A 115,343-nucleotide genomic window follows, 5' to 3' on the forward strand; every position below is an offset into this window, starting at 1 on the left:
GGCTCAGGAGTTTTTCCACCAGCGGGAAGGCATCGCCGGGCGCGAGAATTTCGTCTTCGTGCTCGATCTGATATTGCCGATAGGCTTCGACGCCGCTCGACAGGTAGACCTTGTGGCTCTCGCTCAGGTCGAACAAGGCGCGCGACGAAATCGCCAGCACCAGTTTGTCATCGATGTTCTTGGCCATGCTTTCCCCCAGAGCGACCGACTCAAACGTTGCGTCGGTCGATAAAACACAAATTGCGGTACAACGCTTCAATACGCGGCAGCTCACAGCCCGCCGCTTTCGCCGCCGCCAGTGGCCGGGCGTAAATCGCCTCCAGCTCAAGCGGTCGTTTATGCAACAAATCGTGGTACATGCTCGGCCAGTAGTCGGGCATTTTTTCAGTCATCGTGAACAGAAATTCGGCATAGCCGGGCGGCACCTCCAGACCACAGGCCTTGGCGCCCTGCACCACCTCGGCCATCAATGCCTGGATCGATGCGCGGCTGTCGGCATCGGCCATCAACGGTGTGGTGCTGGCACCGAGCAACACCGATAGACCGTTGTAGGGAATATTCCAGACCAGTTTTTGCCAGCGTGCCTGATGCAGATCGGGCATTGCCTGGGAGTCGAGACCGGCACTGCGGAACAGCGCGGAACCTTGCTCGACAATCGCCATGCGCGCGGCGTCATCGGCGGCCGGGCCGCTGTGATAACCGACATTGACTGCGCCGAGCGCCTGATGGGTGATCAGGCCCGGGCCATCGCGATGCACGCAGATCAGGCACAGCCCGCCGAGCAAATGCAGGGAATCGGGCAACAGCGCGCGCAGACTGTCTTCGACATCCAGACCGTTCTGCAGTAACAGCACTTTCGCATCCGGCTTGGCTGCTTGAATGATTGCCGGCGCCAGATCAGCGTTGCTGGTGGTTTTTGCGCCGACCAGCAGCCAGTCACACTTGGGCATGTCCTCGGCTGCCGAATAGGCTTGCGCCGGATTCAGCGTCAGTTGGCCATGCACCGCGCTGTTGACCTGCAAACCGCGCTCGGCGACTGCCGAGAACTCGCTGCGCAACAGAAAGTGCACATCGAAGCCGGCACGCGCCAGCATCACCCCGTAAAACCCGCCAATTGCCCCGGTACCAATAATCCCCACCACCGGTTTATGCACTGCCCCCATCATGGCAACTCCTCTGCAATTCGACCCAGTGCCTGCGCCAGCGCCGCGTTCAGCGCATCGGCCGTCAGGCGTGTGTGCAATGCCCCAAAGAACTCGCCGTCGCGCACCACAAACAGCGCCGGCAAATGAAAGACCTGATAACGCTCGACCAGCCCGCCGTTGTCGCCGGCATCGATCCAGCACAGGCGATCGATGGCCAGTTCAAGCCCCGGCAACACCTCGCGGGCATAACGACAACTGGCGCAGCCGACGCTGGTGAAAATCACCAGGGAAACGCCGCTCATCGCCAACAGCCGTTGGTCGGCGTCGAAATCGGTCAGTGCGGATTCGACCACTATACTGGGGGAAACAATGTCAAATGGCCGACACAGGGAGTCTGTGCTCATGGGACGTTTCATTCCTCATCCGGACGAGGTGCCGGTTGAATTAACCTTGCTCAAGCCTGAGTGTATTTCCAGGCAACAGCTGCACACTATCAGCCTCGGCGGCATCGCTTGCAATTACCACCGTGCCTGGCGTCATGGCACGGCGCTGCAAGTGCGCATGCCGACGCTGAATGCCGACATCTGTTATCCGGGCTACGTGGCGTGGTGTCTGCGGCGTAAAAAAGGTTATCTGGTGGGCATCGCCTTCACCGATGAGCAGACGCTGTTCAGCGCGCGAATGGGTGAGCAGGTGTGTCAGATCGAGCGCTTCTGCCGCATGAATGACGCCCACGATGACCTGCACGATATTCAGGCGCTGGCCCTGCAATGGGTCGAGCAACACGCCGACGAGTTCTCCCATGACAGCGTGCGCAAGGCTTTCGCCCAGCCGGTGCTGGACTGACGCTGTTCTTTAAACAATTACATGCCCATTGTCGAGCAGGCGCCTAACGCGCTAAGGTTCCGCTCCCCGACGCGCTTAAATCTGCTGTGCTCCGCCGCGCGGGGATCGCTGGCGGCCGGCACCCGTGACCTGACGAGTAAACGATGGCTGATTTACCGATCAACGACCTAAACGTCGCCTCTAACGAGACCCTGATCACTCCTGATCAGCTCAAGCGTGATATCCCTCTGAGCGACGCCGCCCTGCGCACCGTCACCAAGGGCCGCGAAGTCATTCGCAACATTCTTGATGGCACCGACCACCGTCTGTTCGTAGTGATCGGCCCGTGCTCGATCCACGACATCAAGGCTGCCCACGAATACGCCGATCGCCTGAAGGTGCTGGCGGAGGAAGTCTCCGACACCCTGTATCTGGTCATGCGCGTGTATTTCGAGAAGCCGCGCACCACCGTCGGCTGGAAAGGCCTGATCAACGATCCGTATCTGGACGACTCGTTCAAGATCCAGGACGGCCTGCACATCGGTCGCCAGTTGCTGCTGGATCTGGCCGAAAAAGGCCTGCCGACCGCCACCGAAGCCCTCGATCCGATCTCCCCGCAGTATCTGCAGGACCTGATCAGCTGGTCGGCGATCGGCGCGCGTACCACTGAATCGCAGACGCACCGTGAAATGGCTTCCGGCCTGTCCTCGGCTGTCGGCTTCAAGAACGGCACCGATGGCGGCCTGACCGTGGCGATCAACGCTCTGCAGTCGGTGTCCAGTCCGCACCGTTTCCTCGGTATCAACCAGGAAGGTGGCGTGTCGATCGTCACCACCAAAGGCAACGCCTACGGTCACGTGGTGCTGCGTGGCGGTAACGGCAAGCCGAACTACGATTCGGTCAGCGTTGCCCTGTGCGAGCAGGCGCTGAACAAGGCCAAGATCAAGCCGAACGTGATGGTCGATTGCAGCCACGCCAACTCCAACAAGGATCCGGCCCTGCAACCGCTGGTGATGGAAAACGTCGCCAACCAGATCCTCGAAGGCAATCAGTCGATCATCGGCCTGATGGTCGAGAGCCACTTGAACTGGGGCTGCCAGGCGATTCCAAAAGACCTCGCCGACCTGCAATACGGCGTGTCGATCACCGATGCCTGCATCGACTGGTCTGCTACCGAGACGACGCTGCGCAGCATGCACGCCAAGCTCAAGGATGTGCTGCCGAAACGTCAGCGCAGTTGATCGACGTTTCGCAGGCATAAAAAAACGCCGGGCATTGCCCGGCGTTTTTGTGTGCGCGATTCAGATCTTCGCGGCGCGGCGCTGATGGCGCTCCATGTAGCGCTCGACGTAGGAGCACGACGGGATCACCGTGTAGCCCATTTCTTCGGCGTATTGCAGCGCGCTTTCGGTCAGCGCGGCGGCAATGCCACGGCCACGCAGGGCGTTGGGCACAAACGTACGATAGATATCCAGGGTCTGTTTCCCCAGATCCATATAGGTCAGGTAGGCACGATGACCGTCCACATTGGTCTCGAACTGATGACCAGCCTGGTCATGGTGGATGGACAACGCCTCGCTCATCACTACTCCTCGCGGGTCTTGGATTCTGACCCCTACCTTACCGATGTTTTTCCGGCGAAGGAACATCTACGCCACCCCGTGCCTGTTGGACACCGAGAAGAGCCACACCGATCTCGCGCAACCGAGCACCTGATAAATAGTAGGCACCATTGGCGAAAATGCTCAAGGTGCGCTCGTCATCAAGCGAGTTGACGGGGGGTTGCTCCGATGGACGCAGGGGTGGCGTGGGAGAAGATCTTCCCGGGCCGCTCACCTGAACATTGCCGGATGTTGAGACTTAAGACGTGCGACCTTTTTTAAAGTCACCTCAACATGGACAAAGATAAGCGAAGCAGCGCGCAAAATCGGAACAAAAGTATGGACGAATTCATTTAGACAGACTTTAGCCAAGACGGCAAAAACAGCACGCCACAACGGGAACTTTTTCTCATTAACTCGCTCTGCGCGGGCCTTGCAGCTGGGTATTTTTTAAACAACCCAGTTAAAAGTTGCTCGAAAAAGAATCAGCAACTACAATTTTTTTTGCTTCTTGCGCTACGTCAGTTTACTTACTACAAGTAATGGGTAGTATGTACGCCGGCTATTTCCTCAATCGGAGGAGACAGCCACTTAATTGAAAGTCCTTGAAGGGGAACACGATGAACAACGTTCTGAAATTCTCTGCTCTGGCTCTGGCCGCAGTTCTGGCTACCGGTTGCAGCAGCGCATCGAAAGAAACCGAAGCACGTCTGACCGCTACTGAAGACGCAGCTGCTCGCTCCCAGGCTCGTGCAGACGAAGCTTACCGTAAAGCTGATGAAGCTCTGGCTGCTGCTCAAAAAGCACAACAGACTGCTGACGAAGCTAACGAGCGTGCACTGCGCATGCTGGACAAAGCTAGCCGCAAGTAATAATCCCTCGGGATTGTTATCAAGCCGACCCGATTTTCGGGTCGGCTTTTTTATTGCCCGCAGCTTTTGTTCAGGCAATAAAAAACCCGCCGATGCCTGACGCATCGACGGGTTCTGTACCGCGACTTACTGCTGCAAGTCGACCGGCGTATTCGAAACCATCGGTGCCGAAGTATTCGGCGTGCCGATTTCAGTTGGCAGGCCATCTTCGGCCGCGACCACATCACGCACCACATCCCAGTTCACGCGCAGGTTGCTAGTGACGTCTTCACGCTTGAGCATCGCATTGATCACCGCAGTGTGCTTGTCGACCACCGACGGGTTGCCCTTGTCGTCGATCGGCGTGTGCGCTTCCAGATAGACCTTGCCACCACTGCTGCCGAACTTGTACGCATCGTTGAGGATGCGCACCGAAGTCCCGACCGGAACCATGCTGGCCATTTCCAGCACGTTGTTGTTGAACATGCGGAAGCAACCGTGGCTGGTGCGCATGCCGATACCGAACTTCTTGTTCGAACCGTGGATCAGGTAGCCCGGCGTGCCAAGGGTGAACTTGAACGGCCCCAGCGGGTTGTCAGGGCCGGCCGGCACCACGTTTGGCAACGGATCACCGTCAGCGGCGTGCTCAGCCTTGATCGACGCAGGAGGCGTCCAGGTCGGGTTTGGCGTTTTGGCGGTGATCGAGGTGTGCGCGATTGGCGAACCCCAACCCTCACGGCCGATACCCAGCGGGAAGGTGTACACCACGTTCCGGCCTTTCGGGTAGTAATAGAGGCGGTATTCGGCAAGGTTGATAACGATGCCTTCACGCGGACCCGGCGGCAGAATGAAGCGGGTCGGCAGGACGATTTCGGTACCGGCGCCCGGCAACCAGGCATCGACGCCCGGGTTGGCCGCGACCATTTCCGAATAGCCCAGATCGTAGGTCGTGCCGAGGTCGGCGAACGTGTCCTCGTACTTGGCCTTGATCACCTGCACCTGGCCGATGATGTCCTCACCGGGCGGTGGCAGGGGAAACTCCAATGCAGCAACGGGACCGGCCACACACAGGGCGGCAAGTGACAGGCAGCGGGTGACGGCAGGAAAGCGCGGCAACATCCGGAAAATCCTTCGCATGATCAACAAGGGTATAAGAGCGCGATTGTACACCGCACTTTGAATATTCGGGGAGCCACGCCGATGGACCGCGTCAGGCCTTGAAAAGATCGCAGCCTGCGGCAGCTCCTACAGGTGTACCCCCTTGTAGGAGCTGCCGAAGGCTCGGGCCGCGATCGGACGATCTTTTGACCTTAAAGCTCGAAACGCAGCTCCGGCCAGATCGGCGACGTGCCACGCTTCTGCGACTCCAGAATCGCCCGGCACAGCGAACACAGGCGCTGATCCTGGAACACCCGCCGATCCACACTCGACCAGCGTGGCTGCGCCGGCAGCAGGCTGCCGCACAGGGTGCGATCCGCCGAACCACCGAGTTCCAGCTGACGCGTCACCAGATGCACCCGCACTTCCTGGCAGGCGAACAGATCCAGCTGCTCGTCAGGCTCGATCAGTTGGTAGGCAAACAGGGACCAGGCAGAACGCGACATCTGGGGCTCCAAATAAGGGGGCGCCACATTAGCCGAAAGCCTGCCCTTAGAAAAGCCTCATAACAGCGGTTTTAGCGTCGGCCAGACATTTTCCAGCAACTTGCCCTGAGCCCCGGCTGCCGGGTGCAGACCATCGGCCTGCATCAAGTCCGGATGCCCGCCCACGCCGTCGAGGAAAAACGGTACCAGCGGGATCTTTTTAGCGTCGGCCAGTTTGCCGTAGACCTCGGCGAAAGCGTCGGTGTAACGCTTGCCGTAATTAGGTGGTAACTGCATGCCGAGCAACAACACCTTGGCGCCACTCTGGCGCGAACTGTCGATCATCGAGGCAAGATTTTGTTGCAATTGAATTGGCGGCATTCCGCGCAGGCCATCGTTACCCCCAAGCTCGAGGATCACCAGCTCAGGCTTATGCTCTGCAAGCAGCGCCGGCAGGCGCGCCTGGCCTCCGGCACTGGTGTCGCCGCTGATCGAGGCATTGACCACTTTATCGTCGAAACCCTCCTGTTTGAGCCGTTGCTCAAGCAACGACACCCACCCCAAGCGGGTATCCAGTCCGAAACCGGCGCTGATACTATCGCCAACGATCAGGACAGTACCCGCCGCTGCGTTCTGGGCCATGCACATCAAGGCCAGGCCAGCACTCAAAAACCACACACGCATCGGATTCTCCATGGGCGCAAGCATTCTCACCGCGAAGAACCTCAGCAAAGTGGTTCCCAGCGCGGAAGGTGAACTGACTATCCTGCACGAACTCAGCCTGGAACTGAACAAGGGCGACAGCCTGGCCATCGTCGGCGCGTCCGGTTCCGGCAAATCCACCCTCCTCGGCCTGCTCGCCGGTCTCGACTTGCCGAGCAACGGCGAAGTCATCCTCGCCGGCCAAAGCCTGAGCAATCTCGATGAAGACCAGCGCGCGCGCATCCGTGCCGAGCACGTCGGTTTCGTCTTTCAGTCCTTCCAGTTGCTCGACAGCCTCAATGCGCTGGAAAACGTCATGCTGCCGCTGGAACTCGATGGCCGCAAAGACGCCCGCGAGCGCGCCACCGAATTGTTACAGCGTGTTGGCCTCGGCCAGCGCCTGACCCACTCGCCGCGCCAGCTCTCCGGTGGCGAGCAGCAACGTGTGGCGATAGCCCGCGCGTTTGCCGCCGAACCTGACGTGCTGTTCGCCGACGAGCCGACCGGCAACCTCGACAGCCACACCGGCGAGCGCATCAGTGATTTGCTCTTCGAATTGAACAAGGAACGCGGCACCACCCTGGTGCTGGTGACCCACGACGAACGCCTGGCCCATCGCTGCCGGCGCCTGATCCGTCTTGAAGCCGGGCTGTTGGTCGCCCCTCTGGAGCCTTGATGGCACGTTTGCCGCTGTTGCGTCTGTTCAGTCTCGCCATCCGCCAGCTCATGCGCGATGCCCGCGCCGGAGAATTGCGCGTGTTGTTCTTCGCGCTGGTGGTCGCCGTGGCGGCGAGCACTGCCATCGGTTATTTCGGTGCTCGCCTCAACGGCGCCATGACCCTGCGCGCCACCGAGTTTCTTGGCGCCGACCTGGTGCTTGAAGGCAGCTCGCCGGCCCGCGAAGAACAGATCAAGAGCGGCACCGAGCTGCGTCTGGCTCACGCACAAGTGGTCGAGTTCTCCAGCGTGATTGCCACCGACAACGGCATTCAGCTGTCGAGCATCAAAGCCGTCGACCGCGCGTATCCATTGCGCGGCGAACTGAAAAGCGCGCCCGCACCTTTTGCCGCTGAAGACATAGGCGGCGAGCCGCAACCCGGTGAAGCCTGGGTCGAGGCACGCCTGCTGACGGCGCTGGATCTGAAGATCGGCGACAGCATCGACGTCGGCATGAAGACGGTGAAGCTGACCCGGATTCTGACCTACGAGCCGGATCGCGCCGGCAACTTCTACAGCCTGACGCCACGAGTCATGATCAACCTCGACGACCTCGCCGCGACCGGCGTGGTGCAACCGGGCAGCCGGGTGAGTTACCGGGAACTCTGGCGCGGCGAACCGCAGGCGCTGGAAACCTATCGACAACTGATCAAACCGGGGCTGGCGGCAAATCAACGGATTCAGGATGCCCGCGATGGCAACCGGCAGATAGGCGGTGCGCTGGGCAAGGCCGAGCGTTACCTGAACATGGCCAGTCTGGTCGCCGTATTGTTGGCCGGTGTGGCCGTGGCATTGTCAGCGAATCGTTTTGCCAGTCGGCGCTTCGACGCCAGTGCCTTGTTGCGCTGCCTCGGCTTGTCGCGTCGGGAAACCATGCTGCTGTTCAGCATCCAGCTGACCGTACTCGGGCTGTTCGCCGCGCTCAGCGGTGCGTTGCTCGGCTGGTTGGCGCAGCTGGGTTTGTTCGCGCTGCTGCATGATCTGCTGCCAAGCGATGTGCCTCCGGGCGGTCTGTTTCCGGCCATCGCCGGCATCGGCACCGGGCTGGTGGCATTGGCCGGATTTGCCTTGCCACCCCTCGCTGCGCTCGGTCGCGTACCACCGCTGCGTGTGCTGCGCCGCGACATGCTGCCAATTCCATCGAGTACCTGGATGGTTTACGGCGCGGCACTCGGCGCGCTCGGCCTGATCATGTGGCGCCTGAGCCTGGATCTGCTGCTGACGTTTGCCCTGCTCGGCGGTGGCGTGGTCGCTGCGTTGCTACTGGGTGGCTTGCTGTTGTTGTTGCTGCAAAGTCTGCGGCGGATGCTCGCCAAGGCATCGTTGCCGTGGCGCCTGGGTCTTGGGCAGTTGTTGCGTCATCCACTGGCGGCGGCCGGACAGTCGCTGGCATTCGGCCTGATTCTGTTGTCGATGGCATTGATCGCCCTGCTGCGCGGTGAATTGCTCGACACCTGGCAAAACCAGTTGCCGAAAAACGCGCCCAACTATTTCGCCCTGAATATTCTGCCGGCCGACAAACAGGCCTTCAGCGATCACTTGATCAACGTGTCAGCACAAGCCGCGCCGCTCTACCCGGTTGTGCCGGGACGACTGATCAGTATCAACGGCGATCCAGTGCAGCAAATCGTCAGCAAGGATTCAGCCGGAGATCGAGCGATTCAACGGGATCTGAGCCTGACCTGGGCGGCGGATTTACCGGCGGGCAACAAGCTCACCGCAGGTGAGTGGTGGAAGGATCAGCCAAGCGACGCTGTACCCGGTGTCTCGGTGGAAGGCAAAGTCGCCGAAAGCCTCAAGCTCAAACTCGGCGATCACCTGGTGTTCAGTGTCGGCGGGGTCAACCGCGAGGCGAAGGTCACCAGCCTGCGCGAGATCAACTGGGACAACTTCCAGCCGAACTTCTTCATGATCTTCCAGCCTGGCACCCTCAAGGATCTGCCGGCGACCTACCTGACCAGCTTCTATCTGGCGCCCGGTCATGACCAGCAGATCGTTGAACTGTCGCGAGCCTTTCCGGCCGTGACCATCCTGCAGGTCGAAGCCTTGCTCGAACAGCTGCGCAGCATCCTCGCCCAGGTCACCCTGGCCGTCGAATATGTGTTGTTGTTTGTCCTCGCGGCGGGGATGGCGGTGTTGTTCTCAGGCTTGCAGGCGACGCTGGATGAGCGCATTCGCCAAGGTGCGCTGTTGCGTGCCTTGGGGGCCGAACGCAAGTTGCTGGTCAAGGCACGACGCATCGAGTTCGGCTTGCTGGGTGCGGTCAGCGGTCTGCTCGCGGCCATCGGTTCGGAAGTGGTGAGTCTGGTGTTGTATCGCTACGCCTTCGATCTGCCATGGCATCCGCACCCGTGGTTGCTGGTGCTGCCATTGATTGGCGCGGTGCTGATTGGCGGTGCCGGCGTGTTCGGCACACGGCGGGCACTGAATGCCAGCCCACTGACAGTGTTGCGCGAGGGTTGATAGACTCAGGCGCTCTTAACCACAAGAAGTTGCCATGAGCCGTTATCGCCCTCCTCGCACCGCTGGCACCGCGCTGATCACCCCTGAAGGTGAAGCGCGGATGCGCGCCGAATTCCATGAGCTGTGGCACGTGCGTCGCCCGCAGGTGACGCAATCGGTCAGCGAGGCGGCGGCTCAGGGCGATCGCTCGGAAAACGCCGAGTACACCTACGGTAAAAAGATGCTGCGCGAGATCGACAGTCGCGTACGCTTCCTCACCAAACGCCTGGAAGCACTCAAGGTGGTCAGCGAAAAGCCCAGCGATCCGAACAAGGTCTACTTCGGCGCTTGGGTGACCATCGAAGACGAAGACGGCAAGCAATCGCGCTACCGCATCGTCGGCCCGGATGAACTGGATCTGAAACTGGGCCTGATCAGCATCGACTCGCCTCTGGCCCGCGCCCTGATCGGTAAGGCGCTGGACGCCGAAGTGCGGGTGCAGACGCCGACCGGTGAGCAACTCGTCTACATCGTGGCGATCGATTACCCGTAAAGCCTGTCAGCGGCGGGTGATCAACCCCTGCCGCGCGACGCGGACCAGTTGCTTGATCATTTCCGGGGCGTCTTCAGTGTTGGGTGCCTGAATCACCGCCAGATCGAAACTGTCACTGGCAAAACGCGCCAGCGATTCACCGTGTTCAACGAACTGGATCAGGAAGGCCGCAGGGCCGCCGCTGCGACGTGGCCAGCCATCCAGATAACGCAACAGCGTCGGCTGGTGTTTGCCGCCAAGCAGGATTTTCGGGTTGCGCTGGGTGATATGTGCCGTGATCGGCGCGGGACGTGCTGGAGGGCGTAGTGCATTCATCGTGTCGTGTCTCTGCCTCAAAAGTCTGCATGGCAGGTGAGAGGCAACACCGAACCAGCGCTTTAGCGGTATTTCGAAGCCCTGTTCCGGCTTCTGACGGCAACTGTTCTAGTCACCTGGCGCCCCGCAAGTAGCTGTTTAAATCGGCGCATGAGCAACATCCTAGAGAACGTGACCGATCAGTGTCAAGAATCAGCCGCAACAAAAAAGGCCCGCACAATGCGGGCCTTTTGCTTGAGCCAGAGCGCTTAACCGGCGATGGCGCGATCCACCGAAAGCTTGCCGGCACCTTCGATCAGCACCGCGAGGCTGCCACCGAGCAGGGCCAGAGCGAACTCGTAACCGTTGTTGGCCATGAACAGACCGTTGCCGATGTGCACGGTGAAGATTGCCACCAGCGACAGGAAGGTCAGGCCCAACGCCGCCGGGCGTACCAGCAGACCGATGATCAAGGCCAGACCGGCGAAGAACTCGGTACCGCCGGCCAAAGTGGCCATGACATAACCCGGGTGCAGACCGATGCTGTCCATGTATTGCGCGGTGCCCGCCAGACCGTACCCACCAAACAGACCGAAGAGTTTCTGCGAACCGTGAGCGGCGAAGATCACGCCGACGGCGATGCGCAGAATGGTCAGACCGTAACCGGCGCGGGTGAACAGTACCTTGTTGATCAGAGAGCTCATGGTGCATTCCTTGTTTTGCGAGAAGTTATGTGTGTTGGTTGGCCGCTATATTAATCAGTAAACCAAATGTTAAAAGCGCAATTATTTCGCCATAACAATCAGTTTAGTTGATCATTTGCGCGAGACCACTTTCTGGCCTCCGGGCTCCAACGACTCCCGCTCCCGGTCGAACGCCAGGAAATACTTGTTCACGCTATTAACATAGCTGACGGGCCCCATTCCCACCTGCTCCATGGCAATACGCTCAACCTGGAAGAACCACTGGTTCGGATTCAGCCCACGCCGCCGGGCTTCAGCGCGCATGCCCTGGACGCGTTCCGGGCCGATGTTGTAGGCGGCCAGCGTGAAGGCCATGCGCTCGCGCTCGTTGAGTTTGGGGCTGTTGAAAAACTTGCGGCGGATCATCGCCAGATACTTGGCCCCGGCCTGCACGTTCGCATCGAGATTCTGGATGTTATTGACGCCGACACGCTGCGCGGCGGACGGTGTGATTTGCATCAGCCCGGTCGGGCCGCTGCCGCTGCGGGTACTGGGTTGCAGCGCGGATTCCTTGAACGCCAGCGCCGCCAGGTTCAGCCAATCCATGTTCTGCGCAGCGGCATGTTTCTGCAGGGTCGGACGCAGTTTTTCCAGGCGCTGGCGGTCGGCCTTGGCCAATGGATAGTGGACTTGATAGAGACGGCGGTAGATGCGCAGAAACGCTACATCCTCGTTCGAGGGCTTCTTGTAACCGCTGAGAAAGCGATCAATGCTCGCTCGCAGCATCGACGCATCACGACGCACGAACCAGTATTCCTCGCCCGGCTCGCTGATTATCAACTGCCGGTCGAAACGCAACTTCGGCAGGATCTTGCCCCATCGTTCGGCGATCGGTTGCTCGACAATCGTCAGATGAAAAATCCCGCCCTGGACCATCTCCAGCACGTCTTCGACGGCCAGTGTCGGATCGACCCATTCGATTTTGATCGGCGCCAGTTTGTGCAACGCCAGTTTCTGGTTGAGCTGACTGACCGCCTCCCCCGCCGCACTGCCGGTCGGCAACGCGAGGGTTTTACCGGAGAGTTGTTCGACCTTGGTGTAGCGTCGCTCGCCCTTGATGCCGACCAGCACCAGCGGCACGTTGCTGGCAATCGGTTCGCTGCTGGCGACCGCATGGCCCGCCTGCAGTTCGAGCAACTCGCCCGGCGCCACCAGATCACCCTCGCCGCGCTGCAAGGCGCCGAGCAATTGATCCTTGGCTTTGGGAATGATCTTGAGGGTGATTTCCTGGCCATCGCGGGCATGGCCATTGAGGTATTGCTCGAAGGCGCGCAGGCGATGGTATTCGACGCCGATGGCCTGGCCCTGGACTTCGCCGGAGCTGTTGCGGCTCTGATTGACCAGCACGCGCAGCACGCGGCTGCTGCGAATCTCCGAGAGGTCGCGCACCTTGGCGGCCGGCACCGCTTGCAGTGGCCCGGGCAGGCGCGCAACCGCCGTCATCGGCAGTAGCAACGAGGCACACAACAACAGCAAAATCGAGGGACGAATCATCCACTCTCCGGAAAGAATACGGGGCAATTTCACCGCTGAACGGTCGAAATCACCGACGAAAACAGAGCGCCTGGAGCGCTGGCAACGTGCGAGAGACTGGCACAGTGATGGCATCGTTGCCAGACCGGCTTGCCTCGCGGCATCAAGAGACAGCTATAACTCGTTGTAGTTCTTGGCTTTTCTTCTGAATCTACAGCTCTGGTATGCTTTCCGGCCTTCGGCCCGAGGTAGCAACCATGCAACTCATCGATATCGGCGTCAACCTGACCAACCCAAGTTTCGCCGACAAACACCAGGCCGTACTCGACCGCGCCTACGCCGCCGGGGTCTGCCAACTGGTGCTGACCGGCACCAGCGTCGAGGGTAGCGAGCAGGCCCTGGAGCTGTGCCAGCGACTCGATGAGAGCGGCCAGCGCCTGTTCGCCACCGCCGGTATTCACCCGCATTCGGCCAGTGACTGGAACGCCGACAGCGCCCGTCGCCTGCGCAGCCTGCTGAAGGAGTCCAGCGTCGTCGCCGTGGGTGAATGCGGGCTGGATTTCAATCGTGATTTCTCCCCGCGCCCGCAGCAGGAAAAAGTGCTCGAAGAGCATTTGGCGTTAGCCGTTGAACTGCAATTGCCGGTGTTTTTGCACGAGCGCGATGCCAGTCAGCGCCTGCTGGAAATCCTCAAGGACTACCGCGATCAACTGCCCGCTGCGGTGGTGCACTGCTTCACCGGCGAGCAAAAGGCCTTGTTCAGCTACCTCGATCTGGATCTGCACATCGGCATTACCGGCTGGATCTGTGACGAGCGTCGCGGCACGCATTTGCATCCGCTGGTCAAGGAGATCAAGCGTGGACGGCTGATGCTGGAAAGCGACGCGCCCTATCTGCTGCCGCGCACCTTGCGGCCGAAGCCGAAGAACGGGCGTAACGAGCCGGCGTATCTGACAGAAGTGCTGCGTGAGGTGGCGTTGCATCGTGGCGAAAGCGAAGACGATCTGGCAGCGCACACGACGGCTTGCGCTCGCGCATTCTTCAATCTGCCGACATTGGTGTAATTCGTAAAAGATCGCAGCCTTCGGCAGCTCCTACATTGGGATGGCGTACCCCTGTAGGAGCTGCCGCAGGCTGCGATCTTTTAATCTCTTGACCCACATCACCCCCCCCCTTCCTGCATAGCGGCACAATGCTGGCACCTTGCCGAAACTGTTTCCGCTATCAGAGAAGACCTCCATGGGTGCCTGGCTTAGCAATATCTCGCTGAAGTACAAATTCTGGGCGGTCAATGCCGTCGCCTTCGTCACTACCCTGCTGCTGGTGTTGTACGCCGTACAACTCGAGCAACAGGCACGCAGCCACGCCTCGCAGGCATCTGCGCAAGCGCAGGCGCAATTGCTCAAGGCCTGGCCAGGCAGTCAGGCCCTGCCCAAAACTGATCAGGTGTTGACCTTCAAACGCGGTGAAGCGCCGCGCCTCAACGATCAACCGCTGCTGGAGATCACCGACAGCAACGGCTGGATCGAGATCAATCACATGCCGCTGTTTGGCGATAACCCATTGATGGGCGCCGAAGTGTTCAGCCGCGCCGATGGCCAACAGGTCGCCGTGATTGCTCATGGCCCGAGCCTGAGCCAGGTGTTCAGCGAGCGTTTTGCCAACTACGCGGTCGCGGTGTTTATTCTGATGCTGGCGATGCTCGGTGCTTCGCAACTGCTGATCCGTTTTCTGCTCAGTCAGCTCAACACCTTGAAGGACGTGATGCTCCACGTCGAGAAAAGCGGCGATCTTTCGGCCCGCGTGCCGTTGGCCGGTAGAGACGAAGTCGGGCAGATGGCCAATGCGTTCAACGCGATGCAGGCTGGTTATCAGCGCGTGGTCAGCACCGTGGCCAACACCGCCCGGCAACTGGATATCGGCGCGGCGCGGCTGGCGTCGAGCATGAACGAGGTGCGCCACGGCATGCTCGGCCAGCAAAGCGAAACCGATCAGGCCGCCACCGCGATCAATGAAATGACCGCCACCGTCTACCACATCGCCCAACACGCCGGCGCCACCCGCGATCTGTCGCAGACTGCCGACGGCCTCGCCGGCAGCGGTCAGCAAGTGGTCGCCCGCGTGCAGCAGTCGATCGCCGGCCTGTCCAGCGGTGTGCAGCAGACAGCTGAGATGATTCAGCGTTTGGCCGAGGACAGCCAGAAGATCAACGGTGTGGTCAGCGTCATTCACAGCATTGCCGAGCAGACCAATCTGCTGGCCTTGAACGCTGCCATCGAAGCCGCTCGCGCCGGTGAGATGGGTCGGGGTTTTGCGGTGGTCGCCGATGAAGTGCGCAACCTCGCCAAACGAGTGCAGGCCTCGACCGACGAGATCACCACCATGGTTTCGGCGTTACAGGCCGGCACCCGCGACGCGGTGGATTTCATGCAGGAAAGTTCGTACAAGGCTGACGATTGCGTGCAGCAAGCGCAGGAGGCCGGCGCAGCGCTGGCGGAAATCACCGGGGCGGTGGCGCAGATGCGCGAGAGCAACACGCAGATTGCCGTGGCGGCAGAGCAGCAGAGTCAGGTTGCGGAAGAGATGAACCGGGCGGTGGTGAGCATTCGCGATGTGACAGAGAACACTGTGCAGCAGACGGTGGACTCGGCGACGACGAGTAATGAGCTGGCGACGTTGGCTGGAGAATTGAGCAAGGCGATTGGGCAGTTGAAGCTTTGAAGATCAAAAGATCGCAGCCTTCGGCAGCTCCTACAGGTGTACGCATTTCAATGTAGGAGCTGCCGAAGGCTGCGATCTTTTTTGCTCATCACACCTATCAGGCCAATAGCCAAGCTTGATTCGCCGCCCTCCGCGCCCCGGCCTATTCTTCAACCATGTGTTCAACATGGATCGAGGAGTAGTCATCATGGGCAAACGTCACCCCAACCTTCCCGCGTGGCAATGGCGCGCGTACCCGAACAACCATCAGCACCCGACCAATCTGGTATTGCACCTGCTTGCCGTGCCGCTGTTCATCGTGGCGTTTTTGCTGATCGTTTCCGGCGTGTTCAGCCTGAGCCTGGCCAGCGTCGCCATCGGTGTGATCGGCATCATCGCCGCGTTGGGTCTGCAGCGTCACGGTCACAGCCTGGAGGCGCAAGCCTCCGAGCCGTTCAGTGATCGCAAAGATGCCGTGTCACGTTTGCTGGTCGAGCAGTTCCTGACCTTTCCAAGGTTTTTTCTCAGTGGCGGCTGGTGGCGCGCCTGGCGTGAGCGCCACCGTCGGCATTGATTCAGGCAAAGATCGTGACAGTCTGACGGCTCATGGCGATCAGCTCACCTTCCGCGCTCCACAGCTTGGCGGCGGCATGCCCGTAGCCGTCGGCGGCGTATTCGGTTTCCACGCGATATTTGCACCAGTCCAGCGTACTCAATGGCCGCAACGGCTGAACGAATTCGATGGTCCAGGTCAGCGTGCTGCCCATGGCCGGTTTCTTCAGGTGCGGCAACAGCGACGGCGGCCAGGCGTCGACCAGCGCGAGAATATGCGCCTCGCTCACCGGTTCTTCCTTGACGTCGCCGCGCAGGCGCACCCAACCGCCCATCTCCCGCGAATCGTTGCCGCTGAATGGCAGGCCACCGATGCTCCAGCGCATCGCCAGATGACGCATGAACTCCGGCAGAACACCTTTGATAAACGGCAGTTCCTGACATTCGTCCCAGTGTTTCATCTGCGGGGCCGGCAGCGCTGCGACCGCCACCTCCGAGGCGCGCGAGGCACCGAAACTGCCTTGCACCAACGTCACGACCTGACCGTTCTGCACCGCCCGCCCCAGCACTTGGCTGACCGCTTTGCCTTCGCGCAGCACGTCGACTTCAAAGCGCACCGGCACGTCTGGCTCGACCGGGCCGACAAAGGTGATCGCCAGCGAACGCACGAGGCGATCGGCGGGCACCTTGGCGCGCATGGCTTCATATTGCAGCGCGGCGACCAGGCCACCGAAACTGGCGCGACCTTGAGCCCATTCGGCAGGAATGGTCAGTTCGGGATCGCGGCGGACGGCATCGAGCAGATCGCAAAAGCGCATGGCAACCTCAGAAAACGAAAAGTGGATGCAGGGATCTTAACCAGCTCAAGACGGGGCCGCAGCGTCTATTCCGGTCAAAGAGACTGACAGATCAGACACCACGTCCGTGTAGGAGCTGCGGCAGGCTGCGATCTTTTGATGTTGATCTGTTTAAAAACAGGATCAACAGATCGCAGCCTGCGGCAGTTCCTACAGGGGATGTGTGGTTTTCAGGATTTGAAGCAGGTTGAGCTGAGTTTTTCGAGTACGCGATCAGCCTTGATTTCGGCTTTGATCATGGTCGCCTGCCACGTCGCCACGCAGGGCTGCAGATCTGTTTCGAGCTCGGCTTTCGCCAGCCATTGCCAGCAATCATGCCAGTCGCCCAGCGCGCCTTGCGCAGACTTCAAACGCGCCAATGCCGCTTGCGGCAGGCGATCCAGTTCGGGATAGGCTTCGATGCCATAGCGCACCCGTTTGATCAGCAGACGCAGACGATGGCGGTCGTGCGCCGGATCACGCAGCGCTGCGCCGAGATTGTGCCATTGTTTGCCCAGGCGCTTTTCGATGCGCCGGTCCAGGCCCTTGAGCAGGCCTTGACGCTGAGAGGCACGCAGAAAGCGCGGGAAGGCGTCGAGAATCATCAGCAGCGAGGCCACTTCCGCACTCGCCGCCAGTGCCGGATAAGCTTCGGCCATCTGCGCCATGCGCCGTTGCGCAGCTTCCGGTTGCTGATGTTTCAGCAGATAGTCCGCAAGCACTTCGCAATCGCGCCACGGCGTAGTCAATTGGCCGACAGCGGACGCTGCGTCTTCGAGTTGCTCGACCCCCGGCAAACCGCGCAATGGCCGCAACAGGCTACGCAAGCGGCGTACCGTGGTGCGCAAATCGTGCAGCGCCTCGGGATCGGTGCGCGCGGTCAACCGCGCCTGACAGGCCAGCAAGCGCACCTCAAGGCTCAGGACATGAGCCACCAAGCGGTCAACTAACGCAGACATCTCTTGCTCCCGTATCAAATGGCCTGGGGGATGAGTCTGGCGCTTTGCCAAGCCTGCATCCTTGCTTCAGGTCAGCAGCTTAGCGCCCGGCGCGGGATTCGCGAATGTAGAAGCGCGCCTTCTCGGCTTTGCTGCTGCAGCCTTCGAACCCTTCAAATTGCTGTTGGGTTTTGGCTGCGGTCAACAGCGACAGCGCTTTGGAATAACTGACGGTGCCGGCAAAACCTTCGGCCTTGGCCAGATCCAGTTCATGCCAGGCGGCGTCGAGCTGGCTGCCACAACTGTCGCGGTAAGCGGTTTTACCGGCGCAACCGGCCAATGCCAGGGCAATCAACGGCACACAGATCCAGGCTTTCATCACTCACACCTCAAAGATTGGTCAACAGTCGTGCAGGTAAGACGGTCAGGCCGGGGAAAAGTGCCTTGCCGGCGGGTAAATCTGCGCTGGCGAAAAGGATAGCGCCGAAGGGTCACTGAGTATCGAAAAAACGACGTCAGCGGCGCACCCGACGACTTCGACGATTGAGCCGCCTGCCCGATGGGTGCATTGTGCAACCTTGTCGGGAGGAAGTTTGATGAAAAAGCGTGTCGCACTGGTGCTGGGCTCCGGTGGCGCCCGGGGCTACGCCCATATCGGGGTCATTGAAGAGATTGAACGACGCGGTTATGACATCGCCTGCATTGCCGGATGTTCGATGGGCGCGGTGGTCGGCGGGATCTATGCGGCTGGCAAGCTCGATGACTATCGCCGCTGGATCGAAAGCCTCGACTACCTCGATGTGTTGCGTCTGGTCGATGTCAGTTTTCGCCTCGGCGCGATTCGCGGCGAGAAGGTCTTCGGGCAGATTCGCAAGATCGTCGGCGAGATCAATATCGAAGACCTGCGCATCCCCTACACCGCCGTCGCTGCCGACCTCACCAATCAACAGGAAATCTGGTTCCAGGAAGGTTGCCTGCATCAGGCGATGCGCGCCTCGGCAGCGATTCCAAGCCTGTTCACACCGGTGATGCAAGGCAATCGCATGCTGGTCGATGGCGGCATTCTCAATCCGTTGCCGATCGTGCCGGTGGTCTCCAGTCACTGCGATCTGATCATTGCGGTCAATCTCAACTCGACCAACCAGCGCCATTACAAATTGCCGGTGATCGAACGTCCGCCGGCATTCCGTTCGCGCTTCGACAGCCTGATCAACTCGCTGGGTTCGAAGATGCCGTTCCGCCGCAAACAGGCCGAGCAGTTACTGAAACTGGAGCAGGAAGCCTTGCGTGCCGAGGCCGCTGAGATCAATCCGTGGCTCGAAGGTGCAGAGCCGGAGAACCAGCAACCGGCGGCAGCTCCGGAGCGTGAAGGCGCGCCGAAATCCGCGACCGGTTCGTTCATCATCGATAACGTCGGGCCGGCGTCGCTGCTGGACTTGATCAACCAGAGTTTCGAGGTGATGCAGACCTCGCTGGCGCAGTACAAGATTGCCGGTTATCCACCGGACATCCTGATCAACGTGCCGAAGCGGGTTTGCCGGTTTTTCGAGTTTTACAAGGCGCCGGAGTTGATCGCGCTGGGCCGCGAGATTGCGCGCGATACGCTGGATCGGTATGAGAGTGAGCAGCAGCAATAAGATCAAAAGATCGCAGCCTTCGGCAGCTCCTACATTGGAGAAGATTCCAACAACCGATAACCAACACCTGCCTCGGTCACGATAAACCGTGGCCGGGTCGGATCGTCCGCCAGTTTCTGGCGTAAATGCCCCACCACAATCCGCAGATAATGACTGTCCTCGGTGTGGGTCGGCCCCCAGATATCCTTGAGCAGTTGCTGCTGGGTGATCACTCGCCCCGGATGCCGCGCCAGTTGCGCCAGCACCGCATATTCCTTGCGGGTCAGCGCTACTTCGACGCCGTCGAGCAACACCCGCCGATACGCCAGATCAACCGTCAGCGGGCCGAAATTCAGTGCCGCTTGCTGCGCCTCTCCTGCTGGCGCCTGGCGCAACAATGCCCGCACCCGCGCCAGAAATTCCTGAATCCCGAACGGCTTGGTCACGTAGTCGTTGGCGCCGCCATCCAGTGCCTGGACTTTCTGCCCTTCGCTGGCACGCACCGACAGCACCAGCACTGGCGCCGTGGCCCATTCGCGAAACTCACGGAGCACTTGCTGGCCGTCCATGTCCGGCAGGCCGAGGTCGAGCACCAACAAGTCCGGTTTATTCAGCGCCGCTTGCGCGAGGCCTTCGGCACCGGTGCCGGCCTCAAGCACTTTGTAGCCTTGCGAAGCGAGGCTGATGCGCAGGAACTTGCGGATTTGCGGTTCGTCGTCGATGACCAAAATGGTCGCGGTCTGGCTCATGGATTCACATCAACAGAAAAGATTGGCAAGAGAGTAGCGCAGGCGAATTCAGGCTTCATCATCCATCCCCGGTTGCGCCTGCAAGGGCAAGTGCAAGGTGATGCAGGTGCCGCGCCCTTCGATGCCATCGGCAACGCTGATCCGCCCACCGTGCGCGCCGACCATACCCTGACAGATCGCCAACCCGAGACCGGTGCCCTGGCCGCCGCGATCACCGCGTGCAGCGGTGTAGAACATGTCGAAAATCTTCGCCCGCTCGTCTTCGGGAATCCCCGGCCCTTCGTCGCTGACCGAGAAGAAAATCTCTTGGTCATCGGCGCCAGCGCGCAATTCCAGACGACCGTGAGGCGGCGAGAACCGTGCGGCGTTTTCCATGACATTGACCAGCGCCTGTTCTATCAGCGCGGCATGCACGAACAGCAGCGGCAACTCGGCCGGCACCTCGGTACTGACCTGCAACGGCGCGAGCACCGCGCGCAGGCGATTGAGCGAACTGCCGACAATGTCGGCGGGTGATACCCAGTCCCGCGCCAGTTTCAGAGCACCGTGGCCGAGACGAGTCATGTCGAGCAGATTCTGAATGTAGCGATCAAGACGTTCGGCTTCATCGCGGGTGCCTTCGAGCAGCTCGCGGCGATCCTCCAGCGGAATGGCTTCGCCAAGTGCGAGCAAGCTGTCGATGCTGCCGCGCATGGCCGTCAGTGGCGTGCGCAAATCATGCGACACCGAGGCCAGCAAGGCGCTACGTAATTGTTCGGTTTCGCCATGCAGGCGTGCAGCCTCCAGATCATCCGCCAGTTGCGCACGGGCCAGCGCTTGCGCCAACGGTTGACTCAGCGCGGTGAGCAAACGCCGACGCTGACCGCTCAAGGTCTGGCCCTCTTTGGCGCAGACACCGAGCAATGCCAGCGGCCCGTCCTCAACCGACAATGGCCACCACCACCAACGCCCGAGCGGCAGCGTGCCGGTGCCCATGCCCGCCGGTTGATCGTGTTGCCAGGCCCAGTCGGCGGCGGCGCGTTCGGACTCGGTAAATTGCAGCGGGCCACCGGTCTCGACTTTCCAGCCGTTCTGGCCATCGCGATTGAGCAGGCACAGTTGCAGATCGCTCCAGCCATTGAGGTGTTGCGCGGCGGCGCTAACCACAGCCTGACGGTCGGTGGCGGCCGTCAATTTGCGCGACAGGTCGAGCAACTCGGTGGTCTCTTCCTGAGTGTCGCGCAACGCCTGCAATTGTCGTCGCTGACGCGCCGCGAGATTGCCGGTGAGCGCCGCCATCAGCAGGAAAAACAGCAAGGTCAGCACGTCTTCTTCGCGCTGGATGCTGAAGGAAAAATTCGGCGGAATGAACAGAAAATCGTAGGTCAGAAACGACAGCGCCGCACAGGCCAGCGCCGGGCCGAGGCTGCTGCGCACCGCGACCAGCAACACCGCCGCGAGGAACACCAGCGAGATGTTCGGCAACGGCAGCACACTCGACACGGCCCACGCCAAGGCACTGGCCAGCACCGTCGCGACCAGCGCCAGGGCATAGTCAAACCACACCAGTGTCAGCGGGCTTCGCGGACGCGATTGCGGGTGTTGATGATCGTTGTCGAGGACGTTGATTTCCAGGCCATGGGCCTGACGCAAAAGGCGCGCAGCCAAGCCACCGCCAAACAGGCGACGGCGCAGACTCGGGCGGGACTGGCCGACCAGCACCAGGCTCGCACGACGCTCGGCGGCATGCTGGATCAGGGTTTTCGCCACTTCACCGGCGCGCAGTAATACCACTTCACCGCCGAGGCGTTCGGCCAACTGTTGCGCATTTTGCAGGCGTAAACGCGATTGCTCGTCACGCACGCTGCCGTTGTCGACATGCACCAGACTCCACGGCAGATGCCGACGCTGCGCTACACGACTGGCATGCCGCACCAGACGTTCGGCCTGGGCATCGCCGTCGACGCCGACCAGCAGGCGCCCGCGCACTGCCGGCGCGGCCTGACCGAGCTGGCGATAACCTTGTGCAAGATCGTTATCGACCTGCGCAGCGGCGGTTTGCATCGCCAGTTCGCGCAATGCCGTGAGGTTGGTCTGGGTGAAAAACGCATCGATGGCCGCCCGCGCCTGCTCCGGCACATAGACCTTGCCCTCGCGCAGACGCTCGAGCAACTCGCGTGGCGGCAGGTCGATCAGCAACAGTTCATAGGCTTCTTGCAGGACCCAGTCCGGCAGGGTTTCGCGCACTTGTACGCCGGTAATGCCGCGCACCTGATCGTTGAGGCTTTCGAGGTGCTGGACGTTGACCGTGGTGAATACGTCGATGCCGGCGGCGAGCAATTCCTGAATATCTTGCCAGCGTTTCGTGTGACGACTGCCGGGGGCGTTGCTGTGCGCCAGTTCATCCACCAGCACCAGCTTCGGTCTGGCCGCGAGAATGCCGTCGAGGTCCATTTCTTCGAGCATCACCCCGCGGTATTCCGAACGCACCAGCGGTTGCTGCGGCAAGCCGCCAAGCAACGCTTCGGTTTCGGCGCGGCCATGGGTTTCAACCACGCCGGCGATGACTTTGACGCCCTGACGCAGTTGCGTGTGGGCGGCCTGGAGCATCGCGTAAGTCTTGCCGACACCGGGGGCGGCGCCGAGGAATACTTTGAGCCGGCCACGGCCGTCGCGGGGCAGGTCTGCTAACAGCGCGTCGGCGCGGCCGGAGTCGCTCATGCTTGATGCTCTCTCTTCCTGATGTTTATGCGGTGACTGTGATGGCCTCTTCGCGAGCAAGCCCGCTCCCACATTTGGAACGCGTACTCCTGTGGGAGCGGGCTTGCTCGCGAATGGCCGCGCCGCCGATTCAGAGTTTTTCCAGTGCCATGTTCAGCTCCAGCACATTGACCACCGGCGGCCCCACCAACGGCTGTTCGATGTGCGCATCGAGCAGTTGCTGCAAGGTCGCCACCGGCAGGTTTCGCGCCGTCGCGACTCGCGCCAGTTGATAGGCAATTGCCGCCGGTGGCAAGTGCGGATCGAGGCCGCTGCCGGAGGTGGTCAACAGTGCCAGTGGCACCGGGCCCTGGCCAGGCACCTGAAGCTTGTTGGCGTCATCGATCACTCGCGTGGCAAGGGCCGGATTACTCGGCGCCAGGTTACTTGCGCTACTGGAAACGGTGGCAAACGCACCGGCGGATGGACGCGGATGGAACCACGCATCGCCGACAAAATCCTGGGCGATCAGCGACGAGCCACGGACCTTGCCGTCGGCGTCATGGACCAGACTGCCATTGGCCTGTGCGGGAAACGCGACTTGCGCAACACCGGTCACCACCAGGGGGTAGGCAACGCCAGTGATCAAGGTCATCAGCACCAGCAGGCTCAGGGCCGGACGTATCATTGTGGACATTTCATAATCCTCGAATTCGTTGGGCAAACTTTTGTGGGGTGTCAGGGGGATCGTTTCCCCCTCACCCCAGCCCTCTCCCACAAGGGGGCGAGGGGAAAGGGAGCCGATCTTTGTGCTTTTGGAGACCTGAGTTCGACTCGATAGCTCAGGTCGACGTACCTCTGATAAACCACTCGGTCAGTCCCCTCTCCCTCCGGGAGAGGGCTAGGGTGAGGGGCTCTTAAAACTCAAACCAAATGCAAAGCCGTGAGCAACATGTCGATCGCCTTGATCCCCACGAACGGCACCAGAATCCCGCCCAGCCCATAGATCAGCAGATTGCGCCGCAGCAACGCCGCCGCACTCGCCGCCTGCACGCGCACACCGCGCAGCGCCAGCGGAATCAGCACGACGATGATCAAGGCGTTGAAGACGATCGCCGAGAGGATCGCGCTCTGCGGACTGCTCAGGTGCATGATGTTCAGCACGCCCAGTTGCGGATAGATCGAGGCGAACAGCGCCGGCAGGATCGCGAAGTATTTGGCGATGTCGTTGGCGATGGAAAACGTCGTCAGCGCGCCACGCGTCACCAGCAATTCCTTGCCGATCTGCACCACGTCCAGCAGCTTGGTCGGATCGCTGTCGAGGTCGACCATGTTCGCCGCTTCGCGTGCGGCCTGGGTGCCGTCGTTCATCGCCATACCGACGTCAGCCTGGGCCAGCGCCGGAGCATCGTTGGCGCCGTCGCCGCACATTGCAACCAGACGACCGTCGTTCTGCTCGTGGCGAATGCGTGCGAGTTTTTTCTCCGGCGTGGCTTCGGCGAGCACATCGTCAACCCCCGCTTCGGCAGCAATCGCCGCAGCGGTCAGCGGGTTGTCGCCGGTGACCATTACCGTGCGAATCCCCAGTTTGCGCAGCTCGGCAAAGCGCTCACGAATACCTGGCTTGACCACGTCCTTGAGGTGAATCGCGCCGAGCAATTTACCGTCCGCGCAAACCAGCAACGGGGTGCCGCCGCTCTGCGCGATCTTGTCGATTTCCCGCGCCAGCGCCGGGGCCAGATCAGCACGTTTCTGACCAAGGAAGGCCAGCAGCGAATCCACCGCACCTTTGCGATAAACCCGGCCCTGATAGTCGACGCCGGACAGGCGGGTTTCAGCGCTGAACGGCACGGCGGTGAGGGTTTCCAGCGCCGGTTCCGCTTGCGGATGCAGACCGCGCAGGTACTCGACGATGGACTTGCCTTCAGCGGTGTCGTCGGCCAGCGAAGCAAACAGTGCACCCTCGGCCAAATCGCGACCACTCACACCGGGCGCGGCATACACGGCGCTGCAACGACGGTTACCGAAGGTGATGGTGCCAGTCTTGTCGAGCAGCAGCACATGCACATCGCCCGCCGCTTCTACGGCGCGACCGGATTTGGCGATCACGTTGAGGCGTACCAGACGGTCCATGCCGGCAATGCCGATGGCCGACAGCAGACCGCCGATGGTGGTCGGAATCAGCGTGACCAGCAGCGCCACCAGAAACACCAGCGGCAGGCTGCCGTTGGCGAAATGGGCGAACGGTTGCAGGGTCACCACCACCAGCAAGAAGATCAACGTCAGGCCGATCAGCAGAATGTCCAGCGCGACTTCGTTCGGGGTCTTCTGGCGTTTCGCGCCTTCGACCAGCGCGATCATGCGGTCGAGAGTCGACTCACCGGGATTGACGGTGATTTTCACCAGCAACCAGTCGGACACCAGTCGCGTGTTGCCGGTGACCGCCGAACGGTCGCCGCCGGACTCGCGAATCACTGGCGCAGATTCACCGGTAATCGCCGCTTCGTTGACTGCGGCGATACCTTCGATGACTTCGCCGTCACCGGGGATCATCTCCCCCGCTTCGACACGCACCACATCACCTTTGCGCAGACTCGCGGCAGGCACCACTTGAAAGCTGCCATTGGCCAGTTTGCGCCGCGCACTGAGACCTTCGCTGCCCGCCTTGAGGCTGTCGGCGCGAGCCTTGCCGCGACCTTCAGCCAAGGCTTCGGCGAAGTTGGCGAACAGCACGGTGAACCACAGCCACAGCGCGATTTGTGCAGCAACAAAGGTCGGCACATCGGCGTCGGGAATGAAGCACAGCACGGTGGTGAAAATCGCCGTCAGTTCGACCACCAGCATCACCGGCGAACGCTTCAACTGCCGAGGGTCGAGCTTGACGAAAGCTTGCACCAGCGCCGGACGCCAGAGGGCCGAAATCGCGGTTTTCGCTTGTTCCGGCGCTTTGACGGCGGCCGGTTTGATTGCGGGCATATTCATCATCCAGCTCCTAAAATGAAAGGCTTAGAAGCCCATACTCAGATGTTCTGCGATTGGCCCCAATGCGAGGGTCGGCAGAAAGGTCAGGCCGCCGACCAGCAAAATGGTCACGGTCAACAGGGTCACGAACAGCGGGCCATGAGTCGGGAAGCTGTTTTGGCCGATCGGTGCGGTTTTTTTCATTGCCAAGCTGCCGGCCAGGGCCAGCACCGGCAGGATGTAGCCGAAGCGACCGATCAACATGCCCAGCCCGAGCATCAGGTTGTGGAACGGCGTATTCGCGCTCAGGCCACCGAACGCCGAACCGTTGTTGGCACTCGCCGAGGTATAGGCGTAAAGCAACTGGCTGAAACCGTGCGGGCCGGGGTTGCTGATAGTGGCTGCCGCACTGGGAACCGTGGCAGCAATTGCACCGAGCACCAGCACGCCGACCGGCATCACCAGCAAGGTCACCACCAACAATTGCACTTCGCGCGCCTGGAGTTTCTTGCCGAGGTATTCCGGGGTACGGCCGATCATCAAGCCGGCGAGGAACACCGCGATCAGCACGTTGAGCAACATGCCGTAGAGGCCGGCACCGACGCCGCCGAAGATCACTTCGCCGACCATCATGTTGACCAGCGCGACCATGCCACTGAGCGGGTTGAGGCTGTCATGCATGCCGTTGACCGAACCGTTCGATGCCGCCGTCGTCGTCACCGACCAGAGCACCGTGGCGGTGGTGCCGAAGCGTGCTTCTTTACCTTCCAGCGGCGCGGTCTGTTCGACGGCGGCGTTGTTCAGGGTCGGGTTCGGTTGGTACTCGGCCCACAGCGACGTCGCGCCACCGATCAGGAACAGCGCCAGCATGCAGGCGATGATCGCGCGGCTCTGACGCAGGTCTTTGACGTAATGGCCGAAGGTGAACACCAGCGCCACCGGGATCAGGATGATCGAAGCGACTTCGAACAGGTTGCTCCACGCGCTCGGGTTCTCGAACGGGTGCGCCGAGTTGACGCCGAAGAATCCGCCACCGTTGGTGCCCAGTTGCTTGATCGCAATCTGGCTGGCCGCAGGACCCAGCGGAATCACTTGATCAACACCTTGCATCGTCACTGCGTTGACATACTGCGCGAAGGTTTGCGGCACGCCCTGCCAGACCAGATACAGCGCCAGCAGCAGGCACAGCGGAAGCAAGCCGTAAAGGGTGGCGCGGGTCATGTCGACCCAGAAGTTGCCCAGCGTCTTGGTCGATTTGCGACCGATACCACGGCACAACGCAACCAGCACGGCGAGGCCGGTGGCGGCGCTGACGAAGTTCTGCACGGTGAGGCCGACCATCTGGCTCAGATAGCTGAGGGTCGCTTCGCCACTGTAGGACTGCCAGTTGGTATTGGTCATGAAACTGACCGCGGTATTGAACGCCTGGGTCCATTCCTGGCCCGGCAAGTTCTGCGGGTTCAGTGGCAAGTGATCCTGGAACAGCAGGATCGCGAACAGCAGCAGGAACCCGGCGAGATTGAACGCCAGCAGTGCCAGCGTGTATTTCTGCCAGCTCTGTTCAGCCTGCGGATCGACCCCGGCAACGCGGTAACAACCGCGCTCGACCGGGCCGAGAATCGGTGTCAGCCAGGTGCGCTGACCTTCCATCACTTTGTAGTAGAAGCGCCCGAGCAGCGGCGCCGGCAGCAGGACCAACGCGAAAAACGCGAGGATCAGCCAATAGTCATAACTGTGCATAGCCGCTCCTAGTTCCGATCCGCGCGCAACAGCGCAACCAACAGATAAATGAACAGCCCCACTGCCAGCAGCAGGGACACCCCGTCCAGAACGCTCATGGAAGATCTCCGTGTTACGGCGTATTGCCGCGTGTGGGGTGATTGTCGGAAAAGAGGCTGTAAAGGAGCGAGGCCGAGGGGGTTGGCTGGGCATAAAGAAAGCGTAAAGAGTGGGTTTATACGGGCGTTACAGGAGGTTTTGTGGCGTTTGGGCCGGCCTCTTCGCGAGCAGGCTCGCTCCCACATTTTCAAATGCATTCCCCTGTGGGAGCGAGCCTGCTCGCGAAGACGGCAGCACAGGCAACATCGCACCCAACTGGCGCACAAATGTGTGCCATCCATCTGCGAATATCCCCGATACGACACCTTTCAACTCATTACGACTTGTTTCACCGCAATGGCACGCCCACTGCACGCGCCCTCCCCCGAGCTTTCCAAACCGTTCAGGGAGCAACCGCATGAACACACAACTCAAACCCACGCTGGGCACTTTGCACCTGTGGGGTATTGCCGTGGGGCTGGTGATTTCCGGGGAGTATTTCGGCTGGAGTTACGGCTGGGGCGTTGCCGGGACGCTGGGCTTTCTGGTGACTTCGTTCATGGTCGCGACCATGTACACCTGCTTCATCTTCAGCTTCACCGAACTGACCACCGCGATCCCACACGCGGGCGGGCCGTTTGCCTACAGCCGTCGTGCGTTCGGTGAAAAAGGAGGATTGATCGCCGGGCTGGCGACGCTGATCGAATTCGTCTTCGCCCCGCCAGCGATTGCTCTGGCCATTGGCGCTTACCTGAATGTGCAGTTTCCGGCGCTCGATCCGAAACACGCCGCGGTCGGCGCGTACATCGTGTTCATGGGGTTGAACATTCTCGGCGTGAAGCTGGCGGCGACGTTCGAATTGATCGTCTGCGTACTGGCTGTGGCTGAATTACTGGTGTTCATGGGCGTGGTCGCGCCAGCGTTCAGCTTCAGCAATTTCGCGCTTAATGGTTGGGCCGGCTCGGACGTATTCGGCGCGCCGGCGATTGCCGGGATGTTCGCCGCCATTCCATTCGCGATCTGGTTCTTCCTCGCCATCGAAGGCGCGGCCATGGCCGCCGAAGAAGCCAAGGACCCGAAACGCACGATTCCCAAGGCTTATATCAGTGGGATCCTGACATTGGTGTTACTGGCGATGGGCGTGATGTTCTTTGCTGGCGGCGTCGGCGACTGGCGCACCCTGGCCAACATCAACGACCCGTTGCCCCAAGCGATGAAAACCGTGGTCGGCGACAACTCCGGCTGGCTGCACATGCTGGTCTGGATCGGCTTGTTCGGTCTGGTCGCCAGTTTCCACGGAATCATTCTCGGCTATTCGCGGCAGTTCTTCGCCCTGGCCCGCGCAGGCTATCTGCCCGCATCGCTGGCGAAACTGTCGCGCTTCCAGACGCCGCACCGGGCAATCATCGTCGGCGGCATCATCGGCATCGCGGCGATCTACAGCGACGGCCTGATCAACCTCGGCGGAATGACTCTCACCGCCGCGATGATCACCATGGCAGTGTTTGGCGCCATCGTGATGTACATCATGAGCATGCTCAGCCTGTTCAAACTGCGTAAGTCGGAGCCGAACCTCGAACGCACATTTCGCGCGCCGTGCTATCCGTTGATCCCACTGATCGCGCTGGTGCTGGCAGTGGTGTGCCTGATCGCCATGGCGTGGTTCAACGCGTTGATCGGGCTGATCTTCCTCGGCTTCATGGCCGTCGGGTTCACCTACTTCCTGCTTACCGGCCAGTTGCGCGCCAATGCTCCGGCCGACGCCATGCTCACGGGCCAGTGATCCCCTGTAGGCGGCACGCTGCGATCTTTTGACTTTGCTTTGCCAAAAGATCAAAAGATCGCAGCGTGCCGCGGCTCCTACAGGGATTTCGGGTGCAGCAGGGATAACCGGCCTAGAATGGAACCACTGCGAAGTCACTTCGCTCAAAAGTGGTAAGCAGCGTTGCACGGCGAAATCCTCGTCCGTCACGCTGACATTAAGGAGAGCCGTTATGCCCTGGTATGCCTGGTTGATTCTGGTCGTTGCAATCGGCTCGATCGTCGGCGGTTTGATGATGTTGCGTGACACCGCCAACAAGGTCGAACTGACCGATGAAGAACGCAAACGCGTCGCCGCCCGCAATGCCGAAGCGGACGCCAAAGAAGCGCAAGACCGCTGACAAAAACCCCGCCTGATTGGCGGGGTTTTTCGTTCGGGTTCCTTTCGGACTTATCCGCATGCTTTTTAGAAGTAGAAGTACAGTCACCATTTAATTTTCCTTGGTTAAGATGGTGGCATTGTTGCGGAGAGTTCCACATGCGTTACTCGCAGGACCATAAAGCCCAGACCCATCAGCGCATCATCAAGGAAGCCTCGGCACGATTCCGCAAGGACGGCATCGGCGCGACTGGCTTGCAGCCGTTGATGAAAGCACTGGGGCTGACCCATGGTGGCTTTTATTCGCACTTCAAGTCCAAGGACGAGTTGGTCGAGAAGGCTTTGCAAGAGGCCGGCGATCAGGTCGATGGTCTATGCGCTGAACTGTTTTCCCAGGAACACCCTCGCGAAGCATTCATCGAAACCTATCTGTCTGAATGGCACCTGACGTCGCCCCATGAGGGATGCCCGCTGTTGACCATTTCCTCTGAACTTGGCTTGCGTGGTCAGGCAAGTCCCACCAGCGACAAAATTCTCAATGCGCGGCTGGAGCAAATAGAGGAAACCCTGAGCGGCGAAAACAGCGCTGACCGTGCCATTGTCATCATGTCGACATTGGTTGGCGCGCTGCTGCTGTCACGCAGTGTCGCGGATGCCGATTTTGCGCAACGCATTCTCGATGTCGCCCGCGAACACCTCAAACAGTCCGAAGGTTAAGCCTGCCAGCGCTTGAACAGCACGCTGGCATTCACCCCGCCAAAACCGAAGCCGTTGGACAATGCATATTCGATCGGCATCGACCGCGCTTGCCCATGGACGATGTCTACGCCTTCGCTCGCCGGATCAGGGTTCTCGAAGTTGAGTGTTGGTGGAACCACCTGATCGCGAATCGCCAATAACGTGAAGATCGCCTCGAGCCCACCCGCCGCGCCCAGCAAGTGCCCCGTGGACGATTTGGTCGAGGTCACGGCAACTTTCTTCTCGGTGCCAAAGAGCGACTTGATCGCCGCCAATTCGCCAAGATCGCCGACCGGGGTGGAAGTGGCATGAGCATTAAGATGCTGGACCTGATCCGGGGTTACTCCGGCCTGCGCCAACGCCAAAGTCATTGCCCTGCGCGCGCCGCTACCGTCTTCCGGCCCGGCGGTCAGGTGATAAGCGTCGGCACTGGTGCCATAACCGACCAGCTCGGCCAAAGGCTGAGCGCCACGAGCCAAGGCATGTTCCAGAGATTCGATCACCAGCAGGCCGGCGCCCTCGCCCATTACGAAGCCATCGCGACCGCTGTCAAAGGGACGTGATGCGCGCTCGGGAGTGTCGTTGTAGCCACTGGACAATGCACGGGCAGCAGCAAACCCGGCAAGGCTGACCCGATCAATCGCCGCTTCCGCCCCTCCGCACACGGCAATATCCGCCTCACCGGCGCGAATCAGGCGTGCCGCATCACCAATCGCCTGAACCCCGGCAGCACAAGCCGTCACCGGCGCGCCCAAGGGACCTTTCAAGCCGTGCTGGATCGACACGTGGCCGGCCGCCAGATTGACCAGAAACGACGGAATGGTGAATGGCGACAAACGTCGCGGGCCACGGCTATCGGTGGTGCGCACGGCGTCGGCAATGGCGCCGAAGCCGCCGACACCGGAGCCGATGATGGTCGCGGTGCGTTCCTGATCAACGCTGTCGGTCGGCTGCCACCCCGCCTGCTCAAGTGCCTGACGGGCGGCCTCCATGGCGAACTGAATGAAGCGGTCCATTTTCTTCTGTTCTTTCGGTGGCGTGGCGCGATCCGGATCGAATCCCGCCTCGGCATCCTCCTCAAGGGTCAAAACTCTGCCGCCAACGCTGGTCGGCAAGTCGGCGACCACTGCATCGGGCAAATTACGCAGACCCGAGCGTCCGGCCAGCAACCGCTGCCAGACGATTTCGACATCACTGCCCAACGGCGAAACCAAGCCCATCCCTGTGACGACAACTCGACGCTGATCCATACCGTGGTTACCCCTGATCAATTGAATGGCCTTACTTGTAGCGTTGGGCTGCCGAACTGTGCGAAAGGTTCGGCGCAAGGACATGACGCGCAGCAACGAACGCCTGCCAATCACCGGCATCGGGCAACGACGGGATGGTAATCAACTCACCCTGATCCAGACCGGCCAGTGCCGCGTCGACCATCTCGCCAGCTTCCATGACCATCGCGGCCGGAATGCCACTGGCATCGATCCCGGAACGCTCCCAGATTTCAGTGCGAGTTACGCCGGGCAATACCGCCTGGACTTGAACGCCGGTGCCTTCAAGTTCGGCATTCAGCGATTGGCTCAGGCTCAGCACATAGGCTTTGCTGGCGCTGTAGGTTGCATTGAAGCGCTCTGGAAACAGCGCCACCACCGAAGCGATATTGATGATCGCGCCACGTCTAGCCTTGGTGAAACTCGCGGCGGCCGCCGATGCCAGGCGCGTGACAGCGGTGATGTTCAACTGGATCAAGCGCTCCAACTGATCGAGGTCTGCATTGGCCAGCAGACCGTCAGCGGCAACCCCGGCATTGTTCACCAGCAGACTGATGCCCGAATCGCTGCGCAAGCGTTGTTCAAGTTTCAGCACGTCGTCCTTTTGCGTGAGATCCGCTTTGAGCACCTCAACCTGAATGCCATGCGCATCGCGTAATTTGGTCGCGGCGATCTCCAGACGTTCCTGATCTCGGGCAACCAACAGCAAATCGAAACCGCGTGCTGCCAGCCGCTCGGCGTAAATCGCACCGATGCCGGATGAAGCGCCAGTGACGAGAGCTACGCCTTGGTGTTTTGCGGAATTCATGCCAGTACTCCTGAAAATGCTCGAAATGAAAAGGCCCACTGAGGCAACACGCGATCAGAGGCGGCGATTTATTATAGGCATAATCTTAACAGGATATGATAGCCGTAATTTTTTATCACCCGACGAACGTATTCATGACCTTGTGGCCCGTCCGTGTACTGATGAAACAAAAAAGGCCGGTCAATGACCGGCCTCACGGCTTGGAAAACCCAGCTTAGTTCACTTCCAGCTTTTCACGATTGCGATCCAGAATCGCTTTGCCAATACCCTTTACTTCCAGCAACTCATCCACTGACGCGAACGGCCCATTTGTTTCTCGATATGCAACAATCGCCTTGGCCTTGGCTTCACCTACGCCGGACAGCTCTTTCTGCAAGGTCGGCGCGTCTGCGTCGTTGAGATCGATTTTTTCCTTTGAGGACGCGGCTGACACCTCCATCACCAGAGGCGCCTTTGGCAGCTCCGGCGTAGCAACTGGCGCCGCAATCGCCGTAATAGAGGCGCTGGTGAGCAGGGTAAAAATCAGCGAGTAGAAGTAACCGGTACGCATAAAGTGACGCTCCATCATCATTTGAGAAAGCAGCTTTTCCGAAGCTGCTCCCCAAACTTAGGTCACGATGGGCATAAGTCAAAAATGCGTACGTTACAGGATGTGAAACAATCAGGGCTCGAGACGGCGCTGCTGGTAGATCCAGTCGACGATCTCGCCGTCGGGGGTGTAACCGCTGACGGTTTCACGCAGCAGTTGGCGGACGCGGGAGTAATCATCCTTTTCGACCGCAACCAGCAATTCGCTCAGCCTGGCCTTCAGCACATCCCAAGGCAGGTGATCTTCGTTTGCGGTCATGATCATCGGGTGCGGTGTCGCTGCAACGTTGTCGCCGATCAGCAGCTCCTCGTAGAGTTTTTCGCCAGGGCGCAGCCCCGTGAACTCAATGGCCAGATCACCCTGTGGATTGCGATCCGAACGAATGCTCAAACCGGAGAGATGAATCATTTTCTCCGCCAGTTCGACGATTTTTACCGGCTCGCCCATATCCAGAACAAAGACATCACCTCCCTGCCCCATCGAACCGGCCTGGATCACCAGTTGCGCAGCTTCGGGGATGGTCATGAAGTAGCGGGTGATCTTGGGGTGAGTGACTGTCAGCGGACCGCCTGATTTGATCTGGCTGTGAAACAGCGGGATCACCGAACCGGACGAACCCAGTACGTTACCAAAACGCACCATGGTGAAGCGCGTCTTGTTGACTCGGGAAACGTTGGAGTTGTCGCCAAACAAAACCGGGGCAATCTCACGGCTCAAAGCCTGAAGGGTCAACTCGGCCAAACGTTTGGTACTGCCCATGACATTAGTCGGACGTACAGCCTTGTCGGTAGAAATCAATACGAAGTTCGCTACTCCGGATTTCAATGCGGCCTGAGCGGTATTGAGGGTGCCGATAACATTATTCAGCACGCCTTCAGCGATATTGTGTTCGACCATAGGCACATGTTTATAGGCGGCCGCATGGTAAACCGTATCGACCTTCCATGTTTTCATCACATCGAGCAGCTTGTCCTGATGACGGATCGATCCGAGTATCGGCAGCAGCTTCACCGGTACCGATTCACGACAGCCACGCTGCTCCAGCTCCGAAAGAATGCTGTAGAGATTGAACTCGCTGTGTTCAAACAACAACAGCGTGGTCGGCTGCAGGGAAAAGATCTGTCGGCACAGCTCGGATCCAATGGATCCTCCCGCCCCGGTGACCATCACAATCTTGCCTTTGATACAGCGCTCCAGTAGATCTGCCTGCGCTGGCACCGCGTCGCGCCCCAGCAGGTCAGCAATATCGACTTCCTGAATGTCTTCGACCTTCACCCGACCGCTGGCGAGATCGGTGAAGTTCGGCACGCTGCGCACATGCAGGGGGAAACCTTCGAGGAGGTGCAGAATTTCCCGGCGTCGGGCACGCGTTGACGATGGAAGGGCCAGGAGAATTTCCTGCGCCCCGGTGACATCGATCATCTGTTGGATATGTTTGGGTTTGTAGACCTGCAGCCCGGAAATTGCCCGATCGGCGATGCTTGAATCATCATCGATGAACGCAACAGGCCGCATTACCCGGCCCATGCGCAATGCCGCCACCAACTGATTACCTGCCACACCGGCACCGTAGATGGCCACTTTCGTCAGCCCGTCATCGCGATTGGTGAACGGTACGTGCTGTGCCGCGTTGAACCAGTCACCCATGAAGTACTGGCGCATCAACAAGCGCAGCCCACCGATGATGACCAGACTCAGCCACCAGTAGTTGAAAATGATCGAGCGAGGAACGACGGTTTCGTGGTTGCTGTACCAATAGACCACCAATGCAAGAATCAGCGAAGACAAACTGACCGCTTTGATGATTGCAACGAGTGCGTCATTGCCAAAATAACGCATGACGGCACGGTACATGCCGAAACGAATGAACAAGGGAATAGCCACGACCGGGGCGCAAACAAACAGCCACAGATGCACCTTTATCGGGTTGACCATCTCATCAACGCCAAGACGCACGATAAACGCCATCCACAGTGCGGCCCACACAAGGACAATATCCGTCAGCACTTGAATCAACCGTTTCTGCCTGCGCGGCAGCGCCAGCAAAAATACGCGTAGTTTTCCCATATTCCCTCGTACCAATCTGACCTACTCCGTTGGTTGAACCGGCTGACGCATTGTACGGAGTAAAAGATCCGGGTTACAGAAAAAACACTAGCAAAACCAGACCGGCAAATCGCCACAAGGCACGGTGTCCTTCGCTTTTGCGAAGACTAATGCTCTGCGAGGGGCAAATCGGGCTGAACAGCGATTTTTCTGATGAGAGGCATTTTATGATGCCGTTGATCGGAATAAAAACGCCTGCGGGTAGATTGACACCCCGCAGGCGTAAAAATCAGGCAAATGGAATAGAACGGGCTATTTTTTACGGAACATGAGTAAACAGGCGACACTCAACAAATACGCCAGCAGTCCGAAAACAGCCAGAAAAACAGCCGTTCGGAAATATGGCATATTAAATTTTGCCACAGCCTTGTATGTCCCGGCGGGCATATCCCAGTATCGGAAACCATGAACATCTTTCGCGGTTACCTGTATTCCGTCATTGACATTCATGGTCCAACCAGGGAAGTAAGTCTCATTTTCCAGGAAACCAAACCCGGACGTGGATTTAACGTCATATTCAATCTGATTGGGCTTATACAACGACAGCTGTACCCGATCACTCGCTGCATCTGCGCCGGTCTGAATAGCTTCGATTGCTTCCTGTGCATCGGGCTGCGCCTTGAAAAAAATCGGCGTCCAGGCTCTTTTGGCAAAACTCAACAAGTCAGGGTTGCCAACTATGTATCTCTGCCGGAGAAACTGCATTGGCCCTGAATAATCACCCACCATATAAATGCCGGTCAAATAGCCTTGGTAACCGAAGTCCTGACCCGTGAACGCATCGCTGCGCTCTGCACGCGAATCAACCCCTTTGATTCTCTGCACAAGCAGTGGCGCGGGCGTTTGCAAGGATCCGAACTTTTCCGCATGCACAGCGGAAATGGAAGGGTTGTCCCAGTATGCTTGTCCGTCTTCGACACGGATGAAATCAATTACCTGAATTGAGAAAAACAAAACGAACACAACCGCAGGATTCAATCTGAATCGATGAACGCACAGCGCCACGATCACCATAAGGATGGTAATCAGCGAAAAGACAAAAGCGTCCTGATTCAACAATAGCGGGTCAACAGCGAAGTAACTCAACACGGCAAACAGGGTAAACCTGACCAAACGGTCTTTAACCACACCGACACTGCTGTTTTTGTATTCCTGGTAACCGAGCATGGCGAAATATATCAGCGCCAGGGCGATGAACCCGCGATAGTCCGCACTTGGAAACCGGCTATAACCGAGCGGCGGAAACACCTTGGTAACCGCGTCGAAAAACCATCCTCCCATGCCCATAAATAAGGCACAGGCGGCAACAGCCGTCATACCCACATTACGCTTGAAAACTTTCACGCTCATGAAAAAAACGAACACAAAAGGAATGATCAAGACGTGCAACGAGCGCATCGATACGTCACCCGGTAGCCCGGGAAAATCAATTCGTTGAATCAGGCTGAGCAAATTCACGGGAGCGATAAACGTCTTCGCCAGATTGCCCGCTTCGGCCGACCTGGCTATCTCACCCTTTAACATCAGAACCGGGAAGAAGGCCGGGGATGCCATCAGCACCCCACTCATCATGAGCCCTCCGCCAATGATGAAATGTTTCCATGAGCATTCTTTGGCGATAGCTGACCCAAAAATGAACACACAGGAAATAAAGACGATGCTGATTGACGAACCCGGGTATCCCCCTGTCCATTGAAACAGCAACAGAACAGGTAGCACAATCAACGGGAAGGGCTTCACCCCATTGCGCATCAGGTCCACCAGCCCTGCAAAAATCCACGGCAGGAATGCGAAACTGCGCACGATATCCAGATGTTCAGAGTTGCAGAAAAAGCCGCCGAACAAGTTGTAGGCAACACTTCCGATTACCGAGGCAAGAACATCATGTCCCGACTTTCGCAATAGAACGTAAGCGCCAAGTCCAGCAAAAAACACATGCATGACTTGAAAGACAACTGCCGCATGCAATGTATAAGGAATGTTAAAAACATAGAAAATATAATTCGGCGGATAAAACAGGCCGGATTGCATGTTCATCAACAGCGGATAGCCCATCCCCTGGAATGGTACCCACGACGGGAATTGCCCCGCCTGCAAGGAAGTCAACCAGTAATTCGGTATTGCATGATAGGTCAAAGAGAAGTCCCAAGGGAAAACGCTCTGCCCAAATAGCTGATCATAAAACACGTACAAGTTTAAAAACGCTAACAGACAAACCACATACAACCACGCTGGAAGCCTGCTGAACAGCGCCTTGATGTCACTGGCAAAGTGAAGCAGCACCAGAAAAAGAAGCGAAACTGCAAACCCAATGAGCACGCTGAGCATTATTCTGACCCGACTCACCTGCTCGGCATCGAAGGTCAATTCAAGTTCAGGATCGAAAGCACTTTCCTGCATGCGAATCACAGACTTGTCGGAAAGATTGTTTATGCTTTCAATCTGATTAAGAGCCTTGAAGCTCATCGCTCCCGGCAGAAAACCCAGGCCAAACACAGAGACGCGCGTATCAAGCACCTCGATAGTACCGGGAGAGTTCAGCGGATCCCAACGAACGGGAGATGCCTGAATCGAAAGCGGATACGCCAGACTATTTCTACCGGCAATGACAACTTCCTTCATGGAGTTATCTTCACTGTAGCCATTTCCATCATTAAAAAACAATTGAGACGTTCCGGAAACACTGGAAACCATCTCTATATTTAAGACAGGCCTGCTGATCGGAGTAAAGAAACCCACTAGACTAAAAAATATTGTCAAGATCAGGAGACTGCGAAAATACTCTGCAAATGATTTTTTCTGGAATATGTTAGAACGGAAAAAAACATTCATAAACAAAGACAAACTCTTAATTTTTAGGAATTTGGAAAAAAGCGCTTGCAAAATACAGTAGACGTCTAAAAAAAGCGAGATGCACTGGCACCCAGGAGGCCACGCCAATCAACAGCATTACACCTCCCTGCCGCTCGTCAAGCCGAGAAAAAGACCACGATCAAGCAGCCGGAAACAGCTGAAAACCGACTTTTTTGCATGTCTGGTTATCGGCTCAGGAACTCGCTGGCTGCATAGCCAATTGTGTAATAAACCTTTGACCTTTATCATGCGCGCAGCCAAAAAATTCTGGATAAACCATGGACGCCAAACAACAAATCCCTCTCTTTTCAGCGGTCGCCGCCAACGCAGGCATCGACTTTTCCGAACCACTCATGCGTGTTGTCAACCGTCATTGGTACATCATGGGTGAGGAGGTAAAAGCGTTCGAGCGCGAATTCGCCGACTACGTTGGCGTAGATCACTGCATTTCCGTTGCCAATGGTTCTGAGGCACTGGAAATCGCGTTGCTCGGCATGGGCGTGGGGCCTGGCGATCGCGTCGTTACCGTCGCTAACGCAGGCTTCTATAGCAGCACTGCAATCAGAGCGGTTGGCGCCGAACCTGTATACGTCGACGTCGACGACAATTCCCTTACCATGTGCCCGGAGTCACTGAAGCGAGCATTGGCGAAACCCGCCAAGGTTGTCATCGTCACCCATCTTTATGGGCAACTGGCGGATATCCAGACACTCGCATCGATCGCCCGCGCGTCTGGCGCTGCGGTACTGGAAGACTGCGCTCAATCGCATGGTGCTCGCTCGGAACAAGGCCAGTGCGGCTCCTTTGGAGACTTGGCCTGCTTCAGCTTTTACCCGACCAAAAATCTCGGGGCTCTGGGTGATGGCGGCGCGATAGTTACCTCGTCGCCGGCGATTGCCGAACGCTTGCTGAAGCTGCGGCAATATGGCTGGTCGACCAAATATCATGTCACCGTACCTTTGGGACGCAACAGCCGCCTGGATGAAATGCAGGCTGCAATATTGCGTGTGAAGCTACCCATGCTCGACCAATGGAACGCGGAACGTCGGGACATCGCAAAAAAATATTGCGAAGCTTTTGCGGCGCTACCGGTAAAACTGCCAGCTAGCCTGGGTGATGACTTTGTCGCACACCTGTTCGTGTTGCGCGTAGAAAACAGAGATGCCTTTACGCTGTACCTGAAAGATCAAGGCGTCAGCACTGACATTCACTACCCTGTTCCCGATCACTGGCAAACAGCCTACACATTAAATGACACCTTTGATCTTCCGGTTACTGAAACCGCAAGTTCAAAACTGGTTTCGCTTCCGTGCTTCCCGGGCCTGACCACTGAACAAGTAAACCGTGTTATCGAAGTCGTCTGCCACTTCTTCAAACAGGGGATTTAGTGTGTTATCGCTTGTAATTCCAGTTTATCGCAACGAAGAATCGATTCCTTCTTTGTTACAGGCTATAGATGATCTTAATGTTCAACTACAGGGTGAACTGGAAGTAGTATTTGTTGTAGACGGCAGCCCTGACAAATCATTCGAACTGCTGCGAGAGAATCTGCCAATGCGGCAGTTCTCTTCGCAGCTGATCCTGTTATCGAAGAACTTTGGGTCGTTCATGGCGATTCGCACCGGGCTGCAGCATGCCAAAGGGCGCACATTTGCAGTTATGGCTGCGGATCTCCAAGAACCACCGAGCCTCGTACTGACGATGAACAAGGTTCTGAACAATGAACCTGTCGATGTCGTGGTGGGTGTTCGTGAAAGCCGGCAAGATCCATTTCTCTCCAAACTTGCTTCGAAGATGTTCTGGGGCCTGTACAAGCGCTACGTCATTCCGGAAATGCCGGCCGGCGGTGTGGATATGTTCGGCTGCAACCTGGCGTTTCGCGACAATCTCCTCAAGCTCGAGGAACGGCACAGCTCGCTGATTGCGCAAATTTTCTGGCTGGGATTCCGTCGAGAGGTGGTGCTCTACTCTCGCGTGGCCAGGGAGCATGGAAAATCGGCATGGACACTCAGGAAAAAAATCAATTACCTGATGGACAGTGTGTTTTCCTTCACTGACCTGCCTATCCGCTTGTTGATCAGGGTAGGCGCTGCAGGATCGATATTTTCGTCGTTATATGGCATCAGTGTGATTTTTTCGAAACTGGCGGGCCTTATCGAAGTCCCGGGCTATGCGATGACGCTATTCATGATCACGCTTCTTGGCAGCCTCAATTTATTAGGCCTCGGCGTTGTCGGTTCGTATGCTTGGCGGACCTATGAAAATACAAAAGGACGCCCATTGGCGATTCCGATGAAAGTCCTTGATTTTGGAGTCAACAAATGACCGATCCACGAAATTTTTTTGTTCATGAGCACGCTATTTGCGAATCCCCAAACATCGGCGCAGGGTCGCGTATCTGGGCGTTCGCGCATGTACTTCCTAATGCAAACATCGGTAATGACTGCAATATTTGCGACCACGTTTTTGTAGAGAATGATGTCATCATCGGATCGCGCGTCACACTTAAATGCGGCGTGCAGGTGTGGGACGGGATTACCATCGAGGATGATGTATTCGTCGGGCCGAACGTTACGTTCACCAATGATATTTTCCCTCGCAGCAAGGTTTACCCGACCGAATTCGCCAGGACGATCATCCGGAAAGGTGCCTCGCTCGGTGCGAACTCCACTATTTTGCCAGGCATAACAATCGGCTCGGCGGCAATGGTCGGCGCGGGTTCGGTCGTCACCAAATCAGTTCCGCCTAACGCTATAGTTGTCGGAAACCCCGCAAAGATTATTGGCTACGTTGACGCGAAAGCCACCGGCACGACGACAGTCGAAAGCCCAGGCAACGTTGGCAAGTCTGAGGTCTATCCCTGCGGCGTAACGCTTCATCGCATGCTTGAAGCTGTCGATATTCGAGGCAGCCTCAGTGTCGGCGAATTCGAACGGGATATTCCGTTCTCAGTGAAGCGCTACTTCCTCGTTTCCAACGTACCGACCGCTGAAACTCGCGGCGAACACGCCCATCGCGAATGCCATCAGTTTCTGATCGCAGTCAAAGGGACAGTTCACGTCGTCGCTGATAACGGCACGAACAGACAGGAATTCGTTCTAGACTCACATACCCTCGGTTTGTTTCTGCCTGCAATGACATGGGGCATCCAGTACAAATACTCGGCCGATGCAGTATTGCTGGTCTTCGCCTCCGAGCATTATGAGGCCGGCGACTATATCCGCGATTACGACCAGTTCCTGCTGGAAAAAAATAACGCCGGGCAAGTTTGAGGTGAAATTAAAACAACTGAGCGAGATAAAATTCCTCCGTTTTCTGCTGACTGGCGGCTTCAACACCGCCGTCACCTACGGGCTTTATCTGATCCTCTTAAACTTCTTTGCCTACACGACCAGCTATTCGATCAGCTATGTATGCGGGATCCTATTGGCGTTTCTTCTAAGTCGCTACGTCGTCTTCAAAGAACACCAAGGCATAAAGTCAGTGGTTTTTTTCCCTCTGATTTATCTCGCGCAATACTTGTTCGGCTTATTGGTAGTCTGGTTTTGGGTCAGGATTCTATCGCTACCGGAATTTCTCGCACCGCTGGCAGCAATCATTCTGTCACTGCCGTTGACCTACACATTGAGCAAGCTCGTTTTCACAAACCCAAAACGATCTGAACCCTGAATCCGGTCACGCGTAAAGTTGATCACTGATCTTCACCCACAAAAAAAGGAGCAGGCCCTTAGAGCCCGCTCCTTTTTTTGTCGGTGAAGATCGACAGCGACGGCTGCTGCGGCTTTATCGCAATAAATCCTGCCGGCGTATCCCGCACCAAAGTTTTCCAGGGTAACGCGCTCAACGGTGAGTCAAGCGCGATACTCAACGGAGATCAGACAGGCTGCAGCGGCTTACCCACGACAGCGTCAATCCGGCCTCTAGCGCTTGCAACAGCGATATCGTAGGCGCCGTGCAGCAACGCATGGCGCTCGGCGCGTACGTTCTGATCAGCCGGTGTACGGAACAATGAGGTGGTTTTTTCTACGTAATGGAAATTTCCTTCGAAGCCGTAGCACAACCACAGACTCCAGTCTTCGAGCTGGTCCAGTTCGAGATCAAATCCGCCCCAACGCGAGTACAGCTCTTTCTTGAAAATAATGGACTGAATCGGAATGAAGTTGTGGCGCTGCATCACTTCATAATCCCACTCCTGACGAAAGACAGCCGGGGTATGGAACAACTCTTCAACGTAAGACGTTTTGTCTTCATTGACGTGGGTCGTTACCTCGAATGCCAAACTGTAGGCGGCGTCGATTGAAGTATCGGCATTGAGGCATTGCATCAACGTTTCAACATGGTCGGAAAACAATAGATCATCGTCATCCAGGAACATGAAATAAGCACCGCTCGCATTGGCCATTGCAGCGTTACCAACACCCGATCGGCCTATCTTTTCATTTGCCAGAAATCGCACGGAAACGTGTGCCGGAGCCGCTTCCGCCGCCGAGTCTACCAAGGCGCGCTGAGTGTCACCGCCGTCTTCCGCGACCAGTAGCTCAATGTTCAGGTAGGTCTGATTGAAGACACTCTGCATGGCTTGCTTCAAAAACATGCCACGACCTCTATAGGTACGCGTAATAACCGTTACTTTCGGAATTTCTGCTGATTCAGCAACGGCTTCGGCGGACCAGAATGCCCCTTCTCTTATCAGCTCATAGTCATATCCGCGAAACGGAAACTTCACCGGGGCAGGCCCCTTACCCTTCAAAAAGTGCGGAATGTTCTTCAACAACTTCGGAACATTCTGACGCAGCATTTTCTTCGAACCGGGAAATTGCGACGGGTATATAAACAGGGCTGCGTACAGAACGAAAGCAATGAAACGGTCGGAAAACGAACCGTATCGGAGTCGAATGTATGTGTTACCCAACACACTTCCGGCAAACTGCAGCGGCTTTATCTCTCCTGCCTCTTCATAAGTGTGATGAAGCACTGTTGCACCCGGAAGGTACTTCAACGAATAACCAAAGGAGCGCAACCGATAAGAAAGTTCTACGTCTTCGCCATACATGAAAATCGCATGGTCGTAACCACCGCAGCGCAAATAGGCTTCGCGCTTGAGCAGCACACAGGCGTGAGACGACCAGTTCACTTCAAGCGTAACCGGGTCGTAATACTTTGGATGCTCATAAGGGATCTGGCGAAATTCCCAACTTGCCGCCGGTGTGCCGCGATCATTAACCGCAGCAGTAACAGCCTTGACGATAGACTCAGGAAGAAACTCGAGATCGAGATTTACGATCAGGCAAAATTCTGCAGTGCCTTTTTGTATCGCGCGGTCGTGTCCAGCACCAAAACCGAGGTTTTGCTGACGAATCACTTCTGCACTTGCGAATCTGCCTGCCTGTGCACTCAAGTACTCTTCGAACAAAGCCACCGTATTGTCGGTAGAACCGTTATCAACCACCCGCAGGTTAATCTTTGCAAGCGGATAGTTTTGCGATTCTAGCGAGGCAACGAAATTGGCGACCCATCGAGCACTATTATAAGCAACGACCGAGACGTCGATCTCAGGAAAATCTTCTAGCTTCTTTAATACATCAACACGGCCATTTTCAATAAAACGATTATTGGACAGCGCATTCAAGGCCAGAAGATTATCAGCCGAGAAAGTCTTGTCCTGAATAATCTGTGCAAGCCTCATTTTTCTGTAGGAATAAAAAGACCAGACAAATTTCAGGCCAGGAACTCTCAGGTAAATGGCACGCGCCACACCTCTCAGTGTCAGTCTTGGCTTGCGCACGAATGCACGGGCGAGGTCTTTTGCCCTTGATAACTTACGACGAAAACCGCGCAGAGGCCGGGTCAACGTCCAGGACTTGCTAATGACAATCTCATTCAGTTGTTGATCAATATCGCTCAACTGCAGTTGCAATTCAGCATTGGCTCGCTCGAGAGTTTGATTATCAAATTCAATCACACTGTTTCGCTCGGAAAGCTTTTGCAATTCCGCAAAGAACTCACCTGCCCACGTATCGGAACGAACGATATACGCGCTGGCCACCGGATCGGTAAAGACCAGAGAGAATGCAGCCGCTCGATCCATGGGCAATGCCGAGACTGGCTGAACCGTAGAGAATTCAACGGCCACACGGCTTATTCCGCAGGCAAGGGCTGCGCGCCTCGCAAAACCCTGCCAACCCTCATCGCCGTGCAAGAATGCAAAATCGCCAAACCGCCCAGCGTAATCAGCCGGAATCATGACGTGCCATGAGGCGTGAGTACTGAAGGAGGCAAACATCTGATACTGACTGAAATCACCCACGTCCTCCGCCTCTACCAATTCAAGGAGAGGGGTTCCACGGGTATCCTCGAAGTTATCAATCATGGCGCTGAGCGCATTGACACACACTTCTTGCGGATTTTTGACAAAGGACCAGTAACGGGTTTTCAACGATGTCGCAATGAAGCGCTCCAGCCCGTTTTCCATGTAAAAGAAAACAGCTAGAGCGCCGTCAAACTTCCCGACAAATTTTTCAGGCAGCACCAGTACGATTGACGCACTGTTTGTCAGCTCTGACAGAGCGGCATACAGCGCCGAAACTTTCGCTTCAATAACGTCTTCCTGGATAACCAGCGAAACCGAAACGTCCACTGAACTAGCGCTTTCCTGAGATTCGACGATAACGCTAGCATCCGGCACATAAGCGCGCACAAATTGATATACGTCACTGGCTGGGTCAAGAATGGCCTTTAATTTTCTCAGGTCCCCACCAATCCCTACGTCTCTGTTCAGGATAACGGAGGACTGCTTTGAAAATTGCTCACTAAATTCAAGGTGATAGTCACGAGCAGCGACTTCTCTCCAGCCATTCTTTCGAGTGACCTCAGACAAGTTTTTCTCTGTGTACACAACCGTGTGGGTCTTATCTAGCAAACCCGTATCCAGATAATCGTAATCACCGGCCAACAGCTTGATAGCGACATCGATGTGGGAGGAGTTCGGAACAGAGATTATCAACGAAACTTTCTGTTCGGAGGAAAATGCCTCTTTGATACGGCTCAGTAGCACACAGTCATAGTCGAGATGTTCAATAACATCCAGAATGGAAATAGTTACAGTCGGGTACTTTTCGCAAAGCGAAGCCAGCTGAGCGACGACCGCGTCATGATCTCTCAGGTCTAGCTCATAGGCTTCAATGCCATGGTTTTGCAGGGTTTTGACGCTTTCCTGGTTGGCATCAAAACCTATGTATCTGACATCTCCACTTTCGATCTGACGAGCAATCGCCGCGTAGCCGCACCCCAAGTCGATATGTATGGCGCCGGCATCGGAGCATTTTCGTACAAGATCAACTGCACAGGCGTAAACACTGACAGGCTCATACGAAAAATTGTACTTTTTATCCATTTTTCTGCAACTCGATATCGATCATGGGAATCCCGACCAATCCTGTGGACACACTTGTGCTGTGGGACTTGAAGGCGATTGCGTCGTGAACCCAACTATGAATAACGTGATTATCCTGAGTGCCATTTGCGATCGCTACACCGATTGTGTAGTCGCCAGCGGGCATCATCGGCATTCTGAATTTAAAAGTGGCAGCAAAGTCACTGCCACTGCTGACGCTTACAGCGTCATCGACATAGGTAAGGTAAGTGTTGTCACCAAACAAATGCTGGCCATTTTTATCCTTGACCAGGAAACCTACAATCGGTTGATCCAACTCAATTTCTGCGTGAATTTTAACCACAAGCGCAACCAATTCTCCGCCAACAAACCATGAGATCGGTGCACCGGATTCACTGCCAAGATAAACATCAACAACATGGGCCTTGCTCAGGCCGAATTTTTCCCCGGTGTCGGAGAACCTGAAAATTTCCAGGTCGTTTCTGATCACCGAAGCGTTGATAAAATCCTGACGAACATCTCGGTAATCCTCAACTGCCCGGACTGCATGGACTTTGGTTTCCGCAACTGCCTGGGTTGACCCAGAAGAAGCGTAATACTCGGCGAGGTAGGATTGGCAGACGGTCTTCGAATCGCTATACGCTTTGCGATCCCCAGCCTGCAACCAGACTGCACGCTCACAAAGACTCATGACACTGTTCGTGTCATGGGTTACGAACAGGATTGTTCCGCGCTTTTTGAATTCCGCGAGAAAACGCATACATTTTTGCGTGAAGAATATGTCGCCGACGGCCAGCGCCTCGTCGATGACCAGAATATCGGCATCAACGTTGGCGATGACTGCGAATGCCAGGCGTACATACATGCCGCTTGAGTAAGTCTTGACGGGCTGTTCGATAAATTCGCCGATCTCTGCAAACTCCAGAATCGCGTCATATCGTGCGTCAATCTCACTTTTACTCAAGCCAAGAATGCCGGCGTTCATGTAGACGTTTTCGCGGCCGCTGAACTCTGGGTTGAAACCAGAGCCGAGTTCCAGCAGCGCCGCGATACGGCCAGAAGTCGTCACACTGCCGCTGGTCGGTTGCAGCGTGCCACAGATCATTTGCAGAAGTGTCGACTTGCCGCTGCCATTCCGGCCGATGATCCCGACGGTTTCGCCTTTTCTCACTTCGAACGAAACGTCTTTAAGTGCCCAGAACTCCCGGAAGTACTGTTTCGCAGCTTGCCCCATGGCGCGCTGCAAAGGGGGCATCACAAATTGCTTGAGACGATCACGAGGTTGTTCATAAATTTGATAGCACTTACTCAAACTTTCGACTTTTATAGAAATTTCAGAGGACATCAGCAAACCCCTTACGCGTCTTCTGGAACCAGGCAAAGCCTAACCATGCAACGAATACAGTGACGATCAAATAAAGCCCAAGCATGGCGAAGTCCGGAGCCTTGCCCCAATACAGAGCGTCCCGAGCCTGCTCAATCACAGGTGTCATCGGATTAAGATAAAGCAATCCGCGATAGCGTTCAGGCAGTGCGGTGACCGGATAGAAGATTGGTGAAAGGAACATCAGCGTACTAGTGACAATTCCGACAAACTGCGCGGCATCACGCAGGTATACGCCCAACGATGCCAAAGCCCAGCTCAGCCCCATGATGAAGAAGATCAAGGGGAGCAGGATCAGAGGCAAAAACAATGCCGTCGCATGCGGGATGCCAAAGAAGATGACATAAGCCAGCATCCAGACAGTAAGGCTGATAGCGCCATGAAAAAGCGCAGAGCCCAAATTGACCCATGGAAGAATCTCCAAAGGAAATACGACCTTTTTTACATAATTCGGATTGCCGAGGATTAATCCGGGAGCACGGTTTACGCATTCGGCAAACAGGCTGAAGACCATCAGTCCGGCAAACAGGATCAGGGCGAACTCGGTTTTCGAGTCACTGCCAGTTCCCCAGCGCGCCTTGAAAATGACGCTGAACACAAACGTATACACAACGAGCATAAACAAGGGGTTCAGGAAGGACCAAAGAATCCCCATGAACGAGCCACGATATCGACCGAGAACATCCCGCTGTACAAACGACTTGATCAGGTTTCTATGCCGCCAGAGGCTTGCGATCATTTCCCTGGGACTTGCTGAAAAATTTTGCATCAAGCAAACACCTTACAAATAAAAATTCCTGAACGACTCATAACATCTTCCCTACGTGATGACCTTTCTGATGTATCAATTTCTTGATCCCGCGACACCCTGACTTTCAGCATCGACAGGCTGTGTGTCCTGTCGAGCCACGAGCGATTGATCGGTTGAACGTGCCGGCTCTTTCGGTTTGAATTTCAAAGCTCTTTTTTCAATCAAATGCCAAGAGCAATATCCCAAGGCCAACGAAATCAAAATCGTCGTAAACAGATAAGTACCGAAAGAAATTTCCGGATATTTAAGCAAGACAATCTGCTGTACCGGGAAAGCATAGATGTAGACACCGTAGGAACAGTCACCCACTTTATTGACAAAGCTGCCCAACCAACTACTGGACAACCCATATGCCAAAACGATGTAGGGCACGGTAATCCATGGCAGGAAATTGGTAAATTCGGGATAAGGCGCAAGCAAAATGGTCGCCATCAGCATGACAAAAACACCTGACAGGCTAAACCAGCGCTCTAGACGAAATTTTGCAAAACAGGCACCGATCATGAAATAGATACCGGTCAGGAATACTTGCCGGATATCGGTGCCGTAGATCACCACCATTGGCGCATCTCGCCAACACCAAAACACTACTACCGCTGCGAATAGTGCTGCGGCTACGGCATAGACCACACGCCCACCCTTGAACAGCATGCCTAGCCCCATGATCACCAGATACATGAAGAACTCAACAGGCAGGCTCCACAACGAGCCATTCACGGCGCCCGGCACCTTTGACTGTTCAAATACACCCGGCAAATAAAATACCGGCTTCAGAATGATGTTCTTCAGGTAACCGGGAAACAGCGGGTGTAGAAAATATTCTTTCAAACTGAGCGTCGAAAAAATCGGTCCGAGCACAAACATACTGACCAATACGACAACGATCAGCGCAGGAAAAATTCGTAACGCCCGCTTCATCAGAAAATTGCGAGGCGCCGGATTGGAACCCCAGCTCTTCGTAATCAGGTAACCGCTGATCACAAAAAATATATCAATCCCAAGCCCGCCATAGGAACTAAGCCCCAAAAAGCCGACGGCCGGTTTTCCATAGAACATGAAAGAGTGCGCATAAAGAACCATCAACGCGGCTATTAGCCGTAACAAATTTAAATTATTGTCTTTATGCAGCATTTCCTGCTCCCGAGCCAATCAACTTCGCATGTATCGAAGAGCATGCGTATATAACCTGTAAATGAAACCTGCAGAGCGCCTTTCCAGCCCAAGCCCGGGCGCCCCGCTCTCCCGGTGGCGGCTGCAAATCATATCATCATCTGCAACCTTTCATTGCCGAACCCATCCACCATCCTCACGCTTTCCCTTGGCTCGTGGAACGCGTGACGAGGGAGATAATCGTTGACCGCTTGGATGATCGAAGCTGAACGCCCGCACGTCATGAGAGGCTATACAGACGCCTCTTCCCGCTTGCCCGCGCCATACAGACAGGCCAGCACGACCAGAGGACAGTAGGCGATTGCCACGCCGACGAAGGCGGGAACGAGGCCCATTCCAACTGCTATCGACAGTGGCAGCAGCCACGCGACGTTAATGCCGATGACGGCGAATACCACGGCCTTATGACTGCGGTATTGCCGAGATGCATATTGGTAGGCGTGACTGCGGTGAGCCTGATAGACCTTGTCACCGTTGATTAAACGTCGGCACAGTGTCCACGTCGCATCAACGATGAATACGCCCAGTAGAATCACCCAACTCCAAAGCAACTCGGCCCCCGACCATGCGGCGTGCAGACTGAGCACTCCCAGCACAAACCCGAGGAAGCCGCTTCCAGCATCTCCCATAAAAATACGGGCAGGTGGAAAATTCCAGCATAAAAAACCACCGACCGCGGCGGCCAGGGCCAGCGCGACCCAGATGAAATCGATGTGCCCCGTCAATCCATAAACCAGGCAGACGCCGACACACGCGCAAATCGCTTCAATACTGGCAATTCCATCGATACCGTCCATGAAATTGTACAGATTGAGCATCCAGACCAAGTAAATCAGCGCCAGTACCGTACCTGCCATACCGAGATCTATCGGTGCGCCAAATAAAACTACGGGAGCCATGCCGCCAAGCCAGAAAAGCGCCCATGCGGCCGCGGTAAAATGCCCCAACAGCCGCCAACGTGCTGCGATATGTCCGTGATCATCGGCAAAACCCAACACCGCAACCAATATGCCAGCACCTGACAGTGCATACATCAACGCCGGACTCATCAGGCCCGACACAGTCATCAACGGTAAAGCCGCAAGAAAGGTGACAACAATTGCCACCCCTCCTCCGCGCGGCGTCGGAACGCTATGGGAGCTGCGCTCATTCGGCACATCCATCAGACTTTTCGCCAATGCATATCGACGCAAAATCAGGGTCAACACCCAGGAAGCCAGGAATACCCCGAGCATCTGCCAGCAAAAAATCATTTCGATTGCTCTTTAAAATAATGGCTCGCAGTTTTAAGCATGGCGTCATCCAAGTTCACGGGTGGCTTCCAACTCAACAACTCGCGAGTCTTGTGGATATCCACTTGCAGCGACCCGCAAATACGCTGAGCGAACGCACGTCTACCCAGCATCGACGCGACGGCCACCAACAACCCCTGTGGAAACTTCAACAACCACGGCTTTTTACCGAGCGCACGCGCCAGGCGCCGCAATAGGCCAGTCGTTGACAAGTCCTCGCCATCGCTGACCAGAAAAGTTTGACCCGCCGCTGCCGAGTGGCTGATACAAGTGATGATCAGATCCACCAGATTGCCAATGGCGACAAAGCTTCGTTGATTGGAGATCGACCCCAGTGGCAACGGCACTCCTCTGTCCAGCCAACGCATCATGTTGAGAAAGTTGGCTTTGACGCCCGGCCCATAGACCAACGGTGGTCGAATGATCACGACCTCCATGCCGGTTTCCCGACTGAGACGCTTCAAACTTTCCTCAGCTTCGTATTTGGATACGCCATAGGCATCGGACGGAGCTGGCGCGTCATCTGCCTTGAACGGTTGCCCCTCAGCAGTACTTTCGCCATTGACCTTGATTGAACTTATGAAGATGAAGCGCGTTACGCCAGAGTCGGCGGCGTGTCGCGCTAACCTGAGAGTGCCTTCAACGTTGATCTTGCGAAACTCTGCCAATGCATCTGCGGCTGTTTCTTTCATGACGTGCACGCGTGCCGCAGCATGGATAACAACGTCTACGTCAGCAAGCGAAGGCAAGGATGCGGAATCAATGAGATCGAAAGACACAACCGGACATAATCCGTTTAGCCGGGTTGAGCCGCGTGCGGCCGCAATCGGAGAAAAGCGCTTGTTCAGCAATAAGCTGAAAACCACGGCTTCGCCGACAAAGCCATTAGCGCCCGTCACCAATACTCGCGGAGCGCTCATGAATGCTTATTCCCCAACAAGGCGGCTGCCCAGCAAATGCAAAAGAAAAAGATTTTATCCCGGACACGGCGCCGACACTTCCAGGCACTGAATGACAACTTCATCAATTGCCGACGTCGCAGTTGTAGCCAGCTTTTGACAAACGGATCGTCGCCTAGCCCGACCAGCAAGGTAATCATGCGTACTTGGGCAAACCACCAGCCGTCGTGAATCGTTTTGTAGCGGGAAACCAACGAGCTCAGCCCGGTATTAGCGCCAACCTGATTGCTTTCGTGTTGACGGTATTCCATGGTTGGTAGCGGATCGATATACCAACGATACCCATGGCTACGGGCATACGCATAGAAGTACCAATCGTGCAGAGTGACTTTCTGCAACTCCAGCCAATGATCGGCCATCGATGTTTTCAGGGCTTGAGAAAATTGCTTGTTGAACACATAAGTACAACCCGGCCCGGCGGCCTCGAACAGGAAGTCCCAGGAGACCTGGGACTGCGCCTTGTCCAGAAGGGAAGTCTTGCCGTTCGGCCAAAAAGCCGTAACGTTGCTTGAGTACGCTTCAACCTGACGATCCTGAATCGCAGTGATTGCGCGGTGCAGTTTTTCAACGTGCCAGACATCGTCCTGATCGGCAAACGCTACGAAATCGTAAGGCTCAAAATCCACATCACGGATCAATCGAAAGAAATTGCGTGATGCACCGCCGAACGTCCCAGCATCTGGAAGCAGCGTGACACAGGGATGGTCGACCGCGTAAGCCGCACACCAGGCTTGCGTACCATCAGTAGAGCGATCGACGCTGATATAAACAGCTACGTCGACGCCCGACTGCTTGATAAGCGAATCAAGTTGCTCTTCGATCCACTGCATTCCATTGTAGGCAGCCAGCAAAACTGCAACCTTGGGAGATCTGACTGGCATGCCTTTCCTGTTTGCATGATGGTTACGCTAATGGCAAAAGAAAACACTCGAATCAGCGAGCGCTCAAGTCCAGAAGTTTACGCAAATACTGTCCATAACCGGTTTTTTTCAGGGCATTTGCCTGAGCTTCCAGTTCGGCGGCGGTGATCCAGCCGTTGTGATAGGCAATCTCTTCCAGGCAGGCGACTTTCAGGCCTTGACGCTGTTCGATGGTATGAACGAAGTGACTGGCCTCCAGCAATGAATCGTGAGTGCCGGTATCCAGCCAGGCAAAACCACGGCCGAGCATTTCAACGTTGAGCGTCTTGCGCTCGAGATACGCACGATTCACGTCGGTAATTTCCAGCTCACCACGCTCCGAAGGCGTGATGTTCTTAGCGATCTCGACAACATCGTTATCGTAGAAATACAGGCCTGTTACCGCATAGTTGGACTTTGGCTTCAACGGCTTTTCTTCGATGCTCAGCGCTCGCCCGTTCTGGTCGAACTCCACGACACCAAAGCGTTCCGGGTCGGAGACGTGGTAGCCAAAGACGGTAGCGCCCTGCTGCTGCGAGCTGGCAGAACGCAAATTGTCCGAGAAGTGCTGACCGTAGAAGATGTTGTCACCCAGGATCAGGCAGCATGGATCCTTACCGATAAAATCTTCACCAATGATGAACGCTTGCGCCAGGCCATCCGGACTAGGCTGTTCGGCATAAGTGAGCTTGATGCCGTACAGACTGCCATCGCCAAGCAGCTTGCGGAAACACGGCAGATCATCCGGAGTGGAAATGATCAATATTTCGCGCATTCCCGCCAGCATCAGTACCGAAAGCGGATAAAAAATCATCGGTTTGTCGTAAATCGGCAACATTTGTTTCGACACACCCAGGGTCAAGGGGTGCAGGCGCGTACCCGAGCCACCAGCGAGGATGATGCCTTTACGATTTGTCGTGGTCATTTGTTCAAAACTTCCCTAAGCATTCGGGTTACACCACTTTGCCAATCCGGCAAGTGTAGAGAAAAATTGTCGCGCAGCTTCTGAGTATTCAAGCGTGAATTCAGTGGGCGACGTGCGGGTGTAGGATAAGCAGTGGTATCGATCGGATTCACGGCCTGCACGGCAAGCTGTTCGCCATTGGCCTTGGCAAATGCGATCACATGGCTTGCATAGCCGTGCCATGACACCTCACCGCTGGCTGCCAAGTGATACAACCCCGATAATTCCGGGTGCCGAAAGGCCTGGCGAATGGCCAGCGCGGTAACGTCCGCAATCAGATCTGCACCAGTTGGTGCACCGATCTGATCGGCGATCACGTTCAAGCTTTCCCGATCCGTGGCAAGACGCAACATAGTCTTGGCGAAGTTGTTACCTCGTGCGCCATAGACCCAACTCGTGCGAAAGATCAGATGCTTGCAACCCGACGCGGTGATGAGCTGCTCGCCGGCCAGTTTGGTTGCACCGTACTTGTTGACCGGCGCTACGCTATCCGTTTCCTGCCAGGGCACCACACCTTGTCCGCTGAAGACATAGTCTGTCGAGTAATGAACCAACCAGGCGCCAAGGGCAGCGCCTTCCTCAGCCAGAACCCCGCTCGCCTGAGCATTGACGCGCTCTGCCAACTCGACTTCTGACTCGGCCTTGTCAACGGCAGTGTAAGCCGCTGCGTTGATAATGACATCAGGCTTTATCTGGCGGATCGTCGAACGCAGACCATCAAGATTCGACAAGTCGCCACACAATCCATTAACCAAATGGCGATCCAGTGCAATCAGCTCGCCAAGCGGAGCCAGGGAGCGTTGCAGCTCCCAGCCGACTTGGCCGTTCTTACCCAGCAGGAGGATTTTCATGCCTTGTTCGAGCGATCCGCATAATTTTGATCAATCCACTGTTGGTAACTGCCGCTCTTCACATGAGCGACCCAATCAGTATTGTTCAAATACCATTCGACGGTCTTGCGGATGCCGGTTTCGAAAGTTTCTTCTGGAGTCCAGCCCAGCTCGCGCTGAATCTTGCTTGCATCGATCGCGTAGCGCTGGTCGTGACCAGGGCGGTCTTGCACGTAAGTGATAAGGCTTGCGTGCGGACGATGTGCGGAGTCTGGACGCAGTTCATCGAGGAGTGCGCAAAGCGTGTTCACAACTTCAATATTCTGCTTTTCGTTATGACCGCCAATGTTGTACGTCTCACCAACGACACCTTCGGTGACGACTTTGTACAGTGCACGCGCGTGGTCTTCGACATACAACCAGTCACGAACCTGATTGCCTTTGCCATACACCGGCAGCGCCTTGCCTTCCAGTGCATTGAGAATGATCAGCGGGATCAATTTCTCAGGGAAGTGGCAAGGGCCGTAGTTGTTCGAGCAGTTGGTGACCAACGTCGGCAGGCCATAAGTACGGGCCCATGCGCGAACGAGGTGATCGGAGCTGGCCTTGCTGGCCGAATAAGGCGAGCTTGGCTGATAAGGCGTGGTTTCGGTGAAGAGGTCCTCCGGACCTTCGAGGTCTCCGTAAACTTCGTCAGTCGAAATATGATGGAAGCGGAAGTTGGCTTTACGCGCATCATCCAGTGCAGCCCAATAATGACGTGCAGCTTCCAGCAGAGTGTAAGTACCGATGATGTTGGTCTGGATGAACTCGGAAGGACCGGTAATCGAGCGATCGACGTGAGACTCTGCGGCCAAGTGCATGATGGCATCTGGCTGGTGCTCACGCAGAACACGATCGACCTGATCACGGTCGCAGATATCAACGCGCTCAAACACGTAGCGCGAATCACCGCTAACTTCAGCCAGCGACTCGAGGTTACCGGCATACGTCAGCTTGTCGACGTTGATCACGGCGTCGGAGGTATTGGAAATGATGTGACGGATGACTGCCGAGCCGATGAACCCGGCGCCGCCGGTAACTAGAATTTTCACGCGAAACCATACCCTTGAGCTGCGGACAGTGACACCAACGAGCACTGTCTAATCCATGAATGCAGAAGCCATCAACCGGAGGCTTCCGTCAGAGTCAGTCTGAATCGAAGTGGGAATAGGCCACTATCGAACAAGGGACGCATTTTACAGCTTAATGAATCTTTTACTAATGGATATAGACAGGCAGAGGCGCAATTTCGACAGACGCCATGCACTTGTCGTTTTCAGACAAGACGCTTGCGTGCCGCTCTGGACGAGCGCCCCAGAAACAGGCTGAGTATAGGGCCGATAAACATACCGACCAGCAATGCCAGCACCACGACCAGAGACACTGGAAGCTCAGGGCCTGCCCAACCCAAAAACAACAACGAAACCGATTGCTGGTTTTCAAGCACAAACGCAAGAATCGCCAAAACCAGCAATAGAATAAAAACGCCAAGAAGTATGCGCTTGAGATTACGCATGAGCATCTCCCTGATAGTGAGCAGCGAGGATCAAACGCCCTCCTCCTCTTCCTCGTTTACGCGATCACGCAGTTCTTTGCCCGGCTTGAAATGTGGAACAAATTTGCCGTCAAGGCTGACCGACTGGCCGGTTTTCGGATTGCGCCCGACACGCGGAGCGCGATAGTGCAGAGAAAAACTGCCAAACCCACGGATCTCGATACGATCACCGGTGGCCAGACATTGAGACATTTGTTCAAGCATGGTCTTGATGGCCAGCTCCACATCCTTGGATGAGAGCAGCCCTTGATGGGTGACAATTCGTTCGATCAACTCCGACTTCGTCATATTTTTCCCTTCTTTTTCAAGCAGCTAGATCAGCGCTTGAAAGGTTTTAGCACGCCCGGAAGATTTTGAACAGCCCAGGGATTGACATATCTTCACCAGCGTCAAAACGCCCATTTTCAGAGCATCAGGCACCACACCGACTTACCACGAACTCAACGACACATCACCAGCATGGTGCGAGTCAGATACCCCGCAGGATTGAAGCCAAATGGATACTCGTCCTCATCCTTCGCGCTGTCGGACCGTGTAATCACCTTATAGCCGGAACCCTTACATTCCTTCGCCGCACGCCTTTGGCACTTCTCCCAGCCCGACCCCAATCCCGAACAGTCGATCTCTACACCACTGACACCGCGCACCACATGGGTCTTGGCGCTGGTGGTACAGCCCGCCAATGTCAGTACCGCAATGAGGACAATAAACTTGTTCATCCACTTCCTTATGCCAGGCAAAGCCCGACGACTACATACCTGAAATCAAGCTTAGTCGCGAATAGGCGATTGATCCGATTAAAGAAACAGACAACCCGGGAAATAGTTTGGTTTCACCAACACCCCTTGATTCAACAAATGCCAATCACCGCTCGCCAAATTGCAGGCACAAAAAAGGGCGACCGAAGTCGCCCTTTTTAATGATCAAGCAGAACTCAGTTCTGTTTGGCCATTGCTTGACGCAGCAGTGCAGCCATAGTGGTATCGGCAGCAACGCCTTCCGGAGCATTTTCTTTCAGGCTCTGGATAGCTTCTTTCTCTTCAGCATCGTCTTTCGATTTGATCGACAGCTGGATTACGCGGCTCTTACGATCAACGCTGATGATCTTGGCTTCTACTTGCTGGCCTTCTTTCAGAACGTTGCGCGCATCTTCAACGCGGTCACGGCTGATTTCGGAGGCTTTCAGAGTCGCTTCGATATCGTCGGCCAGAACGATGATGGCGCCTTTGGCGTCAACTTCTTTCACGGTGCCAGTAACGATTGCGCCTTTGTCGTTAACCGAGACGTACTCGGAGAACGGATCGCTTTCCAGTTGCTTGATACCCAGGGAGATACGCTCGCGCTCTGGGTCAACCGACAGGATAACGGTGTCCAGCTCGTCGCCCTTCTTGAAACGACGAACAGCTTCTTCGCCAACTTCGTTCCAGGAGATGTCGGACAGGTGAACCAGACCGTCGATGCCGCCGTCCAGACCAATGAAGATACCGAAATCGGTGATCGACTTGATGGTGCCGGAGATTTTATCGCCCTTGTTGAACTGGCCAGAGAAATCTTCCCATGGGTTAGATTTGCACTGCTTGATGCCGAGGGAGATACGACGACGCTCTTCGTCGATGTCCAGAACCATAACTTCCACTTCGTCGCCGACTTGTACGACTTTCGAAGGGTGGATGTTCTTGTTGGTCCAGTCCATTTCCGAAACGTGTACCAGACCTTCAACGCCTTCTTCCAGCTCAGCGAAGCAGCCGTAGTCGGTCAGGTTGGTTACACGAGCGGTAACGCGAGTGCTTTCTGGGTAACGGGCTTTGATAGCAACCCATGGATCTTCGCCCAGCTGCTTCAGGCCCAGGGAAACACGGTTGCGTTCGCGATCGTATTTCAGAACCTTGACGTCGATTTCGTCACCAACGTTGACGATCTCGGAAGGATGCTTGATGCGCTTCCAGGCCATGTCGGTGATGTGCAGCAGGCCGTCCACGCCACCCAGATCGACGAATGCGCCGTAATCGGTGAGGTTTTTGACGATACCTTTGACTTGCTGGCCTTCCTGCAGGGATTCCAGCAGAGCTTCACGCTCGGCGGAGTTCTCGGCTTCCAGGACGCTGCGACGGGAAACGACAACGTTGTTGCGCTTCTGGTCCAGCTTGATGACCTTGAATTCCAGCTCTTTGCCTTCCAGGTGCGTGGTGTCGCGCACTGGACGGACGTCAACCAGGGAACCTGGCAGGAACGCACGGATGCCGTTAACGTCGACAGTGAAGCCGCCTTTAACCTTACCGTTGATAACGCCCTTGACCACTTCCTCAGCTGCGAAGGCTGCTTCCAGAACGATCCAGCACTCAGCGCGCTTGGCTTTTTCACGGGACAGCTTGGTTTCACCGAAACCGTCTTCAACCGAGTCCAGAGCAACGTGAACTTCGTCACCGACATTGATAGTCAGATCGCCAGCGTCGTTGTAGAACTGCTCAAGCGGGATGAGTGCTTCAGACTTCAGGCCAGCGTGAACGGTTACCCAGCGAGCTTGGTAATCGATATCAACGATAACACCGGTGATGATGGAGCCTGCCTGAAGGTTCAGGGTTTTTAGGCTTTCTTCAAAGAGTTCCGCAAAGCTTTCGCTCATTTTAATTCCTGTAAATGAGGGCGAAGGATACGCCCATCTCCACACCCCAGACGGTGTGGGTTAGTTTCATATAAAAGAAGCGCTGCAGGACTATGACTGGTCCCCTGTAGCCTTCTTGGTCATCCGGCGATATCGCGAATGGCGATCTCGCTCATGATGCGTTCAAGCACCTGATCGATGGACAACTCCGTGGAATCCAGCTGTATGGCGTCAGCCGCCGGCTTAAGCGGGGCTACCGCTCGCTGGGTATCACGCTCATCGCGTGCACGGATCTCATCTAGCAGACTCGACAGACTAACACCCTCGACTTTGCCCTTCAACTGCAAATATCGACGGCGAGCCCTCTCCTCGGCACTGGCGGTCAGGAAAATCTTCAGCGGCGCATCGGGAAACACCACCGTACCCATGTCGCGACCGTCCGCTACCAGCCCCGGCGCTTCCTGGAATGCACGCTGGCGTTGCAGCAGCGCCTCGCGCACGGCGGGCAATGCAGCCACTTGCGAAGCACCGGAACCGACGCTTTCGGTACGAATGACGTCGCTGACTTCATCGCCTTCCAGAATGATCCGCTGCAACTGACCATCGGTCGCTGCAATGAACTGAACATCCAGATGAGCGGCGAGTTTTTTCAATAACTCTTCATTGGTCAGGTCGACACCATGATTGTGTGCAGCAAACGCCAGCAAACGGTAGAGCGCACCGGAATCCAGCAGGTTCCAGCCCAGACGCTTGGCCAGAATCCCGGCTACGGTGCCTTTGCCCGAGCCGCTTGGCCCATCAATGGTGATGACCGGTGCAATGTTCTTCACGACTGAGCCTCTTGTGCCACACGAATACCGACCTGCCCGCACAGCGCGAGGAAGTTCGGGAACGACGTCGCGACGTTGGCGCAATCATGGATGCGGATCGGTGCACTAGCGCGCAACGATGCCACGCTGAAGGCCATCGCGATGCGGTGATCGCCATGACCATGTACTTCGCCGCCGCCGATCTGGCCGCCGTCGATGATGATGCCGTCCGGGGTCGGCTGGCATTTGACGCCCAGCGCCAGCAGACCGTCCGCCATCACCTGGATACGATCCGACTCCTTGACCCGCAGCTCTTCGGCGCCGGTCAGCACGGTGCGTCCTTCGGCACAGGCAGCAGCGACGAACAGCACCGGGAATTCATCGATGGCCAGTGGAACCAACGCCTCGGGAATCTCGATACCTTTGAGTTTAGCTGCTCGTACGCGCAGGTCAGCCACTGGCTCGCCGCCGACTTCACGCTGGTTTTCCAGGGTGATGTCCGCGCCCATCAGACGCAGGATGTCGATCACGCCAGTACGGGTCGGGTTGATGCCAACGTGCTCAAGCACCAACTCCGAACCTTCAGCGATCGATGCCGCGACCAGGAAGAACGCCGACGACGAGATGTCGCCCGGTACTTCAATGTGGGTTGCGGTCAGTTTGCCGCCGGATTCAACTGAAGCCGTAGCGCCTTCAACGCTCACCGGGTAGCCAAAACCGCGCAACATACGCTCAGTGTGGTCGCGAGTCGGCGCAGGCTCGGTCACGGCGGTCTTGCCTTCAGCGTACAGACCGGCCAGCAGCAGGCAGGACTTCACCTGAGCGCTGGCCATCGGCATGGTGTAAGTCAGGCCTTTGAGTTTGTGCCCGCCACGAATGATCATCGGCGGACGACCTTCGGCAGCGGTTTCGATCACGGCGCCCATTTCACGCAACGGACTGGCCACGCGATTCATCGGACGCTTGGACAGCGACGCATCGCCGGTCAAGGTGCTATCGAAGTTCTGCGCAGCCAGCAGGCCGGACAGCAGACGCATCGAAGTACCGGAGTTGCCCAGATAGATCGGGCCAGGCGCAGGTTTCAGGCCGTGCAGGCCAACACCATGAATGGTCACGCGGCCGTGGTGCGGGCCTTCGATGACCACGCCCATGTCGCGGAACGCCTGCAAGGTCGCCAGAGCGTCTTCGCCCTCAAGGAAGCCTTCGACTTCGGTGACGCCTTCGGCCAGCGAACCGAGCATGATCGAACGGTGGGAAATGGATTTGTCGCCCGGTACGCGAATCCGACCGGACAGGCGGCCACCAGGTTGAGCCAGGAAGATCAGATCGTTGGAATTCATAGCGTCCACATAGGCCCTGCGGGCCAGGATTTTACTGAAATGCTCGCGGGCAACCCGGGCGCGAGTGAAAACGCCCAACAATTGGTGCCCATCCCCTGCATCGACCGCGTCGCGCAAGGCGTCGAGGTCGCTGCGAAATGTATCGAGTGTGCGCAGGACAGCCTCGCGGTTGGCGAGGAAGATGTCGTGCCACATCACCGGGTCGCTTCCGGCGATTCTTGTGAAATCGCGGAAACCGCCCGCAGCGTAACGGAAGATCTCAAGATTTTCATTGCGCTTGGCCAACGAATCGACCAGACCAAAAGCCAACAGATGCGGCAGATGACTGGTTGCAGCCAACACTTCATCATGACGCTCGACCTGCATGTGCTCGACGTCAGCGCCCAATTCGCGCCACAGACGATCGACCACCGCCAACGCGGCCGGATCGGTTTGCTCAAGCGGCGTGAGAATCACTTTGTGACGACGGAACAGTTCAGCATTGGAGGCTTCTACCCCGCTCTGCTCGGAACCGGCAATCGGATGGCCCGGCACGAAACGCGGCGGCATAGCGCCGAACGCTGCGGTTGCCGCGCGCACCACGTTGCCTTTGGCGCTGCCGACGTCGGTCAGAATCGCCTGCCCGAGATCCATGCTCGCCAACCGCGCGAGCACTTTCTCCATGGCCAGGATCGGCACCGCCAGTTGAATCACATCAGCGCCCTGACAGGCAGCCGCCAAGTCATCCTCACAACGGTCGACGACACCCAACTCGACCGCCAGCTTGCGCGATTGCGGATCGAGATCGACCCCGACCACTTCGCGGCACACACCGCTTTCACGCAAGCCTTTGGCAAACGAACCACCGATCAATCCCAGACCGACTACCACAAGGCGCCCGATCATAGGTGCAGCAGATTGCAGTGCAGTGACATCACCCACGAGCCAGAACCTTGCGCAGCGCTTCAAGGAAACGGCTGTTTTCCGCCGGCAGACCGATGGTCACCCGCAGGTGGTTCGGCATGCCGTAATTGGCCACCGGGCGCACGATCACGCCTTCGCGCAGCAAGCCCTGGAATACCGGAGCCGCAACTTGAGCGAGATCGACGCAGATGAAGTTGCCTTTGGACTCGATCCAGCTCAGACCCAGCTCAAGGAAACCGGCTTGCAACTGCTGCATGCCCGACTCGTTGAGCTGACGGCTTTGCGCCAGATACTCCTCGTCTTTCAGCGCTGCGCAGGCTGCTGCCAACGCGAGGCTGTTGACGTTGAACGGCTGGCGAACGCGGTTCAGCACGTCAGCAACAACCGGAGTCGACAGGCCGTAGCCAACGCGCAATGCCGCCAGGCCGTAGGCCTTGGAGAAGGTGCGCGAGACCAGCAGGTTCGGGTAAGCCGCGAGGAAATCCAGACCATCCGGCAGATCGCTGCCTTCGGCGTATTCGATATACGCCTCGTCCAGCACCACCAGCACGTGCTCGGGAACATCTTGCAGGAACTCGTCCAGCGCTTCGGCGCCGAACCAGGTACCGGTCGGGTTGTTCGGGTTGGCGATAAACACTACGCGGGTGTTGGCATCGATGGCCGCGAGCATGGCTGGCAGGTCATGCCCCCAATCCTTGGCCGGCACGACCTTGGCTTGCGCACCGACCGCCTGAGTAGCAATCGGATACACCGCGAACGCGTGCTCGCTGAAAACCGCATTGAGGCCCGGCGCCAGATAGGCACGCGCGACCAGCTCGAGAATGTCGTTGGAACCGTTGCCCAGCGTCACCTGGTTCAGGTCAACGAGGCATTGCTCGGCGAGCAAGGATTTCAGCGCAAAACCATTGCCATCCGGATAACGGGTCAGCTCGGCCAGCTCTTCACGGATCGCCGCCAAGGCTTTCGGACTGGCGCCCAACGGGTTTTCGTTGCTGGCCAGTTTGACGATTTTTGCCGGATCCAGATCCAGCTCACGCGCCAGTTCGTCCACAGGTTTGCCTGGAACGTACGGCGAAAGTTGTTGCACGCCCGGCTGTGCCAGAGCGAGGAAATTGCCACTCATTTGCTACCACCCCTTAGAGAACTGCTTTCGGGTAGGAACCCAGCACTTTGAGTGCTACTGCTTCCTGACTGATCTTTTCCAGCACACCTTTGATCAACGGATCACGGTGATGGCCGACAAAGTCGATGAAGAACACGTAGGTCCATTTGCCGCTGCGCGACGGACGCGTTTCGATACGGGTCAGGTCGATCCCGTTGTCGTGGAACGGCACCAGCAGCTCATGGAGCGCGCCGGGCTTGTTGCTCATCGACACGATGATCGACGTCTTGTCGTCGCCGGTCGGCGGCACTTCCTGGTTACCGATCATCAGGAAGCGCGTCGAGTTGTCCGGACGGTCTTCGATCTTCTCCGCCAGACGGGTCAGGCCATACAGCCCGGCCGCCATGTCGCCGGCAATCGCCGCCGAATTCCACTCGCCTTTGACCCGCTTGGCCGCTTCGGCGTTGCTCGATACCGCCACGCGCTCAACATTCGGGTAATGCGCGTCCAGCCACTTGCGGCACTGGGCCAGCGACTGCGCGTGGGAATAGATGCGGCTGATGCTGTCGGTCTTGGTGTTTTCACCGACCAACAAGTGATGGTGAATGCGCAACTCGACTTCGCCACAGATGACCATGTCGTGTTCGAGGAAGCTGTCGAGCGTGTGGTTGACCGCGCCTTCGGTGGAGTTTTCCACCGGCACCACGCCAAAATTCACCGCACCGGCCGCCACTTCACGGAACACTTCGTCGATCGCCGCCATCGGCTTGCTGATCACCGCGTGACCGAAGTGTTTCATGGCCGCCGCTTGGGTGAAGGTGCCTTCAGGGCCAAGGTAAGCCACTTTCAGCGGCTGCTCGAGCGCCAGGCACGACGACATGATTTCGCGGAACAACCGCGCCATCTCTTCGTTGCCCAGCGGCCCCTGATTACGCTCCATCACACGCTTGAGCACCTGAGCCTCACGCTCAGGACGATAGAACACCGGCACTTCGCCTTCGGCCAGCGAGGCCATCTTTACTCGCGCGACTTCCTGGGCGCAACGCGCACGCTCACTGATCAGCTCCATGACTTTGGTGTCCAGAGCGTCAATGCGAACGCGCAGTGCCTTGAGTTCTTGCTCGGACATCAGCCGTGTTCCTTCTCGAATTCAGCCATGTACGCCACCAGCGCGTTGACCGCGGTGATGTCGACAGCGTTGTAGATGGAGGCGCGCATGCCGCCCACGGAGCGGTGGCCCTTGAGATTGAGCAAGCCGCGCGCTTCGGCACCGACGAGGAACGGCTTGTCGAGACGATCGTCAGCCAGACGGAACGGCACGTTCATCCACGAGCGGTCCGACTTGTTGATCGGGTTGCTGTAGAGGCCGCTGGCGTCGATGAAGTCATACAGCGTGCGCTGCTTGACGTCGTTGAGCCTGGCGATCGCATCAACGCCGCCCTGCTCTTTCAGCCACTGGAACACCAGACCGGACAGGTACCAGGCCAGGGTCGGCGGGGTGTTGTACATCGAGCCGTTATCTGCGGCGACTTTGTAGTCGAGCATGGTCGGGCACAGCGCGCGCGCCTTGCCGAGCAGGTCTTCACGGATGATGTTGACGACGATGCCGCTCGGTCCGATGTTCTTTTGCGCGCCGGCGTAGATCATGCCGAAACGCGAAATGTCGACCGGGCGCGACAGAATGTCCGAAGACATGTCAGCCACCAGCGGCACGTCACCGGTTTCCGGGATCCACTGGAATTCCAGACCGCCGATGGTTTCGTTCGGCGCGTAGTGAACGTAAGCAGCGTCTTTCGACAGGTTCCACTCGTTCTGGCCCGGGATGGCGAAATAGTCGTAAGGCTTGGCGGTGGCGGCAACGTTGACGTGACCGTAACGCGAAGCTTCTTCGATGGCTTTCTGCGACCAGATACCGGTGTCGATATAGTCGGCCGAGCCGCCTTCAGGCAGCAGGTTCAGTGGAATCTGCGCGAATTGCTGGCTGGCGCCACCTTGCAGAAACAGCACTTTGTAGTTCGACGGGATATTCAGCAGGTCACGCAGATCCTGCTCAGCCTGGGTGGCGATGGACACGAACTCATCGCTGCGATGGCTCATTTCCATGACCGAAAGGCCCTTGCCGTGCCAATCAAGGAGTTCACCTTGGGCGCGTTGCAGGACAGCTTCAGGAAGCGCCGCAGGACCGGCGCAGAAGTTATAGGCTCGCTTGCTCACATCCAATCTCGCTCTGATTTGGTGGTATCACGCAATAAATCACACTACCGATCAACACGGTCCTGTGGGAGCGAGCCTGCTCGCGAATGCATCACCGCGGTGCGTCAGAGGTACCGCAGCGTCTGCATTCGCGAGCAGACTCGCTCCCACAGGGGATCTCCATGATGTCGAAATTTCATACCGGACAAATAATAAGGGGGCGAATTTTCATCCACCCCCTTGGTTGCCCGCTTATTCCTGCGGTTCTTCGTCTGCTGCGGCGTCGAGTTGCTGGTCTTCGCCAGCATCGTCGATCACGACATTGCCTTCGAATTCCTCACCCTCTTCACCTTCAAGCTCTTCACCTTCGATTTCCGATGGCTCCTGAACCCGCTCCAGCCCGACCAGGGTTTCATCCTTGGCCAGCTTGATCAACGTCACACCTTGCGTGTTACGACCCAGGCTCGACACTTCGTCGACGCGGGTACGCACCAGTGTGCCCTGATCGGAGATCAGCATGATCTCTTCACCGTCCTGCACCTGAACCGCGCCGACCAGACGGCCGTTACGCTCGTTGCTGACCATGGCGATAACGCCCTGACCGCCACGCTTGTACTCAGGGAATTCGGTGATCGCCGTGCGCTTGCCGTAGCCGCGCGCGGAGGCGGTGAGAATCTCGCTGCCTACTTCCGGAATCAGCATGGAGATCAGCTTCTGCCCTTCTGGCAGACGCATGCCACGCACACCGCGGGCGGTACGGCCCATGGCGCGAACTTCGGATTCCTTGAAGCGCGTCACTTTGCCGCCGTCGGAGAACAGCATGATTTCCTGCTCGCCATCGGTAATGGCGGCGGAGATCAGGATGTCGCCTTCGTCCAGCTCCAGTGCGATCAGACCGACGCTGCGCTGACGGCTGAACGCCACCAGCGGGGTCTTCTTCACAGTACCGTTGGCGGTCGACATGAAGATGAACGGCGCCTTCTTGCGGTCAGCAGCCTTGATCCGGGCACGACGCTCTTCGTCGGTCTCGTTGCTGTTTTCGATTTCTTCTACATCAGCTTCAACGCCTTCAGCCTCTTCCTCTTCAGCCTGACGCTTCATGGCTTCGAGATCGACCGGCAACATCGTGGTGATGTATTCACCTTCGCTCAACGGCAACAGGTTGACCAGCGGACGACCACGGGCAGCGCGGGACGCTTCCGGAATCTCGTAGGTCTTGAGCCAGTACACCTTGCCCTTGCTGGAGAACAGCAGAAGCGTGGTGTGGCTGTTGGCGACCAGCAGGTGAGCGATGTAGTCCTCATCCTTGACGCCGGTAGCCGACTTGCCTTTACCGCCACGACGCTGAGCCTGGTACGCAGCCAATGGCTGGGTCTTGGCATAGCCACCGTGAGAGATGGTTACGACGCGCTCTTCTTCCGGGATCATGTCGCCCAGGGTCAGGTCGAGACGTGCATCGAGAATTTCGGTGCGACGCACATCGCCGTATTCGGCGCGGATCACTTCCAGTTCTTCGCGGATCACTTCCATCAGACGTACAGCGCTGTTGAGGATGCGGATCAGCTCACCGATCTGGTTGAGGATCTCTTGGTACTCGGCCAGCAGTTTTTCGTGTTCCAGACCGGTCAGGCGGTGCAGACGCAGTTCCAGAATGGCTTGCGCCTGTTCTGGCGACAGGAAGTACTTGCCTTCGCGCAGACCGTATTGCGGATCCAGTGTCTCCGGACGGCAGGAATCAGCACCGGCACGCTCAACCATCGCAACCACGGCGGAAGATTCCCACGCGGTGCTGATCAGCGCTTCCTTGGCTTCCGACGGCGTTGGCGAAGCCTTGATCAGGGCGATGACCGGGTCGATGTTCGACAGGGCAACGGCTTGACCTTCAAGGATGTGACCACGTTCGCGCGCCTTGCGCAGTTCGAACACGGTACGGCGGGTGACCACTTCGCGACGGTGACGGACGAAGGCTTCCAGCAGATCCTTGAGGTTCAGAATGCGTGGACGGCCGTCGATCAGCGCAACGATGTTGATGCCGAATACCGATTGCAGCTGGGTCTGGGCGTAGAGGTTGTTGAGGATCACCTCAGGCACTTCGCCGCGACGCAGTTCAATCACGACGCGCATACCGTCCTTGTCGGACTCGTCGCGCAGTTCGGTGATGCCTTCGAGCTTCTTCTCTTTGACCAGCTCGGCGATCTTCTCGATCAGACGCGCCTTGTTCAACTGGTAAGGGAGTTCGGTGATGACGATCTGCTGACGACCACCGACCTTGTCGATGTCTTCGATGATCGAGCGGGCACGCATGTAAATACGCCCGCGACCGGTGCGGTAGGCTTCGATGATGCCGGCGCGACCGTTGATGATCGCAGCGGTCGGGAAGTCCGGACCGGGGATGTATTGCATCAGTTCATCGACGGTCAGCTCAGGGTTGTCGATGAGCGCCAGGCAACCGTCGATGACTTCACCGAGGTTGTGCGGCGGGATGTTGGTCGCCATGCCCACGGCGATACCGCTGGAGCCGTTGACCAGCAGGTTGGGGATACGGGTCGGCATGACCGCCGGGATCATTTCGGTGCCGTCGTAGTTCGGCACCCAGTCCACGGTTTCTTTGTGCAGGTCAGCCAGCAGCTCGTGCGCCAGCTTGGTCATGCGTACTTCGGTGTATCGCATGGCCGCAGCGTTGTCGCCGTCGACCGAACCGAAGTTGCCCTGACCGTCTACCAGCAGGTAGCGCAGGGAGAAAGGCTGGGCCATACGAACGATGGTGTCGTACACGGCAGTGTCACCGTGCGGGTGATACTTACCGATCACGTCGCCGACAACACGGGCAGATTTCTTGTACGGCTTGTTGTAGTCGTTACCCAGCTCGCTCATCGCGAACAGTACGCGACGGTGCACGGGCTTGAGGCCATCGCGCGCATCCGGCAGTGCACGGCCGACGATTACGCTCATCGCGTAGTCGAGGTAGGACTGCTTCAGCTCGTCTTCGATATTGACCGGGAGGATTTCTTTGGCCAGTTCGCCCATGAGAAGCCTGATTCCTTTTTCTGGTGAAACTTCGTCATATCCATATGGGACCAACGAAGCTCGTCGGGGCCGGCCGAGTGCCATGCGCCGACTTACGACAAATCAACACTGGATCGCGGATTTGCGCAGTAAAGACAGCTTCGTGAAGCTGCCTCGGAAAACGCCGGATGTTATCACAAAGGCCGCCACGCACCTATCCCCCAGATGCGCATGGAGCATAGTTAGTTGACCGGTGACAGGCTTAAAGGGGACGAGAGAGGCTTAGAGCTTCTTTGAGCGCAGATTTGTGGTGTGGATTAGCGATGTTTATTGACTTTTAAGGGCATGCACACATGTAGGAGCTGCCGAAGGCTGCGATCTTTTGACTTTATCTTCTAAAAACAAAATCAAAAGATCGCAGCCTTCGGCAGCTCCTACATTGAGTACAGCGCCATCAATGCAGGCGTTTGCGGCACATCAGCTGGGCCATTTTCGCGGTATCCGGGCGCTCGACGATGCCTTTCTCGGTAACGATCGCGTCGATCAGATCGGCCGGCGTCACGTCAAACACCGGATTGAACGCTTCAACGTCGGCACCGACACGCTTGCCGCCGACTTCCAGCAACTCGGCGCCATCACGTTCTTCGATCGGGATGTCGTCACCGCTGGCCAGGTTCATGTCGATGGTCGAACTCGGCGCCACGACCATGAAACGCACGCCATGGTGCATGGCGTTGACAGCCAGTTGATAGGTGCCGATCTTGTTGGCCACGTCACCGTTGGCGGTGATGCGGTCTGCACCGACGATCACCCAGGTCACACCTTTGGTTTTCATGATGTGTGCTGCGGCAGAGTCGGCATTCAGCGTTACCGGGATGCCTTCGTTGGCCAGTTCCCACGCGGTCAAGCGCGAGCCTTGCAGCCACGGACGGGTTTCGTCGGCGTAAACGCGCTCGACCATGCCTTCCAGAAAAGCCGCGCGAATCACCCCCAGCGCGGTGCCGAAACCGCCAGTGGCCAGCGCACCGGTATTGCAGTGGGTCAGGATCGCCTGGGCATTGCCCTGATGTTTGCGAATCAGGTCGACACCGAGCTGCGCCATGGTCAGGTTGGCTTCGCGGTCGCTTTCATGAATGGCGATGGCTTCAGCTTCCAGCGCCGCCAGCGGATCGGCATTGTCTTTCAGGCGATCGAGGCGATCGTGCATACGCCCCAACGCCCAGAACAGATTGACAGCGGTCGGGCGAGCATCGGCCAACAGGGCGAAATCCTCCTCCAGCGCCGCGTACCAGTCGCCACCTTCGGCGATCCGCGCCCGCGCCGCGAGGACGATGCCGTACGCCGCACTGATGCCGATAGCCGGTGCGCCGCGCACTACCATCGAGCGAATTGCCTCGGCCACGCCGGCGGCGCTGGTGTAGGCAATCCAGGTTTCCTCGAACGGCAAAATACGCTGATCCAGCAGGTGCAGCGCGCCATCTCGCCAATCGATGGCCTTCACTTTCTCCGCAGCCAACAGTCGATCGCGCATCCCACACCCCGCACTCATGAACAAAAGCCGCCGATTATAGCGATCCCCCCGCGAAGACGCTCGGGTATACTTCGCCATCCTTTACAAAAGCACTGGAACCGACCCTCGATGCCGAAACCTGCCATTGCGCTCGACTTATTATTGCTGCCGACCTGGCTGGTACCCGTCGAACCTGCAGGCGTTGTGCTCAAGGAGCATGGCCTGGGCATCCGCGACGGTCGCATCGTGTTTATCGGCCCGCGTGCCGAAGCATTGAAGTGTAACGCCACGGAAATCCGTGAACTGCCGGATGTGCTGCTCGCCCCCGGCCTGATCAATGCCCACGGCCACGCAGCGATGACGCTGTTCCGTGGCCTGGCCGATGATCTGCCGCTGATGACCTGGCTGGAAAACCACATCTGGCCAGCCGAAGCCAAATGGGTCGATGAAGATTTTGTCCGCGATGGCACCGATCTGGCGATCGCCGAGCAGATCAAGGGTGGCATCACCTGCTTCTCGGATATGTATTTCTTCCCGAAAGTCGCCAGCGAACGCGTTCACAACAGTGGCATTCGCGCGCAGATCGCGATTCCGATTCTGGATTTCCCGATCCCGGGCGCCAGCAGCGCCGATGAGGCCATTCGTCAGGGCGTCGAGCTGTTTGGCGACCTCAAGCATCACGAGCGGATCAAGATCACGTTTGGCCCTCATGCACCGTACACCGTCGGTGATGAGAACCTCGAAAAAATCCGTGTGATTGCCGAGGAGCTCGATGCCTCGATCCATATGCATGTCCACGAAACCGCTTTCGAGGTTCAGCAATCGCTGGAGCAGCGCGGTGAACGGCCACTGGCGCGCCTTGGTCGCCTAGGCCTGCTCGGCCCGCGCTTCCAGGCCGTGCACATGACCCAGATCAGCGATGACGATCTGGCATTGCTGGTAGAAAGCAACACCAGCGTGATTCATTGCCCGGAATCCAACCTGAAACTCGCCAGCGGCTTCTGCCCGGTCGAGCGTTTGTGGCAGGCTGGGGTGAATGTCGCGATCGGCACCGACGGCGCGGCCAGCAACAATGACCTCGACCTGCTCGGCGAAACCCGCACCGCCGCGCTGTTGGCGAAAGCCGTCGCCGGTTCGGCCACCGCGCTGGACGCCCACCGCGCGCTGCGCATGGCCACGCTGAATGGCGCGCGCGCACTGGGCATCGAAGCGCAAGTCGGCTCGCTGGAAATCGGCAAAGCCGCCGACATCGTCGCTTTCGATCTGTCCGGCCTGGCCCAGCAACCGGTGTACGACCCGGTTTCGCAGCTTATATATGCCACCGGTCGCGATTGCGTGAAACACCTGTGGGTCGCCGGCAAACAACTGCTCGACGACCGCCGTCTGACCCGACTGGACGAAGCACAACTGGGCGCCACCGCCCGGGCCTGGGGCCAACGCATCAGCGGCCACAAAGAATCGTAAAAACCCCGGAATACACTTCGGGGCTACAGCCTTTTTCAAGTTTTAGAGGATTCAACATGAGTAACGTCGACCACGCCGAAATCGCCAAATTCGAAGCCCTGGCCCATCGCTGGTGGGACCGTGAAAGCGAATTCAAACCGCTGCACGACATCAACCCACTGCGGGTCAACTGGATCGACGAACGCGTCAATCTGGCTGGCAAAAAAGTCCTCGACGTCGGTTGCGGCGGCGGCATCCTCAGCGAAGCCATGGCGCAACGCGGCGCGACCGTGATGGGCATCGACATGGGTGAAGCGCCACTGGCAGTCGCGCAACTGCATCAGCTGGAATCCGGCGTCAGCGTCGAATACCGTCAGATCACTGCCGAAGATCTCGCCGAAGAAATGCCTGAGCAGTTTGACGTCGTCACTTGCCTCGAGATGCTTGAGCACGTGCCGGACCCATCCTCGGTGATCCGCGCCTGTTTCCGCATGGTCAAACCGGGCGGCCAGGTGTTCTTCTCGACCATCAACCGCAACCCGAAGGCCTACCTGTTCGCCATCGTCGGCGCCGAATACATCATGAAGTTGCTGCCGCGCGGCACCCACGACTTCAAGAAATTCATCCGCCCGTCCGAGCTCGGCGCCTGGAGCCGCATGGCCGGCCTGACCGTCAAGGACATCATCGGCCTGACCTACAACCCGCTGACCAAGCACTACAAACTGGCCAGCGACGTTGACGTCAACTACATGATCCAGACCCTGCGCGAGGAATAAGCCGATGGCCATCAGAGCAGTTCTTTTCGACATGGACGGCACGCTGCTCGACACCGCGCCGGACTTCATCGCCATCTGCCAGGCGATGCGTGCGGATCGTGGTTTGCCGCCGATGAACGACAAGCACATTCGCGACGAGATTTCCGGCGGCGCGAAAGCGATGGTCGCGGTGACGTTTTCGATGGACCCGGAATCGCCGGGCTTCGAGGAGCTGCGTCTGGAATTTCTCGAGCGCTATCTGGTCGGTTGCGCGGTGCACAGCAAACTGTTCGACGGCATGGGCGAACTGCTCGCCGACATCGAGAAGGCCAACCTGGTCTGGGGCGTGGTCACCAACAAGCCGTTGCGCTTTGCCGAGCCGATCATGCAACAACTGGGGCTGGCCGAGCGTTCGGCGCTGCTGATCTGCCCGGATCACGTGAAGAACAGCAAGCCGGATCCGGAACCGTTGATCCTTGCCTGCAAGATGCTTGATCTGGATCCATCGACGGTTCTGTTTGTAGGCGACGATCTGCGTGATATCGAATCGGGACGCGATGCCGGTACGAAAACGGCGGCGGTGACGTTTGGCTACATTCATCCGGATGACAACCCTCGGCATTGGGGGGCGGACGTGGTGGTGGATCATCCGTCGGAGTTGCGCAAGGTGCTCGATAGCGCGCTCTGCAGCTGCTGAAACCTGACGCAGAGCGTCATTGGCTGCATTCCCACGCGGAGCGTGGGAACGATCTGACTCTTAATGAGGTTTTTATGTTTGATTACTCCGCTCGTCCCGAATTGCTCAAGGATCGGGTCATTCTGGTCACCGGTGCCGGTCGCGGCATTGGTGCGGCCGCTGCAAAAACCTACGCAGCGCATGGCGCCACCGTTCTGTTGCTGGGCAAGACCGAAGCCAATCTGACTCAGGTCTACGACGACATCGAAGCCGCCGGCCATCCGCAACCGGCAGTGATTCCGTTCAATCTGGAAACCGCCCTGCCGCATCAATACGATGAGCTGGCGGCGATGATCGAGACCGAGTTCGGCCATCTCGACGGCTTGCTGCACAATGCCTCGATCATTGGCCCGCGCACGCCGATCGAACAGTTGTCCGGGGAAAACTTCATGCGCGTCATGCAGATCAACGTCAATGCGATGTTCATGCTGACCAGCACCTTGCTGCCGCTGCTGAAACTGTCGCAGGACGCCTCCGTGGTGTTCACCTCCAGCAGCGTCGGCCGCAAGGGCCGCGCTTACTGGGGCGCTTATGGCGTGTCGAAGTTTGCCACCGAAGGCCTGATGCAAACCCTCGCCGATGAGGTCGACACCGTCGCACCGGTGCGCTCCAACAGCATCAACCCTGGCGCAACCCGCACCAGCATGCGCGCGCAGGCCTATCCGGGGGAAAACCCGCTGAACAACCCGACGCCGGAGGAAATCATGCCGGTGTACCTGTACTTGATGGGTCCGGACAGCACTGGCATCAATGGCCAGGCGTTCAACGCGCAATAACTGCCATACGTCGCTTTTGTTGCCGCGGCAGATTCCTGTCGCGGCATGCATTTGCCGCTGTCGACCGTCATAATTCAGTCAATTTCCCAGCGCCTCTATCCCCTCTAAATCGACAAACCATTGATTCTTAACGGTTTAAATAAATACGAACCGAATGGCACGACTTTCGCTCTAAATATCCTCAAAGCATGCCGTGTGAAGGCAGTGGGGCAAGGCCTGATTCGATAGCTTACTAATCGTCTTCAAGCAGACTAAACTTACGCCAAACGTCCTACGGGACTGATGGATCAGTATGACGCGCAGCCCATAGCCGCTCTCACCCAGCCTGTAAGACAGACTTACTGCTTAGGGGCTCACGCCATATGAAATCACCCTCCCAGACCAATGCAATTGACTTTGACAGTGCCAAATTGCAACGCCTGGGCTTTGGTCAGCTGCCTCCCCTTCTGGAGCGACCGGCCAGTCTTGCGCAATTGCGCCAGCAAATGAGCCTGCAACTGCAAACCAGTCTTGAGCCGCAACGAATCCTCGGTCTGTTTTTCCGCGAAGTTCAGCGCCTTGTGCCGCTGGATGCCTTGAGCTATGTGCACCAGGGCAGCGACCTGCGCCTGGAGTTCGGCACTCGCGGTCACCATTCGGTCAGCTACAGCCTCAGCCATGAAGGCCAGCACATGGGTGAACTGGTGTTTCGCCGCAATCAGCGTTTCAGCGACAAAGAGCAGGGCAACCTTGAGTCATTGTTGTCGTCCCTGCTGTTTCCGATGCGCAACGCCCTGCTCTACCGTGAAGCCACCCAGAGCGCCCTGCGCGATCCATTGACCGGGGCCGGAAATCGCATCGCCATGGAGCAGACACTGCAACGCGAGATCGAAATGTCGCGTCGGCATCTGCAACCGTTGTCGGTGTTGATGCTCGATATCGATCACTTCAAACGGGTCAACGACAGTCACGGCCACAGCGCCGGTGACGACGTACTGAAAGCGGTGGCGGCATCGATCAAGGGCCAGCTGCGTAACGTCGACATGGTCTTTCGTTATGGTGGCGAAGAGTTTCTGATCCTGCTGTCGAACACCAGCCGGGAAGCGGCGGCGATGGTCGGCGAACGGCTGCGGCATGCCGCGCAGGCCGCAGAGTATTTTGCCGATGGCCAGTTGATCGAGCTGACGGTGAGTTTGGGCTGTTCGACGCTGCTGCCTGGCGAGTCGGCAGAAAGCCTGCTGCGTCGTGCGGACAGTGCGCTGTATGTGGCCAAGCGCGAAGGTCGTAACCGCTTGGCAATGGCGGGCTAGGATTTTCCATACACCACAAAACAACTGTGGGAGCGGGCTTGCTCGCGAAGGCGTTGTGTCAGTCAGCAAATAAGTTGACTGATACAGCGCTTTCGCGAGCAAGCCCGCTCCCACATTTTTTATTGCGTGACTACCGCCCTGCGTTCACGACTGACCAGCAATCGTTCGGACGTTTCCAGTTGCATGCAACGTTCGAGGAACAGGTACATATAGTCGTAGCTCTTGCACACCGCCTGGCGCAGCTCCGTTTGCAGCGCCTTGCTCGGGTTCATCCCCGCCAACGTGCAGATGATTTCCAGCGCTTCCCAGGGATGGGCATCGTCGTACTGCGCATGCATCTTCAACCACTTCATGGCGCGCTTGCGCTCCTCTTCGGGAAACGCTGCGGCATAAACACCTGTGGAACAGACCAGCGCCGACCACTCCCCGGTCGCGCCTTCGATGGCATAGTTGGTGGCAGCAATGGCGACGATCAATGAATCGGCGGAACTGGTGTGCCAGCACCAGTGGCTCAGCGCGTGCAGTTCCGGTGGAACTTGCTGTGCCTGCAAGTCTTCAAGGCTCACGCCGTGCGCCCGACTCCAGTTCAGCCAGTAATCGGCGTGGTTGAGTTCGACGCGGATATTGCGCATCAACCAGCGGCGCGCCATGTCCTCGCCGGGGTGACGGGCAAACTTGGTTTTGGTCAGGTTCTGCGCCATGTACAAGGCAAACTGTTCAACGACCGGCCAGCCGCCGATCAAGTACTGACGCATGGTTTTGGCACTGAGTTTGTTATCACGCATGCGCATGTACAACTCATGTTCGACAACCCGGCGTTTGCTCTCGCTGCAATCCTGGATCAACTGTTGTGCCCAGGCAGGATAACTTGCAGCTTCCATGAGTGGTCCGGTTCGGTTGAATGTGTCGATCACTGTTCGGCTCCTTTTGATTTGTGATTGTAAGGATCGGCAAGAGACTTCAACGGAACGTGCCAGGCGCCTTGAACAACAGCGGCTGCGGTCTGGCGGGCCGTATCTGCAAACTGTCACAGGTAAACAATTGCGGGCGTTCGATAACGTAACCCTGAGCGTAATCCACCCCGATTTCAAGCAATGCCTGCTCGATCTGGGCGGTCTCAACAAACTCGGCAATTGTTTTCTTACCCATGACATGCCCGATGTGATTGATCACTTCGACCATTGCGCGGTTAATCGGGTCGTCCAGCATATCCTTTACGAAACTCCCGTCGATCTTCAGGAAGTCTACAGGCAAATGTTTCAGATAAGCGAATGAAGACATCCCGGCACAAAAATCATCAAGTGAGAAGTAACACCCTAAACCTTTGAGTTCATTAATAAATCTAATTGCACTCCCGAGATTCGAAATCGCACTGGTTTCAGTAATTTCAAAACAAATCATTTCAGGCGGAATGGCATAACTAACAAACTGTTCACGCAGAAAGTGCAAGAACGCGTCATCTCCGATAGTAATGCCTGAAAGATTAATCGCACACATTGCCAAAGGCCCTTCACGCTCTTCGGCAATACACTCCGCTATTAGCTTGAAAACATTCTGCACCACCCAACGATCAAGTTGATTCATCAGGCCATAACGCTCGGCGGCCGGAATAAAGCTGTCCGGGAGAATCATGCGCCCGGCTTCGTCATGCAATCGCAGCAGAATCTCGATGTGCCCGCCGCGCCCCTCCGCCGATCCCAGCGGGGCGATTTCCTGGGCGTACAGACAGAAGCGGTTTTCTTCCAGCGCCATGTGCAGTCGCTGCACCCAAGCCATTTCACCGAAACGCACGGACAGTTCCGAGTCGTCGGCGTGATAGACCTGCACGCGGTTGCGGCCCTTTTCCTTGGCCATGTAGCAAGCCATGTCAGCGGCACGCAATGAAGTTTCAAGGGTCGTCGGGGTCTGGGCGATATGCACCAGGCCGATGCTGACGGTGGTCAAAAACGGCCGACCCTTCCAGACGAAATGCAGATTCTGCACGGTCTGGCGCAAGACTTCGGCGATTTTTTCCGCCGCCTCCGGCGCGCAATTCTCCAGGAGGATGCCGAACTCGTCGCCGCCCAGCCGCGCCAGCGTGTCGCTCTCGCGCAACCCCGATTGCAGCAGTGCGCAGATGTGCCGCAACAGCTCATCGCCCGCCGCATGGCCGCAGGTGTCGTTGACCAGTTTGAACTGATCGAGATCGAGGAACATCAGCGCATGCCGTCCGGGCTGACGCGTGAGGTTGTGCAATGCCTGCTCAAGGCGATATTCGAATTCGCGACGGTTGGCCAGCCCGGTCAGTGCGTCGTGCGTGGCCTGCCAGGACAGATTGGCGATGTACTGCCGCTCCTGAGTCATGTCGTGCAGCACCAGCACCGTGCCGCTGACCTTGCCGGCGTTGCGGATCGGCGCGCCGACCAGCGTCACCGAGACTGTGCTGCCGTCGAGGCGCTGGATCAGCTTGGAATGCTCACTGCCACCACTGAGTTTGCCGCTGAGAATGTGTTCGATCAGCGTCAGGCCCTCAGCCTGGGCGTTATCGTCGAGCAGATTGAACAGCGCCGCCAGCGGCAATCCGGCAGCCTGCTCGGCTTTCCAGTGGGTCATCGCTTCGGCGGCGGGGTTCATGTAATCGATCGCACCGCTGACGTCGGTGGTGATGACGCCGTCGCCAATCGAATGCAGCGTGACGTGTGCGCGATCTTTCTCCAGTTGCAGTGCCTGGGCAAAGGCATGGCGCTGCTTGAGCAATTTATGCGTACGCAGCAACGCCAGCACAATCAGGCCCAGCGCCGTGGCCAGATTGGTGAACAAGAGCAAACGCAGGATCATCCGCGAGCCTTCGCCCAACGCATCGCTAAAAGCTTTCGCTGCCGGCGTGACGCCGTCATTGATGGCGAAAATCCGCGCCTTCCAGCGCTGGATGTCGGCCGGTGTCGCACTGTTCTCGCTGATGCTCTGGTGCATTTCGCTGGCGACATTGTCCAGTTCGACCAGATACGCATCGCCCAGCGTCCAGCGATCAATGGCGGTTTCCAGATAGCTGAAATGACGAAAATTGAGGTACAGCCAGATCAGGCTCGAAACGTCATCCGGGTGATTGCCGCCCTTGAGGATGCCATCGCGCGCAGCCTGTAAATCCGGTGGCTGATGATCCAGCGCCAGGCGCAACTGATGCCCGCCCTGCGGCACGGCAATCGCATTCTGATACTTGAGGTAAATCGCTTCGTCGCGACTGTCTGCATACAGATTGAGGTAATAGATGGCGTCTTTCTGGCCCTTGGACCACAGGCTCTCGCCAGCGACATAACCGCGAACGGCCGACAGGACGTAAAGACTTACGCCCCCCAATAACGCCTGAAATAGCACAACGGCAATAAATGGCCAGACGATGCCTAACAACCGTGGCGTTCCGAGAGTCCTTTTTTGCTTCATGAGGTCCTTTGCGCACGCACTGCCATCATCAAAGAGGAGACCGCTAACCTAGCCTAGGGGGCGATCCCCCTTCCGGCAAGCAGGACACTTCAACTCGCGATACATATGTACCGCACCGAGAGCACAGGAAACTTCAACACTGACGGCTTCCGATCACTTCCGAGCCGCTCTCCATGAACTTACCGGTAACCCCGCAGCAACGCCACACCGCTCAACAGGCCGAATACCGCGCAATGATCGCGGCAATGCGGGCGGTGCACAGCGCAGCCACCTCGCTGGAGCAATTTTACCTGTCGCCGCAAGCCAATTCTCGCCTCGGCACGGCACACGATCATGCCCAGAGCCTTTTTCTTGCGCTGTTCGAGGACACCGGCGACCCACTGCTGACACGACAACTGCAAGCATCGAAGGGATTGCTCACCTACGTCAGCGCCGCGGCCGATCATTGCCGCTTCACCAGCTCCCGGGGCGATGCCGATGATGCGGTGTACACCATCAAGAATGTGACCAACACGACTGGCAAGATTCGTCAGTTCCAGCGCGCGTTGCTGAGTATAGGTGGACACCTGCGTTCCGACAGGCTGCTGCCATTGGCGCAGCTTGCGAGTTTTTCCGGCTTTACGCTACCCGCCGAAAAAGATGCCTCGGGCTTGGCCCGGCTGATCGACGAGGTCGAGGAAAAACGTGCCGACCATCGATTGAACCTGCCAAACAGCCCGCAGCTGACAGCATTGATGAGCGACGACGACATCGCGGCGACTCACCAATTGATCGGGACGTTTCTCACCGGTAAAGAGCTATCGCTGATCAACTACCTGGCCAGAGAAGTCACGCCGCCCTACACGCTCAAGCAACTGCAAACCCAGCCTGCAACCTGTCTGGAACGCCTGCTCGACTCGCCATTGGCCCGAGACCTTGGCCAGCGTCTGCTGCAAACACTGGGTTGGTACGGCGCCCTCCCCGATGAGCAGACGATTCCCGACATCGCTGCGCATCTGTTACTGGCAGCGTTGCGCCTGTGGTACGACGTCCCCCGTCAGGGTCATTCGATGCAGGTTGCCGGGTATGTACTGGAACCACGTAGCCACTACGGGAAAAGCTACGCAGACATTCGCGAGGACTTTGTCCAGCATCTGGAAGAATCGCAACGAGCCTCGACACAGGCTGAAAAGGCTTTATTGGGGTGGGTGTGCCTGGCGCAGTTTCCCTTAGATTTTCAGGTTCGCGGCATTCCCGATGATCTGCGATACGGGGCTTCCGCGGTCTGGGTCAATTTCATGCACGGCGTGCAACTAGCGCATGTTCTCGATCCTGAATCGTTGCGACAACTGACCTTTCAACAGTTGATCGACCTGCCGCTGAAAAAAAGCGCAACCGCCAGCGCCGAGCTGATGGCCGTGATTACCATGACCCGAGTTGCGGCTGCACAGACCTGGGCCATGGCAACCGGCGCACTGCCAGCGGCTGAGACTGACGACGATCAACCCTTCGCGCACATCGCCCTGCAGGCGCTGGAGGATCATAAAGCGCAACTGAACGACGCGATTCTGTGTCTGGATATCGAACCGCCGCAACGGCTGCCTCTGGCAACAAAGGAGCTGGAACGAGCGATTGACTCACAGATTTACAAGCACACAAAGACCAACCTCAAGCGCCATCACCATCAACCGCACAGCCGCCGCCAACGCAGCATCATTGATACCCCGGACGTGGCGCTGCCTGTGTGGCCGCTATTGGAGGTTTATGCATCCGGCGGCCTGAAGCCCGACACTCGATGGTATGTCAGCGATAACGGCAAGACCTCCATTCAATGGATCAGCCTGACGGCAGACCGAACGCTGAAAAGCGGCTATCTCGACAACAGAAACCCGAGCGGGATGCTTTCCCGCTTCCCGGAAAATTGCACCTTGCCCGATATCAAATCGTTGTTCGACAAGCAATTCAACGATTACCTGAGCAAACTCCAAAATGCTTATGGGTACCTGATCAAAACACAACTGGTCACGCTGCCATGGTCAGACCGACAAGCGCTGGAGCATGGCGAAGTGAGGGCTTACTGTCTCAGGGATCAGGCCCACAACATCGCTGGTCGTTCAGAAGCGCCCGAAACCATGCAACTGCAGCGGGCGCGCATGGGCTTTATTCTGCGCGCGACCTATCAGGATTCGGAGCATTTTTACGAATGCCTGCCGCGCGCCGGTGTAATACGCAAACGCGGGGATGTGTCCGTCTCGCATCTCGACGGACTGCTTTCACGAAGGCCTCCGCCAAAAGACGGAAAAATCCAGGACGAAGGCCTCGCCAGGGTTCACCTGCACCGCCCGCCATTCGATCTGGACGCACATAAAAAGGGTTCGGTACCCAAACGTGGCGCTTTTTGCCTCGCCGTTCTCGAGCCGCTAGGCGACGTGCTTGCCGCTTCTGCAATTCCTCCGGCACACCACAATATCTCGGCGAACCTGACTTTGACCTCGGCGAGAACCGCGCAGATCAGCTCGCTCATCGCTACTGAACATTTCTATGCCGATGAAAAGGCGTTGTACAGCGAAGCATGGGGAGAAACCCGCTTCGAGCGAGAGGGCAACAACGAACACTGGATCCATGCACTGAAGGGGTTCATTCCGTTCTGGGGCAGCCTCGAAGACCTGCAGTCGAACGATCCCGGCAAACGTGCGCTGGGCATCTTCGGATTAATCCTCGATATCGTGTCGTTTGCGATTCCGCTGGGCAAATTCGTGGCTGGCAGCATCCGCCTCGCCGCCGTGGCCGGCAAAATGGCCATACGCGTCGCCCTGCCAAGCATGGCGCAATTGTCAAAAACGCTATTGCTGTCCAGCCTGAAAAACCTCAATCCCCTGGATGCCGCGCCTGCCCTGCTCAGACTCGGTGGCAGGGGATTGGCCAAAACCTTGCGGGCCGTGGTTTATCTGGAAAAAAAGGCGTTAGCGCGGTTTAAACGCCTGGCCGGCACGAGCGATAAATATGACCTGTTGCACAGTCTTCCCCAGGCACTCGACGTCGGTCGCTGGAAACCCTTGAGCCACTCCGACCAATTGGCCGCGGTCAAAGGCATCGATGACGTTCCGGTGCGCAACGTTGCCATCAGCGAATCCCGTTATCACGTACTGGACCCGCTGTCGGAGCGTCCATTTGGCCCACCGCTGACGCCCCAGGATCACGATTTGGCTTTGGGGCACTCCAGCTACGCTGGCGTGGACAAAACGGGCAATCAGATCACCATCAAGCTACCCGAAAAAACCCGTGTGCAGCACTTGCCTGAAGCTGACGGACACCACACGGTGCTGATCGACGACGCGCCGTATCGGCTCGACGGCGAAGAACTGCGGCGGGTTGATCTGATCGATGACAGCCGAAACTGGACGTTACTACCCTGCCGGCCACGACGGGCACCGGGGCGCCAGGACGACTGCCGCGTCAGCTACACCACCGGCGAACCGGCACCGACACCACCCCTTGGCGAGGTGGTAAAAGACAAAGGCTACGCCCCATGGTTTGGCGACAGGATCTCGGAGCCGGCCGCGTTGGCCAGGCAAAATGGTACTTTTCTGGCGATCGACGCGAAGCTGTACCGAATCCTCGATAACCGCCCGACGCTGTTCAGAGGTGATCTCGCCCGCCTTGGATTCAAAAATGGCCGGCTGATACCCAGACAGCAGATCCAGGCAACATTGCAGTTTCGCAAAGGGATTTTCGCCCGTGTAAAGACTGGCGGGAGTTATGACGGGATCAATGACACGCATCAGGTCGGAGCGATTCTGGTCCCTGCCATCGACGATTCGGCTGCTTACGTTTTCCTGCGGATCAACAGTCATGAGTATTATCTGGCAAGCATTCGCAAAGGGGAAAAAACGAACGACCTGTTGACACTCAATCGCCTGGCGCCCGCCGACATGGTCGAGGGTTCGCTGGGCGCGGAACTGCTGACTGTTTATACCGGTTCGCTGCATGCCAACAACGTCGTGCGCATCCATGGTCTCGAAGCGGTACAGCGCGCCATGCGCACCATGGAAGAAATCGCCATTCCCATTGGTACCAGCGCCCTTCCGGCGAACAATATGAAATGGCTGAAAGTCGACACCAGTCCGGGCGAAGCTTTGATGTTCGATCACTCCACCCGAATGATCGTCACCCGACTGCCCGAGGGCGCCGCGACGTGGGCACGCAGTAAGGAAGCGCCGGAAGCGTTTCGATTAAAAACCGCAGAAATATTCGATACGCTGTTTCTGTCACCAACCATCAACCCGGCCAACAGCAACGCGGCACTGCGCATAGATGGCTCCATGCAGAAGTTGCAGAACCTGCTGCCCGTACGCGAGCGCCCGCTCAATGCACGCAACATAGCGTTCGCCGAGGTCACCACCACCGGCGGCCAACGGGAAATTTACGTCAGCGTCTCCGGCGCGCAGGGCAGCACCCAGCGCCTGCCGCTGTTTCGGCACATGGGCAGCGAACATGTGCGAATCGGAGAGACCACCTACATCAATATCGACTACAACTCCGCCTTCCCGCGCACGTCCCTTGAGGTGACGGAACAAGGCCAACTGCTGGCGGTGCCGCTGACCATCAAAGAGCTGAAAACCTACCAACCGACACAGACCAGCCGCCCCACTTCACTGGACAGTGAAAGCAAGTTGATCAGCGTGATTCGCGAAAAATACCCGGACCCGAAGGAAATCCGCGCAGTCGACGTCGCAACGACCATGCGCCCGTGCGAATCGTGTTCAGTGGTGATGAAGCAGTTTGGTCATGACGGCGTGGATACTGCGCTGCAGGTACTCTGGGGTTGATCAGATGCGCTGCAGATGCCCGTAAAGTTTGGCGTACAGGCCGCCATCGGCAATCAGTTGCTGATGGTCGCCATCCTCGGCAACCTGGCCGCCATCGAACACCAGCACTCGGTCCGCCTGCTTCACCGCTGACAATCGGTGAGCAATGATCAACGTGGTGCGGCCGTTGAGAAAGCGTGCCATGGCCTGATGCAGGTTGTACTCGGTGGCAGCGTCGAGCGCTGAGGTGGCTTCGTCGAGGATCACTACTTTCGGCTCGGCGAGGATCATTCGCGCAATCGCCAGGCGTTGCCGTTGACCACCGGAAAGGCGCACACCGGAGCGGCCGACAATGCTGTCGAGCCCCTGCGGCAAGCCACGGATGGTCGCCTCCATCTGGGCGATTTCCAACGCCTGCCAGCAGGCTTCGTCGCTGCGGGTGCGGCCCATGGTCAGGTTGGCACGCACGGTGTCATTGAACAGCGCCGGATGCTGCAGCACCACGGCGACGTTTTCCCTGACCAGTTCCAGGCCGATTTCCTGCTGGGTCGAACCACCGAAGCGGATAGTCCCGGACACCGGCGTATACAGCCCCAACAGCAACTGCACCAGTGTACTTTTGCCGCCGCCACTGGCGCCGACAATCGCGACTTTCTCGCCGGGCGCGATGGACAGGTTCATCTGGTCCAGCACCAGTTCATCGCCGTAGCCAAAACTCAGGCCTTGCACCTCGATGCCGACGGTCTCACGGCCCTTGAATGGATCGACGCCGCCGGGATATTGCGGCTCGTCGGCGCGCGCCAGCAGTTCGTTGATCCGCGTCAGCGCACCGCCGGCCGCGTAATAGGCATATTGCAGATTGAGCAGTTGTTCGACCGGACCGATCATGAACCACAGGTAACTGAACACCGCGAGCATCTGCCCGATCGACAGATCGGAAAACAACACCGTGAGCATCGCTGCCGCGCGAAAGATGTCGATGCCGAACTGGAACAGCAAGCCACTGGCGCGATTGGAGGCGTCGGTTTTCCACTGCGAATTGACCGCGTAGTTGCGCACTTCCTGCGCACGCAGACCGAGGCGTCCAAGAAAGTAACCCTGCCGGTTGCCGGCGCGCACTTCCTGGATCGCATCGAGGGTTTCGCTCAACGCCTGAGTGAAGCGCGAAGTGCTGTCGTTCTCGAGTTTCTTCAGGTGTTTGACGCGCTTGCCCAGTTGCACCGTGGCGTAGATCACCAACGGGTTGAACAGCAGAATCAGCAGCGCCAGTTTCCAGTGCATCCACATCAGGATGCTCGCGGTGCCAACCAGCGTCAGCATCGCCACCAGAAAACGGCTGAGGGTTTCGCCGACAAACTTGTCGAGGGTGTCCAGATCGGTGACCAGGTGTGTGGTCACTGTACCGCTGCCAAGGCTTTCGTATTCGCCGAGGGAAATCCGTTTCAACCGGTCGATCAGGCGCACGCGGATGCGATAGACAATGTCCTTGGCCAAGCGTGCAAACAGCCGCGCCTGCAACACGCCAAAACACAGGGCGCTGCAACGCAGAGTCAGCGTGACCACCAGCATCAGGCCGATATAGCCCGCCGCTTGCTGCCACATGCCCGGCAGCACGTGGTTCATGACTTTCAGTGCCGCGTCGCCATGACCGAGCAGGACTTCGTCGACCAGCAACGGCAACAGCAACGGAATCGGCACGCTGCACAGCGTCGCCAGTACGGCGACGCCGTTGGCAATCCACAGGGATTTTTTGTGATGCAGTGCCAGACGCCGGACTTCTGCCCAGCTCAGCCGGTCGACACGCTTTACGGCTGGCGTGTCATCGGCCGGATCATGCACAGGCAGCGCGCTCCAGCCAGCGGCCGAGCAACGGCGACAGCTCGCTGAGCGGTTGATAGCCGTTGGTCAGCAACGCCAGTTGGCCGTTGCGCTCGGCGAGCAGGGTCGGGAATCCGGCGATGCCCAGATCCTGCACCCAGCTGAAATCGGCCTGAGTCGCCTTGTGTTGATCGGCATGATCGAACAATGCGGCAAATTCGATACGCGGTACGCCGGCCTGCTCTGCCAGTTCCACCAGCACACTGGCCTGGGTCACGTCGCGACCTTCAGCGTAAAACGCCTGCTGGATCAGGCCAACCAGTGTCCACGCGCAATCCGGCGCGAGGCTGCGCGCGGTGACGATCGCGCGGCAGGCAGGCTCAGTGTCGTAGACAAAACCCTCGGGCAACGCGCCCTCAAGCTTGAACGGCTGGCCGGTGGCTTCGGTGACCGCTTGCCAGTGTTCAAGAATGTAGCGCCGCGTGGTCGGCTCCAGCGCAGCACCGCTGCCGGTGCGCAACCCGCCGACTACCAGATGCAACTCGACCCCGGCTGCCTGCGCCTGCTCGACCAATGCCTTGGCCACCGGAGCGAACCCCCAGCACCATGAACACATCGGGTCCATCACATAGAGCAGGCGTGCAGACATGGTTAAGCCTCGGTGGATGCTTGCTTATAGTTGTAGCCGATCGGGTGCGGCATGTTGCGCGCCTTGGCCAGTTCGATCTGCTTCTGCCGATCGATGGCGCTGCGGCGGGTCTTCTCGCTCAGCTTGTCCCAGCAATGCGGGCAACTGATTCCGGCCACATAGTGCTCGGATGCACGATCTTCAACACTGACCGGTGTGCGACAGGCATGACATTGATCGTAGTCGCCTTCGCTGAGGTCGTGACGCACGGTCACGCGGTTGTCGAACACAAAGCAGTCGCCCTGCCACTTGGTCTCTTCCTGCGGCACCTCTTCGAGGTACTTCAGAATGCCGCCCTTGAGGTGGTAGACCTCTTCATAACCTTCGCCGAGCATGTAGCTCGATGCCTTTTCGCAGCGGATCCCACCGGTGCAGAACATCGCGACCTTCTTGTGCACGGCCGGGTTGAAGTGTTCTTTGATGTAGTCGGGAAATTCGCGAAAACTGGTGGTTTTCGGATCGATGGCGCCTTCGAAGGTGCCGATCGACACTTCGTAATCGTTGCGCGTATCGATCAACAGCACTTCGGGGTCGCTGATCAACGCGTTCCAGTCTTGCGGATCAACGTAGGTACCGACCTTTTTGTTCGGGTCGACGCCGTCGACACCGAGGGTGACGATCTCTTTCTTCAGCTTGACCTTGGTGCGATAGAACGGCTGCTCGTCGCAGTACGACTCTTTGTGATCGATATCGATCATGCGTGGATCGTTCTTGAGCCAGGCGAGCAGGCCGTCGATGCCTTCGCGAGTGCCGGACACCGTGCCATTGATGCCTTCTTCGGCGATCAGCAGGGTGCCTTTGATCTGGTTGTCGACCATCGCTTGCAGCAGTGGCTCGCGCAGGTTGACGTAATCTTCGAGGGTGACGAACTTATACAGTGCCGCCACGACAATCGGTTGTGTCATGGGTATTTCTCCAGGTGGCTACCCTCGCAAAGGGTGAACCGGATTCAAAAAAAAACGCGCCGCTTGAGCGGCGCGTTGCGGATTCTAGCAAAAACATCACCAACAGCGGCAGTCTCCTGTAGGAGCTGCCGCAGGCTGCGATCTTTTGATCTTAATTTTTGCTACCGCCGGCACAGGTCGGCGACGCCGGAGCGGCGCCGGTCTCTGCCCATTCCTGCGGCGTGTAGGTGTGCAGCGCCAACGCATGGAACTCGCCCATCAGCTCGCCAAGCGTGCCGTAGACTTTCTGGTGGCGCTTGACCCGATTGAGGCCGTCGAACTGCGCGCTGACCACCACAGCCTTGAAGTGGGTCTGTAACCCGCGACTGTGCATGTGGCTTTCATCCAGCACTTGCAGATGCTCAGGCTGCAGCAGGCCCAGCGTCGATTCGATGCGTTGTTGCATGGTCATCACGAACTCCGCTTACTTCTTCTTGGCCGGTGCAGCGCCTTTCGGTGCCAGCTCGTTGGTCATGTCGTCGAGCAGCTTGTTGACGACAGGCACGGCGCTTTCCAGTTTGGCCTGGGTCATCTGGGCCGATTGCTGAGTCAGCTGCGGCATTTTTTCGAGGACTTTCTTGCCCAGTGGCGACTGGTAGAACGCGACCAGGTCTTTCAGCTCGGATTCGCTGAAGTTGCTGGTGTAGAGCTTGACCATGTCCGGCTTCAGCTTGTTCCAGCCAATGGCCTGGTCCAGCGCGGCGTTGGCCTTGGCCTGGTAGGTTTCCAGTACGGCTTTCTTGGCTTCCGGGGCTTTGGTCTGCTCAAAACGCTGAGCGAACATTTGCTGCACTTGCATGTACACCGGAGTGCCCAGCTTGTCAGCGTGCGCCAGGGTCAGAAAAGCTTCAGCACTGGCGTTGTGGCTGGCGGTATCGGCAAGCACCTGGCCGCTGGCGCAAACCAGTGCAACCGCGGTGCAGATGGCACGAAGACGAGTCATCGAGTTTCCTTTTCAGCTAGGCGAGGTAAAACCCCAAGGGCGACCATTCTGCGCCTAAAAAACGCCACGGCTCAACCCCCCGAGCCTTGCGGCGCTTGATTGGCCGGGTTTTACCGGTCAACAATCGGTTCGATGGAACCACCTGGGCCGATGCCGGCCTAAACTGCGCAAACAGACCAACAGGAGTGTGCACGATGAGCCGTATCGAAACCGACAGCCTGGGCCAGATCGAAGTCCCGGACGACGCCTACTGGGGTGCTCAGACGCAACGCTCGCTGATCAACTTCGCCATCGGTCAGGAACGCATGCCGCTGCCGGTGCTACATGCCCTGGCCCTGATCAAGAAAGCCGCCGCCCGGGTTAATGACCGCAATGGCGACCTGCCTGCCGACATCGCCCGCCTGATCGAGCAGGCCGCCGACGAAGTGCTCGACGGCCAGCACGACGACCAGTTCCCGCTGGTGGTCTGGCAGACCGGCAGCGGCACCCAGAGCAACATGAACGTCAACGAAGTGATCGCTGGTCGCGCCAACGAACTGGCCGGCAATCCGCGCGGCGGCAAAACGCCGGTGCACCCCAACGATCACGTCAATCGCTCGCAAAGCTCCAACGATTGCTTCCCGACCGCGATGAGCATCGCTACCGCGCAAGCCGTGCAGGAACAACTGCTCCCAGCGATTGCCGAGTTGTCCGGCGGCCTCGCGGAACTGGCCGCACGGCACATGAAACTGGTGAAAACCGGGCGCACGCACATGATGGACGCGACGCCGATCACCTTTGGCCAGGAGTTGTCGGGTTTCATAGCGCAACTCGATTATGCCGAACGGGCGATCCGCGCGGCGCTGCCGGCGGTGTGTGAACTGGCGCAGGGCGGCACCGCCGTCGGTACCGGGCTGAATTCGCCGCACGGTTTTGGCGAAGCGATCGCCGCCGAGCTGGCCGCGTTGTCCGGCCTGCCGTTCGTCACCGCACCGAACAAATTCGCCGCCCTCGCCGGCCACGAACCGCTGACCAGCCTCTCCGGCGCGCTGAAAACCCTCGCCGTGGCGCTGATGAAAATCGCCAACGACCTGCGTCTGCTCGGCTCCGGCCCACGCGCAGGTTTTGCCGAAGTGCGCCTGCCGGCCAACGAGCCGGGCAGCTCGATCATGCCGGGCAAGGTCAACCCGACCCAGTGCGAAGCGTTGTCGATGCTGGCCTGTCAGGTACTGGGCAACGACGTGACGATCGGCATTGCTGCCAGTCAGGGTCACTTGCAACTGAACGTGTTCAAACCGGTGATCATCCACAACCTGCTGCAATCGATCCGCCTGCTCGGCGACGGCTGCAGCAACTTCCAGCAGCATTGCATTGCCGGGCTTGAGCCGGATGCGGAAGTCATGGCGCGACATCTGGAACGCGGGCTGATGCTGGTGACGGCGCTGAATCCGCACATCGGTTATGACAAGTCGGCAGAGATCGCGAAGAAGGCTTACAGCGAGGGGCTGACGTTGCGCGAAGCGGCGCTGCAATTGGGCTATCTGACCGATGAAGAGTTTGATGCGTGGGTGCGGCCGGAGAACATGATTGAGGCTGGGGCCAAGGGCTGAGGTTTGTAGCGACTGAAAGTCAGTCTTCGCGAGCAAGCCCGCTCCCACAGTTGAATGCAATCCCATGAGAGGGATGCGTTCGAATGTGGGAGCGGGCTTGCTCGCGAAGAACGATGACGCGGTCTAACTGGCTGCCATCTTCATTCGCCGTGCTTTCAATCCGGCAATCAACGAAGGCCCCAACGCCACCAGCGCCGACCCCAACACCACCAGCACCGCCCCGCCATACCCAAGCCCATTGATCTGCTCGGCATGCACATATTCGGGCCAGATCCCCGCCGCAATCGCCACCGCGCCAAACGTCACCAACGGCGTGATCGCCAATGTCGCACTGACCCGCGAAGCTTCCCAATGCGCCAGCGCCTCGGCAAATGCGCCATAGGCAATCAGCGTGTTCATGCAGCACGCCAGCAGCAACCAACCCTGCAGCGGATTGAGATCGAGGGCTTCCAGCGGATGCACCCACGGTGTCAGCAACAGCGCACAGAACAGGTAGATCACCATCATCACCTGCAGCGAATTCCACACCGTGAGCAATTGCTTCTGGCCCAGCGCATAGAAAGTCCACACCGTCGACGCCAACAACACCAGCAAAACACCAGCGGTGTAATCCGACAATGAGGTCAGCAGCTCCGCCAGCCGCTGATTGAAGAACAGCACAAAACCGATCAGCAGCACCGCCAGACCGATCCCCTGACCGATGCTGAAACGCTCCTTGAACACGAACAGGCTGGCGATCAGCAACATGATCGGCCCCATCTGCACCACCAATTGCGCGGTGCCGGGGCTGAGCAGATTGAGGCCCATCAGGTACAGCACGTAATTGCCCACCAGCCCGAGCACCGCCATCAGCACCAGCCAGCCACCCTTCGGCCCGAGCACTTGACGACTCGGCAGGCGTTTGACCGCGGCCAGATAAATAAACAGGCAACTGCCGGAGACCATCAAGCGAAACCAGGTCACTGTGACCGGGTCCATCACCAGTAACACCTGTTTGAGTTTGATCGGCAGGATGCCCCACAGAAAAGCGGTCAGCAGCGCCAGGAACAAGCCGTAGACCCAGCGCCCGGATGAAATGTGCATGCGAACCCCACTGCTGACGAGTGCGCTCATTCTAGGCCCGCCATCGTATGCGACACAGGGACAGTTGAGGCCAGGACGCGAATGAAACTGTGCAGGTCGCAGCAGTAAATTGACGCGCTGCCGTTGATCGGCTCACCGCGCGCGGCAAGTGCTTCAGGCATAAGCTGATTGGATCCGTTTCAATACCCGGCCAAGGAGACCGATCATGTTAGCAATGCGCGCCCACGACAGCGCCCCCGCCACGCACTTTCGCAGCGACCGCCTGTGCCGGGTCAATGGCGAACTGTTTTTCAGCACTCGGGAAAATACCCTAGAGGGGCCGTTTGACAGTCCCGAGCAGGCTGAGCAGGAAATCCGGGCTTACATTGCGCGGATGCAGGTACAGGATTCCATCCGCTAGACCTTGGCGCTGCCTTCGCGAGCAAGCCCGCTCCCACATTCGATCGCATTCCGCGCATGGAATCGCAGTCTACTGTGGGAGCGGGCTTGCTCGCGAAGAAGCCCGCACATGCAGCGCAGATTCAGGGCTTTAACGCACCGCCTCAAACAACCCGGTCGCCCCCATCCCGCCGCCCACACACATGGTGACGATGCCGTAACGCAAATTGCGCCGCTGCAACTCGCGCACCAGATGCCCGACCTGCCGCGACCCGGTCATGCCAAACGGGTGACCAATCGAAATCGAGCCGCCGTTGACGTTGTATTTGTCGTTTTCAATCTCCAGCCGATCACGGCTGTACAGGCACTGCGAAGCAAACGCCTCGTTCAATTCCCACAGATCGATATCCGCCACCTGCAAGCCCTTGGCCTTGAGCAGTTTCGGCACCGAGAACACCGGGCCGATGCCCATCTCGTCCGGCTCGCATCCGGCGACGGTGAAACCACGGAAAAACGCTTTTGGCTTGAGGCCCAGTTGCAGGGCTTTCTCCAGGCTCATCACCAGCGTCATCGACGCCCCGTCAGACAGTTGCGAGGAGTTACCCGCCGTCACCGAACCGTCTTCGGCAAACACCGGTTTCAACCCGGCGAGGCTTTCGTAGGTGGTGTCCGGGCGGTTGCAGTCGTCGCGATCAACCACGCCATCGAGAATCTGCACTTCACCGCTGTTCTTGTCCTCGACCCGGTATTTCACCGCCATCGGCACGATTTCATCGTTGAACAGGCCGGCGGCCTGCGCCTGCGCGGTACGGATCTGGCTCTGCAGGGAGTAACGATCCAGCGCTTCACGGCTGACGCCATAACGCCGCGCGACCACTTCGGCCGTCTGGCCCATCGTGTAATAGATGCCCGGCGACTGCTGTTTGAGCAGCGGGTTGATCAGGTGATCGGTGTTGACGCTTTTCATCGTCAGGCTGATCGACTCGACGCCGCCGGCAACGATGATGTCGCTGCACCCCGAGGCAATCTGGTTGGCGGCAATCGCAATCGCCTGCAAACCCGAGGAGCAGAAACGGTTGAGGGTCATGCCGGCGGTGCCGGTGCCCAAGCGCGACAGCACCGCGACATTGCGGCCGATGTTGTAGCCCTGCGCGCCCTCGTTGGAGCCAGCGCCAACGATACAATCCTCGACGCTGGTCGGGTCGATGTCGTTGCGCTCAAGCAGCGCGTTGACGCAATGAGCCGCCATGTCATCGGGGCGGGTCTGGTTGAACTTGCCGCGAAAGGATTTGGCCAGGCCAGTCCGCACGCTGTCGACGATCACCACTTCACGCATGGCATACCTCATTGTTGTAGTCGGTTGAGAGTGAACCTGAGCATAAGTCCGCCCGATTACCGACCGCGACAATCATTCACCCCGCGTATGCATGTCCATCGACTCAGTCCTTGTGTTTCTTCGCATGCTTGTCGGATTTTTCGAAGGCGTCTTCGAGCGCGCGATTGATCGTGCGCAACACCTTCACCCGCGCCCAGCGCTTGTCATTGGCCTCGACCAGCGTCCACGGCGAGATTTCACTGCTGGTGCGATCGACCATGTCGCCGACGGCGGCGCGATAGGCGTCCCACTTGTCGCGGTTGCGCCAGTCGTCCTCGGTGATCTTGAAGCGCTTGAAGGGGATTTCCTCACGCGCCTGGAAGCGCTCCATTTGCGTGTCCTTGTCGATGGCCAGCCAGAACTTGACGACGATCACACCGGCATCGGCCAGCTGCTCTTCGAAGTCATTGATCTCGCTGTAGGCGCGCAGCCAGTCGGCCGGCGTACAAAAACCCTCGATCCGCTCGACCAGCACCCGGCCGTACCACGAGCGATCAAACACGGTGAATTTGCCGCGCGCCGGAATATGCCGCCAGAAACGCCACAAGTACGGTTGCGCCCGCTCCTCTTCGGTCGGCGCGGCAATCGGCACGATGTTGTACTGACGCGGGTCCAGCGCTGCCGCGACCCGACGAATCGCTCCGCCCTTGCCAGCCGCATCGTTGCCTTCGAACACCGCGACCAGCGCGTGGCGGCGCATGCGCTTGTCGCGCATCAGCCCGGACAGCCGCGCCTGCTCGGTGATCAGTTGTTCTTCGTAGTCTTTCTTGTCGAGGCGCCGGGTCAGGTCGAGGCTGTCGAGCAGGTTCAACTGATCGACCGGCGTGCCCAACGGCGCGGCGCTGACATCGTGAGGATGAATGTCCGGGCGCTTCAGCGCATTCTGCAAACCTTCGAGCAGAATCCTGCCGACCGCGAGGCTGCGATAGTGCGCGTCGACACCTTCGATGATGTGCCATGGCGCGTAATCGCGGCTGGTACGACGCAATACGCGCTCGCCATATTTGACGAACTTGTCGTAGGTTGCCGATTGCTGCCAGTCGAGCGGACTGATGCGCCAGCTGTGCAGCGGATCGTCGGCCAGTGCCTTGAGCCGCGCTTTCATCTGTTTTTTCGACAGGTGAAACCAGAACTTGAAGATCAGCGCGCCTTCATCGCACAACATCTTTTCCAGACGTTCGGCTCCGGCAATCGCCTGATCCAGACGCGGATCCTTGAACAGCCCATGCACCCGCCCCTGAAGCATCTGGCTGTACCAGTTGCCGAAGAAAATGCCCATCCGCCCCTTCGCCGGGAGCATCCGCCAATAGCGCCACGCCGGTGGCCGCGCAAGTTCCTCGTCGGTCTGCTGATCGAAGGTGCGCACCTCGATCAGGCGCGGGTCCATCCACTCGTTGAGCAACTTGACCGTCTCGCCCTTGCCCGCACCTTCGATGCCATTGATCAGGATGATCACCGGGAAGCGTTTCTGTTGCTGCAATTCGAACTGGGCTTCGAGCAAGGCTTCGCGCAATGCCGGGACGGCCGCCTCATAGGTGTCTTTGTCGATGGCGTGACCGATTTCAGCGGATTCAAACATGGGACGGCTCCTTCCAGGGTTCAGCAAGACTAGCGGATTGGGCACAGCAGCGGCGCAGAAATCCCCACGAATTCAGAGCCGCATAGAAACCTTGTGGTGAGGGGATTTATCCCCGTTGGGTTGCGAAGCAGCCCCAAAACCATTCAACCCGGTTACTCCAGTTAAACCGTGTGTGCAGGTTTGACGACTGCTGCGCAGCCGAGCGGGGATAAATCCCCTCGCCACAGGGGATCGCGTTGCTGCAAAAGTCGGTGATCTTGCTTGATACCATCGAACGGCCACTTGCTATGGATCAAGCAGCCCTCGCCCAATCGGCTAGAATGGCCGCCTTGTCGTTGCCGAGCCAGCCATGAAACCCGTATTGCCCCACGCCCAACTCGATTGGGATGACCAGGGACGCCCGCGTTCGCGAGTGTTCGATGACGTGTATTTTTCCGACAAGTCAGGTCTGGATGAAACCCGTTACGTGTTCCTCGAACAGAATCGCCTGGCCGAGCGTTTTGCTGGGTTGCCGGCGAGCGGCCGGCTGGTCATCGGCGAAACCGGCTTCGGCACTGGGCTGAATTTTCTCTGCGCCTGGCAGTTGTTCGAACAACACGCGGTGAGCGGTGCGCGGCTGCATTTCGTCAGCGTCGAAAAGTACCCGTTGAGCCCGGCCGATCTGCAACGGGCACTGGCACTGTGGCCGGAACTCAAGCCGCTGGCCGATCAGTTGCTCAAGCATTATGTGGCGATCCATCAGGGTTTTCAGCGCATCACATTGGCCAACGGTCGCGTCACGCTGACCCTGCTGATCGGCGATGCGCTGGAACAACTGCCGCAGCTCGACGCCCAGATCGACGCATGGTTTCTCGACGGCTTCGCCCCGGCAAAAAACCCGGACATGTGGACCGCCGAGCTGTTCGTCGAACTGGCGCGACTGGCGGCACCGGGTTCGACCATCAGCACCTTCACCAGCACTGGCTGGGTGCGACGCTTGCTGAATGCCGCCGGGTTCAAAATGAAGCGCACGCCGGGCATCGGCCACAAATGGGAAATCCTCCGTGGCGAGTTTCTTGGCTGGCCGCCGCAAGTCGCGCCGCCCGCTCCTGAAAAGCCGTGGTTCGCCCGCCCGGCCCCACTGACCGCTGAGCGTCGGGCGCTGGTGATCGGCGCCGGTCTGGCCGGTTGCGCCACGGCATCGAGCCTCGCCGCGCGCGGTTGGCAGGTGAGTTTGCTTGAACGTCACGCGGACGTGGCGCAAGAGGCTTCGGGCAATCCGCAAGGCGTGCTCTACCTGAAGTTGTCTGCGCACGGCACGGCGTTGTCGCAGTTGATCGTCAGCGGTTTCGGCTACACCCGCCGTCTGCTGGAAAGCCTGCAACGCGGCACCGACTGGGACGATTGCGGCGTGCTGCAACTGGCGTTCAATGCAAAGGAAGCCGAGCGTCATGCGCAATTGGCAGCCGCGTTCCCGGAAGATTTGCTGCAATGGCTTGAGCAACCCGAGGCGCAAAAACGCGCCGGGATCGGTCTGGCCCACGGCGGTTTGTATTATCCCGAAGGCGGCTGGGTGCATCCGCCCGCGTTGTGTCACGCACAAGCGGCGCAGGCGAATATCGAACTGCTCAGCCATCGCGAAGCGCTGGAACTGCGCAAGGTCGGTGAGCAATGGCAAGCATTCGACGGCGAGCGCTTGCTCGCCAGCGCACCGGTGGTGGTGTTGGCCGGCGCTGCCGAGATCAAGCGTTTTACGCAAAGCGCCGAGCTGCCGCTCAAACGCATTCGCGGGCAGATCACCCGCCTCGCCGAAACTCCGCAAAGTCAGGCGTTGACCACGGTGGTCTGCGCCGAAGGCTACGTCGCCCCTGCACGTTTGGGTGAACACACCCTCGGCGCCAGTTTCGATTTCAACAGCGACGACCTGACCCCGACCACCGCGGAACACGTCGGCAATCTGGCGATGCTCGAAGAGATCTCCAGCGACCTCGTTGCGCGCCTGCGCATCAGCGAACAACCTGTCGAAGACCTTCAGGGTCGCGCAGCCTTCCGTTGCACCAGCCCGGATTACCTGCCGATCGTTGGCCCGCTCGCCGACTGCGAGGCGTTCCTCGATGCGTACGCGGTGCTGAGCAAAGACGCCCGCCAGGTTCCGGACATTGCCTGCCCATGGCTTGATGGTCTGTACGTCAACAGCGGCCACGGTTCGCGCGGCCTGATCACTGCGCCGCTGTCGGCGGAACTGCTCGCCGCCTGGCTAGAAAATGAACCGCTGCCGCTACCGCGAAGTGTCGCCGAAGCCTGCCATCCAAACCGCTTTGCCTTGCGCCGACTGATTCGCGGCAAGTGAGCCTGAACCGGGGCACCGCAACGCTGCCCCGTCGGTCTGACTCTGTCACTTATAACTTATCGTTCTAAAACTCCCACAACCGCACCGGGTCAGTTTCTGAGTACCGGCCATGTCGGCCGCTAAAGAAACACCCTCCCCAACGGAAAAACCGGTAAGGATTTTATGTGCGGATTAGCTGGCGAGTTACGTTTTGATCAACAACCTGCAGACCTTGCAGCCATCGAGCGAATCACCCATCACCTGGCGCCTCGCGGCCCCGACGCGTGGGGCTTTCATGCCCAAGGGCCGATTGCCCTGGGCCATCGTCGCCTGAAAATCATGGACCTGTCGGACGGCTCGGCGCAGCCGATGATCGACAGCCAATTGGGCTTGTCGCTGGCCTTCAACGGCGCGATCTACAACTTCCCGGAATTGCGCGCCGAACTCGAAGCGCTGGGTTATGCCTTTTATTCCGGTGGCGACACCGAAGTGTTGCTCAAGGGCTACCACGCCTGGGGCGAAGCGCTGCTGCCGAAACTCAACGGCATGTTTGCGTTTGCCATTTGGGAGCGCGATGCCAAGCGTCTGTTTATCGCCCGCGACCGTCTCGGCGTAAAGCCGCTGTACCTGTCGCGCACCGGTCAGCGTTTGCGCTTCGCCTCCGCCCTGCCGGCGCTGCTCAAGGGTGGCGACATCAACCCGATCCTCGATCCGGTGGCGCTCAATCACTACTTGAATTTCCACGCCGTGGTACCGGCGCCGCGCACCCTGCTGGCGGGCATTGAAAAGCTGCCGCCAGCCACCTGGATGCGCGTTGAAGCCGACGGCACAACCGAGCAGAAAACCTGGTGGACGCTGCCCTACGGCCCACACGATGACGAGAAAAATCTGACGCTGGAAGACTGGGTCGATCGCGTCCTCGACAGCACTCGCGAGGCGGTGGCGATTCGTCAACGCGCGGCAGTCGATGTTGGCGTGCTGCTGTCCGGCGGTGTCGATTCGAGCATGCTCGTCGGCCTGTTGCGCGAAGTCGGCGTCGAGAACCTCTCGACCTTCTCCATCGGTTTTCAGGATGCCGGCGGCGAGCGCGGCGACGAGTTCCAGTATTCCGATCTGATCGCCAAGCATTACGGCACGCAGCATCACCAACTGCGCATCGACGAGAAAGAAATCATCGAGCAACTGCCCGCCGCGTTCCGTGCGATGAGCGAGCCGATGGTCAGCCACGACTGCATCGCCTTCTATTTGCTGTCGCGCGAAGTGGCCAAGCACTGCAAGGTGGTGCAGAGCGGCCAAGGCGCCGACGAGTTGTTTGCCGGCTATCACTGGTATCCGCAAGTGGACGGCGCCGCCGATCCTTACGCGGCTTATCGCAACGCGTTTTTCGATCGCAGCTACGACGACTACGCCGCCACCGTACAACCGAAGTGGCTGACCGCGAATGACGCGGCCGGCGACTTCGTCAAAGAACATTTCGCCATGCCCGGCGCCGATGCGGCAGTGGACAAAGCCCTGCGTCTGGACAGCACGGTGATGTTGGTCGACGACCCGGTCAAACGCGTCGACAACATGACCATGGCCTGGGGCCTGGAAGCGCGCACGCCGTTTCTCGACTATCGACTGGTTGAACTGTCGGCCCGTGTGCCGGGTAAATTCAAGCTGCCCGATGGCGGTAAACAAGTCTTGAAAGAAGCCGCGCGTCGTGTGATTCCGAGCGAAGTGATCGACCGCAAGAAAGGCTATTTCCCGGTGCCCGGCCTCAAGCATTTGCAAGGCGACACGCTGAACTGGGTGCGCGAGCTGCTGCTCGATCCGAGTCAGGATCGCGGCCTGTTCAACCCGGCCATGCTCGACAAACTGCTGACTGATCCGCAAGGCCAACTGACGCCGTTGCGCGGTTCGAAACTGTGGCAACTGGCGGCCCTGAACCTGTGGCTCAGTGAACAAGGAATCTGATCGATGAAACCTCACGCCACGGCCATCAACCAACGCCTGATTCGCGGCCAGACGCCGTCCTACGAACGCTTGCAGGCGCGTCTGGCCGAAGATGGCAGCGCCTTGGCCGCCGACCCGATTGCGGTGCATTGCGGCTGGGGCCGGTTGTTGATCGGCCATACCTTTCCCGACCCGGCTTCGCTGGCGCAGGAACTGCTCAACGAGCAACCCGGCGAGCGCGATATCGCTTTGTACGTTGCCGCGCCGCAGCAGATTCTCGGGCTGGAACCGACGCAGTTGTTCCTTGATCCCTCCGACACCTTGCGCCTGTGGTTCAGCGATTACCGCCAGGCCACGCGGGTGTTTCGTGGCTTCCGGATTCGTCGCGCGCAAAGCGAGGCGGACTGGCAGGCAATCAATCAGCTGTATTCGGCACGCGGCATGTTGCCGATCGATGCCACGCTGCTGACCCCGCATCATCAGGGCGGCCCGGTGTACTGGCTGGCCGAGGACGAAGACAGCGGCGCGGTGATCGGCAGCGTCATGGGCCTGAATCATCACAAGGCCTTCAACGATCCGGAAAACGGCAGCAGCCTGTGGTGCCTGGCGGTTGACCCGCAGTGTTCGCGGCCGGGCGTTGGTGAAGTGCTGGTGCGGCACTTGGTCGAACACTTCATGAGTCGCGGGTTGAGCTATCTGGACCTGTCGGTGTTGCACGACAACCGGCAGGCGAAAAGCCTCTATGCCAAGCTCGGTTTCCGCAACCTGTCGACCTTTGCCATCAAGCGCAAGAACGGCATTAACCAGCCGCTGTTTCTTGGCCCCGGCCCGGAGGCGCAGTTCAATCCGTATGCGCGGATCATCGTTGAAGAAGCGCATCGACGCGGCATCGATGTGCAGGTCGATGACGCCGACGCCGGCCTGTTCACTCTCAGCCATGGTGGACGCCGCGTGCGCTGCCGGGAATCGCTGAGCGACCTGACCAGCGCAATCAGCATGAGCCTGTGCCAGGACAAAAGCCTGACGCACAAGGTGCTCAAAGGCGCTGGCCTGAATCTGCCCTCACAACAACTGGCGGGCAATGCCGACGACAATCTGGCGTTTCTCGATGAGCATCAACGGCTGGTGGTCAAGCCGCTCGACGGTGAACAGGGCCAAGGCGTTGCCGTGGATTTGCAGAGCATCGAAGAGGTGCAACAGGCGATCGAAGCGGCCAAGCAATTCGACACTCACGTGTTGTTGGAGAGCTTCCACGAAGGGCTTGATCTGCGGATTCTGGTGATTGGTTTTGACGTGGTCGCGGCGGCGATTCGCAAGCCTGCGGAAGTGGTGGGCGATGGTCAGCATTCGATTGGCGCGTTGATCGAGGCGCAGAGCCGGCGTCGTCAGGCGGCCACCAGCGGCGAGAGCAAGATTCCGCTGGACCACGAAACCCAGCGCACTCTGCATGCAGCGGGTTACGACTACAGCAGCATTCTGCCGGCCGGCGAGCATCTGTTTGTGCGCCGAACGGCTAATTTGCATACCGGCGGGACGCTGGAGGATGTCACGGCGATTCTGCATCCGACGCTGGTCGATGCCGCTGTGCGCGCGGCGCGGGCGCTGGACATTCCGATGGTTGGCCTGGACTTGATGGTGCCGGCGGCGGATCAGCCGGAGTACGTGTTTATCGAGGCCAACGAACGCGCCGGATTGGCCAATCATGAGCCGCAGCCGACGGCGGAGCGCTTTGTCGATTTGTTGTTTCCGCACAGTCAGCCGGCCATTTAACCCTTTCCTGATCGTTCCCACGCTCTGCGTGGGAACGCCTCACTGGACGCTCTGCGTCCGCTCTTGGGACGCAGAGCGTCCCTGGCTGCATTCCCACGCAGAGCGTGGGAACGATCAGTGCTCAACCCATCAGGAGTTTCCATGACCACGCAAATCCCCGAACCGGATCTCAACTACCTGCAAAAAGTCCTCCTGGAAATGCTCGCCATTCCCAGCCCCACCGGCTTCACTGACACCATCGTGCGCTACGTCGCCGAGCGTCTGGAAGAACTCGGCATTCCCTTTGAAATGACCCGGCGCGGCACCATTCGCGCCACACTCAAGGGCAAGAAAAACAGCCCCGACCGCGCGGTCTCGGCGCACCTCGACACCATCGGCGCCGCCGTCCGCGCAATCAAAGACAACGGCCGCCTGACCCTCGCGCCAGTCGGTTGCTGGTCGAGCCGGTTCGCCGAGGGCAGCCGTGTCAGCCTGTTCACCGACAACGGCGTAATTCGCGGCAGTGTGTTGCCGTTGATGGCGTCCGGGCATGCGTTCAACACAGCCGTCGACGAGATGCCGATCAGCTGGGATCACGTCGAACTGCGTCTGGACGCTTACTGCGCGACCAAGGCCGATTGCGATTCGCTGGGCATCAGCGTCGGCGACGTGGTGGCGTTCGATCCGCTGCCGGAGTTCACCGAAAGCGGCCATATCAGCGCCCGGCATCTGGATGACAAGGCTGGCGTTGCCGCGCTGCTCGCGTCACTCAAAGCCATCGTCGACAGTGGCCAGGAACTGATGATCGATTGCCATCCGCTGTTCACCATCACCGAGGAAACCGGCAGTGGCGCGGCGGCGGCTTTACCGTGGGATGTCAGCGAGTTTGTCGGTATCGACATTGCGCCGGTCGCGCCGGGGCAGCATTCCAGCGAACACGCGGTGAGCGTGGCGATGCAGGATTCCGGCGGGCCGTACGACTATCACCTGTCGCGGCATCTGCTGCGTCTGGCCGGTGAAAACGAACTGCCGGTGCGACGTGATCTGTTTCGCTACTACTTCAGCGATGCGCACTCGGCGGTGACCGCCGGGCACGATATTCGTACGGCGCTGCTGGCGTTTGGTTGTGATGCAACCCATGGCTATGAGCGCACGCACATCGACAGTCTGGCGGCGTTGAGCCGGTTGTTGGGCGCCTACATTTTGAGTCCGCCGGTGTTTGCCAGCGATGCAGCGCCGGCGAATGCTTCGCTGGATCGCTTCAGTCATCAGATTGAACACGACACGCAGATGGAGAGCGATACGCGGGTGCCGCCGGTGGACAGTCTGGTCGGGCAGCGTTCCGACTAGAGAGATAATTGTTGTCTGTACCGGCCTCTTCGCGAGCAAGCCCGCTCCCACCTGGGAACGCATTCCAAATGTGGGAGCGGGCTTGCTCGCGAAGGCGTCGGTGCGGTCAACACAAAACTGGCAGGCAACCGGCAATCGCCGTAGCATCCCGACATTGATTCCGCCGAGGTGCCCATGCTCATTCCCTACGAAGCTCTTGAAGTCGACACCCTCACCCGCCTCATCGAAGATTTCGTCACCCGCGACGGCACCGACAATGGCGATGACACGCCGCTGGAAACCCGCGTGCTGCGCGTGCGCCAGGCATTGACCAAAGGCCAGGCGTTGATCGTCTTCGATCCGGAAAGCGAACAGTGCCAACTGATGCTCAAGCACGACGTGCCCAAGCATCTGTTCGACTGAAACCGTCAACGAACCTTTTCCACAGCCTGCTTGCGCTGGATCCGTTCATAGACCTCGGCACGGTGCACATTAACCTTTGGCGGGGCCTCGACGCCGAAGCGCACGCTGGCGCCGTTCACTGACAGTACGCGCAAGGTGATGTCGTCACCAATTGAAATCAACTCACCGACAACACGGCTGAGTACAAGCATGAGGGTCGTCCTCCAGGGTTAGCGAACCCTGAAGATGCGCGGCTTGCGGCGGCTGTTCAATCCATGCAGGGCAAATCAGTAATGCCCTACATCGCCATGCGCAACGTCCTTCAGACCTTTCCTGCAAATCGTTAAACAACCTTCGCCTCAAGCGGCTGAAAAGCGCGGCCCGAACAGAATCACGCTGGCGCCGATCACGCACAACGCCACGCCGATCCAGTCCGACCCCAACGGACGCACGCGCTCGACCACCGCCAGCCAGCCTATCGAAGCAACGATGTAAATCCCGCCGTATGCGGCATAGGCGCGACCGGCATACGCCGCTTCGACACGCGTCAACAACAGCGCAAACAGGGTCAGGCTGAGCAGCGCCGGGATCACCCACAAGGCACTTTTGCCTTGGCGCAGCCACAGGTAAAAAGCGAAACAACCGGCGATCTCAAACAGCGCCGCGAGGAAAAACCACAGGTAATTGAGCATTGGTGCGTCTCGACAGGGTGACCAGTGCGGCCACCCTAACGACAGCGTCGGCAACGGGCAAGGTCAGCCGTTGTTCTGCTTGGCCTTGGCGCGCATTTTCTCGGCCATCGAGGTCATTTCGTTGTAAAGCAGTTGCGGGTTCTTCTGTTTGATTGCCCAGGCCATGCGCCCTTGTTCGTGGGGCAGGATCATGAACTCGCCGGCTGCCACTTGCTGATAGATGTAGTCAGCAATATCCGCTGCGGTGATCGGCGAGCTTTCCAGCAACTTGCCGACCTGCGCTTTCATCGCCGGGGTCGGGCCTCGGAAAGAGTCGAGCAAGTTGGTCTGGAAGAACGACGGGCACACCACATGCACACCGACTTCCTGCTGCGCCAGTTCGATCAACAGGCTTTCCGACAAGGCCACGACACCGGCCTTGGCGACGTTGTAGTTGCTCATCGCCGGCCCTTGCATCAGCGCCGCCATGGAGGCGATGTTGATGATCTTGCCTTTGCTCTGTTCGAGTAATGGCAGGAACGCCTTGCAGCCTTTGACCACGCCCATCAGATTGATCGCGATCTGCCAATCCCAGTCTTCCAGCGACAGTTCACTGAAGAACCCGCCCGAGGCAACACCGGCGTTGTTGACGATGATGTCGATGCCGCCGAGTTTCTCTTCGCAGGCCTGGGCGAACGCGGTGAGCTGGCTGTAGTCACGCACATCGCAGCGCTGAGTGAAGCCGTCGCCGCCCGCCTCGCGAACCATTTTCAGGGTTTCCTGCAGGCCAGGTTCGCTGACGTCGGACAAAGCCAGTTGCCAGCCTTCACGCGCCCAGCGCAGCGCGATTTCGCGACCCAAACCCGAGCCCGCGCCAGTGATCATCATGCGATTTTGCATAGCAGACAGCCTTGTTGTTCCGGGGAAGTTGGGCGAAGTGTAGCGAAGGTTCTGCGCGCGCCCACGCTCAATCAAGTTGCTGAATGGAGGATCAAAAGATCGCAGCCTTCGGCAGCTCCTACACCGATTCCTGTAGGAGCTGCCGAAGGCTGCGATCTTTTGATCTTTCGCTTTAAAGGAAATAAGCCTGAAATCCAAATACATTAAAAAAACATTGAATTTTCTTTCACTCGCGCCAGTCGGAATTTGTAAGCCGTCTGGAATTACTTAGTCTCCAGTCGCCCCTTGAACATCAAGACTTCTCGAACACTATCAACAAAGGAAATCGACATGGGCACAATTCTAATCATTATCCTGATCCTGTTGCTGATCGGTGGTCTGCCGGTCTTCCCACACTCCAGAAGTTGGGGTTATGGCCCATCGGGCATTATCGGCGTGGTCTTGGTCGTGCTGTTGGTGCTGTTGTTACTCGGCCGCATATAACGATTTAGTCGGCAAAAAAAGAGGCCCTGTTGAGGGCCTCTTTTTTATTGCGCGGAGTTTATTGCAGGAGCAATCAGTCCGGCTTGCCGTTAACCACACCGGCGGTGTTGTCCATCAGGCTCTTGGTCGCTGTTTGCAGGAACGCCTCCAGCTTGAGTTTCAACTCGGCGGTGCGCGGAGCATCCGGGATGATCTCGGCCGAAGGGTTGGCGCCCAGTTGGTACTGATAGATCTTCGGTGCCATTTCCTTCTCTTTCGGCAGCACCAGGATCTGGTCAGCGGTGACGATCGCGGTGGTCTGCTCGCTGCCCGACGGCTTGATTACGCCGAAACCGGTGTCGCCTTCCGGCAGGTTGAGCAGGTCACGGCCCCAGCACTGGTGGCGCACTTCGCCACCGAGGCGACCCATGATGGTCGGCACGATGTCGATCTGCGTACCCACGGTGTGGTCACGCGTACCAAACTTCTCCTGGATGCCCGGCGCGATCATCAGCATCGGCACGTTGAAGCGGCCCAGGTCCATTTCGGTGATCTGACGCTCGTTACCGAAACCGTGGTCGCCGACGATGACGAACAGGGTTTCCTTGAAGTACGGCTCTTTGCGCGCCTTCTCGAAGAACTGACCCAGTGCCCAGTCGGAGTAACGCATGGCCGTCAGGTGTTCGTTGAGGCTGCCACGGTCAGTCACGCGCTCGACCGGCAATGGCGTCGGCAAGGCGTACGGCGTGTGGTTGGACAGGGTTTGCAGCAAGGCATAGAACGGCTTGCCGTTTTCCCGCGCCTTCAGTTCGACCAGACCACGGTCGAACATGTCCTGGTCGGACACGCCCCAGGTCGGATCGGAGAACACCGGGTTGACGAAGTCGTTACGGCCGACGAAGTTGGTCATGCCCTGATTGCTGAAGAAGCCCGACTGGTTGTCCCAGGCGAAGTCGCCGTTGTACACGTAGACGTCGTCATACTTGCGCGCGCTGAGCAACTGCGGCAGGCCGGACAGCTTGTGGCTGCCTTCCGGGGTCTGCATCAGGTATTCGAAGCCCGGCAGGTTCGGGAAGCAGGCCATGGTCGCGAACATGCCCTGGTGGGTGTGTGTGCCGTTGGAGAAGAAGCGGTCGAACAGCAGGCCTTCCTTCGACAGTTTGTCCAGGTACGGCGTGATGTTGCCCGGCGCGCCCAATGCACCGACCGAGTGACCGGCCATGCTTTCCATCAGGATCACCACGACGTTCTTGATCGGCAGCGTCTTGTCGGCGGGCGGCGTGTAGTCACGGCGCACGGCGGCGATATCGGCATCGACCAGTTTGTCGTCCGGCATCACCAGCATCTCGCGCACCACTTTCTGCGCTTGTTCTTGCGGCAGTGTGGCTTTCCAGATGTTGTCGCGGTCCTCGCCCATGCGGTCCTTGGCGGCCGCGATCAGCGACAGCGTGCCGTTGAGGCCGAGCTGGTTGGCGAAGTTCGATTCGGTAGTGTAGACGTCACCCCAACGCAGCGGCGGGCCTTGACGCAGGGTGCCACGCGCGGCAACCACGCAGATCAGCAGGCAAACCACGAACACCGCCAGACGGGTGTACCACGGCGCAACCTGACGGGTACCGACGCTGCCACCACTGAACGGCCCGCGCGGACGCGTGGCACGATCGGCGCCTTTGAACGCCAGGGTCAGGATCACCGTGCCGACGACCCACGCCAGCAGATAACGTACTACCGGAAAACCGTACCAGAGCATGCTCATCACGGTTTTCGGGTCTTCTTTCACGTACTGGAACACCAGGCCGTTGAGGCGCTGGTGAAACTCGCGGTAGAAGTCCATCTCCATCAGGCCGAGGAACAGCGCGATGCTCGAGGCGATGGTCAGCCACAGACGGAAGAAACCGCGCGCGGCCATGGCGCGGGCACTGAACAGCGCCAGCACCAGCGGAATGCACACATAAACCACCAGGCGCAGGTCGAAACGCAGGCCGTTGGCGAAAGCTTCGAGGAAGGTCGAAGCCGGGGTGTCGAGGATCATCTCGCGGTTGTAGACCAGCAGCGCGAGGCGCAGCACGGAAAACATCACCATCATGACCAGAGCACACAACAGCGTGTAGGCCAGATGCGATTTGACGGTCGGTTGCAGCAGGCGACTGGAAGATCGCTGCTGATTCAGGGCGTCCGGGTTTGCCATGTCGTTTTAGGACCCATTGGAAGTTGAAGTTGCAAAAATACAGCGGCGCCATGCCCTCTATTGGTCATTCCAGACCCCGGGGCGTGCGCGGTGCGCAAATGTTGCACGATCATCCGCACCATTGCCATTGATTACTGCCCCGCCACCAGACACTTTCATTTAGTGCAGCGGCAGACCAGGACAGCGTGCAATCAGCGCGGGCGAATTGTCTGGAACACTTTGTGAAAATTTCGTGCAACGCATATCTGGAAACACAATATAGATACAAAACAAAACGCCCCGAATCGATCGGGGCGTTTTGTTTGAGCGCGAGATTACTTCTCGGCGCGTTCTTTCAGGGCTTTGAGGGTGTTGAACGGGGCATCGACGACAAACTTGTTGGCAATCATCGACGGCACGCTGCCGCCCGGCTCGGTGTGCACCTGATAGGTCACTTCGACCTGATCACCTTTGGGCACGAACTTCCAGAAGCCTTTGACCTGCGCTACACGAACGAAGCCTTTCTCTTCCGGAATGTACTTGGGCAGACCTTCGAGGTTACGGGTCAGGCTGCCGTCGGCACCTTCGACGGTGGTCACGAGCAGTACCGAATCACGCGGGGTGACTGGCCAAGGCGTGTTGAACTGGGTGTAAGTCCAGCTCTGGGCGCCTTCGTGCTTGAGCAGTTTCTGGGTCTTGCACTCGTGAATCCAGGCGCAGGCGCCGGAGACGTCTTCCTGCAATGCGCGCAGTTTGGCGACGGTGGTCTTCATCAGCGCGACGCCCTGATAGGACTTGTAGTCCGAACCCGGCACTTCACTCAGGGAGACCTTGATGCCGTCTTCGTTCTTGGCAACCTTCCAGTCTTCAGCCTGAGCGACCGAGGTGGCCAGCACAGCGGTCAAACCACACAACACAGCGATACGATGCAGCGAACCCATAGTCTTATTCCTTATTGTTTAAGTTCCGTTCGTTAGACACATCACGCCGCCGTCATCTGCTCCCACCAGCCGAGCAATCTGATCGCTTCTTGCGAGCTGTCGCCACAGACTTCGACATCGGCGGCAAACCCCGAACAGACTGCCGGGCGCTCGGGGCGGCCGAAAATGCTGCACAGGTTTTCGACCGAGAGTTGCACGCAACGTTCGCCGGCAGGTTTGCCATCAGGCATGCCGGGAATCGGCGAACTGATGGACGGGGCAATGCAGCAAGCGCCACAGCCTTCACGGCATTTCATGACGAACAATTCCTCGCGACGGGCGATGTGTTAAAGAGACGCGGAACAGAGTAACCGCTAAAACGGCTGTTTAAAATTCCCTGAACCGGGGTTTTTAGCGATATCCGAATGTGACTGACCAGTCTCCGACAAAGCGTCTGGTCTGCGGGTCACAGCCGAGTCGAATTTACTGCTTGAATTCGAAATCGAGCGCCGCGCCTTCCACTTCGCGGCGCTCTTCGTTGCGCAGTTGCAACTGCATTTCGTTGCTGAGCAAACGGCCATTGAGCTGGAACCCGCTGTTTTTCTCGCCAAACATCTGCGGCAGGATCGGCTCGCGCTTGGGCAATTGAACAGTGCCCTTGGGTTTCAATTCCTGGACCATGTCCTTGGGCAGGCTCAAATCGAGCCTGGCCGGTGGCAGGCGGGTTTTCGCCACTTCGCTGGCAGGTTTCGACTTGCTGGCAACCGGGGGGCGTTTTTTCACGACCTTCTGCTGGGTTTTCTTCGCCGCGGCAGCTTTTTTTGCGACCGGCGCTTTCTTGGCTGTCGTCGTCGCTGCCGGCTTTTCGGCAACTGCGGCGGCCATGACCGCCGGCGCATGACCGAGCATCAACAAGCAGAGGCAAACCCAGGCGGCAGGAAAAATCGCTTTCATGGACCCAACGAGACTAACGGCAGAGGGCCATATGCTCGCTTGTTGGACGCCACAAGACAAGCATGACCCTCTGCTCGTTCAGAATCCGCCGGCCGTTTCCTGACACAGTTGCGTGGCCAGCAGACCGAGAGTCATCAACGCTCGCTCCGCCTCGCGGTTCCATGGAATGCCGCAGTTCAGGCGGATGCAGTGGTTGAACTGCTCGGTATTACTGAAGATCAACCCCGGCGCGATGCTGATGCCCTGCTGCAAGGCACGGACATGTAATTCCTGGGTATTGACCCTTCCTGGCAGACTCACCCAGAGGATGAAACCGCCCGTGGGCCGGGACATTTGCGTGCCTTCGGGGAAGTACTGCTGCACCGCCAATTGAAAGGCGCTGAGGTTTTTCCGGTATTCCTGGCGGATGTACCGTAAATGCCGGTCATAGCCACCGTTTTCCAGATAGGCGGCGATGGCCATCTGCGTCACGCTGCACGCTGAATGCGTACTGAAGGTCTGCAAGCGCTGGATTTCCTGCTGATACTTGCCGGCAATCATCCAGCCGATGCGCACCCCAGGCGACAACGTCTTGGAAAAGCTCGAACAGTAGATCACCCGATCCAGTCGGTCATAGGCCTTGAGCGCTTTGGTGCGACCCTGCTCGAACATCAACTCGCCATAGATATCGTCTTCGACGATCTGGATATCGAAGTCCGAGGCCAGGCGCAGCAACTGCTTTTGCCGCTCTTCGGGCATGGTGCCGCCCAAGGGATTGCTCAGGCGCGTGGTCAACACCAACGCCTTGATCGACCATTGATTGGCCGCCAGTTGCAGGGCTTCGAGGCTCATGCCGGTAGCGGGGTCGCTGGGGATCTCGATGACTTTCAGGCCGAGCAGGTCAGCCAGTTGCAGCAATCCGTAATAGGTCGGCGATTCCGCAGCGATCAGATCGCCCGGCCGCGTGAGTACTCGCAACGACATCTGCAAGGCGTCGACACAACCGTGGGTGATCACCACCTCCGAGGGGTCGACCACCACGCCGGCGTCACGCATGCGAATCGCCACTTGCCGACGCAGCGGTTCAAAACCGGGGCTGAACATATAGCTGAAGGCGCGCGGGCTATGGAAACGGGTGACCTTGGCCAGTTGCTGATGCAGCGCGCGCACCGGCAAGTAATCGACGCTCGGTACCGCCGCGCCCAGCGGGAAGACACCTTCGCGGCGCGATTCGACCAGAACCTGCTGAATGATGCTGCTACGGGTGACCAGTCCTGGCCGTTCGACCCGCGCGATGTCCGGTGTCGGCGCCGTCAGCGCTGGCGTCTGGTGCACGTAATAACCGGACTGCGGCCGTGCCCGAATCAGCCCCTGATCTTCGAGATTGGCATACGCCTGCAACACCGTCGCATGGCTGACGTTGAGCTGCGAGCTCATCTTGCGCACCGAAGGCACGCGCTCCCCCGGTTGATAGACACCACGGCGGATGTCTTCGGCCAGTTGCTGAGCAATACGTTGGTAGAGCAAAAGATTGGTCATGACGCAGCACTCGATTTCACGGGCATTTTATTCTTGTGTGAAACAATACCGGAACAGTTTAGAAGTGTACTGGGACAGTTACCACTTTAGTCGACCATACAGTGCGGTGTCTGCCCCCGACTGTACTGATTTGCGAGCTATTCGACAGACGTAAAAAAGCCCGGAACTGCATGACAGGCCGGGCTTTGTAGGAGCCGTGTAGGAGCTGACGAGTGGAACGAGGCTGCGATCTTTTGATCTTGTTTTTAAAACCAAGATCAAAAGATCGCAGCCTTCGGCAGCTCCTACAGGGTTTTGCGTTGCTTAACGGGCGGCGCCGAGCTGACCTTTTTCGTCGGAGAAGACGATTTCCACCCGACGGTTCTGTGCACGCCCGCGCTCGGAAGCGTTGACGTCTACCGGGTATTCATCGCCGTAACCTTCGACCTGAATGCGTTTGTCATCGATGCCCAGGTCCATCAGCACGTCAGCCACGGCTTGCGCGCGGTCGCGGGACAGCTTGAGGTTTTCCTGCTTGCCGCCGGTGCTGTCGGTGTAACCCTCGATACGCACCACGCGTTTCGGATTCAATTGCAGGAACTGGACGATCTTCAGCACCACGCGGTTGGCCGAGTTTTTCAGCTCAGCTTCACCGGTGTCGAACAATACGTCACCCAGGGTCATCACCAGACCACGGTCAGTCTGCGTGGTGGCCAGCGCGACGATCTGTTCTTCCAGCCACTTGCCCTGCTGCTGGACGCTGAGCAGCTTCGATTCACGCAGGGCCAATTGCAGGCGCTGACGCTCCAGTTCGAGCTTGGCCGCGCGCTCCTCATTGAGCACCTGATTGGTGTGCTGGCGCGCGATCTCGCTGTAGCGCTGGCTCAGGTAGGCGTAATGCACCACGTCCGAACCGCTGCCCCAATAGGTCGACAAGCGATCGGCACGGGCCAGGGATTCACCGGCGCGGATCACGTCTTTCGGCGCGATGCGCAGCACGTTGGAGTCTTCCTTGACCTTCTGGAAGTCGGCGCCCGCCTCTTGCAGAGCCGATTCGCTGTGTTGACCGGCGCAGCCGTAAAGGCTCGCGCAACCGGTGAGGATCAGCGCACCGATGGCTTTGGACTTGAGGCTCATTGGGCATCTCCCAGTTGCTTGCGCAGTCGGACGATGCGGGTGTTGAGTACGTTCACCTGTTCTTCGCTTTTCTGCGTCAGCACCTTGGCTTCCGCCAGACGTGCGTCGAGTTCAGCCTGTTCAGAACGCATGCGCGCGTTCCGGTAGGACTCGTCAGCCATGTTGCCTTTGGCGCGGTTGTACTTGGTTTCGGCCAGTTTCATTTCCGGCACTTCGTCGGCGGTGGCGCCGACGGCCTTGGCCTGGGTGATGGCCTGCTCGGTCAGACGCATTTGTTCAATCGGTGCCGGATCGGTTGCGCAACCGGCCAGGGCCAGAACGGCCACAGCCGCGAAAAGAGGTCGAATACTCACTAAGAATCCCTACTGTTTTGGGGCACTGACAGGTTGTTGCGGCTGTTGCTGCTGCGCCTTCCAGCGCTCGATATTGCGTTGCAGCGCGGCTTCCGTCAGTCCGGACGCGGGCAATTCTGTCATCTTTTTGGCTAGCTGTCCGCGCAACCACGGATCGTTGCAGGCCGAGTTGTGGGAAACCGCAAGGAACAACCCCGGGCGGTCGATGGGTTGTTCGAACGCCAGCAGATCATTGGCCATGCCCAACGCCTGTGCGGCGGCCATGCCCGAGTAACGCCCGGCGAGTACATATTCCACTTCGCCCAAGAGCAATTTCTGCAGGGCCAGGGTGAGGTTGGCTGTCTTGGTCAGGGTCAGATTCTGCTCGGCGAAAGTGCCAAATGCCTGGGTCATTCGAGACTTTTCCGACAAGGCACCGGCATGGCCGTGCAGGTCTTTGGCTTCGCTGTAGGCCAGTGTCGAGCCTTTGCGCGTCCACACCAGGTAGTCGTTTTCCAGCAGCGGCGGATAGATGTAGTCGAGGTTTTCCAGCTCAGTGAAGGTCAGCGGCGCGTCGGCGAGCATGTCCATGCGCCCGCTGCGCACTTCGTCGAGGGCTTGCGCGCGTTTGCCGGCGTAGAGCAACTCGACTTTGATGCCGAGATCCTTGGCCACTTGCTGCAACAGGTCGGCACTGGCACCGATCAATTGTTTCGGATTTTGCGGATCCTGCCACAGATACGGCGGCGCATCCGGGCTGCCGGTGACGACGAGGCGTTCGCACTTGCCAGCGGCTGTCGCCAAACCTGGCAACAGGGCCAATCCCAACAACAATCCGCAGCGCAGATCCATGGCAAAACGCTCCCACTCAAATCCGAGACAAAAAAAGCCCGACCAAAAGGTCGGGCTCTTTATAAGTGAAGCCGCTGGATTAGACCAGCTTCTCCAGCTCGGGTACTGCTTCGAACAGATCCGCCACGAGACCGTAATCGGCCACCTGGAAGATCGGCGCTTCTTCGTCCTTGTTGATCGCAACGATCACCTTGGAGTCTTTCATGCCGGCCAGATGCTGGATCGCGCCGGAGATACCGACGGCGATGTACAGCTGTGGCGCAACGATCTTGCCGGTCTGACCGACCTGCATGTCGTTCGGTACGAAACCTGCGTCAACCGCAGCGCGCGAAGCACCGACGGCAGCGCCCAGCTTGTCGGCCAGGGCGTACAGATGCTTGAAGTTGTCGCCGTTCTGCATGCCACGGCCGCCGGAAACGACGATCTTGGCAGCGGTCAGCTCTGGACGATCGGACTTGGCCAGCTCTTCGCCAACGAAGCTCGAAGTGCCAGCGTTGTGCGCAGCAGCAACCGCTTCAACGGCAGCCGAACCACCTTCAGCAGCAACCGGGTCGAAACCGGTGGCACGCACGGTGATCACTTTGATCGCAGCGGTCGATTGCACGGTAGCGATGGCGTTACCGGCGTAGATCGGACGCTTGAACGTGTCAGCGCTTTCGACCGAGATGATCTCGGAGATCTGGTCAACGTCGAGCTGCGCGGCAACGCGCGGCAGGATGTTTTTGCCGTTGGAGGTCGCGGCAGCCAGGATGTGGCTGTAGCCAGCGCCCAGCTCTGCAACCAATGGCGCAACGTTTTCCGGCAGCTGATGCGCGTAAGCGGCATTGTCAGCGTTGAGGACTTTGCTCACGCCAGCGATTTTCGCAGCGGCTTCAGCCACGGCGCCAGCGCCTTGGCCGGCAACCAGAACGTGGATGTCGCCGCCGATTTTGGCAGCAGCAGCCACGGTGTTCAGCGTGGCCGGGGCCAGCACTTTGTTGTCGTGTTCAGCAATAACCAAGATAGTCATTTAGATTACCTTCGCTTCGTTCTTGAGTTTTTCAACCAGTTCAGCCACCGACTTGACCTTGATGCCTGCGCTGCGTGCAGCCGGCGCTTCGACTTTCAGGGTCTTGTTGGTGGAGGCGGTGGAAACGCCCAAAGCGTCCGGAGTCAGCACTTCAAGAGGCTTCTTCTTGGCTTTCATGATGTTTGGCAGAGACGCGTAGCGCGGCTCGTTCAAACGCAGGTCGGTGGTGACGATCGCTGGCAGTTTCAGGGAAACCGTCTGCGCGCCGCCGTCGATTTCGCGGGTCACGGCAACGCTGTCGCCAGAGACTTCGACTTTCGAAGCGAACGTGCCCTGACCGTAGCCGCTCAGTGCAGCAAGCATCTGGCCGGTCTGGTTGTTATCGCTGTCGATGGCCTGTTTGCCAAGGATCACCAGTTGAGGCTGTTCCTTGTCGACCACAGCCTTGAGCAGCTTGGCCACGGCGAGCGAGGTCAGATCTTCAGCGGATTCGACGAGGATGGCACGGTCGGCACCCAGAGCCAGTGCGGTACGCAGCTGCTCCTGAGCGGTGGTCGGGCCGATGGAGACGACGACGATTTCAGTCGCAACACCTTTCTCTTTCAGGCGTACGGCTTCTTCCACTGCGATTTCGCAGAACGGGTTCATCGACATCTTGACGTTGGCGAGATCGACGCCGGAATTGTCCGCCTTGACGCGAACCTTGACGTTGTAATCCACAACGCGTTTGACAGCTACAAGAACCTTCATGGATTCCTCGTTACTCTCCGGTGAAAAGAAAGTCGCCTAGGCGAACCTGGCGGTTGATGCTCATCGTGCCTACAAGGGCACCTCTAAAAACGCCGGCTTGTACTCGGGATGATGACACGCTGCAAAGTGCTGGACCGTTCGTCAGTGGTGACCAATCAGTCATTCAACTTCACGCTGTGTAAACTGCGCGCCAGACCTGCGCTGCGCATCACCCTTTCTGCCTACGCCCTGTCTTTAGAGGTGCTCTTGAAACCGCCAGTCTGCCTACGGCGAGCGCAAAACCGCCCGTATCTTGACCGGAACGCCTATTCCGGTCAATACAGCAAAATGACCATTCATAAGCCGCGCTTCTTTGATTTCTCTGGCCTGGAGCCGATTCAAACAAACGTTTGTATTGGACGCTAGGAGTGGTGTAGATATAATGCGCCGCCTAGAGAGAAAGGTCTGTTCTCCAATATTCCCCTTGACGTTAACGTAAAGGAATAGCGGATGCGACATCAAACCTCCAAATTAGAAAAAAAACTGTTGAGCCTTGAGTAGGAGATAGCCTGTGGAACGCGAATACATGGAATTCGACGTGGTCATCGTCGGTGCCGGCCCCGCTGGCCTGTCCGCCGCCTGCCGTCTGAAGCAGAAGGCCGCCGAAGCCGGTAAGGAAATCAGCGTCTGCGTGGTCGAAAAAGGCTCCGAAGTCGGTGCACACATCCTCTCCGGCGCCGTGTTCGAACCACGCGCTCTGAACGAACTTTTCCCGAACTGGAAAGAACTCGGCGCGCCGCTGAACACGCCGGTCACGCGCGATGACATTTTCGTGCTGAAAAACGCCGACAGCGCGCAGAAAATTCCCGACCTCTTTGTGCCGAAGACCATGCACAACGAAGGCAACTACATTATTTCCCTTGGCAACCTGTGCCGGTGGCTGGCCCAGCAGGCAGAGAACCTCGGCGTAGAAATCTACCCAGGCTTTGCCGCTCAGGAAGCGCTGATCGACGAGCAAGGCGTGGTTCGCGGGATCATCACCGGTGATCTGGGCGTCGACCGCGAAGGCAACCCGAAAGAAGGCCTGTACACCCCGGGCATGGAACTGCGTGGCAAATACACGCTGTTCGCCGAAGGCTGCCGTGGCCACATCGGCAAGCAACTGATCAAGCGCTACAACCTCGACAGCGATGCCGACGCCCAGCACTACGGCATCGGCCTGAAAGAAATCTGGGAAATCGACCCGGCCAAACATCAGCCTGGCCTCGTAGTCCACACCGCCGGTTGGCCGCTGGATATCATGGGCACCGAGAACACCGGCGGCTCGTTCCTCTATCACCTGGAAAACAACCAGGTCGTAGTCGGTCTGATCGTCGACCTGTCTTACAGCAACACTTACCTGTCGCCGTTCGACGAGTTCCAGCGCCTCAAGCATCACCCGGTGCTGGCGCAGTATCTGGAAGGCGGCAAGCGCATCAGCTACGGCGCCCGCGCGATTTGCAAAGGTGGCCTGAACTCGCTGCCGAAAATGGTCTTCAAGGGCGGCGCGCTGATCGGTTGCGACCTCGGCACCCTGAACTTCGCCAAGATCAAAGGCAGCCACACCGCGATGAAATCGGGCATGCTCGCCGCAGAATCGGTGGCTGACGCGTTGTTCGCTGAGAAGGACGGCACCGAAGAACTGACCACTTACGTCGACGCGTTCAAGAAGAGCTGGCTCTACGACGAGCTGTTTGCCAGCCGAAACTTCGGCCCGGCGATCCACAAGTTCGGCGCTATCGTCGGCGGTGGTTTCAACTGGCTCGACCAGAACATCTTCGGCGGCAAACTGCCGTTCACCCTGCACGACACCAAGCCGGATTACGCTTGCCTCAAGCTCGCGGCCGACTGCAAGAAGATCGACTATCCGAAGCCGGACGGCAAACTCAGCTTCGACAAGCTCAGCTCGGTGTTCATCTCCGGTACCAACCATGAAGAAGAACAGCCGTGCCATTTGAAGCTGACCGATCCAAGCATCCCGATCAGCAAGAACCTGCCGCTGTACGACGAACCGGCGCAGCGCTACTGCCCGGCCGGCGTGTACGAAGTGATTACCAAGGAAGACGGCGAGAAGCGCTTCCAGATCAACGCCCAGAACTGCGTGCACTGCAAGACCTGTGACATCAAGGACCCTTCGCAGAACATCACCTGGGTGACGCCGGAAGGCGCTGGCGGCCCGACTTATCCAAATATGTAAGCCGAACCGCTGAACAACAAGGCTCCCGAATCGGGGGCCTTTTTGTTGCCCAAAATTCCTCTCACACCACAAAACAACTGTGGGAGCGAGCCTGCTCGCGAAGGCGGTGTATCATTAACAATGATGTCGACTGATACACCGCCTTCGCGAGCAGGCTCGCTCCCACAGGGGATTATCGTCGGATCAGGCGGCGCGCTCGTCGCCCGGGTTGCGTTCGAAGTAGCGCTTGTACTCACGGCTGAACTGCGACGTACTCTGATACCCCACCCGATGCGCCACCTGCGCCACACCCAGCCCTTCCGCGATCAGCAATGTCTGCGCCTTCAACAACCGCAAGCGCTTCAGATACTGCACCGGCGACAACAACGTGCTGCGTTTGAAATGCTCATGAAACGTCGACACGCTCATGTTCGCGCAACCGGCCAGCGTCTCGACATTCAATGGCTCGGTGTAATGCGCATGCAGATGACTGATCGACGCCGCCACCCGAGCAAACTGCCCCTGCTGCTCAACCAACGCGCGCAACACATCCGCCTGCGGCCCGCGCAACGCGACGAACAACAACTCACGCACCCGCGCCGGCCCGAGAATCTGACATTCCAGCGGATCGTGCAGACAACTGAGCAATCTTTCGACACAACCACGCATGTCATCGTCGAGCACCACCGAGGTCATCGACTCCGGTGTCTGCGCCGGAATATGCCGACCCGGCGCCAGGCCCATGGCCAACACCAACTCGCCGAGCAACACCCGATCAATCGCCACCGACACACCGAGCAACGGCGCATTCGGCAAGGCAAAGGTCTCGCACTCGAACGGCACCGGCAGCGCCTGGATCAGATAGTGCCCGGCGCCATATTCCATGGTGCGCGGCCCGAGGAACGCCAGTTTGCTGCCCTGGGCGATGATCATCAGGCTCGGTTCATAAATATGCGGGCCACGGGCGACGTCACAACTGGCGCGCAACACTTGCACACCGGGCAACCCGGTCGGGGAGTAACCATCGCGCAGCGCCAGCGGTTCGATCAACGAAACCAGGCGGGCGTTGGCATCAAGATGACGGGTTAATTGCATCAAAACTCTTCACTGAAAATATTGCGAAAAAAG

At 58.2% G+C, this 115,343-nt stretch carries 101 protein-coding genes (1 of these 101 running past the window's edge); 32 read left to right on the forward strand and 69 right to left on the reverse strand.

Translation table 11 applies throughout. The features are described 5' to 3' along the window. The 3 genes in view from C2E19_RS21010 to C2E19_RS21020 are tightly spaced (at most 22 nt apart) and all read right to left on the reverse strand, a layout consistent with a single transcriptional unit that may run on beyond the window. A protein-coding gene (locus C2E19_RS21010) for a 5'-nucleotidase (protein ID WP_007908587.1) crosses the window boundary here: on the reverse strand, nucleotides 1–187 show its beginning. Its footprint begins 719 nt before the window's first position; the window shows 187 of its 906 coding nt (coding positions 1–187); its start codon is at nucleotides 185–187; the stop codon falls past the left edge of the window. 22 nt (nucleotides 188–209) lie between these two features. Further along, nucleotides 210–1,166 (reverse strand): putative 2-dehydropantoate 2-reductase, encoded by a 957-nt coding sequence (locus C2E19_RS21015; protein ID WP_129394910.1) that lies wholly within the window; start codon nucleotides 1,164–1,166, stop codon nucleotides 210–212. Next, the gene (locus tag C2E19_RS21020) at nucleotides 1,163–1,549 is read right to left on the reverse strand and encodes a co-chaperone YbbN (RefSeq protein ID WP_129394911.1); all 387 of its coding nucleotides are present in this window, start codon (nucleotides 1,547–1,549) and stop codon (nucleotides 1,163–1,165) included. Before C2E19_RS21020 ends, C2E19_RS21015 begins: the two co-directional genes overlap by 4 nt. On the opposite strand from C2E19_RS21020, the gene C2E19_RS21025 reads away from it, so the two are divergent. Both C2E19_RS21025 and C2E19_RS21030 read left to right on the forward strand, forming a co-directional pair. Then, nucleotides 1,548–1,991 (forward strand): PilZ domain-containing protein, encoded by a 444-nt coding sequence (locus tag C2E19_RS21025; protein ID WP_129394912.1) that lies wholly within the window; start codon nucleotides 1,548–1,550, stop codon nucleotides 1,989–1,991. The two genes, C2E19_RS21020 and C2E19_RS21025, sit on opposite strands and share 2 nt — an antisense overlap. A gap of 143 nt (nucleotides 1,992–2,134) precedes the next feature. Continuing rightward, the gene (locus C2E19_RS21030; RefSeq protein WP_129394913.1) at nucleotides 2,135–3,211 is read left to right on the forward strand and encodes a 3-deoxy-7-phosphoheptulonate synthase; all 1,077 of its coding nucleotides are present in this window, start codon (nucleotides 2,135–2,137) and stop codon (nucleotides 3,209–3,211) included. Nucleotides 3,212–3,271: 60 nt separating this feature from the next. Here the strand turns inward: C2E19_RS21030 and C2E19_RS21035 are convergent, their stop codons facing one another. Next, nucleotides 3,272–3,553, reverse strand: a complete 282-nt coding sequence (locus C2E19_RS21035; protein WP_003226804.1) for a GNAT family N-acetyltransferase — start codon at nucleotides 3,551–3,553, stop codon at nucleotides 3,272–3,274. Between the two features lie 638 nt (nucleotides 3,554–4,191). Between C2E19_RS21035 and oprI the strand changes: the two genes are divergently transcribed. Next, complete coding sequence (gene oprI / locus C2E19_RS21040) at nucleotides 4,192–4,443, forward strand: outer membrane lipoprotei OprI (RefSeq protein ID WP_003199355.1); 252 nt, start codon at nucleotides 4,192–4,194, stop codon at nucleotides 4,441–4,443. Between the two features lie 126 nt (nucleotides 4,444–4,569). Here the strand turns inward: oprI and C2E19_RS21045 are convergent, their stop codons facing one another. The 3 genes from C2E19_RS21045 to C2E19_RS21055 form a co-directional block, all read right to left on the reverse strand. Beyond that, nucleotides 4,570–5,541 (reverse strand): L,D-transpeptidase family protein, encoded by a 972-nt coding sequence (locus C2E19_RS21045; RefSeq protein ID WP_129394914.1) that lies wholly within the window; start codon nucleotides 5,539–5,541, stop codon nucleotides 4,570–4,572. A gap of 191 nt (nucleotides 5,542–5,732) precedes the next feature. Continuing rightward, complete coding sequence (locus C2E19_RS21050; protein WP_007908575.1) at nucleotides 5,733–6,026, reverse strand: hypothetical protein; 294 nt, start codon at nucleotides 6,024–6,026, stop codon at nucleotides 5,733–5,735. A gap of 57 nt (nucleotides 6,027–6,083) precedes the next feature. Then, the gene (locus tag C2E19_RS21055) at nucleotides 6,084–6,689 is read right to left on the reverse strand and encodes an arylesterase (RefSeq protein ID WP_164979444.1); all 606 of its coding nucleotides are present in this window, start codon (nucleotides 6,687–6,689) and stop codon (nucleotides 6,084–6,086) included. Between the two features lie 10 nt (nucleotides 6,690–6,699). Here C2E19_RS21055 and C2E19_RS21060 point away from each other — a divergent pair, with 10 nt between their 5' ends. The 3 genes from C2E19_RS21060 to greB are packed head-to-tail and all read left to right on the forward strand — an operon-like array spanning nucleotide 6,700 to nucleotide 10,419. Further along, the gene (locus C2E19_RS21060) at nucleotides 6,700–7,383 is read left to right on the forward strand and encodes an ABC transporter ATP-binding protein (protein WP_129394916.1); all 684 of its coding nucleotides are present in this window, start codon (nucleotides 6,700–6,702) and stop codon (nucleotides 7,381–7,383) included. Next, nucleotides 7,383–9,887, forward strand: coding sequence for an ABC transporter permease (locus C2E19_RS21065; protein ID WP_129394917.1), 2,505 nt, complete (start codon nucleotides 7,383–7,385; stop codon nucleotides 9,885–9,887). Before C2E19_RS21060 ends, C2E19_RS21065 begins: the two co-directional genes overlap by 1 nt. Before the next feature lie 34 nt (nucleotides 9,888–9,921). After that, on the forward strand, nucleotides 9,922–10,419 hold the full coding sequence (greB, locus tag C2E19_RS21070) for a transcription elongation factor GreB (RefSeq protein WP_129394918.1): 498 nt from the start codon (nucleotides 9,922–9,924) through the stop codon (nucleotides 10,417–10,419). A 6-nt stretch (nucleotides 10,420–10,425) separates the two neighbouring features. Here greB and C2E19_RS21075 read toward each other — a convergent pair whose 3' ends face one another. From C2E19_RS21075 to C2E19_RS21085, 3 genes are all read right to left on the reverse strand, one after another. Beyond that, nucleotides 10,426–10,734 carry a class I SAM-dependent methyltransferase gene (locus C2E19_RS21075; protein ID WP_129394919.1) on the reverse strand — a complete coding sequence of 103 codons (309 nt, stop codon included), beginning with the start codon at nucleotides 10,732–10,734 and terminating at the stop codon, nucleotides 10,426–10,428. A 248-nt stretch (nucleotides 10,735–10,982) separates the two neighbouring features. Next, complete coding sequence (locus tag C2E19_RS21080) at nucleotides 10,983–11,417, reverse strand: DoxX family protein (protein WP_008079893.1); 435 nt, start codon at nucleotides 11,415–11,417, stop codon at nucleotides 10,983–10,985. 111 nt (nucleotides 11,418–11,528) lie between these two features. Next, a complete protein-coding gene (locus tag C2E19_RS21085; RefSeq protein ID WP_129394920.1) occupies nucleotides 11,529–12,950 on the reverse strand; it encodes a transglycosylase SLT domain-containing protein in 1,422 nt (473 codons plus the stop codon). 236 nt (nucleotides 12,951–13,186) lie between these two features. Between C2E19_RS21085 and C2E19_RS21090 the strand changes: the two genes are divergently transcribed. The 3 genes from C2E19_RS21090 (at nucleotide 13,187) to C2E19_RS21100 (ending at nucleotide 16,203) form a co-directional block, all read left to right on the forward strand. After that, nucleotides 13,187–13,993 (forward strand): TatD family hydrolase, encoded by an 807-nt coding sequence (locus C2E19_RS21090; protein ID WP_129394921.1) that lies wholly within the window; start codon nucleotides 13,187–13,189, stop codon nucleotides 13,991–13,993. Nucleotides 13,994–14,168: 175 nt separating this feature from the next. Further along, a complete protein-coding gene (locus C2E19_RS21095) occupies nucleotides 14,169–15,650 on the forward strand; it encodes a methyl-accepting chemotaxis protein (protein WP_129394922.1) in 1,482 nt (493 codons plus the stop codon). Between the two features lie 187 nt (nucleotides 15,651–15,837). Continuing rightward, nucleotides 15,838–16,203 (forward strand): terminase, encoded by a 366-nt coding sequence (locus C2E19_RS21100; RefSeq protein ID WP_129394923.1) that lies wholly within the window; start codon nucleotides 15,838–15,840, stop codon nucleotides 16,201–16,203. Between the two features lies 1 nt (nucleotide 16,204). Here C2E19_RS21100 and C2E19_RS21105 read toward each other — a convergent pair whose 3' ends face one another. The 3 genes from C2E19_RS21105 to C2E19_RS21115 all read right to left on the reverse strand — a co-directional run bounded on the left by C2E19_RS21105 (nucleotide 16,205) and on the right by C2E19_RS21115 (nucleotide 18,334). Beyond that, nucleotides 16,205–16,999: an acyl-CoA thioesterase II gene (locus C2E19_RS21105; RefSeq protein ID WP_129394924.1), complete on the reverse strand. Its 795-nt coding sequence runs from the start codon at nucleotides 16,997–16,999 to the stop codon at nucleotides 16,205–16,207. 209 nt (nucleotides 17,000–17,208) lie between these two features. Beyond that, on the reverse strand, nucleotides 17,209–17,976 hold the full coding sequence (locus C2E19_RS21110) for a CHAD domain-containing protein (RefSeq protein ID WP_129394925.1): 768 nt from the start codon (nucleotides 17,974–17,976) through the stop codon (nucleotides 17,209–17,211). Between the two features lie 79 nt (nucleotides 17,977–18,055). Then, a complete protein-coding gene (locus tag C2E19_RS21115) occupies nucleotides 18,056–18,334 on the reverse strand; it encodes a hypothetical protein (protein WP_129394926.1) in 279 nt (92 codons plus the stop codon). 217 nt (nucleotides 18,335–18,551) lie between these two features. On the opposite strand from C2E19_RS21115, the gene C2E19_RS21120 reads away from it, so the two are divergent. Further along, on the forward strand, nucleotides 18,552–19,592 hold the full coding sequence (locus C2E19_RS21120; protein ID WP_129394927.1) for a patatin-like phospholipase family protein: 1,041 nt from the start codon (nucleotides 18,552–18,554) through the stop codon (nucleotides 19,590–19,592). Between the two features lie 29 nt (nucleotides 19,593–19,621). On the opposite strand, the gene C2E19_RS21125 is transcribed toward C2E19_RS21120, so the two are convergent. The 6 genes from C2E19_RS21125 to kdpF all read right to left on the reverse strand — a co-directional run bounded on the left by C2E19_RS21125 (nucleotide 19,622) and on the right by kdpF (nucleotide 27,798). Continuing rightward, a complete protein-coding gene (locus C2E19_RS21125) occupies nucleotides 19,622–20,320 on the reverse strand; it encodes a response regulator (RefSeq protein ID WP_129394928.1) in 699 nt (232 codons plus the stop codon). 48 nt (nucleotides 20,321–20,368) lie between these two features. After that, entirely contained in the window at nucleotides 20,369–23,020 is a 2,652-nt protein-coding gene (locus C2E19_RS21130) for a sensor histidine kinase KdpD (RefSeq protein WP_129394929.1), read from the reverse strand. 130 nt (nucleotides 23,021–23,150) lie between these two features. Further along, nucleotides 23,151–23,696: a potassium-transporting ATPase subunit KdpC gene (kdpC, locus tag C2E19_RS21135; protein ID WP_129394930.1), complete on the reverse strand. Its 546-nt coding sequence runs from the start codon at nucleotides 23,694–23,696 to the stop codon at nucleotides 23,151–23,153. A 227-nt stretch (nucleotides 23,697–23,923) separates the two neighbouring features. Beyond that, complete coding sequence (gene kdpB, locus C2E19_RS21140) at nucleotides 23,924–25,981, reverse strand: potassium-transporting ATPase subunit KdpB (RefSeq protein WP_129394931.1); 2,058 nt, start codon at nucleotides 25,979–25,981, stop codon at nucleotides 23,924–23,926. 24 nt (nucleotides 25,982–26,005) lie between these two features. Next, nucleotides 26,006–27,700, reverse strand: a complete 1,695-nt coding sequence (gene kdpA / locus C2E19_RS21145; protein ID WP_129394932.1) for a potassium-transporting ATPase subunit KdpA — start codon at nucleotides 27,698–27,700, stop codon at nucleotides 26,006–26,008. 8 nt (nucleotides 27,701–27,708) lie between these two features. Next, nucleotides 27,709–27,798, reverse strand: coding sequence for a K(+)-transporting ATPase subunit F (gene kdpF, locus C2E19_RS21150; RefSeq protein ID WP_007899818.1), 90 nt, complete (start codon nucleotides 27,796–27,798; stop codon nucleotides 27,709–27,711). Nucleotides 27,799–28,196: 398 nt separating this feature from the next. On the opposite strand from kdpF, the gene eat reads away from it, so the two are divergent. The 3 genes from eat to C2E19_RS21170 all read left to right on the forward strand — a co-directional run bounded on the left by eat (nucleotide 28,197) and on the right by C2E19_RS21170 (nucleotide 30,635). Next, on the forward strand, nucleotides 28,197–29,561 hold the full coding sequence (eat, locus tag C2E19_RS21160) for an ethanolamine permease (protein ID WP_129394934.1): 1,365 nt from the start codon (nucleotides 28,197–28,199) through the stop codon (nucleotides 29,559–29,561). 211 nt (nucleotides 29,562–29,772) lie between these two features. Then, entirely contained in the window at nucleotides 29,773–29,940 is a 168-nt protein-coding gene (locus C2E19_RS21165) for a DUF2897 family protein (protein WP_080896048.1), read from the forward strand. Between the two features lie 137 nt (nucleotides 29,941–30,077). Further along, nucleotides 30,078–30,635, forward strand: coding sequence for a TetR/AcrR family transcriptional regulator (locus C2E19_RS21170; protein ID WP_129394935.1), 558 nt, complete (start codon nucleotides 30,078–30,080; stop codon nucleotides 30,633–30,635). On the opposite strand, the gene fabF is transcribed toward C2E19_RS21170, so the two are convergent. The 5 genes from fabF to C2E19_RS21195 form a co-directional block, all read right to left on the reverse strand. Next, complete coding sequence (fabF, locus tag C2E19_RS21175) at nucleotides 30,632–31,906, reverse strand: beta-ketoacyl-ACP synthase II (protein ID WP_129394936.1); 1,275 nt, start codon at nucleotides 31,904–31,906, stop codon at nucleotides 30,632–30,634. The two genes, C2E19_RS21170 and fabF, sit on opposite strands and share 4 nt — an antisense overlap. A 31-nt stretch (nucleotides 31,907–31,937) precedes the next feature. Continuing rightward, nucleotides 31,938–32,732 (reverse strand): SDR family oxidoreductase, encoded by a 795-nt coding sequence (locus C2E19_RS21180; protein WP_129394937.1) that lies wholly within the window; start codon nucleotides 32,730–32,732, stop codon nucleotides 31,938–31,940. A gap of 214 nt (nucleotides 32,733–32,946) precedes the next feature. Beyond that, a complete protein-coding gene (locus tag C2E19_RS21185) occupies nucleotides 32,947–33,282 on the reverse strand; it encodes a helix-hairpin-helix domain-containing protein (RefSeq protein WP_129394938.1) in 336 nt (111 codons plus the stop codon). Nucleotides 33,283–33,393: 111 nt separating this feature from the next. Further along, complete coding sequence (locus tag C2E19_RS21190; RefSeq protein ID WP_129394939.1) at nucleotides 33,394–35,388, reverse strand: nucleoside-diphosphate sugar epimerase/dehydratase; 1,995 nt, start codon at nucleotides 35,386–35,388, stop codon at nucleotides 33,394–33,396. Between the two features lie 291 nt (nucleotides 35,389–35,679). Continuing rightward, a complete protein-coding gene (locus C2E19_RS21195) occupies nucleotides 35,680–38,049 on the reverse strand; it encodes a hypothetical protein (protein WP_129394940.1) in 2,370 nt (789 codons plus the stop codon). Nucleotides 38,050–38,558: 509 nt separating this feature from the next. On the opposite strand from C2E19_RS21195, the gene C2E19_RS21200 reads away from it, so the two are divergent. The 4 genes from C2E19_RS21200 to C2E19_RS21215 are packed head-to-tail and all read left to right on the forward strand — an operon-like array spanning nucleotide 38,559 to nucleotide 41,949. Next, the gene (locus C2E19_RS21200; protein WP_129394941.1) at nucleotides 38,559–39,668 is read left to right on the forward strand and encodes a DegT/DnrJ/EryC1/StrS aminotransferase family protein; all 1,110 of its coding nucleotides are present in this window, start codon (nucleotides 38,559–38,561) and stop codon (nucleotides 39,666–39,668) included. Between the two features lies 1 nt (nucleotide 39,669). Then, nucleotides 39,670–40,605: a glycosyltransferase family 2 protein gene (locus tag C2E19_RS21205; protein WP_129394942.1), complete on the forward strand. Its 936-nt coding sequence runs from the start codon at nucleotides 39,670–39,672 to the stop codon at nucleotides 40,603–40,605. Next, nucleotides 40,602–41,552: a WxcM-like domain-containing protein gene (locus C2E19_RS21210; protein WP_129394943.1), complete on the forward strand. Its 951-nt coding sequence runs from the start codon at nucleotides 40,602–40,604 to the stop codon at nucleotides 41,550–41,552. The genes C2E19_RS21205 and C2E19_RS21210 overlap by 4 nt, the downstream gene beginning before the upstream one ends. A 1-nt stretch (nucleotide 41,553) precedes the next feature. Continuing rightward, the gene (locus tag C2E19_RS21215; RefSeq protein WP_256661232.1) at nucleotides 41,554–41,949 is read left to right on the forward strand and encodes a GtrA family protein; all 396 of its coding nucleotides are present in this window, start codon (nucleotides 41,554–41,556) and stop codon (nucleotides 41,947–41,949) included. Between the two features lie 205 nt (nucleotides 41,950–42,154). Here the strand turns inward: C2E19_RS21215 and C2E19_RS21220 are convergent, their stop codons facing one another. The 21 genes from C2E19_RS21220 to mtnA form a co-directional block, all read right to left on the reverse strand. Beyond that, nucleotides 42,155–45,673 carry a glycosyltransferase family 2 protein gene (locus tag C2E19_RS21220; protein WP_129394945.1) on the reverse strand — a complete coding sequence of 1,173 codons (3,519 nt, stop codon included), beginning with the start codon at nucleotides 45,671–45,673 and terminating at the stop codon, nucleotides 42,155–42,157. After that, complete coding sequence (locus tag C2E19_RS21225) at nucleotides 45,666–47,018, reverse strand: ABC transporter ATP-binding protein (RefSeq protein WP_129394946.1); 1,353 nt, start codon at nucleotides 47,016–47,018, stop codon at nucleotides 45,666–45,668. The genes C2E19_RS21220 and C2E19_RS21225 overlap by 8 nt, the downstream gene beginning before the upstream one ends. Beyond that, nucleotides 47,008–47,826: an ABC transporter permease gene (locus tag C2E19_RS21230; RefSeq protein WP_129394947.1), complete on the reverse strand. Its 819-nt coding sequence runs from the start codon at nucleotides 47,824–47,826 to the stop codon at nucleotides 47,008–47,010. The genes C2E19_RS21225 and C2E19_RS21230 overlap by 11 nt, the downstream gene beginning before the upstream one ends. 75 nt (nucleotides 47,827–47,901) lie before the next feature. After that, nucleotides 47,902–48,999: an acyltransferase gene (locus C2E19_RS21235; RefSeq protein WP_129394948.1), complete on the reverse strand. Its 1,098-nt coding sequence runs from the start codon at nucleotides 48,997–48,999 to the stop codon at nucleotides 47,902–47,904. A gap of 269 nt (nucleotides 49,000–49,268) precedes the next feature. Then, nucleotides 49,269–50,291, reverse strand: coding sequence for a glycosyltransferase family 4 protein (locus tag C2E19_RS21240; protein ID WP_129394949.1), 1,023 nt, complete (start codon nucleotides 50,289–50,291; stop codon nucleotides 49,269–49,271). Next, nucleotides 50,288–51,250 (reverse strand): SDR family oxidoreductase, encoded by a 963-nt coding sequence (locus C2E19_RS21245; protein ID WP_129394950.1) that lies wholly within the window; start codon nucleotides 51,248–51,250, stop codon nucleotides 50,288–50,290. Before C2E19_RS21245 ends, C2E19_RS21240 begins: the two co-directional genes overlap by 4 nt. Further along, nucleotides 51,247–52,170: a glycosyltransferase gene (locus C2E19_RS21250; RefSeq protein ID WP_129394951.1), complete on the reverse strand. Its 924-nt coding sequence runs from the start codon at nucleotides 52,168–52,170 to the stop codon at nucleotides 51,247–51,249. The genes C2E19_RS21245 and C2E19_RS21250 overlap by 4 nt, the downstream gene beginning before the upstream one ends. A 52-nt stretch (nucleotides 52,171–52,222) precedes the next feature. After that, the gene (rfbA, locus tag C2E19_RS21255; RefSeq protein WP_129394952.1) at nucleotides 52,223–53,113 is read right to left on the reverse strand and encodes a glucose-1-phosphate thymidylyltransferase RfbA; all 891 of its coding nucleotides are present in this window, start codon (nucleotides 53,111–53,113) and stop codon (nucleotides 52,223–52,225) included. Continuing rightward, entirely contained in the window at nucleotides 53,110–54,003 is an 894-nt protein-coding gene (rfbD, locus tag C2E19_RS21260) for a dTDP-4-dehydrorhamnose reductase (protein ID WP_129394953.1), read from the reverse strand. The genes rfbA and rfbD overlap by 4 nt, the downstream gene beginning before the upstream one ends. Further along, entirely contained in the window at nucleotides 54,000–55,076 is a 1,077-nt protein-coding gene (gene rfbB, locus C2E19_RS21265) for a dTDP-glucose 4,6-dehydratase (protein ID WP_174823945.1), read from the reverse strand. Before rfbB ends, rfbD begins: the two co-directional genes overlap by 4 nt. A gap of 224 nt (nucleotides 55,077–55,300) precedes the next feature. Beyond that, nucleotides 55,301–55,540: a lipopolysaccharide assembly protein LapA domain-containing protein gene (locus tag C2E19_RS21270; protein WP_129394955.1), complete on the reverse strand. Its 240-nt coding sequence runs from the start codon at nucleotides 55,538–55,540 to the stop codon at nucleotides 55,301–55,303. 30 nt (nucleotides 55,541–55,570) lie between these two features. Beyond that, a complete protein-coding gene (gene ihfB, locus C2E19_RS21275) occupies nucleotides 55,571–55,867 on the reverse strand; it encodes an integration host factor subunit beta (RefSeq protein WP_003189779.1) in 297 nt (98 codons plus the stop codon). 152 nt (nucleotides 55,868–56,019) lie between these two features. Then, nucleotides 56,020–56,298 carry a hypothetical protein gene (locus C2E19_RS21280; RefSeq protein ID WP_129394956.1) on the reverse strand — a complete coding sequence of 93 codons (279 nt, stop codon included), beginning with the start codon at nucleotides 56,296–56,298 and terminating at the stop codon, nucleotides 56,020–56,022. Between the two features lie 215 nt (nucleotides 56,299–56,513). Next, a complete protein-coding gene (gene rpsA / locus C2E19_RS21285) occupies nucleotides 56,514–58,202 on the reverse strand; it encodes a 30S ribosomal protein S1 (protein WP_129394957.1) in 1,689 nt (562 codons plus the stop codon). A gap of 119 nt (nucleotides 58,203–58,321) precedes the next feature. Beyond that, nucleotides 58,322–59,011, reverse strand: a complete 690-nt coding sequence (gene cmk / locus C2E19_RS21290) for a (d)CMP kinase (RefSeq protein WP_015093983.1) — start codon at nucleotides 59,009–59,011, stop codon at nucleotides 58,322–58,324. Then, entirely contained in the window at nucleotides 59,008–61,215 is a 2,208-nt protein-coding gene (locus tag C2E19_RS21295; RefSeq protein ID WP_256661233.1) for a bifunctional prephenate dehydrogenase/3-phosphoshikimate 1-carboxyvinyltransferase, read from the reverse strand. Before C2E19_RS21295 ends, cmk begins: the two co-directional genes overlap by 4 nt. 28 nt (nucleotides 61,216–61,243) lie before the next feature. Further along, nucleotides 61,244–62,356, reverse strand: a complete 1,113-nt coding sequence (hisC, locus tag C2E19_RS21300; RefSeq protein WP_129394959.1) for a histidinol-phosphate transaminase — start codon at nucleotides 62,354–62,356, stop codon at nucleotides 61,244–61,246. Nucleotides 62,357–62,369: 13 nt separating this feature from the next. Beyond that, nucleotides 62,370–63,464, reverse strand: a complete 1,095-nt coding sequence (pheA, locus tag C2E19_RS21305; protein WP_007908404.1) for a prephenate dehydratase — start codon at nucleotides 63,462–63,464, stop codon at nucleotides 62,370–62,372. Then, nucleotides 63,464–64,549, reverse strand: a complete 1,086-nt coding sequence (serC, locus tag C2E19_RS21310; protein WP_129394960.1) for a 3-phosphoserine/phosphohydroxythreonine transaminase — start codon at nucleotides 64,547–64,549, stop codon at nucleotides 63,464–63,466. The genes pheA and serC overlap by 1 nt, the downstream gene beginning before the upstream one ends. A gap of 231 nt (nucleotides 64,550–64,780) precedes the next feature. Continuing rightward, complete coding sequence (gene gyrA / locus C2E19_RS21315) at nucleotides 64,781–67,555, reverse strand: DNA gyrase subunit A (protein WP_129394961.1); 2,775 nt, start codon at nucleotides 67,553–67,555, stop codon at nucleotides 64,781–64,783. A gap of 433 nt (nucleotides 67,556–67,988) precedes the next feature. Continuing rightward, a complete protein-coding gene (mtnA, locus tag C2E19_RS21320; protein WP_129394962.1) occupies nucleotides 67,989–69,065 on the reverse strand; it encodes an S-methyl-5-thioribose-1-phosphate isomerase in 1,077 nt (358 codons plus the stop codon). Nucleotides 69,066–69,173: 108 nt separating this feature from the next. Between mtnA and C2E19_RS21325 the strand changes: the two genes are divergently transcribed. From C2E19_RS21325 to C2E19_RS21345, 5 genes are all read left to right on the forward strand, one after another. Next, the gene (locus C2E19_RS21325; RefSeq protein ID WP_129394963.1) at nucleotides 69,174–70,508 is read left to right on the forward strand and encodes a TRZ/ATZ family hydrolase; all 1,335 of its coding nucleotides are present in this window, start codon (nucleotides 69,174–69,176) and stop codon (nucleotides 70,506–70,508) included. Between the two features lie 56 nt (nucleotides 70,509–70,564). Next, nucleotides 70,565–71,263 (forward strand): bifunctional 2-polyprenyl-6-hydroxyphenol methylase/3-demethylubiquinol 3-O-methyltransferase UbiG, encoded by a 699-nt coding sequence (gene ubiG, locus C2E19_RS21330; RefSeq protein ID WP_129394964.1) that lies wholly within the window; start codon nucleotides 70,565–70,567, stop codon nucleotides 71,261–71,263. A 4-nt stretch (nucleotides 71,264–71,267) separates the two neighbouring features. Continuing rightward, complete coding sequence (gene mupP, locus C2E19_RS21335) at nucleotides 71,268–71,939, forward strand: N-acetylmuramic acid 6-phosphate phosphatase MupP (RefSeq protein ID WP_103305668.1); 672 nt, start codon at nucleotides 71,268–71,270, stop codon at nucleotides 71,937–71,939. A gap of 74 nt (nucleotides 71,940–72,013) precedes the next feature. Continuing rightward, the gene (locus C2E19_RS21340; RefSeq protein WP_129394965.1) at nucleotides 72,014–72,754 is read left to right on the forward strand and encodes a YciK family oxidoreductase; all 741 of its coding nucleotides are present in this window, start codon (nucleotides 72,014–72,016) and stop codon (nucleotides 72,752–72,754) included. Between the two features lie 362 nt (nucleotides 72,755–73,116). Further along, nucleotides 73,117–74,043 (forward strand): GGDEF domain-containing protein, encoded by a 927-nt coding sequence (locus C2E19_RS21345; RefSeq protein WP_129394966.1) that lies wholly within the window; start codon nucleotides 73,117–73,119, stop codon nucleotides 74,041–74,043. A gap of 119 nt (nucleotides 74,044–74,162) precedes the next feature. On the opposite strand, the gene C2E19_RS21355 is transcribed toward C2E19_RS21345, so the two are convergent. Next, nucleotides 74,163–74,924 carry a TenA family transcriptional regulator gene (locus tag C2E19_RS21355; protein ID WP_372238452.1) on the reverse strand — a complete coding sequence of 254 codons (762 nt, stop codon included), beginning with the start codon at nucleotides 74,922–74,924 and terminating at the stop codon, nucleotides 74,163–74,165. A gap of 79 nt (nucleotides 74,925–75,003) precedes the next feature. Beyond that, entirely contained in the window at nucleotides 75,004–77,463 is a 2,460-nt protein-coding gene (locus C2E19_RS21360; protein ID WP_129394968.1) for an EAL domain-containing protein, read from the reverse strand. A 173-nt stretch (nucleotides 77,464–77,636) separates the two neighbouring features. On the opposite strand from C2E19_RS21360, the gene C2E19_RS21365 reads away from it, so the two are divergent. Further along, nucleotides 77,637–82,271, forward strand: coding sequence for a deaminase domain-containing protein (locus tag C2E19_RS21365; protein WP_129394969.1), 4,635 nt, complete (start codon nucleotides 77,637–77,639; stop codon nucleotides 82,269–82,271). Here C2E19_RS21365 and C2E19_RS21370 read toward each other — a convergent pair whose 3' ends face one another. From C2E19_RS21370 to C2E19_RS21390, 5 genes are all read right to left on the reverse strand, one after another. Continuing rightward, nucleotides 82,272–84,089 (reverse strand): ABC transporter ATP-binding protein, encoded by a 1,818-nt coding sequence (locus tag C2E19_RS21370; protein ID WP_129394970.1) that lies wholly within the window; start codon nucleotides 84,087–84,089, stop codon nucleotides 82,272–82,274. Further along, nucleotides 84,082–84,684: a DsbA family protein gene (locus tag C2E19_RS21375; RefSeq protein ID WP_174823976.1), complete on the reverse strand. Its 603-nt coding sequence runs from the start codon at nucleotides 84,682–84,684 to the stop codon at nucleotides 84,082–84,084. The genes C2E19_RS21370 and C2E19_RS21375 overlap by 8 nt, the downstream gene beginning before the upstream one ends. Before the next feature lie 35 nt (nucleotides 84,685–84,719). Then, nucleotides 84,720–85,661 (reverse strand): rhodanese-related sulfurtransferase, encoded by a 942-nt coding sequence (locus tag C2E19_RS21380; RefSeq protein ID WP_129394972.1) that lies wholly within the window; start codon nucleotides 85,659–85,661, stop codon nucleotides 84,720–84,722. Nucleotides 85,662–85,812: 151 nt separating this feature from the next. Further along, a complete protein-coding gene (locus tag C2E19_RS21385; RefSeq protein WP_129394973.1) occupies nucleotides 85,813–86,112 on the reverse strand; it encodes a BolA family transcriptional regulator in 300 nt (99 codons plus the stop codon). A 12-nt stretch (nucleotides 86,113–86,124) separates the two neighbouring features. After that, nucleotides 86,125–86,643 (reverse strand): DUF2059 domain-containing protein, encoded by a 519-nt coding sequence (locus C2E19_RS21390; protein WP_102354097.1) that lies wholly within the window; start codon nucleotides 86,641–86,643, stop codon nucleotides 86,125–86,127. Between the two features lie 194 nt (nucleotides 86,644–86,837). On the opposite strand from C2E19_RS21390, the gene C2E19_RS21395 reads away from it, so the two are divergent. Beyond that, nucleotides 86,838–88,232, forward strand: a complete 1,395-nt coding sequence (locus tag C2E19_RS21395; protein WP_129394974.1) for a class II fumarate hydratase — start codon at nucleotides 86,838–86,840, stop codon at nucleotides 88,230–88,232. 123 nt (nucleotides 88,233–88,355) lie between these two features. Here C2E19_RS21395 and C2E19_RS21400 read toward each other — a convergent pair whose 3' ends face one another. After that, nucleotides 88,356–89,315: a DMT family transporter gene (locus C2E19_RS21400; RefSeq protein WP_129396161.1), complete on the reverse strand. Its 960-nt coding sequence runs from the start codon at nucleotides 89,313–89,315 to the stop codon at nucleotides 88,356–88,358. A gap of 205 nt (nucleotides 89,316–89,520) precedes the next feature. Between C2E19_RS21400 and C2E19_RS21405 the strand changes: the two genes are divergently transcribed. Beyond that, entirely contained in the window at nucleotides 89,521–89,715 is a 195-nt protein-coding gene (locus tag C2E19_RS21405; RefSeq protein ID WP_129394975.1) for a DUF6316 family protein, read from the forward strand. A gap of 129 nt (nucleotides 89,716–89,844) precedes the next feature. On the opposite strand, the gene C2E19_RS21410 is transcribed toward C2E19_RS21405, so the two are convergent. Then, nucleotides 89,845–91,029, reverse strand: a complete 1,185-nt coding sequence (locus tag C2E19_RS21410; RefSeq protein ID WP_129394976.1) for a thiolase family protein — start codon at nucleotides 91,027–91,029, stop codon at nucleotides 89,845–89,847. Between the two features lie 103 nt (nucleotides 91,030–91,132). Further along, nucleotides 91,133–92,647: a polyphosphate:AMP phosphotransferase gene (gene pap / locus C2E19_RS21415; RefSeq protein ID WP_129394977.1), complete on the reverse strand. Its 1,515-nt coding sequence runs from the start codon at nucleotides 92,645–92,647 to the stop codon at nucleotides 91,133–91,135. Between the two features lie 349 nt (nucleotides 92,648–92,996). On the opposite strand from pap, the gene mnmC reads away from it, so the two are divergent. From mnmC to C2E19_RS21445, 5 genes are all read left to right on the forward strand, one after another. Continuing rightward, nucleotides 92,997–94,976, forward strand: coding sequence for a bifunctional tRNA (5-methylaminomethyl-2-thiouridine)(34)-methyltransferase MnmD/FAD-dependent 5-carboxymethylaminomethyl-2-thiouridine(34) oxidoreductase MnmC (mnmC, locus tag C2E19_RS21420; protein WP_129394978.1), 1,980 nt, complete (start codon nucleotides 92,997–92,999; stop codon nucleotides 94,974–94,976). Between the two features lie 162 nt (nucleotides 94,977–95,138). Next, the gene (locus tag C2E19_RS21425; protein ID WP_129394979.1) at nucleotides 95,139–96,911 is read left to right on the forward strand and encodes an N-acetylglutaminylglutamine amidotransferase; all 1,773 of its coding nucleotides are present in this window, start codon (nucleotides 95,139–95,141) and stop codon (nucleotides 96,909–96,911) included. A 3-nt stretch (nucleotides 96,912–96,914) separates the two neighbouring features. After that, complete coding sequence (gene ngg / locus C2E19_RS21430) at nucleotides 96,915–98,660, forward strand: N-acetylglutaminylglutamine synthetase (protein ID WP_129394980.1); 1,746 nt, start codon at nucleotides 96,915–96,917, stop codon at nucleotides 98,658–98,660. 141 nt (nucleotides 98,661–98,801) lie between these two features. Beyond that, on the forward strand, nucleotides 98,802–99,989 hold the full coding sequence (locus tag C2E19_RS21440) for an osmoprotectant NAGGN system M42 family peptidase (RefSeq protein ID WP_129394981.1): 1,188 nt from the start codon (nucleotides 98,802–98,804) through the stop codon (nucleotides 99,987–99,989). Nucleotides 99,990–100,163: 174 nt separating this feature from the next. Next, nucleotides 100,164–100,391: a YheU family protein gene (locus C2E19_RS21445; RefSeq protein WP_129394982.1), complete on the forward strand. Its 228-nt coding sequence runs from the start codon at nucleotides 100,164–100,166 to the stop codon at nucleotides 100,389–100,391. A gap of 5 nt (nucleotides 100,392–100,396) precedes the next feature. Here the strand turns inward: C2E19_RS21445 and csrA are convergent, their stop codons facing one another. The 3 genes from csrA to C2E19_RS21460 form a co-directional block, all read right to left on the reverse strand. Next, the gene (gene csrA / locus C2E19_RS21450; RefSeq protein WP_122661663.1) at nucleotides 100,397–100,582 is read right to left on the reverse strand and encodes a carbon storage regulator CsrA; all 186 of its coding nucleotides are present in this window, start codon (nucleotides 100,580–100,582) and stop codon (nucleotides 100,397–100,399) included. Nucleotides 100,583–100,729: 147 nt separating this feature from the next. Then, entirely contained in the window at nucleotides 100,730–101,062 is a 333-nt protein-coding gene (locus C2E19_RS21455; protein WP_129394983.1) for a YnfA family protein, read from the reverse strand. 63 nt (nucleotides 101,063–101,125) lie between these two features. Next, the gene (locus tag C2E19_RS21460; protein ID WP_095120542.1) at nucleotides 101,126–101,941 is read right to left on the reverse strand and encodes an SDR family oxidoreductase; all 816 of its coding nucleotides are present in this window, start codon (nucleotides 101,939–101,941) and stop codon (nucleotides 101,126–101,128) included. A gap of 324 nt (nucleotides 101,942–102,265) precedes the next feature. Here C2E19_RS21460 and C2E19_RS21465 point away from each other — a divergent pair, with 324 nt between their 5' ends. Further along, on the forward strand, nucleotides 102,266–102,424 hold the full coding sequence (locus C2E19_RS21465) for a DUF3309 family protein (protein WP_169432680.1): 159 nt from the start codon (nucleotides 102,266–102,268) through the stop codon (nucleotides 102,422–102,424). Between the two features lie 73 nt (nucleotides 102,425–102,497). Here the strand turns inward: C2E19_RS21465 and C2E19_RS21470 are convergent, their stop codons facing one another. The 10 genes from C2E19_RS21470 to C2E19_RS21515 all read right to left on the reverse strand — a co-directional run bounded on the left by C2E19_RS21470 (nucleotide 102,498) and on the right by C2E19_RS21515 (nucleotide 112,021). Beyond that, the gene (locus tag C2E19_RS21470) at nucleotides 102,498–104,591 is read right to left on the reverse strand and encodes an LTA synthase family protein (RefSeq protein WP_129394984.1); all 2,094 of its coding nucleotides are present in this window, start codon (nucleotides 104,589–104,591) and stop codon (nucleotides 102,498–102,500) included. A gap of 314 nt (nucleotides 104,592–104,905) precedes the next feature. Further along, entirely contained in the window at nucleotides 104,906–105,511 is a 606-nt protein-coding gene (locus C2E19_RS21475; RefSeq protein WP_129394985.1) for an START domain-containing protein, read from the reverse strand. Nucleotides 105,512–105,552: 41 nt separating this feature from the next. Next, entirely contained in the window at nucleotides 105,553–105,807 is a 255-nt protein-coding gene (locus C2E19_RS21480) for a YkgJ family cysteine cluster protein (RefSeq protein WP_129394986.1), read from the reverse strand. 166 nt (nucleotides 105,808–105,973) lie between these two features. Then, nucleotides 105,974–106,444, reverse strand: coding sequence for a translation initiation factor 2 (locus tag C2E19_RS21485; RefSeq protein WP_129394987.1), 471 nt, complete (start codon nucleotides 106,442–106,444; stop codon nucleotides 105,974–105,976). A gap of 78 nt (nucleotides 106,445–106,522) precedes the next feature. After that, on the reverse strand, nucleotides 106,523–107,962 hold the full coding sequence (locus tag C2E19_RS21490; RefSeq protein ID WP_064391472.1) for a PLP-dependent aminotransferase family protein: 1,440 nt from the start codon (nucleotides 107,960–107,962) through the stop codon (nucleotides 106,523–106,525). Nucleotides 107,963–108,265: 303 nt separating this feature from the next. Further along, a complete protein-coding gene (locus C2E19_RS21495) occupies nucleotides 108,266–109,078 on the reverse strand; it encodes an OmpA family protein (protein ID WP_129394988.1) in 813 nt (270 codons plus the stop codon). Continuing rightward, the gene (locus tag C2E19_RS21500) at nucleotides 109,075–109,431 is read right to left on the reverse strand and encodes a DUF4398 domain-containing protein (RefSeq protein ID WP_038364424.1); all 357 of its coding nucleotides are present in this window, start codon (nucleotides 109,429–109,431) and stop codon (nucleotides 109,075–109,077) included. Before C2E19_RS21500 ends, C2E19_RS21495 begins: the two co-directional genes overlap by 4 nt. 9 nt (nucleotides 109,432–109,440) lie before the next feature. Further along, nucleotides 109,441–110,262 (reverse strand): ABC transporter substrate-binding protein, encoded by an 822-nt coding sequence (locus tag C2E19_RS21505; protein WP_129394989.1) that lies wholly within the window; start codon nucleotides 110,260–110,262, stop codon nucleotides 109,441–109,443. Nucleotides 110,263–110,341: 79 nt separating this feature from the next. After that, entirely contained in the window at nucleotides 110,342–111,271 is a 930-nt protein-coding gene (locus C2E19_RS21510) for an electron transfer flavoprotein subunit alpha/FixB family protein (RefSeq protein WP_034155324.1), read from the reverse strand. Continuing rightward, entirely contained in the window at nucleotides 111,272–112,021 is a 750-nt protein-coding gene (locus C2E19_RS21515) for an electron transfer flavoprotein subunit beta/FixA family protein (protein WP_007908338.1), read from the reverse strand. Between the two features lie 550 nt (nucleotides 112,022–112,571). Here C2E19_RS21515 and C2E19_RS21520 point away from each other — a divergent pair. Beyond that, nucleotides 112,572–114,236 (forward strand): electron transfer flavoprotein-ubiquinone oxidoreductase, encoded by a 1,665-nt coding sequence (locus tag C2E19_RS21520; protein WP_129394990.1) that lies wholly within the window; start codon nucleotides 112,572–112,574, stop codon nucleotides 114,234–114,236. 183 nt (nucleotides 114,237–114,419) lie between these two features. On the opposite strand, the gene C2E19_RS21525 is transcribed toward C2E19_RS21520, so the two are convergent. Then, nucleotides 114,420–115,310 (reverse strand): AraC family transcriptional regulator, encoded by an 891-nt coding sequence (locus C2E19_RS21525; RefSeq protein WP_129394991.1) that lies wholly within the window; start codon nucleotides 115,308–115,310, stop codon nucleotides 114,420–114,422. Nucleotides 115,311–115,343 lie beyond the last annotated feature (33 nt).

The sequence above is a fragment of the Pseudomonas sp. DTU12.3 genome (assembly GCF_004124275.1).
GTDB lineage: Bacteria > Pseudomonadota > Gammaproteobacteria > Pseudomonadales > Pseudomonadaceae > Aquipseudomonas > Aquipseudomonas helmanticensis.

What these genes read in the sequence shown, in the direction of transcription:
- C2E19_RS21015 (WP_129394910.1), bottom strand. Translation starts at nt 1,166, where the DNA reads ATGATGGGGGCAGTGCATAAACCGGTGGTGGGGATTATTGGTACCGGG.
- C2E19_RS21025 (WP_129394912.1), top strand. Translation starts at nt 1,548, where the DNA reads ATGGGACGTTTCATTCCTCATCCGGACGAGGTGCCGGTTGAATTAACC.
- C2E19_RS21020 (WP_129394911.1), bottom strand. Translation starts at nt 1,549, where the DNA reads ATGAGCACAGACTCCCTGTGTCGGCCATTTGACATTGTTTCCCCCAGT.
- C2E19_RS21030 (WP_129394913.1), top strand. Translation starts at nt 2,135, where the DNA reads ATGGCTGATTTACCGATCAACGACCTAAACGTCGCCTCTAACGAGACC.
- C2E19_RS21035 (WP_003226804.1), bottom strand. Translation starts at nt 3,553, where the DNA reads ATGAGCGAGGCGTTGTCCATCCACCATGACCAGGCTGGTCATCAGTTC.
- oprI (WP_003199355.1), top strand. Translation starts at nt 4,192, where the DNA reads ATGAACAACGTTCTGAAATTCTCTGCTCTGGCTCTGGCCGCAGTTCTG.
- C2E19_RS21045 (WP_129394914.1), bottom strand. Translation starts at nt 5,541, where the DNA reads ATGTTGCCGCGCTTTCCTGCCGTCACCCGCTGCCTGTCACTTGCCGCC.
- C2E19_RS21050 (WP_007908575.1), bottom strand. Translation starts at nt 6,026, where the DNA reads ATGTCGCGTTCTGCCTGGTCCCTGTTTGCCTACCAACTGATCGAGCCT.
- C2E19_RS21055 (WP_164979444.1), bottom strand. Translation starts at nt 6,689, where the DNA reads ATGCGTGTGTGGTTTTTGAGTGCTGGCCTGGCCTTGATGTGCATGGCC.
- C2E19_RS21060 (WP_129394916.1), top strand. Translation starts at nt 6,700, where the DNA reads ATGGGCGCAAGCATTCTCACCGCGAAGAACCTCAGCAAAGTGGTTCCC.
- C2E19_RS21065 (WP_129394917.1), top strand. Translation starts at nt 7,383, where the DNA reads ATGGCACGTTTGCCGCTGTTGCGTCTGTTCAGTCTCGCCATCCGCCAG.
- greB (WP_129394918.1), top strand. Translation starts at nt 9,922, where the DNA reads ATGAGCCGTTATCGCCCTCCTCGCACCGCTGGCACCGCGCTGATCACC.
- C2E19_RS21075 (WP_129394919.1), bottom strand. Translation starts at nt 10,734, where the DNA reads ATGAATGCACTACGCCCTCCAGCACGTCCCGCGCCGATCACGGCACAT.
- C2E19_RS21080 (WP_008079893.1), bottom strand. Translation starts at nt 11,417, where the DNA reads ATGAGCTCTCTGATCAACAAGGTACTGTTCACCCGCGCCGGTTACGGT.
- C2E19_RS21085 (WP_129394920.1), bottom strand. Translation starts at nt 12,950, where the DNA reads ATGATTCGTCCCTCGATTTTGCTGTTGTTGTGTGCCTCGTTGCTACTG.
- C2E19_RS21090 (WP_129394921.1), top strand. Translation starts at nt 13,187, where the DNA reads ATGCAACTCATCGATATCGGCGTCAACCTGACCAACCCAAGTTTCGCC.
- C2E19_RS21095 (WP_129394922.1), top strand. Translation starts at nt 14,169, where the DNA reads ATGGGTGCCTGGCTTAGCAATATCTCGCTGAAGTACAAATTCTGGGCG.
- C2E19_RS21100 (WP_129394923.1), top strand. Translation starts at nt 15,838, where the DNA reads ATGGGCAAACGTCACCCCAACCTTCCCGCGTGGCAATGGCGCGCGTAC.
- C2E19_RS21105 (WP_129394924.1), bottom strand. Translation starts at nt 16,999, where the DNA reads ATGCGCTTTTGCGATCTGCTCGATGCCGTCCGCCGCGATCCCGAACTG.
- C2E19_RS21110 (WP_129394925.1), bottom strand. Translation starts at nt 17,976, where the DNA reads ATGTCTGCGTTAGTTGACCGCTTGGTGGCTCATGTCCTGAGCCTTGAG.
- C2E19_RS21115 (WP_129394926.1), bottom strand. Translation starts at nt 18,334, where the DNA reads ATGAAAGCCTGGATCTGTGTGCCGTTGATTGCCCTGGCATTGGCCGGT.
- C2E19_RS21120 (WP_129394927.1), top strand. Translation starts at nt 18,552, where the DNA reads ATGAAAAAGCGTGTCGCACTGGTGCTGGGCTCCGGTGGCGCCCGGGGC.
- C2E19_RS21125 (WP_129394928.1), bottom strand. Translation starts at nt 20,320, where the DNA reads ATGAGCCAGACCGCGACCATTTTGGTCATCGACGACGAACCGCAAATC.
- C2E19_RS21130 (WP_129394929.1), bottom strand. Translation starts at nt 23,020, where the DNA reads ATGAGCGACTCCGGCCGCGCCGACGCGCTGTTAGCAGACCTGCCCCGC.
- kdpC (WP_129394930.1), bottom strand. Translation starts at nt 23,696, where the DNA reads ATGTCCACAATGATACGTCCGGCCCTGAGCCTGCTGGTGCTGATGACC.
- kdpB (WP_129394931.1), bottom strand. Translation starts at nt 25,981, where the DNA reads ATGAATATGCCCGCAATCAAACCGGCCGCCGTCAAAGCGCCGGAACAA.
- kdpA (WP_129394932.1), bottom strand. Translation starts at nt 27,700, where the DNA reads ATGCACAGTTATGACTATTGGCTGATCCTCGCGTTTTTCGCGTTGGTC.
- kdpF (WP_007899818.1), bottom strand. Translation starts at nt 27,798, where the DNA reads ATGAGCGTTCTGGACGGGGTGTCCCTGCTGCTGGCAGTGGGGCTGTTC.
- eat (WP_129394934.1), top strand. Translation starts at nt 28,197, where the DNA reads ATGAACACACAACTCAAACCCACGCTGGGCACTTTGCACCTGTGGGGT.
- C2E19_RS21165 (WP_080896048.1), top strand. Translation starts at nt 29,773, where the DNA reads ATGCCCTGGTATGCCTGGTTGATTCTGGTCGTTGCAATCGGCTCGATC.
- C2E19_RS21170 (WP_129394935.1), top strand. Translation starts at nt 30,078, where the DNA reads ATGCGTTACTCGCAGGACCATAAAGCCCAGACCCATCAGCGCATCATC.
- fabF (WP_129394936.1), bottom strand. Translation starts at nt 31,906, where the DNA reads ATGGATCAGCGTCGAGTTGTCGTCACAGGGATGGGCTTGGTTTCGCCG.
- C2E19_RS21180 (WP_129394937.1), bottom strand. Translation starts at nt 32,732, where the DNA reads ATGAATTCCGCAAAACACCAAGGCGTAGCTCTCGTCACTGGCGCTTCA.
- C2E19_RS21185 (WP_129394938.1), bottom strand. Translation starts at nt 33,282, where the DNA reads ATGCGTACCGGTTACTTCTACTCGCTGATTTTTACCCTGCTCACCAGC.
- C2E19_RS21190 (WP_129394939.1), bottom strand. Translation starts at nt 35,388, where the DNA reads ATGGGAAAACTACGCGTATTTTTGCTGGCGCTGCCGCGCAGGCAGAAA.
- C2E19_RS21195 (WP_129394940.1), bottom strand. Translation starts at nt 38,049, where the DNA reads ATGAAGGAAGTTGTCATTGCCGGTAGAAATAGTCTGGCGTATCCGCTT.
- C2E19_RS21200 (WP_129394941.1), top strand. Translation starts at nt 38,559, where the DNA reads ATGGACGCCAAACAACAAATCCCTCTCTTTTCAGCGGTCGCCGCCAAC.
- C2E19_RS21210 (WP_129394943.1), top strand. Translation starts at nt 40,602, where the DNA reads ATGACCGATCCACGAAATTTTTTTGTTCATGAGCACGCTATTTGCGAA.
- C2E19_RS21220 (WP_129394945.1), bottom strand. Translation starts at nt 45,673, where the DNA reads ATGGATAAAAAGTACAATTTTTCGTATGAGCCTGTCAGTGTTTACGCC.
- C2E19_RS21225 (WP_129394946.1), bottom strand. Translation starts at nt 47,018, where the DNA reads ATGTCCTCTGAAATTTCTATAAAAGTCGAAAGTTTGAGTAAGTGCTAT.
- C2E19_RS21230 (WP_129394947.1), bottom strand. Translation starts at nt 47,826, where the DNA reads ATGCAAAATTTTTCAGCAAGTCCCAGGGAAATGATCGCAAGCCTCTGG.
- C2E19_RS21235 (WP_129394948.1), bottom strand. Translation starts at nt 48,999, where the DNA reads ATGCTGCATAAAGACAATAATTTAAATTTGTTACGGCTAATAGCCGCG.
- C2E19_RS21240 (WP_129394949.1), bottom strand. Translation starts at nt 50,291, where the DNA reads ATGATTTTTTGCTGGCAGATGCTCGGGGTATTCCTGGCTTCCTGGGTG.
- C2E19_RS21245 (WP_129394950.1), bottom strand. Translation starts at nt 51,250, where the DNA reads ATGAGCGCTCCGCGAGTATTGGTGACGGGCGCTAATGGCTTTGTCGGC.
- C2E19_RS21250 (WP_129394951.1), bottom strand. Translation starts at nt 52,170, where the DNA reads ATGCCAGTCAGATCTCCCAAGGTTGCAGTTTTGCTGGCTGCCTACAAT.
- rfbA (WP_129394952.1), bottom strand. Translation starts at nt 53,113, where the DNA reads ATGACCACGACAAATCGTAAAGGCATCATCCTCGCTGGTGGCTCGGGT.
- rfbD (WP_129394953.1), bottom strand. Translation starts at nt 54,003, where the DNA reads ATGAAAATCCTCCTGCTGGGTAAGAACGGCCAAGTCGGCTGGGAGCTG.
- C2E19_RS21270 (WP_129394955.1), bottom strand. Translation starts at nt 55,540, where the DNA reads ATGCGTAATCTCAAGCGCATACTTCTTGGCGTTTTTATTCTATTGCTG.
- ihfB (WP_003189779.1), bottom strand. Translation starts at nt 55,867, where the DNA reads ATGACGAAGTCGGAGTTGATCGAACGAATTGTCACCCATCAAGGGCTG.
- C2E19_RS21280 (WP_129394956.1), bottom strand. Translation starts at nt 56,298, where the DNA reads ATGAACAAGTTTATTGTCCTCATTGCGGTACTGACATTGGCGGGCTGT.
- rpsA (WP_129394957.1), bottom strand. Translation starts at nt 58,202, where the DNA reads ATGAGCGAAAGCTTTGCGGAACTCTTTGAAGAAAGCCTAAAAACCCTG.
- C2E19_RS21295 (WP_256661233.1), bottom strand. Translation starts at nt 61,215, where the DNA reads ATGATCGGGCGCCTTGTGGTAGTCGGTCTGGGATTGATCGGTGGTTCG.
- hisC (WP_129394959.1), bottom strand. Translation starts at nt 62,356, where the DNA reads ATGAGTGGCAATTTCCTCGCTCTGGCACAGCCGGGCGTGCAACAACTT.
- pheA (WP_007908404.1), bottom strand. Translation starts at nt 63,464, where the DNA reads ATGTCCGAGCAAGAACTCAAGGCACTGCGCGTTCGCATTGACGCTCTG.
- gyrA (WP_129394961.1), bottom strand. Translation starts at nt 67,555, where the DNA reads ATGGGCGAACTGGCCAAAGAAATCCTCCCGGTCAATATCGAAGACGAG.
- mtnA (WP_129394962.1), bottom strand. Translation starts at nt 69,065, where the DNA reads ATGCGCGATCGACTGTTGGCTGCGGAGAAAGTGAAGGCCATCGATTGG.
- C2E19_RS21325 (WP_129394963.1), top strand. Translation starts at nt 69,174, where the DNA reads ATGCCGAAACCTGCCATTGCGCTCGACTTATTATTGCTGCCGACCTGG.
- ubiG (WP_129394964.1), top strand. Translation starts at nt 70,565, where the DNA reads ATGAGTAACGTCGACCACGCCGAAATCGCCAAATTCGAAGCCCTGGCC.
- mupP (WP_103305668.1), top strand. Translation starts at nt 71,268, where the DNA reads ATGGCCATCAGAGCAGTTCTTTTCGACATGGACGGCACGCTGCTCGAC.
- C2E19_RS21340 (WP_129394965.1), top strand. Translation starts at nt 72,014, where the DNA reads ATGTTTGATTACTCCGCTCGTCCCGAATTGCTCAAGGATCGGGTCATT.
- C2E19_RS21345 (WP_129394966.1), top strand. Translation starts at nt 73,117, where the DNA reads ATGAAATCACCCTCCCAGACCAATGCAATTGACTTTGACAGTGCCAAA.
- C2E19_RS21355 (WP_372238452.1), bottom strand. Translation starts at nt 74,924, where the DNA reads ATGGAAGCTGCAAGTTATCCTGCCTGGGCACAACAGTTGATCCAGGAT.
- C2E19_RS21360 (WP_129394968.1), bottom strand. Translation starts at nt 77,463, where the DNA reads ATGAAGCAAAAAAGGACTCTCGGAACGCCACGGTTGTTAGGCATCGTC.
- C2E19_RS21365 (WP_129394969.1), top strand. Translation starts at nt 77,637, where the DNA reads ATGAACTTACCGGTAACCCCGCAGCAACGCCACACCGCTCAACAGGCC.
- C2E19_RS21375 (WP_174823976.1), bottom strand. Translation starts at nt 84,684, where the DNA reads ATGTGTTCATGGTGCTGGGGGTTCGCTCCGGTGGCCAAGGCATTGGTC.
- C2E19_RS21380 (WP_129394972.1), bottom strand. Translation starts at nt 85,661, where the DNA reads ATGACACAACCGATTGTCGTGGCGGCACTGTATAAGTTCGTCACCCTC.
- C2E19_RS21385 (WP_129394973.1), bottom strand. Translation starts at nt 86,112, where the DNA reads ATGACCATGCAACAACGCATCGAATCGACGCTGGGCCTGCTGCAGCCT.
- C2E19_RS21390 (WP_102354097.1), bottom strand. Translation starts at nt 86,643, where the DNA reads ATGACTCGTCTTCGTGCCATCTGCACCGCGGTTGCACTGGTTTGCGCC.
- C2E19_RS21395 (WP_129394974.1), top strand. Translation starts at nt 86,838, where the DNA reads ATGAGCCGTATCGAAACCGACAGCCTGGGCCAGATCGAAGTCCCGGAC.
- C2E19_RS21400 (WP_129396161.1), bottom strand. Translation starts at nt 89,315, where the DNA reads ATGCACATTTCATCCGGGCGCTGGGTCTACGGCTTGTTCCTGGCGCTG.
- C2E19_RS21405 (WP_129394975.1), top strand. Translation starts at nt 89,521, where the DNA reads ATGTTAGCAATGCGCGCCCACGACAGCGCCCCCGCCACGCACTTTCGC.
- C2E19_RS21410 (WP_129394976.1), bottom strand. Translation starts at nt 91,029, where the DNA reads ATGCGTGAAGTGGTGATCGTCGACAGCGTGCGGACTGGCCTGGCCAAA.
- pap (WP_129394977.1), bottom strand. Translation starts at nt 92,647, where the DNA reads ATGTTTGAATCCGCTGAAATCGGTCACGCCATCGACAAAGACACCTAT.
- mnmC (WP_129394978.1), top strand. Translation starts at nt 92,997, where the DNA reads ATGAAACCCGTATTGCCCCACGCCCAACTCGATTGGGATGACCAGGGA.
- C2E19_RS21425 (WP_129394979.1), top strand. Translation starts at nt 95,139, where the DNA reads ATGTGCGGATTAGCTGGCGAGTTACGTTTTGATCAACAACCTGCAGAC.
- ngg (WP_129394980.1), top strand. Translation starts at nt 96,915, where the DNA reads ATGAAACCTCACGCCACGGCCATCAACCAACGCCTGATTCGCGGCCAG.
- C2E19_RS21440 (WP_129394981.1), top strand. Translation starts at nt 98,802, where the DNA reads ATGACCACGCAAATCCCCGAACCGGATCTCAACTACCTGCAAAAAGTC.
- C2E19_RS21445 (WP_129394982.1), top strand. Translation starts at nt 100,164, where the DNA reads ATGCTCATTCCCTACGAAGCTCTTGAAGTCGACACCCTCACCCGCCTC.
- csrA (WP_122661663.1), bottom strand. Translation starts at nt 100,582, where the DNA reads ATGCTTGTACTCAGCCGTGTTGTCGGTGAGTTGATTTCAATTGGTGAC.
- C2E19_RS21455 (WP_129394983.1), bottom strand. Translation starts at nt 101,062, where the DNA reads ATGCTCAATTACCTGTGGTTTTTCCTCGCGGCGCTGTTTGAGATCGCC.
- C2E19_RS21460 (WP_095120542.1), bottom strand. Translation starts at nt 101,941, where the DNA reads ATGCAAAATCGCATGATGATCACTGGCGCGGGCTCGGGTTTGGGTCGC.
- C2E19_RS21470 (WP_129394984.1), bottom strand. Translation starts at nt 104,591, where the DNA reads ATGGCAAACCCGGACGCCCTGAATCAGCAGCGATCTTCCAGTCGCCTG.
- C2E19_RS21475 (WP_129394985.1), bottom strand. Translation starts at nt 105,511, where the DNA reads ATGGGTTCGCTGCATCGTATCGCTGTGTTGTGTGGTTTGACCGCTGTG.
- C2E19_RS21480 (WP_129394986.1), bottom strand. Translation starts at nt 105,807, where the DNA reads ATGAAATGCCGTGAAGGCTGTGGCGCTTGCTGCATTGCCCCGTCCATC.
- C2E19_RS21485 (WP_129394987.1), bottom strand. Translation starts at nt 106,444, where the DNA reads ATGAAAGCGATTTTTCCTGCCGCCTGGGTTTGCCTCTGCTTGTTGATG.
- C2E19_RS21490 (WP_064391472.1), bottom strand. Translation starts at nt 107,962, where the DNA reads ATGACCAATCTTTTGCTCTACCAACGTATTGCTCAGCAACTGGCCGAA.
- C2E19_RS21495 (WP_129394988.1), bottom strand. Translation starts at nt 109,078, where the DNA reads ATGAGCCTCAAGTCCAAAGCCATCGGTGCGCTGATCCTCACCGGTTGC.
- C2E19_RS21505 (WP_129394989.1), bottom strand. Translation starts at nt 110,262, where the DNA reads ATGGATCTGCGCTGCGGATTGTTGTTGGGATTGGCCCTGTTGCCAGGT.
- C2E19_RS21510 (WP_034155324.1), bottom strand. Translation starts at nt 111,271, where the DNA reads ATGACTATCTTGGTTATTGCTGAACACGACAACAAAGTGCTGGCCCCG.
- C2E19_RS21515 (WP_007908338.1), bottom strand. Translation starts at nt 112,021, where the DNA reads ATGAAGGTTCTTGTAGCTGTCAAACGCGTTGTGGATTACAACGTCAAG.
- C2E19_RS21525 (WP_129394991.1), bottom strand. Translation starts at nt 115,310, where the DNA reads ATGCAATTAACCCGTCATCTTGATGCCAACGCCCGCCTGGTTTCGTTG.